Source organism: Zymomonas mobilis subsp. mobilis ATCC 10988 (assembly GCF_000175255.2).
GTDB classification, from domain to species: domain Bacteria; phylum Pseudomonadota; class Alphaproteobacteria; order Sphingomonadales; family Sphingomonadaceae; genus Zymomonas; species Zymomonas mobilis.
This window is the reverse complement of sequence record NC_017262.1, coordinates 1615122-1730464: the sequence shown is the minus strand read 5'-3', so window position 1 is coordinate 1730464 and position 115343 is coordinate 1615122. Positions and strand designations below refer to the sequence as shown.

106 protein-coding genes, 1 tRNA gene and 5 pseudogenes (2 of these 112 cut by a window edge) are annotated in these 115343 nt (G+C 47.0%); 57 read left to right on the top strand and 55 right to left on the bottom strand.

Translation table 11 applies throughout. The features are described 5' to 3' along the window. Both ZMOB_RS07845 and ZMOB_RS07840 read right to left on the bottom strand, forming a co-directional pair. A protein-coding gene (locus tag ZMOB_RS07845; RefSeq protein ID WP_011241380.1) for a hypothetical protein crosses the window boundary here: on the bottom strand, positions 1 to 95 show its start. It extends 175 nt beyond the left edge of the window; only the first 95 of its 270 coding nucleotides appear in the window; the start codon lies at positions 93 to 95; the stop codon falls past the left edge of the window. Further along, positions 95 to 2386 (bottom strand): TonB-dependent siderophore receptor, encoded by a 2292-nt coding sequence (locus ZMOB_RS07840; protein ID WP_014501101.1) that lies wholly within the window; start codon positions 2384 to 2386, stop codon positions 95 to 97. Before ZMOB_RS07840 ends, ZMOB_RS07845 begins: the two co-directional genes overlap by 1 nt. Positions 2387 to 2674: 288 nt before the next feature. Here ZMOB_RS07840 and dapE point away from each other — a divergent pair, with 288 nt between their 5' ends. Further along, positions 2675 to 3805, top strand: coding sequence for a succinyl-diaminopimelate desuccinylase (gene dapE, locus ZMOB_RS07835; RefSeq protein WP_014501100.1), 1131 nt, complete (start codon positions 2675 to 2677; stop codon positions 3803 to 3805). A 55-nt stretch (positions 3806 to 3860) separates the two neighbouring features. Here dapE and ZMOB_RS10415 read toward each other — a convergent pair whose 3' ends face one another. The 5 genes from ZMOB_RS10415 to ZMOB_RS07810 all read right to left on the bottom strand — a co-directional run bounded on the left by ZMOB_RS10415 (position 3861) and on the right by ZMOB_RS07810 (position 7216). After that, complete coding sequence (locus ZMOB_RS10415) at positions 3861 to 4049, bottom strand: hypothetical protein (protein WP_237331416.1); 189 nt, start codon at positions 4047 to 4049, stop codon at positions 3861 to 3863. A gap of 203 nt (positions 4050 to 4252) precedes the next feature. Then, positions 4253 to 4939, bottom strand: coding sequence for a Smr/MutS family protein (locus tag ZMOB_RS07825; RefSeq protein ID WP_011241384.1), 687 nt, complete (start codon positions 4937 to 4939; stop codon positions 4253 to 4255). Next, entirely contained in the window at positions 4875 to 6206 is a 1332-nt protein-coding gene (mltA, locus tag ZMOB_RS07820; protein ID WP_014501099.1) for a murein transglycosylase A, read from the bottom strand. The genes ZMOB_RS07825 and mltA overlap by 65 nt, the downstream gene beginning before the upstream one ends. Before the next feature lie 6 nt (positions 6207 to 6212). Then, positions 6213 to 6521: a lipoprotein gene (locus tag ZMOB_RS07815; protein ID WP_011241386.1), complete on the bottom strand. Its 309-nt coding sequence runs from the start codon at positions 6519 to 6521 to the stop codon at positions 6213 to 6215. Positions 6522 to 6562: 41 nt separating this feature from the next. Further along, on the bottom strand, positions 6563 to 7216 hold the full coding sequence (locus tag ZMOB_RS07810) for a Tim44/TimA family putative adaptor protein (RefSeq protein ID WP_014501098.1): 654 nt from the start codon (positions 7214 to 7216) through the stop codon (positions 6563 to 6565). Between the two features lie 466 nt (positions 7217 to 7682). Here ZMOB_RS07810 and secB point away from each other — a divergent pair, with 466 nt between their 5' ends. From secB to ZMOB_RS07790, 4 genes are all read left to right on the top strand, one after another. Beyond that, positions 7683 to 8177, top strand: coding sequence for a protein-export chaperone SecB (gene secB, locus ZMOB_RS07805; protein ID WP_011241388.1), 495 nt, complete (start codon positions 7683 to 7685; stop codon positions 8175 to 8177). Between the two features lie 84 nt (positions 8178 to 8261). Continuing rightward, positions 8262 to 9875, top strand: coding sequence for a murein biosynthesis integral membrane protein MurJ (murJ, locus tag ZMOB_RS07800; RefSeq protein WP_011241389.1), 1614 nt, complete (start codon positions 8262 to 8264; stop codon positions 9873 to 9875). Positions 9876 to 9895: 20 nt separating this feature from the next. Then, positions 9896 to 10921, top strand: coding sequence for a tryptophan--tRNA ligase (gene trpS, locus ZMOB_RS07795; RefSeq protein ID WP_014501097.1), 1026 nt, complete (start codon positions 9896 to 9898; stop codon positions 10919 to 10921). A 118-nt stretch (positions 10922 to 11039) separates the two neighbouring features. Then, complete coding sequence (locus ZMOB_RS07790) at positions 11040 to 11714, top strand: DUF4136 domain-containing protein (RefSeq protein WP_014501096.1); 675 nt, start codon at positions 11040 to 11042, stop codon at positions 11712 to 11714. 73 nt (positions 11715 to 11787) lie between these two features. On the opposite strand, the gene ZMOB_RS07785 is transcribed toward ZMOB_RS07790, so the two are convergent. After that, entirely contained in the window at positions 11788 to 12885 is a 1098-nt protein-coding gene (locus ZMOB_RS07785; protein WP_011241392.1) for an anhydro-N-acetylmuramic acid kinase, read from the bottom strand. A 165-nt stretch (positions 12886 to 13050) separates the two neighbouring features. Between ZMOB_RS07785 and tyrS the strand changes: the two genes are divergently transcribed. Further along, positions 13051 to 14280, top strand: a complete 1230-nt coding sequence (tyrS, locus tag ZMOB_RS07780) for a tyrosine--tRNA ligase (RefSeq protein WP_011241393.1) — start codon at positions 13051 to 13053, stop codon at positions 14278 to 14280. 59 nt (positions 14281 to 14339) lie between these two features. Here tyrS and recG read toward each other — a convergent pair whose 3' ends face one another. Further along, positions 14340 to 16418 carry an ATP-dependent DNA helicase RecG gene (recG, locus tag ZMOB_RS07775; protein WP_014501095.1) on the bottom strand — a complete coding sequence of 693 codons (2079 nt, stop codon included), beginning with the start codon at positions 16416 to 16418 and terminating at the stop codon, positions 14340 to 14342. A gap of 207 nt (positions 16419 to 16625) precedes the next feature. Here recG and mfd point away from each other — a divergent pair, with 207 nt between their 5' ends. Further along, a complete protein-coding gene (gene mfd / locus ZMOB_RS07770; RefSeq protein WP_014501094.1) occupies positions 16626 to 20129 on the top strand; it encodes a transcription-repair coupling factor in 3504 nt (1167 codons plus the stop codon). Between the two features lie 80 nt (positions 20130 to 20209). Here mfd and ZMOB_RS07765 read toward each other — a convergent pair. Both ZMOB_RS07765 and folK read right to left on the bottom strand, forming a co-directional pair. Then, positions 20210 to 20285 (bottom strand) — tRNA-Lys (locus ZMOB_RS07765). A gap of 99 nt (positions 20286 to 20384) precedes the next feature. After that, the gene (gene folK, locus ZMOB_RS07760; protein WP_011241396.1) at positions 20385 to 20936 is read right to left on the bottom strand and encodes a 2-amino-4-hydroxy-6-hydroxymethyldihydropteridine diphosphokinase; all 552 of its coding nucleotides are present in this window, start codon (positions 20934 to 20936) and stop codon (positions 20385 to 20387) included. A 172-nt stretch (positions 20937 to 21108) separates the two neighbouring features. Between folK and ZMOB_RS07755 the strand changes: the two genes are divergently transcribed. The 5 genes and pseudogenes from ZMOB_RS07755 to ZMOB_RS07730 all read left to right on the top strand — a co-directional run bounded on the left by ZMOB_RS07755 (position 21109) and on the right by ZMOB_RS07730 (position 25372). Continuing rightward, complete coding sequence (locus ZMOB_RS07755) at positions 21109 to 21846, top strand: uracil-DNA glycosylase (protein WP_014501093.1); 738 nt, start codon at positions 21109 to 21111, stop codon at positions 21844 to 21846. Between the two features lie 246 nt (positions 21847 to 22092). After that, positions 22093 to 22359 (top strand): annotated as a pseudogene (gene gnl, locus ZMOB_RS07750) (gluconolactonase); the annotation flags it as partial. Between the two features lie 74 nt (positions 22360 to 22433). Next, a pseudogene (locus ZMOB_RS10585) lies at positions 22434 to 23212 on the top strand (IS5 family transposase). Continuing rightward, positions 23211 to 24014: pseudogene (gene gnl, locus ZMOB_RS07735) on the top strand (gluconolactonase); the annotation flags it as partial. The pseudogenes ZMOB_RS10585 and gnl (ZMOB_RS07735), both read left to right, overlap by 2 nt. A 221-nt stretch (positions 24015 to 24235) precedes the next feature. Further along, positions 24236 to 25372, top strand: coding sequence for a serine hydrolase domain-containing protein (locus tag ZMOB_RS07730; RefSeq protein ID WP_014501092.1), 1137 nt, complete (start codon positions 24236 to 24238; stop codon positions 25370 to 25372). Between the two features lie 94 nt (positions 25373 to 25466). Here ZMOB_RS07730 and ptsP read toward each other — a convergent pair whose 3' ends face one another. Genes ptsP through ZMOB_RS07715 form a run of 3 tightly spaced genes read right to left on the bottom strand, consistent with a single transcriptional unit; the run spans position 25467 to position 30119 of the window. Then, a complete protein-coding gene (gene ptsP, locus ZMOB_RS07725; protein ID WP_014501091.1) occupies positions 25467 to 27755 on the bottom strand; it encodes a phosphoenolpyruvate--protein phosphotransferase in 2289 nt (762 codons plus the stop codon). Positions 27756 to 27771: 16 nt separating this feature from the next. Next, positions 27772 to 28851, bottom strand: a complete 1080-nt coding sequence (locus ZMOB_RS07720) for an NAD(P)H-dependent flavin oxidoreductase (RefSeq protein ID WP_014501090.1) — start codon at positions 28849 to 28851, stop codon at positions 27772 to 27774. Further along, a complete protein-coding gene (locus ZMOB_RS07715; RefSeq protein WP_011241402.1) occupies positions 28848 to 30119 on the bottom strand; it encodes an aspartate kinase in 1272 nt (423 codons plus the stop codon). The genes ZMOB_RS07720 and ZMOB_RS07715 overlap by 4 nt, the downstream gene beginning before the upstream one ends. 73 nt (positions 30120 to 30192) lie before the next feature. Between ZMOB_RS07715 and ubiG the strand changes: the two genes are divergently transcribed. The 18 genes from ubiG to ZMOB_RS07625 all read left to right on the top strand — a co-directional run bounded on the left by ubiG (position 30193) and on the right by ZMOB_RS07625 (position 46083). After that, on the top strand, positions 30193 to 30984 hold the full coding sequence (gene ubiG / locus ZMOB_RS07710) for a bifunctional 2-polyprenyl-6-hydroxyphenol methylase/3-demethylubiquinol 3-O-methyltransferase UbiG (RefSeq protein WP_011241403.1): 792 nt from the start codon (positions 30193 to 30195) through the stop codon (positions 30982 to 30984). A gap of 153 nt (positions 30985 to 31137) precedes the next feature. Continuing rightward, complete coding sequence (locus ZMOB_RS07705) at positions 31138 to 31626, top strand: peroxiredoxin family protein (RefSeq protein WP_252507271.1); 489 nt, start codon at positions 31138 to 31140, stop codon at positions 31624 to 31626. A 186-nt stretch (positions 31627 to 31812) separates the two neighbouring features. Further along, positions 31813 to 32718, top strand: coding sequence for a helix-turn-helix domain-containing protein (locus ZMOB_RS07700; RefSeq protein WP_014501088.1), 906 nt, complete (start codon positions 31813 to 31815; stop codon positions 32716 to 32718). 183 nt (positions 32719 to 32901) lie between these two features. Next, the gene (locus ZMOB_RS07695) at positions 32902 to 33972 is read left to right on the top strand and encodes a tol-pal system YbgF family protein (RefSeq protein ID WP_014501087.1); all 1071 of its coding nucleotides are present in this window, start codon (positions 32902 to 32904) and stop codon (positions 33970 to 33972) included. A 55-nt stretch (positions 33973 to 34027) separates the two neighbouring features. Further along, entirely contained in the window at positions 34028 to 35017 is a 990-nt protein-coding gene (tilS, locus tag ZMOB_RS07690; RefSeq protein WP_011241407.1) for a tRNA lysidine(34) synthetase TilS, read from the top strand. Between the two features lie 173 nt (positions 35018 to 35190). Next, positions 35191 to 37152: an ATP-dependent zinc metalloprotease FtsH gene (gene ftsH, locus ZMOB_RS07685; RefSeq protein ID WP_038259222.1), complete on the top strand. Its 1962-nt coding sequence runs from the start codon at positions 35191 to 35193 to the stop codon at positions 37150 to 37152. Positions 37153 to 37278: 126 nt separating this feature from the next. Further along, the gene (locus tag ZMOB_RS07680) at positions 37279 to 37692 is read left to right on the top strand and encodes a hypothetical protein (protein WP_011241409.1); all 414 of its coding nucleotides are present in this window, start codon (positions 37279 to 37281) and stop codon (positions 37690 to 37692) included. A gap of 50 nt (positions 37693 to 37742) precedes the next feature. Further along, positions 37743 to 39029, top strand: a complete 1287-nt coding sequence (locus ZMOB_RS07675; RefSeq protein WP_014501086.1) for a glutamate-5-semialdehyde dehydrogenase — start codon at positions 37743 to 37745, stop codon at positions 39027 to 39029. Between the two features lie 57 nt (positions 39030 to 39086). Then, positions 39087 to 39722, top strand: a complete 636-nt coding sequence (locus ZMOB_RS07670) for a nicotinate-nucleotide adenylyltransferase (protein ID WP_011241411.1) — start codon at positions 39087 to 39089, stop codon at positions 39720 to 39722. A gap of 8 nt (positions 39723 to 39730) precedes the next feature. Continuing rightward, positions 39731 to 40132 carry a ribosome silencing factor gene (gene rsfS / locus ZMOB_RS07665; RefSeq protein WP_011241412.1) on the top strand — a complete coding sequence of 134 codons (402 nt, stop codon included), beginning with the start codon at positions 39731 to 39733 and terminating at the stop codon, positions 40130 to 40132. A 71-nt stretch (positions 40133 to 40203) separates the two neighbouring features. Continuing rightward, positions 40204 to 40632 (top strand): 23S rRNA (pseudouridine(1915)-N(3))-methyltransferase RlmH, encoded by a 429-nt coding sequence (locus ZMOB_RS07660; protein WP_014501085.1) that lies wholly within the window; start codon positions 40204 to 40206, stop codon positions 40630 to 40632. Between the two features lie 41 nt (positions 40633 to 40673). Further along, positions 40674 to 41819 (top strand): murein hydrolase activator EnvC family protein, encoded by a 1146-nt coding sequence (locus tag ZMOB_RS07655; protein ID WP_252507270.1) that lies wholly within the window; start codon positions 40674 to 40676, stop codon positions 41817 to 41819. 139 nt (positions 41820 to 41958) lie between these two features. Next, the gene (locus tag ZMOB_RS07650) at positions 41959 to 43338 is read left to right on the top strand and encodes a S41 family peptidase (protein WP_014501083.1); all 1380 of its coding nucleotides are present in this window, start codon (positions 41959 to 41961) and stop codon (positions 43336 to 43338) included. Positions 43339 to 43370: 32 nt separating this feature from the next. Further along, entirely contained in the window at positions 43371 to 43976 is a 606-nt protein-coding gene (locus ZMOB_RS07645; RefSeq protein ID WP_011241416.1) for a disulfide bond formation protein B, read from the top strand. Beyond that, a complete protein-coding gene (locus ZMOB_RS07640; RefSeq protein WP_011241417.1) occupies positions 43946 to 44503 on the top strand; it encodes a demethoxyubiquinone hydroxylase family protein in 558 nt (185 codons plus the stop codon). The genes ZMOB_RS07645 and ZMOB_RS07640 overlap by 31 nt, the downstream gene beginning before the upstream one ends. 18 nt (positions 44504 to 44521) lie before the next feature. After that, positions 44522 to 44941, top strand: coding sequence for a hypothetical protein (locus ZMOB_RS07635; protein WP_011241418.1), 420 nt, complete (start codon positions 44522 to 44524; stop codon positions 44939 to 44941). 136 nt (positions 44942 to 45077) lie between these two features. Next, positions 45078 to 45470: a hypothetical protein gene (locus ZMOB_RS07630; protein ID WP_015740278.1), complete on the top strand. Its 393-nt coding sequence runs from the start codon at positions 45078 to 45080 to the stop codon at positions 45468 to 45470. A gap of 133 nt (positions 45471 to 45603) precedes the next feature. Continuing rightward, on the top strand, positions 45604 to 46083 hold the full coding sequence (locus tag ZMOB_RS07625; RefSeq protein ID WP_011241420.1) for a hypothetical protein: 480 nt from the start codon (positions 45604 to 45606) through the stop codon (positions 46081 to 46083). 107 nt (positions 46084 to 46190) lie between these two features. Here ZMOB_RS07625 and ZMOB_RS07620 read toward each other — a convergent pair whose 3' ends face one another. The 3 genes from ZMOB_RS07620 to ZMOB_RS07610 all read right to left on the bottom strand — a co-directional run bounded on the left by ZMOB_RS07620 (position 46191) and on the right by ZMOB_RS07610 (position 48867). Beyond that, positions 46191 to 47012 (bottom strand): aldo/keto reductase, encoded by an 822-nt coding sequence (locus ZMOB_RS07620; RefSeq protein ID WP_014501081.1) that lies wholly within the window; start codon positions 47010 to 47012, stop codon positions 46191 to 46193. Positions 47013 to 47195: 183 nt separating this feature from the next. Beyond that, positions 47196 to 47966, bottom strand: coding sequence for a thioredoxin domain-containing protein (locus ZMOB_RS07615; protein ID WP_049779047.1), 771 nt, complete (start codon positions 47964 to 47966; stop codon positions 47196 to 47198). Positions 47967 to 48216: 250 nt separating this feature from the next. Then, positions 48217 to 48867 carry a DUF721 domain-containing protein gene (locus ZMOB_RS07610; protein WP_014501079.1) on the bottom strand — a complete coding sequence of 217 codons (651 nt, stop codon included), beginning with the start codon at positions 48865 to 48867 and terminating at the stop codon, positions 48217 to 48219. Positions 48868 to 48901: 34 nt separating this feature from the next. Between ZMOB_RS07610 and mutY the strand changes: the two genes are divergently transcribed. Next, positions 48902 to 50023, top strand: coding sequence for an A/G-specific adenine glycosylase (gene mutY / locus ZMOB_RS07605; protein ID WP_014501078.1), 1122 nt, complete (start codon positions 48902 to 48904; stop codon positions 50021 to 50023). A gap of 4 nt (positions 50024 to 50027) precedes the next feature. On the opposite strand, the gene ZMOB_RS07600 is transcribed toward mutY, so the two are convergent. The 5 genes and pseudogenes from ZMOB_RS07600 to ZMOB_RS07580 all read right to left on the bottom strand — a co-directional run bounded on the left by ZMOB_RS07600 (position 50028) and on the right by ZMOB_RS07580 (position 53470). Then, positions 50028 to 51041, bottom strand: coding sequence for a prephenate dehydratase (locus ZMOB_RS07600; protein ID WP_011241426.1), 1014 nt, complete (start codon positions 51039 to 51041; stop codon positions 50028 to 50030). Further along, a pseudogene (locus ZMOB_RS07595) lies at positions 51038 to 51760 on the bottom strand (LOG family protein); the annotation flags it as partial. The gene ZMOB_RS07600 and the pseudogene ZMOB_RS07595, both read right to left, overlap by 4 nt. 9 nt (positions 51761 to 51769) lie before the next feature. Beyond that, a protein-coding gene (locus ZMOB_RS09935; RefSeq protein WP_099045774.1) for an IS5 family transposase occupies positions 51770 to 52500 on the bottom strand; the annotation gives its coding sequence in 2 pieces (ribosomal slippage) (positions 51770 to 52200 and positions 52200 to 52500; 732 coding nt in all). 106 nt (positions 52501 to 52606) lie between these two features. Beyond that, positions 52607 to 52765: pseudogene (locus ZMOB_RS10165) on the bottom strand (lysine decarboxylase); the annotation flags it as partial. Positions 52766 to 52807: 42 nt separating this feature from the next. Next, entirely contained in the window at positions 52808 to 53470 is a 663-nt protein-coding gene (locus ZMOB_RS07580) for an extensin family protein (RefSeq protein ID WP_011241428.1), read from the bottom strand. 468 nt (positions 53471 to 53938) lie between these two features. Between ZMOB_RS07580 and aspT the strand changes: the two genes are divergently transcribed. The 7 genes from aspT to ZMOB_RS07545 all read left to right on the top strand — a co-directional run bounded on the left by aspT (position 53939) and on the right by ZMOB_RS07545 (position 64385). Beyond that, positions 53939 to 55624 carry an aspartate-alanine antiporter gene (gene aspT / locus ZMOB_RS07575; RefSeq protein ID WP_014501076.1) on the top strand — a complete coding sequence of 562 codons (1686 nt, stop codon included), beginning with the start codon at positions 53939 to 53941 and terminating at the stop codon, positions 55622 to 55624. Between the two features lie 29 nt (positions 55625 to 55653). Further along, positions 55654 to 57246, top strand: coding sequence for a bifunctional aspartate transaminase/aspartate 4-decarboxylase (locus ZMOB_RS07570; protein ID WP_011241430.1), 1593 nt, complete (start codon positions 55654 to 55656; stop codon positions 57244 to 57246). A gap of 95 nt (positions 57247 to 57341) precedes the next feature. After that, on the top strand, positions 57342 to 58442 hold the full coding sequence (locus tag ZMOB_RS07565) for an asparaginase (protein ID WP_014501075.1): 1101 nt from the start codon (positions 57342 to 57344) through the stop codon (positions 58440 to 58442). A gap of 461 nt (positions 58443 to 58903) precedes the next feature. Next, entirely contained in the window at positions 58904 to 60064 is a 1161-nt protein-coding gene (locus tag ZMOB_RS07560) for a phosphoserine transaminase (RefSeq protein ID WP_014501074.1), read from the top strand. A gap of 71 nt (positions 60065 to 60135) precedes the next feature. After that, positions 60136 to 61719: a phosphoglycerate dehydrogenase gene (gene serA, locus ZMOB_RS07555; RefSeq protein WP_014501073.1), complete on the top strand. Its 1584-nt coding sequence runs from the start codon at positions 60136 to 60138 to the stop codon at positions 61717 to 61719. 196 nt (positions 61720 to 61915) lie between these two features. Next, entirely contained in the window at positions 61916 to 63031 is a 1116-nt protein-coding gene (locus ZMOB_RS07550; RefSeq protein WP_014501072.1) for an ATP phosphoribosyltransferase regulatory subunit, read from the top strand. 64 nt (positions 63032 to 63095) lie between these two features. After that, a complete protein-coding gene (locus tag ZMOB_RS07545; RefSeq protein ID WP_014501071.1) occupies positions 63096 to 64385 on the top strand; it encodes an adenylosuccinate synthase in 1290 nt (429 codons plus the stop codon). 89 nt (positions 64386 to 64474) lie between these two features. Here the strand turns inward: ZMOB_RS07545 and ygfZ are convergent, their stop codons facing one another. Then, on the bottom strand, positions 64475 to 65299 hold the full coding sequence (gene ygfZ, locus ZMOB_RS07540) for a CAF17-like 4Fe-4S cluster assembly/insertion protein YgfZ (RefSeq protein WP_014501070.1): 825 nt from the start codon (positions 65297 to 65299) through the stop codon (positions 64475 to 64477). Between the two features lie 43 nt (positions 65300 to 65342). Between ygfZ and ZMOB_RS07535 the strand changes: the two genes are divergently transcribed. From ZMOB_RS07535 to aroC, 5 genes are all read left to right on the top strand, one after another. Next, positions 65343 to 66683, top strand: a complete 1341-nt coding sequence (locus ZMOB_RS07535; RefSeq protein WP_014501069.1) for a dihydroorotase — start codon at positions 65343 to 65345, stop codon at positions 66681 to 66683. Positions 66684 to 67130: 447 nt separating this feature from the next. Further along, complete coding sequence (locus ZMOB_RS07530) at positions 67131 to 68072, top strand: DnaJ C-terminal domain-containing protein (RefSeq protein ID WP_014501068.1); 942 nt, start codon at positions 67131 to 67133, stop codon at positions 68070 to 68072. Between the two features lie 292 nt (positions 68073 to 68364). Continuing rightward, complete coding sequence (locus tag ZMOB_RS07525) at positions 68365 to 69375, top strand: YihY/virulence factor BrkB family protein (protein WP_224452970.1); 1011 nt, start codon at positions 68365 to 68367, stop codon at positions 69373 to 69375. A 22-nt stretch (positions 69376 to 69397) separates the two neighbouring features. Next, entirely contained in the window at positions 69398 to 70204 is an 807-nt protein-coding gene (fabI, locus tag ZMOB_RS07520) for an enoyl-ACP reductase FabI (RefSeq protein ID WP_011241440.1), read from the top strand. Continuing rightward, a complete protein-coding gene (gene aroC, locus ZMOB_RS07515; RefSeq protein ID WP_014501067.1) occupies positions 70201 to 71277 on the top strand; it encodes a chorismate synthase in 1077 nt (358 codons plus the stop codon). The genes fabI and aroC overlap by 4 nt, the downstream gene beginning before the upstream one ends. A gap of 78 nt (positions 71278 to 71355) precedes the next feature. On the opposite strand, the gene ZMOB_RS07510 is transcribed toward aroC, so the two are convergent. From ZMOB_RS07510 to ZMOB_RS07495, 4 genes are all read right to left on the bottom strand, one after another. Further along, complete coding sequence (locus ZMOB_RS07510; RefSeq protein ID WP_014501066.1) at positions 71356 to 73836, bottom strand: TonB-dependent receptor; 2481 nt, start codon at positions 73834 to 73836, stop codon at positions 71356 to 71358. 263 nt (positions 73837 to 74099) lie between these two features. Beyond that, positions 74100 to 74639 (bottom strand): L,D-transpeptidase family protein, encoded by a 540-nt coding sequence (locus ZMOB_RS07505; RefSeq protein WP_014501065.1) that lies wholly within the window; start codon positions 74637 to 74639, stop codon positions 74100 to 74102. 122 nt (positions 74640 to 74761) lie between these two features. Beyond that, positions 74762 to 75525 (bottom strand): IS5 family transposase gene (locus ZMOB_RS09930; protein WP_099045773.1). Its coding sequence is split into 2 segments (ribosomal slippage): positions 74762 to 75192 and positions 75192 to 75525, totalling 765 coding nucleotides; the frame shifts between segments, so codons are not numbered across the junction. A gap of 120 nt (positions 75526 to 75645) precedes the next feature. Continuing rightward, positions 75646 to 76662 (bottom strand): zinc-binding alcohol dehydrogenase family protein, encoded by a 1017-nt coding sequence (locus ZMOB_RS07495; RefSeq protein ID WP_014501064.1) that lies wholly within the window; start codon positions 76660 to 76662, stop codon positions 75646 to 75648. Between the two features lie 114 nt (positions 76663 to 76776). Between ZMOB_RS07495 and ZMOB_RS07490 the strand changes: the two genes are divergently transcribed. Then, positions 76777 to 77121: a winged helix-turn-helix transcriptional regulator gene (locus tag ZMOB_RS07490; protein WP_011241445.1), complete on the top strand. Its 345-nt coding sequence runs from the start codon at positions 76777 to 76779 to the stop codon at positions 77119 to 77121. A 178-nt stretch (positions 77122 to 77299) separates the two neighbouring features. Here ZMOB_RS07490 and ribA read toward each other — a convergent pair whose 3' ends face one another. Both ribA and ZMOB_RS07480 read right to left on the bottom strand, forming a co-directional pair. Then, complete coding sequence (gene ribA, locus ZMOB_RS07485; protein ID WP_014501063.1) at positions 77300 to 78394, bottom strand: GTP cyclohydrolase II; 1095 nt, start codon at positions 78392 to 78394, stop codon at positions 77300 to 77302. Further along, entirely contained in the window at positions 78387 to 79196 is an 810-nt protein-coding gene (locus tag ZMOB_RS07480) for an exodeoxyribonuclease III (RefSeq protein ID WP_017466521.1), read from the bottom strand. The genes ribA and ZMOB_RS07480 overlap by 8 nt, the downstream gene beginning before the upstream one ends. 656 nt (positions 79197 to 79852) lie before the next feature. Between ZMOB_RS07480 and ZMOB_RS07475 the strand changes: the two genes are divergently transcribed. After that, positions 79853 to 80281 (top strand): hypothetical protein, encoded by a 429-nt coding sequence (locus ZMOB_RS07475; RefSeq protein ID WP_011241448.1) that lies wholly within the window; start codon positions 79853 to 79855, stop codon positions 80279 to 80281. 5 nt (positions 80282 to 80286) lie between these two features. On the opposite strand, the gene ZMOB_RS07470 is transcribed toward ZMOB_RS07475, so the two are convergent. Both ZMOB_RS07470 and ZMOB_RS07465 read right to left on the bottom strand, forming a co-directional pair. After that, the gene (locus ZMOB_RS07470; protein ID WP_014501062.1) at positions 80287 to 80955 is read right to left on the bottom strand and encodes a LolA family protein; all 669 of its coding nucleotides are present in this window, start codon (positions 80953 to 80955) and stop codon (positions 80287 to 80289) included. Positions 80956 to 81053: 98 nt separating this feature from the next. Beyond that, positions 81054 to 83462: a DNA translocase FtsK gene (locus tag ZMOB_RS07465; protein ID WP_041573397.1), complete on the bottom strand. Its 2409-nt coding sequence runs from the start codon at positions 83460 to 83462 to the stop codon at positions 81054 to 81056. Positions 83463 to 83645: 183 nt separating this feature from the next. Between ZMOB_RS07465 and ZMOB_RS07460 the strand changes: the two genes are divergently transcribed. After that, complete coding sequence (locus tag ZMOB_RS07460) at positions 83646 to 84863, top strand: FAD-dependent monooxygenase (protein ID WP_014501060.1); 1218 nt, start codon at positions 83646 to 83648, stop codon at positions 84861 to 84863. Positions 84864 to 84903: 40 nt separating this feature from the next. On the opposite strand, the gene ZMOB_RS07455 is transcribed toward ZMOB_RS07460, so the two are convergent. Together ZMOB_RS07455 and ZMOB_RS07450 are read right to left on the bottom strand one after the other, a co-directional pair. Beyond that, a complete protein-coding gene (locus tag ZMOB_RS07455) occupies positions 84904 to 85548 on the bottom strand; it encodes an LON peptidase substrate-binding domain-containing protein (RefSeq protein WP_011241452.1) in 645 nt (214 codons plus the stop codon). Beyond that, complete coding sequence (locus ZMOB_RS07450) at positions 85548 to 86462, bottom strand: tetratricopeptide repeat protein (protein ID WP_014501059.1); 915 nt, start codon at positions 86460 to 86462, stop codon at positions 85548 to 85550. Before ZMOB_RS07450 ends, ZMOB_RS07455 begins: the two co-directional genes overlap by 1 nt. Positions 86463 to 86697: 235 nt before the next feature. Here ZMOB_RS07450 and pyrE point away from each other — a divergent pair, with 235 nt between their 5' ends. Genes pyrE through ZMOB_RS07425 form a run of 5 tightly spaced genes read left to right on the top strand, consistent with a single transcriptional unit; the run spans position 86698 to position 90540 of the window. After that, positions 86698 to 87285, top strand: a complete 588-nt coding sequence (gene pyrE / locus ZMOB_RS07445; RefSeq protein WP_011241454.1) for an orotate phosphoribosyltransferase — start codon at positions 86698 to 86700, stop codon at positions 87283 to 87285. Positions 87286 to 87306: 21 nt separating this feature from the next. Further along, entirely contained in the window at positions 87307 to 88077 is a 771-nt protein-coding gene (locus tag ZMOB_RS07440; protein ID WP_014501058.1) for a pyridoxine 5'-phosphate synthase, read from the top strand. Continuing rightward, positions 88074 to 88478, top strand: a complete 405-nt coding sequence (gene acpS, locus ZMOB_RS07435; RefSeq protein ID WP_011241456.1) for a holo-ACP synthase — start codon at positions 88074 to 88076, stop codon at positions 88476 to 88478. The genes ZMOB_RS07440 and acpS overlap by 4 nt, the downstream gene beginning before the upstream one ends. A gap of 55 nt (positions 88479 to 88533) precedes the next feature. Then, positions 88534 to 89412, top strand: a complete 879-nt coding sequence (gene lepB, locus ZMOB_RS07430) for a signal peptidase I (RefSeq protein WP_011241457.1) — start codon at positions 88534 to 88536, stop codon at positions 89410 to 89412. 9 nt (positions 89413 to 89421) lie between these two features. Next, positions 89422 to 90540 carry an AI-2E family transporter gene (locus ZMOB_RS07425; RefSeq protein WP_011241458.1) on the top strand — a complete coding sequence of 373 codons (1119 nt, stop codon included), beginning with the start codon at positions 89422 to 89424 and terminating at the stop codon, positions 90538 to 90540. 79 nt (positions 90541 to 90619) lie between these two features. Here the strand turns inward: ZMOB_RS07425 and ZMOB_RS07420 are convergent, their stop codons facing one another. The 6 genes from ZMOB_RS07420 to ZMOB_RS07395 form a co-directional block, all read right to left on the bottom strand. Beyond that, positions 90620 to 91177 carry an FKBP-type peptidyl-prolyl cis-trans isomerase gene (locus ZMOB_RS07420; protein WP_014501057.1) on the bottom strand — a complete coding sequence of 186 codons (558 nt, stop codon included), beginning with the start codon at positions 91175 to 91177 and terminating at the stop codon, positions 90620 to 90622. Between the two features lie 279 nt (positions 91178 to 91456). Continuing rightward, positions 91457 to 91663: a 30S ribosomal protein S21 gene (rpsU, locus tag ZMOB_RS07415; RefSeq protein ID WP_011241460.1), complete on the bottom strand. Its 207-nt coding sequence runs from the start codon at positions 91661 to 91663 to the stop codon at positions 91457 to 91459. A 328-nt stretch (positions 91664 to 91991) separates the two neighbouring features. Next, complete coding sequence (locus tag ZMOB_RS07410; RefSeq protein ID WP_011241718.1) at positions 91992 to 92414, bottom strand: ExbD/TolR family protein; 423 nt, start codon at positions 92412 to 92414, stop codon at positions 91992 to 91994. A 52-nt stretch (positions 92415 to 92466) separates the two neighbouring features. Then, a complete protein-coding gene (locus tag ZMOB_RS07405) occupies positions 92467 to 92958 on the bottom strand; it encodes an ExbD/TolR family protein (RefSeq protein ID WP_011241461.1) in 492 nt (163 codons plus the stop codon). Positions 92959 to 93084: 126 nt separating this feature from the next. Then, positions 93085 to 93828 carry a MotA/TolQ/ExbB proton channel family protein gene (locus ZMOB_RS07400; protein WP_011241462.1) on the bottom strand — a complete coding sequence of 248 codons (744 nt, stop codon included), beginning with the start codon at positions 93826 to 93828 and terminating at the stop codon, positions 93085 to 93087. A gap of 177 nt (positions 93829 to 94005) precedes the next feature. Next, positions 94006 to 94737, bottom strand: coding sequence for an energy transducer TonB (locus tag ZMOB_RS07395; RefSeq protein WP_014501056.1), 732 nt, complete (start codon positions 94735 to 94737; stop codon positions 94006 to 94008). Between the two features lie 356 nt (positions 94738 to 95093). Between ZMOB_RS07395 and ZMOB_RS07390 the strand changes: the two genes are divergently transcribed. Next, a complete protein-coding gene (locus ZMOB_RS07390) occupies positions 95094 to 95951 on the top strand; it encodes a hypothetical protein (RefSeq protein WP_014501055.1) in 858 nt (285 codons plus the stop codon). A gap of 707 nt (positions 95952 to 96658) precedes the next feature. After that, complete coding sequence (frk, locus tag ZMOB_RS07385) at positions 96659 to 97564, top strand: fructokinase (RefSeq protein ID WP_011241465.1); 906 nt, start codon at positions 96659 to 96661, stop codon at positions 97562 to 97564. 204 nt (positions 97565 to 97768) lie between these two features. On the opposite strand, the gene rpoZ is transcribed toward frk, so the two are convergent. From rpoZ to clpS, 7 genes are all read right to left on the bottom strand, one after another. Continuing rightward, entirely contained in the window at positions 97769 to 98146 is a 378-nt protein-coding gene (gene rpoZ / locus ZMOB_RS07380; RefSeq protein ID WP_011241466.1) for a DNA-directed RNA polymerase subunit omega, read from the bottom strand. Positions 98147 to 98326: 180 nt separating this feature from the next. Continuing rightward, the gene (locus ZMOB_RS07375; protein ID WP_011241467.1) at positions 98327 to 98713 is read right to left on the bottom strand and encodes a VOC family protein; all 387 of its coding nucleotides are present in this window, start codon (positions 98711 to 98713) and stop codon (positions 98327 to 98329) included. A 41-nt stretch (positions 98714 to 98754) separates the two neighbouring features. After that, positions 98755 to 99864: an S-(hydroxymethyl)glutathione dehydrogenase/class III alcohol dehydrogenase gene (locus tag ZMOB_RS07370; protein ID WP_014501054.1), complete on the bottom strand. Its 1110-nt coding sequence runs from the start codon at positions 99862 to 99864 to the stop codon at positions 98755 to 98757. Between the two features lie 73 nt (positions 99865 to 99937). Next, complete coding sequence (gene pgeF, locus ZMOB_RS07365) at positions 99938 to 100696, bottom strand: peptidoglycan editing factor PgeF (RefSeq protein ID WP_014501053.1); 759 nt, start codon at positions 100694 to 100696, stop codon at positions 99938 to 99940. Further along, positions 100693 to 101136 carry a hypothetical protein gene (locus tag ZMOB_RS07360; RefSeq protein ID WP_014501052.1) on the bottom strand — a complete coding sequence of 148 codons (444 nt, stop codon included), beginning with the start codon at positions 101134 to 101136 and terminating at the stop codon, positions 100693 to 100695. The genes pgeF and ZMOB_RS07360 overlap by 4 nt, the downstream gene beginning before the upstream one ends. A 96-nt stretch (positions 101137 to 101232) precedes the next feature. Then, positions 101233 to 102513 (bottom strand): UDP-N-acetylglucosamine 1-carboxyvinyltransferase, encoded by a 1281-nt coding sequence (gene murA / locus ZMOB_RS07355; RefSeq protein ID WP_011241471.1) that lies wholly within the window; start codon positions 102511 to 102513, stop codon positions 101233 to 101235. Between the two features lie 104 nt (positions 102514 to 102617). Further along, entirely contained in the window at positions 102618 to 102941 is a 324-nt protein-coding gene (gene clpS, locus ZMOB_RS07350; protein ID WP_011241472.1) for an ATP-dependent Clp protease adapter ClpS, read from the bottom strand. 338 nt (positions 102942 to 103279) lie between these two features. Between clpS and ZMOB_RS07345 the strand changes: the two genes are divergently transcribed. After that, a complete protein-coding gene (locus ZMOB_RS07345) occupies positions 103280 to 104491 on the top strand; it encodes an LL-diaminopimelate aminotransferase (RefSeq protein WP_011241473.1) in 1212 nt (403 codons plus the stop codon). 3 nt (positions 104492 to 104494) lie between these two features. Here ZMOB_RS07345 and ZMOB_RS07340 read toward each other — a convergent pair whose 3' ends face one another. Continuing rightward, positions 104495 to 104980 carry a beta/alpha barrel domain-containing protein gene (locus ZMOB_RS07340; protein WP_014501051.1) on the bottom strand — a complete coding sequence of 162 codons (486 nt, stop codon included), beginning with the start codon at positions 104978 to 104980 and terminating at the stop codon, positions 104495 to 104497. 197 nt (positions 104981 to 105177) lie between these two features. Here ZMOB_RS07340 and ZMOB_RS09925 point away from each other — a divergent pair. After that, positions 105178 to 105941 (top strand): IS5 family transposase gene (locus ZMOB_RS09925; protein WP_099045773.1). Its coding sequence is split into 2 segments (ribosomal slippage): positions 105178 to 105511 and positions 105511 to 105941, totalling 765 coding nucleotides; the frame shifts between segments, so codons are not numbered across the junction. A gap of 9 nt (positions 105942 to 105950) precedes the next feature. Here the strand turns inward: ZMOB_RS09925 and ZMOB_RS07330 are convergent. From ZMOB_RS07330 to ZMOB_RS07320, 3 genes are all read right to left on the bottom strand, one after another. Continuing rightward, positions 105951 to 106295 (bottom strand): DUF2794 domain-containing protein, encoded by a 345-nt coding sequence (locus ZMOB_RS07330; RefSeq protein WP_011241475.1) that lies wholly within the window; start codon positions 106293 to 106295, stop codon positions 105951 to 105953. After that, positions 106292 to 107065, bottom strand: coding sequence for a serine O-acetyltransferase EpsC (epsC, locus tag ZMOB_RS07325; protein WP_014501050.1), 774 nt, complete (start codon positions 107063 to 107065; stop codon positions 106292 to 106294). Before epsC ends, ZMOB_RS07330 begins: the two co-directional genes overlap by 4 nt. Positions 107066 to 107409: 344 nt before the next feature. After that, positions 107410 to 107952: a peroxiredoxin gene (locus ZMOB_RS07320; protein WP_011241477.1), complete on the bottom strand. Its 543-nt coding sequence runs from the start codon at positions 107950 to 107952 to the stop codon at positions 107410 to 107412. Between the two features lie 191 nt (positions 107953 to 108143). On the opposite strand from ZMOB_RS07320, the gene ZMOB_RS07315 reads away from it, so the two are divergent. Next, positions 108144 to 109085 (top strand): LysR substrate-binding domain-containing protein, encoded by a 942-nt coding sequence (locus ZMOB_RS07315; RefSeq protein ID WP_014501049.1) that lies wholly within the window; start codon positions 108144 to 108146, stop codon positions 109083 to 109085. Positions 109086 to 109438: 353 nt separating this feature from the next. Beyond that, positions 109439 to 110626, top strand: a complete 1188-nt coding sequence (locus tag ZMOB_RS07310; protein ID WP_014501048.1) for a hypothetical protein — start codon at positions 109439 to 109441, stop codon at positions 110624 to 110626. A 10-nt stretch (positions 110627 to 110636) separates the two neighbouring features. Here ZMOB_RS07310 and ZMOB_RS07305 read toward each other — a convergent pair whose 3' ends face one another. The 5 genes from ZMOB_RS07305 to lepA form a co-directional block, all read right to left on the bottom strand. Continuing rightward, positions 110637 to 111722 (bottom strand): glycosyltransferase, encoded by a 1086-nt coding sequence (locus tag ZMOB_RS07305; protein ID WP_014501047.1) that lies wholly within the window; start codon positions 111720 to 111722, stop codon positions 110637 to 110639. A gap of 255 nt (positions 111723 to 111977) precedes the next feature. After that, positions 111978 to 112778 carry a LytR/AlgR family response regulator transcription factor gene (locus tag ZMOB_RS07300; protein WP_011241481.1) on the bottom strand — a complete coding sequence of 267 codons (801 nt, stop codon included), beginning with the start codon at positions 112776 to 112778 and terminating at the stop codon, positions 111978 to 111980. Between the two features lies 1 nt (position 112779). Then, positions 112780 to 114018: a sensor histidine kinase gene (locus ZMOB_RS07295; RefSeq protein ID WP_014501046.1), complete on the bottom strand. Its 1239-nt coding sequence runs from the start codon at positions 114016 to 114018 to the stop codon at positions 112780 to 112782. A 144-nt stretch (positions 114019 to 114162) separates the two neighbouring features. Beyond that, entirely contained in the window at positions 114163 to 114435 is a 273-nt protein-coding gene (locus ZMOB_RS07290) for a DUF3297 family protein (RefSeq protein WP_011241483.1), read from the bottom strand. A 52-nt stretch (positions 114436 to 114487) separates the two neighbouring features. Then, a protein-coding gene (lepA, locus tag ZMOB_RS07285) for a translation elongation factor 4 (RefSeq protein WP_011241484.1) crosses the window boundary here: on the bottom strand, positions 114488 to 115343 show its final stretch. Its footprint extends 953 nt past the window's final position; 856 of the gene's 1809 nt are visible here — the last part of the coding sequence; the start codon falls outside the window, past its right edge; it ends in the stop codon at positions 114488 to 114490.

Sequence of the window (115343 nt, the reverse complement as noted above, 5' to 3'; positions counted from 1 at the left end):
TCCAAGGCTTTGGGTAAAAGCTGTTGATTGCGGGAAAGCAGATAAAACATCACTGCCCCCGAAGCAGACAAAATAATCGCAAAAAAAAGAAACATCAGGCCGTGCCTCCCCAACTGTAACCGAGCCGCAAGGTCAAGCTACGCCCTTGACCATAATAACAGGCAGATGCCGCCGTACAGGTCGCGACATAGCGTTTATTGGCAATGTTACGCATATTTATAGAAAGAGATAAACCCTTGTAGCGTGGGAAGCGATTGGCGAAATCGTAACGCAAGAAGGAATCAAACAGGGTATATCCCGGAATTGAAAGCGTATTATTGGTATCGCCATAGCTGTGTCCAGTATAGCGGACACCACCCCCGATACCTAAACCGGTAAAGAAACCATGCCGGATACGTTGATCAATAAAGAGCGAGGCCATCCATTTCGGTGCCTGTGGTAAATAATTGCCGATTTGAGAGGCGGTATTGGATTGCGTTACCTTGGCATCACTTCGCGTTCCGGTGAAGATAATCGCCATATTCCAAGGCAGAGTCGCGCGCCCTTCTAATTCAAGACCACGCACGCGCCCTTCTCCGGTTTGCACCAGACAGGTCGAGGTGCCGCATAAGGCGCCATTGGGATCTGGCGTAGTCATATTCCGTTGGGTAATCTGATACGCCCCAAAGGTGATATAAATACTTTTCCCATATTGGTAACGGATACCGGCTTCATATTGGTCACCCGTTGTTGGCTTGAAAGGCGTCCCATCTAAAGAAGTCGATGGATCGGAGACCTGTGGCTGGAAAGATTTGGCATAGCTGAAATAAGGCGCAAGACCATTATCGAAGAGATAAACAGCCCCTGCACGCCAAGTGAAGGCGTTTGAATGGGTAAGATAACGTTTGCCCGTCAGGCGGTTTAACGTATCGTCTTTTGCCCAATCCTGTCGTCCGCCGACTGTCACGCGCAGACGTTTGAATTTGATCTGGTCTTGGAAATAAATGCCGTTTTGTTGGCTGATGGTTGAAGTATAAACCTGTGGAGATAGAGCCGCGCCATAGCCTGCTGAGCCACGGGAAACCGGATCAAAGATATTAAGCATCGGTAGGACAAGAGAGGATTTGACCAAATCGCGATCATGCGTCCAATCGGTATAGAAATAATCAGTACCAAAAAGCATGACATGCCGGACGGCACCGGTATCAACATGACCTTCTAATTGAGTATCTGTTGCGACACCTTGTGACCGCCCTCGCCCTTCGACAGCGCGACGATTGACAGTTTCTCCAGCGACACAGCCGGCGATTGCAGCGCTGCAACTTTGTAAAGTATCGCCCGAAAGCACCGTCGCCCGATAAAGGGTATTCAGATAGGTATATCGGGTATTGTTGCGAAGAGTCAGGAAATGATTGAAGTGATGTTCAAAGAAGGAACCCGCCATCACCTGATTACGATTGAAGTTATCCCATTTGGGTTCACCAATATTCGCATCATTAGCAATATGGCGGCCTTTTGAAGCATAAAGCGTACCTGTTGCAGGTAAAAACTGGAATGTCGAACCGCCTTGGTCGCGTTGATATTGGGCAAGAACCGTCCATTTTGTATCGGGAGAAATTTCCCATGTCAGGCTGGGCGAAACATAATAGCGCCCTGTTTGAACATGGTTGACTTGGGTATCCCCGTAACGGGCTAAACCAACGATCCGGCCAGACAACGTGCCGTCTTTATTCAATTTTCCGGAAACATCGCCAGAAGCCTGTCCTTGCCAATTCCCAAGATGGGTATAGCCAGCGCCTTGAAGGAAAAATTCACCCTGACTTTTCTTTGTTGGCCTTTTCGTGGCAAGATTGACAACACCGCCCGGAGCCGTCTGACCATAAAGTGCGCCGGAAGGTCCTTTTAAAACTTCGATTTGTTGGAGAGAAAAAGGATCAAAAGAAGTTCTTGTCCATTGCCCCCCTGAAGGCAAACGCAAGCCATCAACAAAATTGTTATTGGAAGAAAAGCCACCTGCGCCGAAACCACGCACGGATACTTCATCAACTCGGCTATCAATGCCGGAAGGTTCAGCCTGAACGCCAGCAGTATAAGCCAAAGCATCGGCGATTGTTGGAGAAGCACGCAATTCTATTTCGTCGCGGCTGACAATAGAAATGGATTGGGGCGATTCAATAATCGGCGTATGGGTTTTGGTCGTCGAAGAGGCCTGTGACAATCCGGTAGCCGTAACAACGATAACGTCGGATTTATCCTTTTTTTTCGACGGTGCCGTTTTGACTTCCTCTTGCGCGCTATTATTGACCTCGGCGGAAGAAAGATTTTGTGCATCCGCCGGTGCTAGGAAACAGCCTGCCAAGGCCAAAACCGGCACCACCGTTTTTATCCTGTTCGATCCCCCCATCATCCTTTAAGCCCTCTTTCTCTCAATTTGATTTTTGGAATGTTCTCCGGTTATGCTTTATTGATATTGATTGTCAATTACACTGATTAAAATTAAAGAGGCTTAAAATGCAAAAAAAAGAAAAATATCTTTTTGTAAGCAAAAAACAGGTATTAAAAATTTAATTTCAAAATAAAACACAATTAAATATTCAATTTCTCAAATAAAATTATTTAATATCTCATCTCATTATTGTTATTGATATGCAGTTTCATACTATAGTATATCTGTTTTTATTTTTCGGATGATTAAATGACCATAGCGCCTGATCCTGTTGACCTTGCCGCCCGACTGATTGCCTGTAAATCGGTAACGCCATCTGATGATGGTGCCATGAATATTATGGCAGATGCTTTAAAATCGGCTGGTTTTACTGTTCATCTGTTGACCAAGGGACAGGCACCCGATGGACCTGTAACAAACCTTATTGCTATTCGGGGCGAAGGCCATCCCCATCTTGCCTATGCCGGTCATAGCGATGTCGTGCCAGCAGGTCAGGGTTGGAGTTCAGATCCGTTCACCCCAACGATTAAAGACGGCTATCTTGTCGGGCGTGGTGCGGTTGATATGAAAAGTTCAGTAGCGGCCTTCATCGCGGCAGCCTCTCGCTATACTGAACATAAAGGCACTCTCTCTTTGCTGATTACAGGGGATGAAGAAGGCCCTGCGACCTTTGGAACGCCTGCCATCATCGAATGGTTAAATGAACAGTCTATCAAGCCAGATTACTGTCTTGTCGGTGAACCGACATCGGTCGAGCGTTTGGGCGATACTGTTAAAAACGGACGGCGTGGCTCGGTTAATATGTGGATTGAAGTAGAAGGCATCCAAGGCCATGTGGCTTATCCTGACCGCGCCCGCAATCCTATTCCGGTTTTGGCCAGAATTATTTCCGATCTCGAAAGCTGGGTCTTAGATAAAGGCGATCAGTGGTTCCAGCCCTCTAATCTCGAAGTGACTTCGATTGAATGTGATAACAAGGCTACCAATGTTATTCCGGCTTTAGCCAAAGCGCAGCTTAATATTCGTTTTAATGCCCTGCATAAGGGCGCTGAATTAGTGGATAGCCTGAAAAAGCGGGTAGCAGCGATTGACCCCAAAGCCAGAGTGAAAGCGGCTATTTCTGGGGAAGCCTTTGTCACGGAAGAAGGGGTTCTGACAGATACAATATCGGCGGCTATTGCCAAAAATACCGGTATTACGCCCAGCCTTTCAACCAGTGGTGGCACGTCAGATGCGCGTTTCCTGACCAAATTATGTCCGGTGGTCGAATTCGGTCTGGTCAATGCCACGATGCATAAAGTCGATGAAAAAGCCTCGGTCGAGGATATCCGGCAGTTAAGCCGGATTGATGAAGATATTATCAAATCTTTCTTGGGATAAAACAGCCTGTTAATCCGGAATTATTCTATATAATTCCGGATTACGGCGAATGTTTTTATTCGCTATCCGCTATAAGGGCGATATTCATCCGGCTGTAAGCCGATATTCTTTCAACAGAACTGCCTCGTTCCGCAATTTTTAGTCGGAAGCCGTCTTCTAGTAAACTGTTGAGATAAAGACGATTAAAGATAAATGGCCATATAAGGGTAGAAAGACCTAGGGTTGGGAAAATAGTTAAAAACATTAAAAGGGCGTATTTCCAACTGCCTCTAAAAATAGCTGGCCATAGACCAAAAAAGAAAGTTGTCCATGAAAACCCAATGGGAGCTTTCCGTATTTTCCCATTATTAAGGATTGGTGAGTATTAGGCGATCAAAAGCCATCTATGTCCCTTGTTTGACAGATATTAAAGAATATCTCTGATAATCAGTTTTATTTATTTTGGAATTAATATTTTGTTTCGTCGCGACGACGACGAAGGATTACATAGAGCGCCCCTGCCCCACCATGGCGAGGATGGGCATTTCTGACAGCGGCGATATGGCTGGAATAGGGTGAAAAATTAAGCCAATCACCGATAGCGCCACGAATAAGACCACGCGTAATAATACCATGTTCATTACGCCTTGGCGGACGACCTGTAATAATCAGTAAAACGCGGATACCTTGCCGGATGGCTTGTGAAAGCGCTGATTCCAAAACGCGATAGGCACTGGTCATAGTATAGCCGTGCAAGTCGATACTCCGTTCGGGTTCGACGCTGCCTTTACTTAATTTGCGATCCCATGAGCCATCAAGTGTGTCCGAAGATTTTTTCGGAGAAGGGCTGATCGGTGGAGGAGGAATCTTTCTATGGCGGTTTTCTATTTCTTTTCGTAGTTTTGAAAGCGGTGGCGCTTTGGCGGTAGGTGTAATATTTTTATTGAGCAAGTCAGCCAAGGATTGATAGCGTTCCGGCTCTAATGGCGTAACGGTGACAGCGACTTTTTGCCATAAAGCCAGCTCTTCGGAAGAGAGATATTTGGGTGCAGATTTTCTTCCAGCAAAAGAAGTCGCCTTCCCTTGCCGATTAGGCGGATTTGTTACCCTCTCCGCTTCCTGCGGATATTTTTGTCTCCCTTTGCGCTTTGCCATTTTTTCCAGAACCGAGACCCGCGGCTACTCCTTTCGGTAACAAAAGCCATGCAGAACCATGGCTGGCAAGACCACCAGCGATATGTTCGGCTTTGTCGCCATATCCCCAATAGCTGTCGAAGCGATTAGCCCCTTTTATTGCGCCACCTTTGTCTTGCGCAATCCAGAGACCATTCGCAAATGCTGCATTACCACCATGCTTTGAATCAAGCATTAAAAAAACAGGAGCCCCTAATGGCGTATAAGACGGGTCGACTGCAAGGGATATCTGGGACGTAACAGGCACAGAAAGCGCGCCTAAAGGTCCCGTTTCTTTCAATTCACGAAAGAAAACATAGCTTTTATTGCTTTCCATAATGGAAGGCGCTTGGTCAGGATGGTTATGGAGCCATTCAACAATGCCCGCCATCGTGGCATGGCCTTTTTCAATGACGCCTTTATCCACCAGTAAACGTCCGATTGCGGTATATTCGCGGCCATTCTGATTGGCATAACCGATCCGAATAACGCGCCCATCTTCAAGATTGAGCCGACCGGAACCTTGGATTTGCAGGAAGAACAAAGCGACCGGATCAATAGCCCAAGCAATTTCAAGATGGCGGTTATCCAAGACCCCTTTGTTGATTTCCGCCCGTGTATAATAAGGCACCAAATGGCCTTTTTTAACGCGCCCTTTGAAGTGTTTTCCCTTCATTTCAGGAAAGAAATCTTCAAGATTGGTTTCGACTAAGTCGGAAGGCACCTTGTAAATGGGAGCGTAGCCGTCTTTTGCTTGGCTGGAAGCGGCTATTTCCGGCTCATAATAGCCTGTAACAAAAGCCTCTCCGCCCCCAACGGAAACAGGCTCGAAATAGCGATCAAAAAAAGCCGTCGCACTGGTCGATGAGGTGCTATTTAAATTTTTAGCCGCCTGACAAGCTGGCAGCCAATCATTAGCCGCAGTCAATCCGCTTTTATCAGGATGGGATGTCAGAAATGGGCAGGATGATCGGAAAGCCTCCAAGGCCTTTTTGGCGTTCTCTTCTGTCAATCCCAAGCGAGAAACCGGAATAGATTGAGGCCGGATATCTAAAGCACTGGCTTTTTTAGACGGGGACGCCTGTTTTTGGGGAGCCGATGGGGCTTTTGCTTTTTCAGGTAAAGAGTGAGAGGCCGTGGGTCGGGAGGTCTGGCAAGCGGACAGGGTCAGAATAGCAAGCCCCAAAAAGGCAACAATCTGACTGCGCCACATATAAGCGGTACTATTTTTGGCTAAATCAATAAGCATAGAATTTTAATCTGGCTGTTCTTGATGTTTTTTAGCCAAAAGATATTTGGCAAAATTGGTGTCACGATCCCTGATATTATCTGCACGCAATGCTTTATCTTCGTAATAGAGCATTTCATTATTCATCGTCGTTTGAGATGAATCGAATGTATCGCTATTTAATGATGAGCGACCATACTCATAAGGCATATTTGGAGTGTGATAGCTATTCTGTGATTGATCAAAGCCAGCAGAAGGTGGCCGCTGACCATCAGGCCAGCCGCTACATCCTGTCAAAGCCGTTACAGCAATGAACAGAATAAAAGATTTTTTCATTGCTACTCTTCATTCAAATAAAAACACCCTTGCCGCCGAAATCAGGAGGCGGCCAAGGTTTCTACCAACAACCAGTTGGTTTTCGGTTCTTGTTTGATACTACGGCTGAATGTCCAGACGTCATGGGTCGGCAGCGCATCAGTGGATGAGCCGGCGATCATGATACCTTCGTGATTACGAAGCATCGTCGAAATCCAAGCATCATAGCTGACAGTGATAATGGCATTATCGCCTTCGATACCGGCTTTTTGAACCAAGGCCTTGTCAATATTGACAAGGCGGTTTTCAAGGCGGCTGCCTTCAGCTTCACGTTTTTCGATCACTTGCTGAAAAGCCTCGAAAACGTCTTTGCTGACCATATCAGCCAGTTTGCTCCGGTCGTTCTGCCAGAAGGCTTCTAAAATTTTGCCATAGGCTGATTTTGCGCCTTCGATAAATCCGGTCAGATCAAAATGGGCATCACGGCTGACAATACGCCGGATTCCATCCCATGCTTCGGGTTGAACAATTTCTTCCCGCTTTTTCTGTTCGGAAGCAGGCATCAACAACGCCGTATTAGGTTGGGCAACTACAGTAGTTGAGACCTCGGTAGGTTTGGTAAAACTCTGTTCGTGGCCGGTACGGCGCCCAAGGACATTGTAAAGCCATCCACAAAGCCCAGCAGCCACTACCACAAGAACAACAATCTCGACCACTATGCCTCCAAATGCAAAATACAGCAGAATTTCATTCCGGCTGAAATATTTAATCTTTTATATATAGGCAAGATGACGCCACCTTTCAAACAGCATCTGCCCGCTCTTTACGAAAGTAGCCCTATTTTTAACGCAAAAAACCGAAAAAAGACACAAAGAAGCGGTATTATTTATGCAAAAAGAAGCAAAAAAGACTTCATTTGAAGGGTTTTCTTTGAAAAAGTCGATTATTGTCATCAATATTAAAGATTCCCGAGCGTAAAAGCTCGATAGGTGAAAGCAATATTCAAAAGAGAAGCCGCTGGATTAAAGAGTAGAGTTTATCTTATCCGAGTGACTATAATTTCATTTACCCTTGGGCGCTTTGTTCCTATCGAACAAAAATGCCCGTCGATCATTTCTCTTTCATGATCGGGTGTTTTGCGCCATCATTCAAGATCACTTTAAACGCAGCGAGGATGCCATTATGTCAGGAAACAATTTTAATGCTTCAAATGCGGATACCGACCATTTGCCGCAGGTCAGTATTCTTGCCCAGTATATTAAAGATCTTTCTTTTGAAAATCCTAATGCTCCGGCTGTGTATCAGTGGCAGACCCAGCCTCATATCGAAGTGCAGTTCAATATCGGCACCCAGCCCATGGCACAGGATGTCTATGAAGTTGCTTTGAAAGTCGATGTTTCTGCCAAAGCAGACGAAGGCGTCGTTTTCCATGTCGAGCTGGTTTATAATGGTTTATTTGCTATCAAGAATGTTCCGGCAGACCAGATTCAGCCTTTCCTTTATATCGAAGCCCCGCGCATCCTGTTTCCTTTCGTCCGGCGCATCCTTGCCGATTCCGTCCGTGATGGTAACTTCCCGCCTTTGATGCTGGAACCAATCGACTTTGCCGCGCTTTATATGCAGCAAACGGAACAGCAGGATATGTTGTCCAATACCGAGCCAGCCGGTCAGGCTTAATCATGCATTCTATTTTATAAGGGTCACCATGATGTGAGAAAGCCGCTTTTGAGCGGCTTTCTTCACTTTTATCCAGATGACGATATGACAAATAAAACTCAGCCTGCCTCCGGACGATTTCATCTTTTCAAAGCAACCGCGACTATCGGGGGATTGACCCTTATAAGCCGGATACTCGGATTTATTCGAGATACCCTTGGCGCGCAATATCTTGGGGCTGGGTCGGCGAATGATGCCTTTTTGATCGCATGGCGATTACCCAATCTTTTCAGAGCCTTATTTGCAGAAGGCGCTTTTGCTTCTGCCTTTGTGCCGATGTTTAACCGCACAATTTCCGAGGCTGAAAAGAAAGGGCAAAACGGCTTTGCCGCCGGATTACGATTTGCCAGTGACGTGTTATCTGTTCTGTTACCCTTGCTGATTATTTTTGAAATAGGGATGATCGCTGCCGCTGCCCCTATTGTGCGCATCATGACGGGTGGCTTCCCGATGGGAAGCGCCGGTGAATTTCAGTTGGCTGTTTTTTTAACGCGGCTAACAATGCCCTATCTAGCGCTTATTTCGATTGTGACCCTTTTGGGCGGGATTCTAAATTCCCTTCATCGTTTTTGGGTGAATGCCGCCGCCCCTATTTTGTTGAATGTCGGGTTGATTATCGGGCTGGTCTTTTTTCGCAGCAATAATCCAGCGATGACAGCCGAGACCCAAGCGATTGCGGTCAGCCTGTCAGGCGTTTTGCAATTAGGCTGGCTAATATGGGCTTGCCGATCGGCAAATGTCCGTCTTTATCCCCATTGGCCAAAATTAACACCTGCAGTTAAAAAGATGCTTTCGATCACTTGGCCTGCGGCCTTGGGTGCGGGTGCTGTGCAATTTAATCTGTTGATTTCAACCGCTTTGGCTGCCCGTTTTTTACCTGAAGGCGCCGTTTCCTATTTATATTATGCCGATCGTCTTAATCAGCTTCCCCTCGGATTGGTGGGGATCGGTATTGGCACCGCTATTTTACCGAGTTTATCACGACAATTGGCAGAAGATCAGACGGAGGCGGCTATTCACACCCAGAATAGGGCGATTGAATTAGCTTTGTTTCTAACGGTGCCTGCGGCTTTCGGTCTGGTCATTGCTTCGATGCCGCTGATTTCCGCCTTGTTACAACATGGAGCCTTTTCCGCAAGCGATAGCATCCATTCGGCGCAAGCCTTGACCGCTTTTTCGCTGGGGTTACCGGCCTATGTTTTGATTAAAATTCTGACCCCCGGATTTCATGCCCGCACCGACACCCGCACCCCTGTCCGTGTTGCGATCATTGCGATGCTCCTTAATCTGATATTGAATTTGTTATTCATTAAGCCTTTTGGTCATGTCGGTCTGGCTTTATCAACGGCAATCGCGGCTTGGGCAAATGTCATCATGCTTTACGGATTATTGCGGCATAGAAATCATTTCGCCTGCGATCGCCAGCTTTTTACCCGCACGATCAAAATCATTATTGCTAGCCTTGTTATGGCCGCCGGATTATGGCCTTGCCTTCCTTGGCTTAACCATATGGCAACGGGCGGTGTCGCCTATCGGATCGCCACTCTTTCCTTATTATTGCTGTTTGGTTCTGTTTTATATTTCGGAACAGCCGCTTTGATTGGCACATTCCCTTTAAAAGAAATAAAATTTTACTTACAGCGTCGCTATAAACGATAATCTTAGCAGGTATCAAAAATATGATGAGTAAGAATAAGCGCATTGTTTCCGGTATCCAGCCAACCGGAAATCTTCATCTCGGTAATTATCTGGGGGCTATCCGTAATTGGGTTGTCATGCAAAACGAGATGAAAGACGGCGATAGCTGTGTCTTTTTTCTGGCTGATCTCCATGCCATTACCATGCCGCAAGCACCGGATGAATTAGCCGAAAATATCCGCAATATGGCAGCAACTTTGCTGGCTTCGGGCGTTAATCCCGAACGAGCTGTCTTTTTTGCTCAATCTGATGTGGCCGCCCATTCCGAAATGGCATGGTTATTGAATTGTGTTGCCCGTATCGGTTGGTTGAACCGGATGACCCAATTTAAAGAAAAATCCGGTAAAAATCGTGAAGGAGCCTCTGTCGGCCTTTACACCTATCCGGTTTTGCAGGCCGCTGATGTCATGCTGTATCAGGCAACCCACGTTCCGGTTGGCGAAGATCAGAAACAGCATCTAGAATTGGCGCGCGATATCGCAACAAAATTCAACAATGACTATGATGATAAAATTTTTACCTTACCGGAACCGATCATTCAAAAAACCGCTGCCCGCGTGATGTCGTTAAGAAATGGCAGCTCGAAAATGTCAAAATCCGATCCGTCCGATTTAAGCCGGATCAATTTGACAGACAGCAATGACGATATTGCCCAGAAAATCCGCAAGGCAAAAACCGATCCCGATCCGATCCCTGAAAATGAAGAGGGTTTAGCCGATCGTCCTGAAGCCAAAAATTTATTGGGCATTTACAGTGCGTTAAAAGGCGAAGCCCTTGGCGATATATTGCAGCAATTTGCTGGTCAGGGTTTTGGTCAATTCAAACCCGCCTTGGCTGATCTGGTTGTAGAATCGATTGCGCCTATCCGCGACAAATTATCGAGCTTCAAAAATGACCCCGCCGAGATTGACCGTATTTTGTCACAAGGCGCCGAAAAGGCCGCAGTGATTGCCGAAAAAACCTTAGACAAGGCCTATCGCAGCATGGGTTTAAGACGGCGGTCTTAAAAGACATTCATCTTGGGTTCACTCTCGATAGACAAATTTTATTATAACATATTTTGTTATATATAACTTTTCTATAAAGTGGCTCCGGCAGGGTTTTAACGGGAAGAGGGATACGGACATGCGTCCTATAACATTAAAAATAGCCATCGCATCTTTGGCTTTTCTATCTTTATCTGCCTGTGAATCGCCTTTCAGAGCGAATGTAACCCGCTTTCAGATGATGCCGCCCCCTGCCGGACAGAGTTTTGTTATTCAGGCCTCCAATCCCCAAGATAAAGGCGGATTGGAGTTTGAGCATTACGCCGATATTGTCGCCCATCAATTATGGCAGCAAGGCTATCAACCCGCAGCCCCCGGCGCGCCTAGCACCCTGATCGTCAAGCTGGATTACGGTATTGATAACGGCCAGCAAAAAGTAGCCTCCACCTCTTATGGCTATGGTGGCTGGGGTGGTCCTTGGGGCGGCTGGGGCGGCCCTTGGGGTGGATGGGGTGGCTATGGCGGCTGGGGCGGCGGCTGGGGTGGCTGGGGCTACGGCGGTTGGGGCGGTGGCTGGGGTGGCGGCACCGACGTCTATAGCTACACCCTTTATACGACCTTCTTTAAGATGGAGATTGACCGCAGCAATGATGGTCAGCGCGTTTTTGAAGGCCGTGCCAGAGCGCAGGTTACAACCGACAACATGACCCAGTTGGTTCCTGATTTAATTCAGGCAATGTTTGTCAATTTCCCCGGCCATTCCGGTGAGGATGTTGAGGTCAAACTGACTAACGACAAGAAGAAGCATAAATAACCGAATAGAGACTATCCGGTGGCATCAGCCGCCGGACAGTTGATATTATCGGGGCAGCAATAATCTTCAAATATCAGATATAATGGATACGGCCACCCGTCATAGGATGCGGCACCCCTGTTGTTTTAGGGAAGCTGATAGGCTTGTTAAATACCCGTCTGACCGCGAGATAGGCAAAGCCTTCGGCCTCAGTCGCATCACCATTTAAATGGAAATCTTCAATTGGCTGGACAGGCATTTTCAAACTGTCATGCAGCATTTTCATCATCGTCACATTATGACGACCACCACCGGCCACAATAATCTTTGAAGGTCTTTCAGGAAAGAAAGACAGCGATCGGGCAACCGATTCAGCAGTAAAAGCGGTCAGCGTTGCAGCACCATCCTCGATCGAGAGATTGGCGACCGCCTCGATTGAAAAATCGCTTCTATCCAATGATTTCGGTGGTAATTGCGAAAAGAATTTCTGGCTCATCATCGCATCGACCAGATCGTGATGGACAACGCCTTTGCTCGCAATAAGACCGGATTCATCATAATCGAGGCCAGTTTTGGCCTTGACCCAATCATCAATCATTCCGTTAGCGGGGCCTGTATCGCAAGCAATGAGGTCGTTTTCATCCGCCCCAATCCAAGTAATATTCGCAATCCCGCCAAGATTAAGCACCGCCAAAGGGTGAGAGGCTTCGCTAAATAATGCCCAATGATAGATGGGGAGCAAAGGAGCGCCCTCGCCGCCTGCTTGGACATCATGAGAACGGAAATCATCGACTACGCTGATTTTGGTCGCCTGTGCCAAAGCGGCGCCATCACCGATTTGCCATGTCCAGCCCAAATCCGGCCTATGAGCAATTGTTTGACCATGGAAGCCGATGACTTTGATAGCCTGATTACCTAACGCATTCTTTTTCAAAAAATCTTTGACTGCCTGAATATGACGGAGCGTTACAATATGTTCGGCCTGATAAATCACTTCATCTTCGGGGATGAAACAAGGTGCCGCCATCGTCAAAGCGCGACGACAGGCTTCGCGCAGGCAGGCTTTATCCGTATCCGAATAAGGATAGGAAGCAAAATTCAAAGGCTTTACTTGTTTTTCGCCATTGGTTTCAATCAAGGCGACATCAACACCATCTAAAGACGTGCCGGACATAAGTCCGATTGCCAGCATCCAATTTCCCCCGATTTCTATTTTCCAGCCCTTTGATCTTTTCTTCACAAGCTGAAAACCATAGGAAGCTGTTTATTCGACTTTAATCCTTAAATCCCCTAAACAGCAATCTGCATTTCCCGAGGCTTGTCTGTTTTTACAGCGATTATTCCTAATAGGCACATTATGACACAATTTCGTTCTGATTTTCTGCGTTTACTGGAAACGCGAGGGTATATCCATCAGATTACTGATGCAAAATCATTGGATGAGAAGGCTTCGCAATCTGTCATTGCCGCCTATATCGGCTTTGATCCTACGGCGGCCTCTTTGCATGTCGGTAGTCTTTTGCAGATTATGATGTTGCGGCGATTGCAACAAGCTGGCCATAAACCAATCGTTTTGATGGGCGGCGGCACCGGAAAAATCGGCGATCCTTCTTTTAAGGATGAAGCCCGTAAATTGCTGGATGAAGACACGATTAAGGCCAATATTGCCTCTATCAAGCGTGTTTTTGAGCATTTTCTTCATTTCGGTGATGGCGAAAATGATGCGGTAATGGTCGATAATGCCGAATGGCTTGATCGGTTGGAATATATTCCTTTCCTGCGTGATGTCGGTCAGCATTTCTCGGTCAACCGGATGTTGAGCTTTGATTCCGTCAAATTACGACTCGATCGGGAACAATCCTTAAGTTTCCTCGAATTCAATTATATGATTTTGCAGGCTTATGATTTCCTCGAATTGTCCCGCCGTTTTGGCGTTTGCTTGCAGCTTGGTGGTTCCGATCAATGGGGCAATATCGTCAATGGTATCGAGCTTGCCAGACGGATGGATGGGAAAGAAGTCTTTGGATTGACCAGCCCGCTGATGACCACGGCAGATGGGGTCAAAATGGGTAAAACCGTCGGCGGTGCTGTCTGGTTAAATGGCGATATGTGTTCGCCCTATGATTATTGGCAGTTTTGGCGGAACACCCATGATGCCGATGTTGAACGCTTTTTGAAATTATTCACCGATCTGCCACTGGATGAAATTGCCAGATTGGCTGCCTTGGAAGGGAGCGAAATTAACGAGGCCAAGAAAATCCTCGCCAATGAAGCGACCAAATTGGCGCATGGTGAAAAGGCCGCAGAAGAAGCCGCCGCAACCGCCAAGAAAACTTTTGAAGAAGGCGCCGCTGGTGACGCCCTACCAGTGATGAAGGTTTCAGACTCTTCGATCAGCTTGGTTGATGCTTTGGTCGGTTTGGGATTGGTGGCTTCCAAAGCCGAAGCCCGCCGGATGATTCGCGGTGGTGGCGCGCGCATCAATGGCGAAAAAGCCTTGGATGAAAAAGCCGTTATTGAGGTTACCGCCGAAAATATCCGTATTTCTGCCGGTAAAAAGGCGCATGGCGTTATTCAAGCCGGATAATCGCCTGTAATGACGCGGGGAAAGGGTAAGGTTTTGCCTATTTCCCCGCTGATTTTCATTCAGCCCGACCGCAGGAAACTAACACCAGCATCGCGTTCAAAAAGGTAGAGGGCTATTCGCGCAGCCTGCCCCCTTTCACCCGACAATCCGCCGTCACGATCAACCAATAATCGGGCATCATCATTCGCTATTGGCAGCAATTCAGAGAGGTCTTCAGGAGAAGCAATCTGGAAATGAGATTCACCTGATTGCTTGGTTCCCAAGATTTCACCACTGCCTCGCAATCGTAAATCTTCTTCGGCCAGCCGAAAACCATCGTTACATTCACGGATAAGAGCCAAACGTTCCCTTGCCACCGAAGTGAGTTCTTCGCTCCGTAAAAGCAGACAAATTGAACGACCGCCGCCACGCCCCACGCGCCCCCTTAATTGATGGAGCTGTGCCAAGCCGAAACGTTCGGCCTGATCGATAATCATCAAGGTCGCATTGGGGACATTAACCCCGACTTCAATCACGGTTGTCGCGACCAGAATCGCAATTTTACCCGCAGCAAAGTCATCCATAACCTTGTCTTTTTCAGCGGGTTTCATCTTGCCATGCACTAGCCCGACTTTTTTCCCGAAATGCTGTTGAAGCAAAGAAAAGCGTTGTTCAGCCGCCGCGATTGCATTTGGAGAAAACGCTTCTTCAATATCGGCTTCACCGACGGCCGGACAAACCCAATAGGATTGCCCCCCTTCGGCGATATGGCGGCCAAGAGAGGCGATTATTTCAGGAATTTTCCGGCTGGAAATCACCCTTGTTTCGACCGGCTGACGACCAGGGGGCATTTCATCAAGGCGGCTAACATCCATTTCACCATGCGCCGTCAGCATCAGGCTGCGTGGAATAGGCGTTGCTGTCATAACCAATAAATGCGGGGTATGAATGGCCTTTTCAGCCAGCATCATCCGTTGGGCGACCCCGAAACGATGCTGTTCATCAATAATAGCGAGACCCAGATTTTTGTAGCTAACCTTTTCCTGAAAAATGGCATGGGTACCAACCAGAAGATGAATAGAGCCGTCTGCCAATCCCATTAAGGTGGATTCTCGCAATTTGCCTTTATCTCGCCCAGTCAAAAGGGCGATATTCACCGGCAATCCGGCAAGCTGTTGGCTTAAAGTCTCAAAATGCTGACGAGCAAGAATTTCTGTTGGGGCAAGTAATGCCCCCTGATACCCCGCTTCGGCGGCAATCAGCAGGCTATGCAAAGCGACCCATGTTTTACCCGAGCCGACATCGCCTTGTAACAATCGCAGCATCGGAGAGGCTTGCTGCATATCGCCTTCGATTTCGGCAAGGGAACGTCTTTGTGCGCCCGTTGGCTGAAAAGGTAAATTTAGCGCATCCCGTAAATGACCATCCCCCTTTAACGGGAAGCCCCGTTTCCGCCGGTTAGCCGCACGAATAAGTTTTAAAGCCAACTGATTGGCAAAAATTTCGTCATAGCCAATTCTTAATTTAGCCGCCCGATCATCGGGATGCTGATGTATCCTTTCAACTGCCTCTCGCCATGAAGGCCATTGATGTTTTTTGAGTAGGCTCGGTTCAATCCATTCGGGTAAATCCGGTGATTTTTCCCATGCTTGCCGGATAAGCTGCCCAATACGACGATGCGTCAGGCCATCCGATAGAGGATAAAGGGTTTCTTCGAGCGGGATGCTGTTTTCTTCGCTTAACGGCACGATTTCCGAAGGGTGGACAATTTGTAATTGCTCTTGATAGATATCGAGCTTACCAGAGACTAAACGGGTTTCTCCGATGGGCATCAGTTTTCTTGCCCAACTGCTGTGATTACCAAACCATAGAAGCTGAATCTGACCACCAAAGGGGTCTTCGGCCAAAATACGGAAAGGCCCGCGACCGGAAGGATGGCGATACTCCTTGGCTGTCAGGGTCAGAATAACCGTGGCACCGACGTCTTTGGCATTGACCTGATCTGATTTAACGCGCCGCATCTGTCCACTGGGCAGATAAAAAAGCAAATCCTTGAGGCGCGTCAGCTGACGCTTTTTTAAAGGTTTGAGTAAGGCCGAACCAACCCCTTTCAAGGATTCTGTTTCGGCAAACAGCGGATTAAGAATATCTGGGCGCATAGCTTATGGCATAATCGGTCAAAAGCAGAGTTCAACTCTTTCGTTTCGATTTTTTCCGGTAATCTCCGTAAATAAGGTCGAGCTTGGCTTTTATCTTGATAGCCGGATTTATCTGGCGGTTATATTATCGCAAGGCTGTCTTTACTTTTAGGAGACGGCATTGCAGACCATCTGACAAGGCAGCGTCTCAAATTCTGAAGGAAGATAATGTTTGTAAATCCGGCGCAGATATTAAAAGCAGAACAGCCCTTGACCTTGTCCGGCGTGGAAAATGGTTTCAAGCCTTTAATTCTGTCTGACCTTGCCCGTGCCTTGCAGGCGAAAAGTAAAGCGGGTCGGTTGGTTTATATAGCCTCTGATGAACAGGCAGCGCACGCCATGGCTGATGCGGCGGGGTATTTTGCACCGGAATTAAAAATTATCTCTTTTCCGGCTTGGGATTGTCTGCCTTATGATCGGGCATCACCTTCCCTGCCCCTTTCTGCGACCAGAATAGCGACTTTACATCATCTTCAAACGCGCCCGCAATCGCCGGAATTACTAATTACAACGGTAGAGGCCGCGTTGCAGCGGTTATTGACGCCTTTCCGATTACGACAGCTTTGCCAGACCTTGGCCGCCGGTGTTCGATTGGATCGGGAAAAACTGGTTACGCTGTTACGAGCGCATGGCTATCAACAAAGCGAAACCGTCAGTCAGTCGGGGGATTATGCTATCCGTGGTGGCTTGGTCGATTTATGGCCAGCGGGTTTACCTTATGCCCTGCGTCTCGATTTTTTTGGTGACGAGATAGAAACGCTACGGCAATTCGATCCAACAACGCAGCGCAGCATAGCCGAAATTGACAAATTCAATCTTTTACCCGCTTCAGAAGCCTTGCTGGATGCTGAGAATATCAAGCGTTTCCGCAGCCATTACCGCGAAATCTTTGGCGCGGCGGCAACCACTGATCCGCTTTATCAGGCGGTATCAGAAGGACGGCGGCTGGCAGGAATGGAACATTGGTTACCTTTATTTGAAGAAAAGCTGGTCACCTTATGGGATCATCTCGCCGAAGAAGATGCGGTTTTCTATGACCAAGCCTGCTTGAAAGTAGCCGAACAGCATTTTGAAGCTATTCAAGATTACTATAGCCACCGCAAAAATCCCCAGAGTCAGGAATCCGGTAGCTATCGTCCGTTGAAACCCGATTTACTGTATCTTGATGATGCAGCTTGGCAAGAGCGCCTTCAAATATCAAAAGCCCATCAGATAACGGCTTTTCATATACCCCCTGCCCCTGATGTTATTGATCTGGAATCAACTCTGCCGCGTGATTTCGCGCCCGAAAGACAGCAAGGCAGCAATATTTATGAAGCGGTTGTTGACTATATTGGCGCACTGAACAACCAGAATAAGCGGGTTATTATTGCCTGCTATTCCAAAGGGTCGCGAGAAAGATTGACCGGCCTGTTACAGGATCACGGTTTAAAAAGAACGCTGGCAGCCGATAGCTGGCAGGAAGCCTTGGCCGCTGCTGATAGCAGCCGATCTCAAGTAACCGGCGCGGCGGTCATGCTCTTGCCGCTCGATCATGGTTTTATTGCCGGTGATGTCGCCCTGTTAAGCGAACAGGATATTTTAGGCGACAGGCTGGTTAGAAGAGCGAAAAAGCGAAAATCGGCTGATGCCTTTATGGCGGAGTTGGCAACGCTCTCTATCGGTGATTTGGTGGTGCATAGCGATCACGGTATTGGTTGCTATGACGGGTTAGTGTCGATCCCAGTCGGCAATGCGCCGCATGACTGCGTTGCCTTGAGCTATCAAGGCGGTGACAAGCTCTATGTGCCGGTTGAAAATATCGACACCCTGAGCCGCTATGGCAATGCCAGTGAAAGCACCGTTTTAGACAAGCTGGGCGGCGTGGCATGGCAGGCCAGAAAATCCAAAATGAAAGAGCGCATTCGCGCTATTGCCGGTCAGTTGATGGCGACTGCTGCCCAAAGGGCGTTAAGACAAGCCCCTGTCGCATTGGCTGATCCGGCCAGCTATCCGGTTTTTGTTGATCGTTTTCCTTATCAGGAAACCGAAGATCAGGAACATGCCATTTCTGATGTCATCGAGGATTTAGCCAAAGGGAAACCGATGGATCGGCTGATCTGTGGTGATGTCGGTTTCGGTAAAACAGAAGTCGCCTTGCGAGCTGCCTTTGTTGCCGCCATGTCAGGGTTACAGGTTGCCTTGGTTTGTCCGACCACCTTGTTGGCGCGGCAGCATTACAGCAATTTTCTCGAAAGATTTGAAGGCTTCCCGCTTCAAATTGGTCGTCTTTCTCGATTGGTGCCTGCGAAAGAAGCCAAAGCCTGCCGTGAAGCTTTGGCTGATGGAACGATTGATATCGTTATTGGCACCCATGCTATTTTATCGAAAACGATTGATTTCAACCGTCTGGGCTTGGTTATTGTTGATGAAGAACAGCATTTCGGCGTTGTCCATAAAGAGCGCCTGAAAGCCCTGAAAAATGATGTTCATCAACTTACCTTGACCGCAACGCCTATCCCAAGGACGCTGCAAATGGCGATGTCAGGCCTTAGGGAGCTATCAGTTATCCAAACCCCGCCTGTCGACCGCTTGGCTGTCAGAAGCTATGTCATGCCTTGGGATCCTGTAGCGATCCGTGAAGCCTTGTTGCGGGAGCATTATCGCGGCGGCCAGAGCTTTATTGTGGTTCCAAGAATTTCCGACCTTGCTGATCTCGAAAAATTCCTGTCGGAACAGGTGCCGGAAATCCGGTTTGTTATTGCCCATGGTCAAATGGCAGCTACCGAAGTCGAAAACCGGATGTCGGCTTTCTATGACAAAAAATTTGATGTTTTGCTTTCGACAACGATTGTTGAATCCGGTCTGGACATCCCCAGTGCCAATACGATGATTGTCTATCGGGCGGATCGTTTTGGCCTGTCACAGCTTTACCAGATCAGGGGTCGCGTTGGACGCTCTAAGACCCGCGCCTATGCTTATTTAACAACGCCGGTTAACCATTCTATCAGCGAAACAGCCGAAAAAAGGCTGCATATCCTTTCAACTTTGGATTCATTGGGGGCTGGTTTCCAATTAGCCAGCCATGATCTTGATATTCGCGGTGCGGGTAATTTGTTGGGGGATGAGCAATCTGGCCATATTAAAGAAGTCGGTTTTGAATTGTATCAATCAATGTTGGAAGATGCGATTTTGGTCGCCAAATCTGGTGGATTGATTGATGAAAAAGAAAATGAAGAATTTTCACCCCAAATTACGGTTGATGCGCCTATTCTGATTCCTGAAGACTATGTGCCTGATCTGGGTCTTAGAATGGCTTTGTATCGCCGGATGAACCAGATCAAGAATCGCGAAGAGATCGAATCATTTGCAGCCGAAATGATCGACCGTTTTGGGTCATTGCCCAGCGAGACCAAAAATCTGTTAGCCGTGATTGAAGTAAAAATGAATTGCCGCCAAGCGCATATCGGTCGCCTTGATGTCGGGCCGCGGGGTGCTCTGATTACTTTCCATAATGACAATTTCCCAAATGTCACCGGATTGCTAGCCTATATTCAGAAATTAAAAGGCACTGCCAAATTAAGACCCGATCAGAAGCTGGTTATTCAGCGCAACTGGCCTGACCCTAAAAGCCGCCTGAATGGATTGATGCAGCTTTCCCGTGGCTTGGCCAAAGTAGCGATTGCGTCATAAAGGGAAAAGATTTTTAGGATAAGGAGAAGGCTCTTGCGTGAAGCAAGGGTCTTTTTTTTAAATTGTAAGGAAGAGAGAGGTGGTGGGTCCGCCGGGATTCGAACCCGGGACCTCTCGATTAAAAGTCGCTTGCTCTACCAACTGAGCTACGGACCCAACCTAAAGTCATGATTTTAAATATCGGAGGATATCTAAAATGACTTGTTTTGAAAGACAGAAGATTAACTCCCCGTCTGGGAGTGGTTCCCTAGGGGGTTATTGCTTGGAGGTCAAGTACTTATAGCGAAAATATAGCTGTTTTACCGTAAAAAATCCATTTTTTTGAAAAACAGGCCAATTTCCGGCGATCGAAAGCAGAGGCTTCAGTACAAAATCGCGACGACTGATCTCAAGATGGGGAATATGAAGTTTTGGCCATAAAGCCGGTGGTTGTCCTGCAGCCAAGGCAGGCTTGTAGCGAAGGCGGGGTTGTATTTTTCGTGGCCAGCGGCCTTTTTCCCATAAGACAATATCAAGATCGAGCACCCTCGCCCCCCATCTTTGCCCTTTTCGTCTGCCGAAAGCCTGTTCTACTTTTTTACAAAGCGCCAGCAATGCAAGCGGCTGTAAATCTGTTTTAATAATAATCGCGGAATTGGCATAACGCCGTCCACCGGGCCCGACAGCTGAGGTTTCAAAAATCGGAGCGCGAGAATGGATCGCAATCTTTTCTTTTTCCAATGCAGCAATCGCCGCCTCGATGACCGCAGATGGCCGACCATACCGACCATGCCAACGATTAGAGCCTAGTGCGATAGCGTAAAGCATTGATAGAAACCTCGAACAATAAAATTAAATAAAAATAATTATTTATTGAAGATAACTTCAAATAATAAAAAATAAAAATCACTCTATAAAAATATATTCATTAAAAACAGAAAAATTTATTTTAAAGAGTGTTTTTATTTCTAAAAATAGAAATATATTCTATATCACCCTAATGACTAAGCAAAGACAAAGCGCCGATTTTCAGAAGAAATACCCAAATTCAAAAAAGGACAACAAAGAGAATAGCCTTTCCATAGCCCCTCAAGAATCTATGCCGGAGAGGGATTGCCCCCTTTGCCCCCGATTGGCAAGCCTCCGCCATGATTTACAAAAAGAGCATCCTGATTGGTTTAATGCCCCTGTGCCGCCTTTTGGAGATGACGATCCTTGGCTGGCTATCGTTGGCCTTGCCCCCGGTATGAAGGGTGCCAATCGCACGGGGCGACCTTTCACCGGCGATTTTGCAGGTATTCTTCTTTATGAAACACTGCTGAAATATGGATTGGCGACTGGTCATTATCAGGCGGATATCAATGATGGTCTAAAATTAAAGGGGACTGTGGTTTTAAATTCAGTGCGCTGCCTTCCGCCGCAAAACAAACCGACAACGCAAGAGATGGTAACTTGCCGCCCGTTCTTTCTGGGAGCAATGGCGCATTATCCCCATCTGAAAGTTATTCTGGCCTTGGGACATATTGCACATCAGACTATTTTGCGGGCTTTTGGCATCACTTTATCCTCTATGCCTTTTAAGCATGGGGCAGCCTATCAGCTTTCGCCAGAAATCCAGTTAGTCGATAGTTATCACTGTTCGCGCTATAATCAGAACACTCGTCGCCTGACCGAAGATATGTTTCAGGATGTTTTTGCGAAAATAATAGAATGTCGCGGCAATGACGATCAAAAATAAAGAGCCTATCCCTGAATAATAAATTTTGGATGTGATTTTATAAAGGAATCACGACAGAGAAGGCTTTATGACAACGTTTACCATATGGTCAGGTTGGTTATTATTGATAACCTCGACGAACTTTTTTTTCAAACTTATTTTTTGAGACGTTAACTATCGTGATTTTTCTTTAATTTTTTAGAAAAATAACAAGACTTTTTATGACCTTTTTTGAATAAAGATGCGGTTAGTTGCAGGAGTCGTAAAATGACCATTGGTCGTATGTCTCGTCGAGAATGCCTTTCCGCAGCTGTTATGGTGCCTATCGCCGCTATGACAGCAACCGCCACTATTACAGGATCAGCTCAGGCTGCAAAGAATAATATGAACGGATCTACCATCGGTAAGATTACCAAATTTTCACCTCGCCTTGATGCTATTTTAGATGTCTCTACCCCAATTGAGGTCATTGCATCTGATATTCAATGGTCAGAAGGCCCTGTATGGGTCAAAAATGGCAATTTCCTGCTGTTTAGGTTCTGTTGACAAAGGGTATAATTTAAGATTTTTAGAGATAACTTGAGAACAAGTTTTGTAGGGTAGATAGGATGCGAGGAGATCTGACGGACGCGGAGTGGGAGATAATACAGGGTCTTCTTCCAAGCGAACGAGGCCGCTGCGCGCGTCCCGCCAAAAGTAATCGGTTATTTCTCAATGGTATGCTTTATGTGCTTCGAACAGGCTGCCCGTGGCGAGATATGCATGAACGTTATGGGAAATGGAATTCGGTCTATGTTCGGTTTCGTAGGTGGGCAGAACAGGGTGTGTGGGACGCTCTTCTTGAAACTCTCGTTGACCTTGGCCTGACAGATGACTGGCAACATATGATAGATAGTACGATTATTCGCGCCCACAGCCAAGCGGCTGGCGCAAAAGGGGGACGTATAAGGAAGGCTTTGGTCGCAGTCGCGGAGGCTTTACGAGCAAGATCCACGCCCGTTCCGATGGTCAAGGCCGCCCTCTAGCTTTCGCACTAACCGGTGGTGAGGTCTCTGATTATTCTGGCGCTGATAGCTTGATAGATATCCCTGTCACAACACCCCACTGTTTTCTCGCTGATAAAGGATATGATAGCGATAGGTTACGCGAAAAACTGCTTTTTCGAGGCATTCTTCCTGTTATCCCGCCTCGTTCCAATCGAAAAAAGCCTATTCCTTATAATCTCCAGCACTACAAAGATCGTAATCGTATTGAGCGGATGTTTAATAAGCTAAAGCAGTTCAGGCGCATTGCCACACGCTATGACAAAACCAGAAAATCTTTTCTCGCCTTCCTTCATCTCGCGGCCGTAAAATTGTGGTTACCTTCCTTTGTCAACAAAACCTAGTGATCCGCCCGCCAATATTATGCGTAAATGGACGCCTGATGCCGGTGTCAGCATCTTCCTGAAACCTTCAGGTCATGCCGAACCCATTCCGGCCGGTCAGTTCCGTGAACCGGGTTCCAACGGTATGAAAGTTGGCCCTGATGGCAAAATCTGGGTTGCAGACAGTGGCACGCGCGCGATCATGAAAGTGGATCCGGTCACCCGTCAGCGCAGCGTTGTTGTCGATAACTATAAAGGCAAACGCTTTAACAGCCCGAATGACCTCTTCTTCTCGAAGTCAGGCGCTGTTTATTTCACCGATCCGCCCTATGGTCTGACCAATCTTGATGAATCCGACATCAAAGAGATGAACTACAATGGTGTGTTCCGTCTCTCTCCCGATGGTCGTTTAGATTTGATCGAAGCCGGTCTTAGCCGCCCGAATGGTTTGGCTCTGTCCCCTGATGAAACGAAACTTTATGTTTCTAACTCAGACCGCGCCAGCCCGAATATCTGGGTTTATTCCTTGGATAGCAATGGCTTGCCAACCAGCCGGACTTTGCTGCGGAACTTCCGCAAGGAATATTTCGATCAGGGGCTCGCCGGTCTTCCTGATGGTATGAATATCGACAAACAGGGCAATCTTTTTGCTTCTGCTCCTGGCGGTATCTATATTTTTGCACCAGATGGCGAATGCTTGGGTCTTATTTCTGGTAACCCAGGTCAGCCGTTGTCGAACTGCTGCTTTGGTGAAAAAGGCCAGACCTTGTTCATCTCGGCTTCTCACAATGTTGTGCGCGTTCGCACCAAAACCTTTGGATAATTATTGTCTGTCATAAAAATATAAAAAACAGATAATATACAAAATTCAGGCCCGTTTTAAGGGAAGTAATAGAAGAGGATGCCAAAAGGCAAATTCCTGACGGGCCCTGATAAGAGAAAGAACAAAAGAATTCTTTCTTAAGAATACTCTATAATTTGGCTATCTTTCTTTTCTGACCGCTTTATTGTCGGAGGATATTCCAGAGAAGAAAGTAAGCAATCGTGGCCTCGTCTCTTTCCCATAGACTTGACGAAATCATTCAACAAAGCCTTGATAACCAAAGATTGGTGGGTTGTGTTTTGTTGGTCGCCCATAATGGGCAATTGATTTATCAGAAAGCCGCCGGTTGGAAGGATAGAGAAAAACGGCAGGCCATGGCTGTCGATAGTGTTTTTCGTCTCTCTTCAGTCACAAAACCTCTAGTGACAGCAGCGGCGCTTCGATTAGTCGAAGAAGGTCGGATTAGCTTAGATACGCCTATTACCCGATGGCTGCCTTATTTTAAGCCCCAATTTGCCGATGCCCCCGAAACCCCTGTCATTACCCTTCATCACCTTTTAACGCATCAAAGCGGTCTGAATTACGGTTTTTCTTTGCCGGAAGATTCCATCTATCACCATTTGGGAATATCCGATGGCTTAGACTTTTGCCCTGCCCTAACGCTTGAAGAAAATATGCGCCGATTGGCGAAAGCTCCGTTATTCTATTATCCGACAGAAGGATGGGCTTATTCGCTAGGGATGGATGTAGTCGGTGCGATGCTTGAAAAGCTCTGTCAGCGGCCTTTGCCTGAGATTATCGCCGATTATGTTACCCACCCCTTGGGACTACATAGCTGCCATTTCTGGGCAGAGGCAGGTGATCTAGTAGTGCCTTATTATAATACGAAATCCGAACCGCAAAGAATGGGGGATAAAGAAATCTATGGCGGTATTATTTTCTCCCCTCGCCGTGCAACAGAAAAGCAAGCCTATCCCTCTGGCGGTGCAGGAATGGTGGGTAATGCCAAGGATTTACTTCATTTCTTCGAGATATTGAGAACAGGCAAGGAAGGATTTTTAAGCCAAGAGACGATCGACCGTATGTTTACCAACCATATTGATCCCAAAATATCGACTGATAAAGCCGGTTTTGGCTTTGGATATGGCGGATCGCTTGTCGTTGACCCCGATAAGGTTGGAAGTGGTCAGTCGGAAGGCACGATGCAATGGGGCGGCGTATATGGTCATAGATGGTTTATTGACCGCAAACGCGCTATCACCGTGGTCTCGCTTACCAATACTTCTTTTGAAGGGATGAATGGCGCCTTCACCGAGGATTTTACCAAGGCTATTTACGAAAATATCGCAGCAGAGTAAGGCGCAGTTTTGATTAGCCTTGAATCCTGACTTCAAGGCTAAAAGAAAAAATAGATTTTAGATAAAAACAACCGAACATCCTAAGAATAGGATGTTAATTTATAACCACGCCGTGTTTTTTTGCCCATGTTTCAAGCTGGTCACCAATATTGCTGGCACCGCTTGCAACCAATTCCCGAATAAAGGGCGCAAAAGCATCCCGATCCAAAGAGCGGATCATTGCCTTGATAGGCCCTATCGCCACTGGTGTGATAGAAAGCCGTTTTAAACCTAATCCGATGAGCGCCATGGCGGTCAGAGTGCGACCACCCATTTCCCCGCAAATGCCGACCTTACAACCCGCAGCATTGGCCTGATCGATAATCCGTGACAAGAAACGCAGCAAAGCCGGAGAGAGCCAGTCATATCTTTCTGCCAGCTTGGGATAAGCACGATCGGCTGCAAAAAAGAACTGGATCAGATCATTAGTGCCAATCGACAAGAAATCGAGCTTGGGCAACAGAATATCAAGCGTCTCGGCTAAGGAAGGCACCTCTAGCATCGAGCCATAATAAATTCTCTTTGCGCGCGGCTTGTCATGTTTGGCAAGCCAAGCATTTTGCTTTTCAAAGACAGCGCGCGCCTGTTCATATTCCCATGGCTCGGCAATCATCGGGAACATGACATAAAGCGTTTTTCCCGCAGCCCCTTCAATCAATGCCCGTGCCTGAACCTTGAGCAGGGCTTTCTTTTCGAGAGCCAAGCGGATAGCACGCCAGCCTAAAGCCGGATTTTCTTCAACGGTTTCGTCGCTGTTATTGATATAGGGCAGCGTTTTATCGTTACCGATATCGACTGTCCGAAAAATAACAGGGCGATCACCCGCCGCTTCCAAAATATCGCGATAAAGGCGAAGCTGTCTTTCCCGCCTCGGTAAAGTCGAAGAAACCAGAAATTCAAATTCGGTTCTGAAAAGGCCAATTCCGTCAGCGCCTGTAGCCTCCAAGGCGGCGACATCATCCCGCAAACCGGCATTAATCATCAATTCGATGCGATGATTGTCGCGGGTGATAGCCGGTAAATCACGCATAGCTGCAAATTCAGCCCGTCTTTTTCGGCTAAGAGCAAAACGGGTAGCAAAGGCTTCTTCTATTTCAGGCGTTGGACGAATAAAGACCGCCCCTTGATTGCTATCGACAAGCAACAGGTCGCCTTCTCTCACGCCTTGATGAATTTCTTTGACCCGTCCTAGAACCGGAATACCGATAGCTTTGGCGACAATCGTGACATGAGAAGTCAGCGAACCTTCTTCGAGGACAATGCCCTTCAAACGCCGACGATCATATTCCAGCAATTCTGCAGGCCCCATATTGCGGGCAATCAGAATGGCATCATCATGCAAGCCCAATCTGGCAGCGGTGCCTAACTGCCCCGAGACCAGTCTTAACAAACGGTTGGATAAGTCTTCGAGATCGTGAAGGCGGTCAGCCAAAATCGGATCACCGATCTCACGCATCCGCATCCGGTTATGTTGCTGCACACGTTCAATGGCAGCTTCGGCCGTCAGACCGCTATCAATGGCTTCGTCAATGCGCCGCCGCCAGCCTTCATCATAGGCAAACATCCGGTAGGTCGCCAGCACTTCACGATGATCGTTGGAATTACCGAAGAATTCGGCTTCCTGTGCCATATGCTCGATTTGTTCCCGCATACGGGCAAAGGCTGCATTCAGTCTTTGTCTTTCGACTTCAACATCTTCGGCAACGGTAAATTCAATGGTCACACGAGGCTGGTGGAAAACGGCATAACCACGCCCCATACCTTCCACCAATTTTAGGCCGTTATAGCGTAAGGAACCTTGATCTTTGGAACCGCTGCTGGCCAGACTGTTTTCATCAATCAGACCCGCGCTAAAAATAAGTTCAGCCAGCACCATGGCGACCGTCTGAAGGGCTTCGACCTCAATATCAGCAAAGCGGCGCGATTCTGCTGATTGGACAGCCAAAACGCCGACAGCCTGTTCCCGTCTGACAATCGGAACACCGGCAAAGCTATGGAAAAATTCTTCTCCGGTTTCAGGATTATGGACAAAATCAGGATGACTTGTCGCTTCACTTAAATTCAGGATTGCCATGTCGCGGGCAATCGTGCCGACAAGCCCCTGCCCCAGACTAAGGCGGGTGACGTGGACCGCTTCCTGTTTCAAGCCATAGGTTGCGAAAAGTTCGAGAACCCCATCACGCAGCAGATAGATAGAACAGACATCGCTCAATAGGGCTGTGCTGATAATTTGCACCACCTGATCGAGTTTTGACTGAGCATTGGAACGCGAGGCCATAACATCGTGTAAACGGGTTAAAATCTCTCGCGCGGCAATGGTCGCTATCTGCTGGGATGGGGGCATAATTTTATAACAACCGTCAAATTACATTGCGTTTGGCAAGAGCAATCGCGGCTTCCTCAACAAGATTTTCGATAATAACCTGTGCCGGTTCTTCCTGTTTGACCATGCCAACCGATTGACCCGCCATGACCGAACCATTTTCGATATCACCGTCGATCACTGCCCGTCTAAGAGAGCCAGCCCAATAATGTTCAATCATCAACTGGGCATCCGGCAAAGCCAATTCACCATCATCCAAAGCCTTGGCGACTTCCCGCTGTTTAGCGATGAAATTCTCGGTCGTTGCGTTTTTCAAGGCTCTGACCGGAATGACCGGAAGACGGGGATCAATCTGAACCGAAGTAACAGCATCTCTGGCTGCTGCGCGGATAAAGGCTTGCTTGAATTTAGGATGAGCAATGCATTCAGTGGCGCAGACAAAACGCGTTCCCAACTGAACACCAGCAGCCCCCATTTCCAAGAAAGCCGCGATAGATTCGCCCCGTCCGATACCACCCGCCACAAAAATCGGCAGTTTTTCAGCCAAAGCTGGCAGAATTTCCTGTGCCAAGACAGTCGTTGTCACGGGGCCAATATGACCACCGGCCTCCATGCCTTCGATGACCAAAGCATCCACACCTGCCCGAAGCAATTTGCGCCCCAAGATCAAAGCCGGTGCAAAGCAGATGACTTTGGCACCGCCTTTTTTCAGCTTTTCAATCGCGGCAGTGGTCGGTAATCCACCCGCCAGAACCACATGGCTGACTTTCTGATTAAGGCAGACATCAATGAGCTGATCCAGCTCGGGATGCATCGTAATCAGATTTACACCGAAAGACTGCTGTGTAAGCTGCTTTGTCGCTGTGATTTCTTCATCAAGCAGAGCCGGTGACATCGCCCCGCAGGCAAGAACGCCAAAGCCACCCGCATTTGACAAAGCAGAGACGAGGTGGCGTTCGCTTACCCAGCTCATTGCGCCGCCCATAATGGCATAACGACAATTCAGAAATTCTGCCCCACGGGTCATCAGCCGATCGAGCTTTTGATGACCCTGTTCCAGAATTTTGCTGTTCGTTAGATCGGCATCATTATTTTGCTGGCTGGCGCTATGGGTCATGCAATGGCCTCTTCAACCGGCTTGTTATCCGCATCCAAACCATAAGCGGTATGCAGCACGCGGACGGCTAATTCCGTATAGGCATCGTCGATCAGGACGCTGACTTTGATTTCTGAGGTGGTGATCGCCAGAATATTGATGCCGCGTTTTGCAAGCGCATCAAACATGGTAGCCGCCACACCCGGATGGCTGCGCATACCCACGCCAACGATGCTGACTTTGCAGACATTGTCATTTTTGAGTGCCTTTTGGAAACCGATCTTTTCTTTGCCTTTTTCCAAAATATCGAGCACTTGAGAAAGCTGTGCTTTGGGAACCGTGAAGGTTACATCCGTGATATGGCCTTCATAGGCGATCTGCACGATCATATCGACATGGATATTGGCATCGGCCAACAGAGAAAAGATCTGGGCTACGGCACCCGGCTTATCAGGAACCCCGGTTAAGGTTACCTTGGCTTCGGATTTGTCGTAAGCGATACCGGTAATGATCTGACGTTCCATAGTATTTTCTTTTATCTCGTCTTCCGAAACAATCAACGTGCCACCTTCGGGCGATAAATCAGGATCTCCAAAGGAGGAGAGCACCCGAAGTCGGGTTTTTGCCTTCATTGCCAAGCCGACAGATCGCGTTTGAAGCACTTTAGCACCGACGCTAGCGAGTTCCAGCATTTCTTCATAAGTGACGCGGTCAAGACGACGGGCACGAGAAACAATGCGGGGGTCGGTTGTGTAAACGCCGTCAACATCGGTATAGATGTCGCAACGGTCAGCATCCAAAGCCGCAGCCAAGGCCACAGCCGAAGTGTCAGAGCCGCCACGACCAAGCGTGGTAACCCGACCTTCGTCGCTAACCCCTTGGAAACCGGCAACAACCGCGACTTCTTTGGAACTCATGGCTTTAATCAGCCGTTCAGTGTCTATCGATTCAATCCGGCTATTGGCGTAAGCATCGGTGGTGTGAATCGGAATTTGCCAACCGAACCAGCTACGGGCTTTCACACCCATCGACTTTAAGACAATGGCCAAAAGACCACTGGTCACCTGTTCACCGGAAGAGACGACAGCGTCATATTCCGCAGGATCATAAAGGGGAGCCGCTTCACGACAAAAGCCTACCAGACGATCAGTTTCGCCCGACATAGCGGAGACGACGACGGCAACTTCGTTACCGTCTTCTACTTCTTTTTGGACACGACGGGCGACGTTCCGGATTCTTTCCAATCCTGCAACCGACGTGCCACCAAACTTCATTACGATACGGGCCATAAAGAAACGCTCAAAATTATAGCAGAAAACCAGCTTTGCAGACGCAAAGGCGATTTTGTAGGGATGTATTATAATGAAAGCAAGCGCTGCTTCACATTCATTGTCAACGGCAGAGAAGACTTCTGATAAAAAAAATGATCAGACTTCTTCGACAATTGACCATCATCAAGCCCTCCATTTTGGGAAAATGGCAAAGGATTGGTGGAATCCTTTTGGCAGCTCGGCGATGCTGCATCGCATGAATCCGGTGAGATTATCCTATATTCGGCAGGCTATTGACCAATATTTTGTCTCGGCTTTTGGAAACCCCTTCCCTTTAATGGGGAAAAGCGTTCTTGATATTGGCTGCGGTGCCGGGCTTTTGAGCGAACCTTTATGCCGATTAGGCGGTGATGTGACCGGCGTTGATGCGGCCTTTGAAAATATTGCCGTTGCCAAAGCCCATGCCGAAGAACAGCATTTGAATATCCGCTATCTGACCGGAGAGCTGGAGTCGGTCGAAGACACAAATTTCGATCTCATTACCGCTATGGAGGTTTTAGAGCATGTGGCTGAGCCTGAACAATTCATACAGGCAATAGCAGACAAGCTCGACCCGAATGGCCTTTTGATCTTGTCGACTCCGAACCGCACCTTGCTTTCAAAAATGATGATTATCGGGATTGGGGAAACCTTGGGAGGCATTCCGGCCAAAACCCATGATTGGAGCCGATTTTTAAAACCCGAAGAAACGCAAAAGCTGCTGGAAAAAGCGGGTCTTGTGGTGACGGATATAATCGGGATGACTTGGTCACCTTTGCATGGTTTTGCTTTAAGCGATAATAAAGCTGTCGATTATTTAATGACTATTCAGAAGAAGAAATAAGAACGATAATAAATTTATCTTTAAATTAACCTGTCTTTTATCGCTGTGTTTTTAAAACGGCCGCGAATAATATAGAATGTTGTTATGGCTTTTGAAAAAATAAAAAAAAGAGCATCTCATTTAGGCGCGACTATTCTTTGCGGTCTTTTTTTTATGACGCAAGGGGTAGCTGCCCATGCCACGCTTTCTATGGGATTCCATGCCCCTCCCTTCGAGGCATCAGGTATGATGATGGGGCTGCCTTTTCATTTTAGTCTTGATCAGGCTTTGAAAAATACCCCCGTTATTCTCTATTTTTCAGCGGCGGGGTCTGATCTCGGCTGTCGGGAAGATTCCCAGATTTTAGTTAAGTCAGCGCCCAAATTGCGGACGCAGGGGGCTTTTTTAATTGCCTTTTCTCTTAGCGACCAATCGCCTGCTGTTTTAAAAAATTGCCGCGTTCCCTTGCCGATAGCCATAGCTGATCGATCCGTCGCCAAATTATATGCGATTAACTATCCGCTTTCTCCGGCACAGAATACGACTTATGTTATCGCGCCCGATCGACGAATATTATTAACCTATGTGTCGCCTGATCCGGCAAGCCACATGACCAAGGCGATGGAAGCGATACAAAACTGGCAGAAATCAAACCGTCGATAGCCATAATTACCTGCCTTTTTTATTACAAAGAAGCCATATTTTTAACCAGAAACCATGCCTTCATCATGGTTCAGAATATATTTAATTTTTGGTTCATTTAATATTACTTTTCATTTCGCTAGTTTAAGGCCGACTGATAGGTATTCGGTATAAAAATGAACCAAGATTAGGAGATCGGGGAGTTTAATGAAGGGCGAAGACTATAATGACAAAGCGGATAATCAGCAGGCCATTCACCCAAAAGCGGCAGCTGAAAATATCGGGGATATTTTAAAAAAAGCCCGCCATGCCAAAAAAATGACCTTGGAAGAGGTGTCCCGACAAACCCGCATTCCCATTCGCCATTTAAAATCGATTGAAGCTAATTCGACCGAGGGCTTACCCGCTACGACCTATAGTGCTGGTTTTGTCAAATCATATGCCCAGCTATTGGATCTGGATGGTGCCGAAATGGCTGCCCGTTTTCGGGAAACAATGGGCGAAGCAACCCGTCAACAACCAATGATTGAGCCTTACGCTCCCGCTGATCCTACCCGTGTGCCGCCATTACGTCTGATTATCCCCTGTTTGATTGCAGCAGCCGTGATTATCATCGGCGGCATTATTTGGAACCGCCATCATGTCGATGCGTCCCTTTACAGCCAGAATCCGTCCTCCAGTCTTGGCAATATCGATACTGACAGTAATTCGACCTCTGGCAATATAACCGAGGTTAAACAGAGCCAAGCTATCGCTGCCAGCACCGATCTTCCCAGTAAAGTTGTGGTATCAGCGATAAAACCCGTCAAAATACAAATTTATGATGGCAAAGCGGAATCGGTTTTCATTGAAAAAACACTTGAAGCCGGTGAGCATGTTTCTGTGCCAGAGACGCTCAAAAATCCAATGCTTGAAACCCGTCATCCTGAATTATTGACCATTACGGTTGAGAATAAAGCCCTGCCCGCTTCGACCTTACCGAAAAGGCATGTAAAAGATTTCAGCCTTTTGGAAAGTAACCTGTTGATGAAGGCTTCTACTGTTTCAAAGCCGTCTGCGCCGGTTTCAAAAGCGCCGTCTGCGCCGGCGCTTTCCAACAATGATGACCTATAGAAATTATTACGGCAAAGAATACGGATAAGCCCCAGATATTGACCCCGTTTCGGCTTGGTGCTTTTGTTTTCTTCAAGGGTCAGGTGATCTCTTTTTATGGAATGTTCATCACCACTCATCTAAACAGGCTGTGCTTTGCCCATTAGTCCGTTAAGATATTTCCGCAACTAGGCGGTTTTACGCATGGATAGCATGGAATTAAAAATGAAATTACACCGTAAACTGCTTCTTATCTGTTTGTCTTCCAGCTTTATAACCGCTCCGCTTTGGGCGGCCGCCGCAGATAGCCAGAGCCAACAGATTGAACAACTGCAACGGCAAATGCGGGCTGTTCAGCGGAAAATTTTCCCCGATGGTAAAAGCCATGAGATTGTGGCACCGGAAGTGGCTGCCCCTGTGGCCTCTGTTCAACCGCAACAGACAGAAAACACTTCGGTAACCACAGAATTAGGGGCGCGGATAGATTCGCTGGAACAATCCATGACCCAGTTGACGGCACAATCCGAAGAAAACAGCCACCGCCTTCGCCAGATGGAACAGCAATTCGAAAATTTCAAAACTGAAATGCAATCCCGTCTGACCTCACCGGCAGAAGCGGGCGTGACGGGTGACACCGATCCGGTCAATATGGGACAGGCCGCAGCCTCCCCTACTTCTGGGAATGCTAAGGCCGCAAAGCCCCTTCCCCCGAAAGAGACCGCCGCAGAGAAGCCTGCTGTTACAAAAGATACCTCTTCTGACAAGAAAACCGCAGCGGCCGTTGTAGCTGCGGCACCGGCATCAAAAGCAACGCCTGACAAAGCTGCCGCCCCGAAATCTGTTGCCGCCTTGATTAGTGAAAATGCCGAACCGAATAGCGACCCAGCAGAACAGGTTTATTTGGCCGGATATAAATTATGGAATGATAAACGCTATCCCGAGGCGGAAACAGTTTTAAAATCTTTTATTTCCAAATATCCGAGCCATTCTCGCGCTAGCTATGCCCGCAATTTATTAGGCCGTGCCTATCTTGATTCAGGGGAACCGGCACAGGCCGCAGAAACATTTTATTCCAATTATCAATCTATTCCCCAAGGCGCGCGCGCCCCAGATAGCCTGTATTTTTTGGGTCAATCTCTGATGGCTTTAAAACCAGCAAGACCGAAAGATGCGTGTAAGGTGTATGCTGAATTGTTGGATGTCTATGGCAACAAGGTCAACGATTCATTGAAAGACCGCATTGAGAAAGCGCAGACACAGGCCAAATGCCGCTAAGGCTTTCCTTTTTGGGTTAGGGAATAAAACGCTATTTTGATTTCAGGAGTTTCTGGTGAAAGGTGAATTAAGAAGCCTCTTGCTGCCTGAGCTTCGTCTTTTTAACGAAGCCATCAAGGGAATTTTATCTTCGCCTTTATCTGGAAAGCTAGGCATCGCGGTATCTGGCGGCAGCGATAGCCTTGCTCTGTTACTTTTGGGAGCAGTGAGCGATTTTCCGGTTGAGGCGGTCACAGTCGATCATGGTATGCGCCCAGAAGCCGCCGAAGAAGCCCGTTTTGTTGCCCAAATTTGCCAACAAATTGGCGTTCCCCATCAGATATTGACGACCAAGATCGAAGCTAATGGCGAAGGGATGCAAGCGGCTGCCCGTATCCGGCGCTATGCTTTGATGGCAGAATGGGCGAAAGAGAAAAATGTCGGTGCTTTGATGACCGCCCATCATGCCGACGATCAGGCCGAAACTTTTCTGATGCGGGCAGCGAGAGGCAGCGGTCTTAACGGGTTAGCTGCTATCCGGCCTGACGTTGTTATCACGGCAGAAGGGCAAAAATTACGCCTGTTACGGCCATTATTAGGGTTTACCCGATCGGCATTGGCAGAGATTGTTGAAAAGGCCGGTTTTACCTTTGTCAGCGATCCATCCAATGACAATCCGCATTATGACCGCACCCATTTTAGAAGATTGTTAAAAGCCTCGCCTTGGATTAATCGCCAACATATTGCCGAAGCGGCACGCTATTGCCAGCAATCGGAAGAAGCGATTGAATGGATAACCGCCAAAGAAGCCGCCGCCCGTATCCGAAAGAAAGGTGAAGTCCTTTATCTTGATCCGACCGAACTGCCGATCGAAATTCTGCGGCGTTTGGTGTTGCGCGCTATGGAAACAATAACAGGCAATACCGCGCTAAGAGGCTCTGCTTTGTCACGTTTTATCCGCTCTTTACAGCAGGGTAAAAAAGTGATGCTGGCCGATGTCATTGGCCAAGGGGGAGAATATTGGCGTTTTTATAGGGCACCGCCGCGCAAAAAAGCAGTTTTATAACATAAGATTGAAATTTGGGTCATTGTTATCAGCGCAACAACGCTTATGTTGAGGATATTAGAGGCGCCGGTCGTCTTCAGTCTTTATTAAAAAGCGCTGTTGTATGATCCTTTAAACAGGGAGCTTCCCTGCCGGACAGATGTCCGATGAAAGGCTTAATATACTATATGGCTATGAACGACAATAATAAGACCCCCCAAGACCCGCAGGCTAATAACTGGATGAAAACGCTTCTTATTGGAGGCGGTATCATCGCTGCGATGACTTTGGCGGTCACTTTCTTTGATGGCAATGGTGGACGTGACCACAATACGACCAGTGTCGCCTATTCAGAATTTCTGAATCGGGTTGATAATAACGGTGTAAAAGACGTTACTATCGGACATGATGAATTAAGCGGTCATTTTACCGATAATTCCGCCTTCAAAACGGTGGCACCGAGTGATCCTTTGCTGGTTCAACGTCTGCAAAGTAAAAATGTCACTTTCAGAGCCTTGCCGGAAGATACTGTCAGCTTTTGGCAGATTTTATTGTCGCAATTTTTGTTGCCTTTCATTCTGTTTGTCGGCTTGGGCTTTCTTTTCGTTCGTCAGATGCAAAAAAATGGCGGCGGCGGTGCCATGGGATTCGGGAAATCCCGCGCGCGCTTGCTGACTGAAAAACAAGGCCGCGTCACTTTCAAAGATATTGCCGGTATTGAAGAAGCTCGGGAAGAGCTGGAAGAAATCGTCGATTTTCTGAAAGACCCGACCCGCTTCTCGCGTTTAGGTGGGAAAATTCCAAAAGGCGCTTTGCTGGTAGGCCCTCCGGGAACGGGTAAAACCTTGCTCGCCCGCGCGATTGCGGGTGAAGCCGGTGTGCCTTTCTTCTCAATTTCCGGTTCTGACTTTGTTGAAATGTTTGTCGGTGTCGGTGCTAGCCGTGTCCGTGACATGTTCGAACAGGCCAAGAAAAATGCCCCTTGCATCATCTTCATTGATGAAATTGATGCGGTCGGACGGCATCGTGGTGCCGGTCTGGGTAACGGCAATGACGAACGCGAACAGACTTTGAACCAGCTTTTGGTTGAAATGGACGGTTTCGAAGCCAATGAAGGCATCATTATCTTGGCGGCAACGAACCGTCCTGATGTGCTTGATCCGGCTTTATTACGTCCCGGTCGTTTCGACAGACAGGTTATTGTCCCTCGTCCCGATATCGAAGGCCGCCTGAAAATTCTTCAGGTTCATATGAAAAAAACGCCTTTGGCACCGGATGTTGACGTTAGAACTATTGCCCGAGGCACGCCCGGTTTTTCTGGTGCTGATCTTGCCAATATCGTAAATGAAGCGGCTTTGTTAGCTGCCCGTAAGGGTAAGCGTTTGGTCGCTATGAGCGAATTTGAAGAAGCCAAAGACAAAGTGATGATGGGCGCGGAACGCCGTTCTGTTATCATGACCGAAGAAGAAAAACGGTCAACAGCCTATCACGAAGCCGGACATGCTTTGGTCTCTTTGCATATTCCGGGATGTGATCCGCTGCATAAAGTCACCGTTATTCCGCGCGGTCGGGCTTTGGGTGTGACTTGGAATTTGCCGGAACGCGATCAACTTTCGATCAACATCAAACAGATGAAAGCCAGATTGGCTTTGTGTTTTGGTGGTCGAATTGCCGAACAGCTTGTTTATGGTGAAGATTCACTGAATACCGGTGCTTCCAATGATATTCAGCAGGCCACCGATATGGCTCGGGCGATGGTGACCGAATATGGTATGTCGCCCAAACTGGGCTGGTTGCGTTATCGCGAAAATCAGGACGAAGTCTTTTTGGGTCACAGCGTTTCACGCTCCCAGAATATTTCGGAAGACACCGCCAAAATTATCGATCAAGAAGTCAGAGTTTTGGTGGAAGAAGGCGAAAGCCGCGCCCGTCAGGTTTTGACTGAGCATATTGATGAGCTGCATCGCTTAGCTAACGCGTTGATTGAATATGAAACCTTGAGCGGTGAAGAAGCCAAGCGTGCTATCGCCGGTGAGAAAATCACGACGATTGAGGTCAAACCGCAGGTAACGATCCCGCTTTCCGGTGGAGCCTCTGGTGTCCCGAAAAGCCCGCCTTTCAATGGCTGGGGTAATGCCGCACCGCAGGGCGCTTAATCGAAATAGCCTCTTTAAAATTTTCACCAATGAGAAAGCCTGCTTCCGTTAAAAGGAGCAGGCTTTTTTGCAAAAAACTATTTTTTACATCCCTTTTCCCCCATTTTCTTCTATAGAAGAGAAATTATGCCTCGCTCGATTTTTTCCTTGCCCGTGATGGCAGCCATGCTGTTGTTGTCTTCGCCTTTGATCGCAGCCGATGTCCCTGACGCAGCGGCATCCTCTGTGATGAGCGTCCAGCAATTCTTAAACAAAGCCAAGCATCTGAAAGAAAAAGGGCCTTTTGCCCTGCTGTCCCCTGATTTTGATTTACTGAGTCATGTCGGGGAAGCGGCTGATGACGCATGGAAGGCGCAGCTTAAACATAGCCCGAAGCCAGCCTGTCCTCCATCGACCGATATTTCTATCAAAGACAAGGATTTCATGGCTTTCATGCATGCGATCCCAAAAGAAGATAGAGACCATATTTCGGTGAACGAGGCCTATATTCAGGGGATGAACAAACGGTATCCTTGTAATGAATCCTCAAGCCATTCCTGAATTTTTTGAATACATTGAAGTCTGATAAAGACCTTGGCGGAAGTGATACAATGACTGGCAATAAGATAGATCAAGCCACCCCGACAGAAATGATGGCAGGCATGGCGAAAAAAGCGCGCCTCGCCAGTCAGATTTTAGCACAGGCTCCGACTGCGCAAAAAGCCGAGGCTTTGGTTTTAACCGCCGACGCTATTCGTCGTCATTCGGCGGATATTTTGGCCGCGAATGCCCAAGATGTGGCAACCGCCGAAAACAATCAATCTTCCTCTGCGATGGTCGATCGCTTACGTCTGACCGAAGCGAGGCTTGAGAATATGGCTTCGGCTTTGGAAGTTATTGCCCATCTGGAAGATCCAGTAGGTCAGATCATTGACAAGCGGACGCGCCCTAACGGACTTGAATTAACCCGTATTCGGGTTCCGATTGGCGTTATTGGTATCATTTATGAGAGTCGCCCTAATGTGACGATTGATGCCGCCGCTCTGACTTTAATGTCTGGGAATGCTGCGATTTTGCGCGGGGGTTCCGAAGCTATCCACAGTAACAAGGCGCTATATCAAACTATGCGCGAAGGCTTGGCAAAAGCCGGTTTGCCGGAAGAGGCAATCCAACTAGTGCCGACAACGGATAGAGCCTTGGTCGGGGCGATGTTGACAGCAAGCGGTTTGATTGACCTTGTTATTCCGCGTGGTGGAAAATCCTTGGTCGCCCGCGTGCAGCAAGATGCACGTGTGCCGGTCTTGGCGCATCTTGATGGCATTAATCATAGCTATGTCCATAAAGAGGCCGATCCTGAAAAAGTCGAAAAAGTAGTCGTCAATGCCAAGATGAGACGCACCGGCATCTGTGGCGCGACCGAAAGCCTGTTAATTGATCGGGGTTATCCGGTCGAAAAGGTAAAATCACTGCTTCAAGCCCTTCATAACGCGGGTTGTGAAATTCGTGGGACAGCAGAAATCCAAAAAATCGACCCCGAAGCAAGAACGGTTTCAGAAGAAGATTGGGGCACAGAATATTTGGACGCGGTTTTATCAGTCCGCTTTGTCGATGATATGGATGACGCCTTGTCCCATATCGCCCGTTATAGTTCCGGTCATACCGATGCCATTTTGACCGAAAATCGCGAAGTGGCAGAAAAATTTCTCGCCAGTGTCGATTCCGCTATTGTGATGTGGAATGCCTCGACCCAGTTTGCCGATGGGGGCGAATTTGGTTTAGGGGCAGAAATCGGCATTGCCACCGGACGCATTCATGCAAGAGGCCCCGTCGCCCTTGAAGGTTTGACCAGCTATAAATGGCAGGTGCGCGGGACAGGTCAAATTCGGCCTGTGGCATAAGATACGGCTTTGATTAGGTCTTTATTGTTCAATTCGTGAAAACGGGCTTTTGCCTCGATGAAAAAATTAACCGGTTTACTGGGCGGATCTTTCAATCCAGCACATAAAGGCCATCGCTATATTTCGCTCTGGGCTAAAAAATCTTTGGCTCTTGATGAAATATGGTGGATGGTTTCGCCCGGTAACCCGTTAAAATCGCATACGTCTGATATGGCTTCTCTGCCGCATCGTTTTGCCTCTGCCCATCATATTGCCCGCCGCAGTCCGATCAGAGTGACCGCGATTGAGCGGGAATTGAACTGTCGTTTTACCGTCGATACTCTGCGGCGATTGATCCGTCGCTATCCTAATCGCCGGTTTATCTGGCTGATGGGGATGGATAATTTAAAGCAATTTCAAAAATGGAAAAACTGGCAAGAGATTGCACGCATGGTTGTGATTGCGGTCATTGCCCGTCCGAGTTATGATAACAGAGTTCACGCCGTGAGGGCGATGAGCTGGCTGCGGCGATTTGTCCGACCCGCAAGCCGTTCACGTTATTGGACTGATTGGAGGCCGCCGGCACTTGTCTTATTGCGCTTTCGTCCTGACCCCTCTTCTGCAACAGCCACGCGGGCAATCCGTCCTGACTGGTATGCAGCTTACTCAGGCAAAGCCTTACGAGATGCCGTTACAGGGCGACCCATCAGCTAGGAGGTAAATTGCCTGCCCCTTCTTCTCCCCGAAAAAATCAAACGTCTTTTGATCCGGAAATGTTATTAAAACTGGTTACTGATTCATTGGATGATGATCAGGCTTTGGAAATCGCTACGATTCCTTTGGCCGGAAAATCCAGCATTGCCGATTATATGGTAATCGCCAGCGGACGTTCTTCACGTCAGGTAACGGCGATGGCTCAGAAATTGGCCGACCGCATTAAAGCCGCTACCGGCTATGTTTCCAAGATAGAGGGTTTGCCTGCGGCTGACTGGGTATTGTTGGATGCCGGAGATATTATTATCCATCTCTTCCGTCCAGAAGTCCGCAGTTTTTATAATCTCGAAAGAATGTGGGGCTTTGGTGATGAATCAGACCAGCCGGTTTCACAATCTGTTTTGTCATAATAATATTTTAAAATTATCTTTTTAAAGATTGTGACAATATCCCTTTTAACCTGTGGTCGGAAAAGAAGGCCATGAAGATTCATATCATTGCCAGAGGGCGTATTGGCCGATCGCCGGAAGGCGAACTGGTAGAACGCTATATGAAGCGGCTTTCATGGCCTTACCGGATCACTGAATTGCCTGATCGTGCAAGTAATGCGTCCTTACCGCCTGCGCCACCCCATTCGATAACGGTGGCGATGGATGAAAAAGGAAAAACTTGGCGGTCAATGGAATTCGCCCAGAAAATAGGCAATTGGCAAGATGAAGGCCGATCGGAAATCCGCTTTCTGATCGGGGCAGCGGATGGTCTGCGCGAAGAAGAACGCGCAGCAGCCGACATGTATTTTGCCTTTGGTGCGGCGACATGGCCTCACATGTTGGCGCGGGCGATGTTGGCTGAACAATTATGGCGCGCTAGTGCGATTTTGTCCGGTCATCCTTACCATCGTGAAGGATAATGTCAGAGTCAGGGCGCAACAGCCGAAAAAGCCGATATTTTTTGGCTTTTTGCCTTTGGTTGGGTTGTTTTGACCTGAATATAGGAAAAGCCGGTGCGGCTGTTATCGAGACCACTGACACCGGCATTTCATCCTATCGGGCATTATTGAACGCGAGAAAACAGGCGGGACTGTTAAAAGAAGAAGCCGTTTTAGCTCAAAAAAAATCCCAAAATTTTCTATTAAAGGCGCTGCCTTTTGCTGCCGATATCCAAAGGCTTCAAAAACAGATTGATAAAGAAAAAACGGTTCTCTCCAGAATAGAAGCCCAACGCCAAGAACAGCAATCAGAGCTAGCCAGACAGCGAACGCCTTTGACGAAATTGGCAGCGGCTTTGGAAAGAATGGCGCGATATCCTTTTCTCATGATTTTTATTCAGCCGGATAATATCGCCGATATTGTCCATTTACGGGAGATTATCGCCGCCTCACGTCCGGTTATTCAGCAAAAATCGACGAGCGTCGTAAAACGGATTGCCGCTATTAACAGCCTGTATCAACAGCAAGAACAGGTCATTGATCGCATCAAAAAAGATCAAAATAGCTTGGAAGAGAAACGACAATATTTTTTATCCCTTGCCCATAATGGTCAGGCACAAGCCGAAACATGGCTATCACAAGCCATGTATCAGGAAGATGCCGCGATTGCAGCCGAACAGGCTTTGAAAGAAAGCGACGGGAAAAAGCGAAAGACGCTTCCGCCCAAAAATTTTTGCCCCTTCCCGCTTGCAGCTTGGCATATACCCGTTAATGGCTGGATTAGCCCGAATAGTGATGCAGAAGCGCTTTATCTTGTGGTTGAAAAAAATACCGAAATATATGCGCCTCAATCGGGTATTGTACTTTATGCTGGAGATTTCAGAAGTTATAAGCAAGTCGTTATTATCAGACATAAAGATGGCTATATATCTCTATTAACCGGTCTTGATAAAAGCGCGGTAAAGACAAATCAGCCCGTCGAAGAGAGGCAGCTTATTGGCTATACGGCAGGTCACCCGTCGGAAATTGGTTTTCAGATAAGGCGTCATGACGAGACTGTGACTTTATGGCCTGATATCAAAGAAGCTATCAGACAAAATAATCGACCGACTTGCAATTTTTTGGGCGAGCCTGCACAAGAAAATAATATAAAAGAAAAAACGCCATAATAAAGGCCTTGTCATCAACCCGAATTTACCCCCTTTTTACGAAATGCCGTTTAAGCTGACGAAACAATCGGCCAGATTTGGACGACAAAAACGGGCGATATTCTGCAATGCCTGCCATGGATGGACAAAGTAAAGACTGATGAAAATAAAGAAATTACGGCTTCCCCTTCTCATGGCTTTGGCCAGCACGAGTATGTTGATTCCGGCGCTTACCTCTTCCATGGCAGCGGTCGATAGCCAGAATAAAGATACCTATCATCAGCTTGACCAGTTTATGAGAGTCTTTGAACAGGTCAAAAGCAGCTATGTCGATAAGGTTGATGACCAAAAATTGATACAAGGGGCGATTGACGGGATGCTGTCTAATCTTGACCCCCATAGTTCTTATATGAATGCCCATCAATTCGCGAATATCAAAACCCAAGCCGATGGGAATTATGGCGGTTTGGGTTTAACCGTGATGGCGCAGGATGGTATTTTAAAAGTCATCAGCCCGATGAAAGATACTCCGTCATGGCGTGCCGGTTTGAAAGCGGGCGATTATATCACCCATATTGATGGCCAATTTATTTATGGCTCCAATATTGATGACTCGGTTTCTAAAATGCGAGGAAAACCCGGAACATCAGTCAAATTAACCGTAGTTCGCCCCGGTCGTGACAAAGAATTTGATGTCACTTTGACCCGCGAGATTATTCAGGTTCAGTCTGTTAAATGGACAGTGACCAATCATATCGGGGTGATTACGGTCAGTTCTTTCTCCCATAATGTCGGGGCAGATGTCACCAAAGCCATCGCCAATATTGAAAAACAGAATAAAGGCGCTCCTTTAGGCTATATTCTTGATTTGCGTTCTAACCCCGGTGGATTGTTGGATCAGGCCGTTGCCCTTTCCGATATCTTCCTCGACCATGGTGAAGTCGTTTCCGAACGCGGCAGAGAAAAAACCGATATCCGGCGTTATTTTTCAAAACCGGGTGATCTGGCGAATGGCTTGCCATTGATTGTGTTAGTCGATGGTGGATCGGCTTCGGCTTCGGAAATTGTTTCTGGTGCCTTGCAAGACCATCACCGCGCCTTGATTATGGGCACCCGCAGTTTTGGAAAAGGCTCGGTTCAGACTTTGCTGCCTTTGGGGGATGATACGGCATTACGTCTGACGACTGCCCGTTATTATACCCCGTCAGGTCGATCCGTTCAGGAAGGCGGAATCGAACCGGATATTATTGTGCCACAGCTTTCTGATCCTGATTACAAAACACGTCCCAAATTGCGCGAAGCAGATTTGTTGCGTCATCTTGTAAATCAGGCTAATACAGACAATAGTCTACTGGAAGATGATAACGGTAAAACCGATCCCCAGTTTACGGCGACACCAGAAAGTCTGAAAAAAGAAAATATTACGGATTTTCAGCTTGATTATGCGCTGAAAACCATTGGCAGAATTAGTCGGCAACCTTCTCCTATCACAAAAGAGACACTAGCCGGTAAATCCGCCACCCCATCGGGTCGGGAATAAAAAATACAATTCGGGATAATAAGGATCGGATTATGGCATCAAGCACAAGGCCGACGCCCCAAGAAGAAAAGCCTTTATATAAAAGGCTGATTGAATGGGCGCTTCACACCACCGCAGATCAACGTTTATGCTTTGCACGCCTGATTGCCTTTTTATATCCGACTATCTCTATGATCAGTGCATTGGGATCGGAATATATCGGCCATTTATATCCTTGTGAAATGTGCTTGTGGCAAAGAAAACCCCATTATATCGCTATCGGATTGATGGTCTTTTCTTTCTTGCTGTCGTTTATTTTCTCCAAAAAAGACTCTTTAAAAGGCTATATTCGCCCTTCTGAAAAGATATTAACCTTGCTGGCTGCTTTTTCTATTGCGGTCAGCGGTTTTATCGGGGCTTTCCATGCGGGGGTCGAATATCATTGGTGGGAAGGCATAACGACCTGCTCGCTGCCAATTACGGGTAACAATACCCAAGAAATGTTCAATGCCATCATGAATGCACCTTTTGTCCGCTGTGATATTCCGGCATGGACGTTATGGGGCATTTCACTCGCCGGCTTTAATGCCATATTTTCTACAGGGGCAGGATTGGTGATAGCGCTTTTATGTCTGAATTATCTTCCCAAACGCCGTTAGAAACAAAAATTTCCGAAGAAGAACGGAAGTCAATGATCCGCGTTGACCATGCGGGTGAATATGGCGCAATCCGTATTTATGCAGGTCAATTAGCCATTATGGGCGACCGGAATGGTCGGCTTTCCAAAATGATTACCCGTATGGCGGCACAGGAAGATCGCCATTTTGCGGGTTTTGAAAAACTGGTTCAGGAACGGCATGTCCGCCCGACCTTGTTGCAACCTGTCTGGAAAATAGCGGGTTTTGCCTTGGGAGCGGCAACCGCCCTGATAGGCCCTAAAACCGCTATGGCCTGCACGGCAGCAGTCGAAAGCGAAATTGACGAACATTACAAAAGCCAGATGGAAAAGCTCGGTTCGGAAGATCATGAATTAAAAAAGATGATTGCCGAATATCGGGAAGAAGAATTGGAACATCGCGATCATGCCATCAAGGAAGGGGCTGAAGAAATTCCGGCCTATCCTGTTTTATATGGATTGATCCGTTTGGGATGCCGCGCCGCTATCGAATTATCAAAGCGTTTTTAAAACAGGATGGCTATTCCCTTGAGATATAAATCCGTTATATCCGCCGTCCTGCTTCATTATATCGCCTTTGCCGGACAGCCTCTTTTTGCCCATCATGCAAAGGCAAGTGAGAGTTTAAGTAATCGCCGATGGGAGGATATTCCAAAAGGCGTTGCCATTTCGATTATGCCGCCCGTTAAAGCCAGCGATGGTATGCCAAAACAGATGGTTATTTTCGGGAATGAAAGCTGTCCCAAGGCACCCGATAGCGAAACAATTATTGTCTGTCGCCGCTTACCCGAAAGCGAGCGTTACCGTATTCCAGTTGCCATGCGTGAAGAAGACCGCAAGGTGAAGGAAGAAAAATATCAGCGCACCCATCGCAGTTGGGGACAAAGAGTTCAGGATATGGGGATGTTATCTGCGCCAGATATGAATAATCCTTTTAAAGGTAATTAAAATATCTATCAAAGATTTAATCTTTTCCTCTAAAAATTGCGGGTATCTATTTGTAGATAAGATTGACCACAATTTGCAGATGAACCTGTTTGTGGCATAATATCGTTATATGACGAGGCAACCGGTGGATAATCCGATGAAAACTATAACCAAATTTTCTCTGTTTTTTGCTTTACCTTTATCACTGTCCGGTATTGCCTTCTTGTCGCCTTCGGTTGCTAGACCACCGACGATGACGGTTTATGGGAATGAAGCCTGTCCGGCGGGCTATATCTGTGTCACCCGTCCTGCCGGTGACAAATATCGCGTGCCGGAAGAATTGCGGGACGAAGAAAGAAACAAGCCGGAACAGCAAAGCTGGGCTTCCCGTCAGCAGATTTTTGCAGGGGCTGGCGCACAAGGTGCAGGTAGCTGCACTTCCTCCGGTTCTGGTTCGGAAATGGGCTGTGGTCGGGTCGCAGCTCAAAATGACGTAGCAGAAAGACGCGCGGCCAAAGAACGGCTCAAAAATAGCGCCATGCCGCAATAAGGTTAGGCAAGAGGGATGACGGTTAGTTGTTGTCCCTCTTTTTTCTTAAAAGATTGGTTCACTTCATATCAATCTTGAGAAAGCTAAATTTTATAACAATATAATATTCGATTCCCTTTATTCAGGAAAAAGCATGAAAGCGGGTTTGTTTCTGCGTCCGGTTAACGCCTTTTTAGCGATGGCGTTGTCTTTTATGGCCTTGCCAGTTGCTGCCCAAGATACCACTATGTGGGATGCTTTATCCCCTGAAGAACAGCAAAAACTTAACGCCGTAGCGCCTTCGGAACGGGTGATATCCTTGGTCGTCTATGGCCAAGATCAATGCCCCAAGGGGAAAGGCGATGAAATCGTTATCTGCGCTAGAAAACCCGAAAGCGAACGCTATCGCCTGCCCAAAAGATTTCGGGATCAGCCAAAACAGAAATTTGCTAATAGCGCATGGAGTGCGAAAGTCGCCGATCTGGAAAGAACAACCTCAACCGGTATTCCGACAAGTTGCACGACATCAGGATCAAATGGGATAAGCGGCTGTTACCATCAATTTATTATGGATGCGATTGCCGAAAGAGAGCAACGCAAACATGCCAAATATGACGATCCCGATAACCAGTAACGGGTAACAAACCAGCGCTAGAAATAATTTTTCAAGGGAAAAATGCACTTTAGATTTTTCGGAGACGGTATAGCGAAACACCGCCTTCGAAAAATCATATCCGGTCATTAAAAATCGAAAACAGCCGGATCCATCCCCTGACGACCGTCAGGTTTATCCAAAGATTCAATGCGCTGCATATCTTCTTCATCAAGCGCGAAACTATCCGCTTCAAGATTTTCTTGTAAACGGGCTTTACTGGATGCCTTGGGAATAACCGTCAAACCCAGACTCAAATGCCAGTTCAAAACAACTTGTGCCGGTGTTTTGCCATGCTTCAAAGCAATTTCACGAATAACCGGATCATTCAGAGCGGCTCCGCGACCCAGCGGCGACCAACTGGTCGTTACAATACCCCGTTCCGCATGATAGGCACGCAATTCTTTTTGCTGGAAATAAGGGTGTAATTCGATCTGGTTGACGGCAGGCACGACACCGGAATCGGCAATAATATGATCGAGATGATCAATCGTAAAATTGGAGACACCGATAGAGCTGGCTTTGCCGATTGCCCTGATTTGAATCAGGGTTTGCCATGTCTCTTCATAGCGTTTCCGGTCTTGCCCCGGCCAATGGATAAGATACAGATTTAAACTAGTTACACCCAGATTGCGGATGCTTTTATCAAGGGCGACAAAGCAATTCACCCGCCCCATATCCTGCGGCATCAATTTGGTGGTTATAAAGCTACGAGCGTGACGAGAACGCAGCCCTTCTCCAACCCCTTCTTCATTTTCATACCATGCCGCAGTATCAACAGCGCGATAGCCAAGATCATATCCCAAAGCGACCATGCTTTCAGCTTGTGCGGGATTGAGTTGGTAAACGCCTTGACCGATGGCTGGCATACTATGCCCGTCATTCAGCACTACATTTTTAACCGGCACCATAAAGGACTCCAATCCTTTCTTGCTGGGTCTTTATCGAAAGCGGATAAAGACCCGTGATATCCCCAAAAGCGAAGCCATAGGGTGATTATCGGATGGCTTCGATTTTTCAGCTATTGTGCTTTGCGCCCTGATTTTTCCCTTGCCAAGCCAGTTTACCAAATCAACTTTGGGATAAAATAACGATTATTGCAGAGCAGCTTTCAAAGCAGGTTCCAGCTGATCCCAAATCGGGCTACCGATACCGACTTCTTGTAAAGCACCATTGATTAAGAACATTGGCGTGCCGGTGACATTCTGCTTGTCGGCAATGCTCCGAATATCCATCAGGGTTTTAATCGCGGCCTGATCCGTCAGACATTTATTCTGGGCGCTGGTCGGCAATCCGCGATTTCCGAAGAAGGGATTCATTCCCGTCAGGCGGATATATTCTGCCATTTGTTGATCTTGGGGCAGACCGGCGACACGTTGCAAATCGGCTTTGTCCGCATTCTGGATGCGTTCAAACATCGGTTTTTGTTCTTGGAAAAGCTGATCCGCAATTGGGAAAAAGGTTTCCGCGCCACGGCAGCGGGCAAGAAGAGTCAGAGCAATATCAAATGGATCACGAACAAGGTTACGGAATTCTAATTTCACCAACCCTTTGGCGATATAATTATCCCGTAATTTCGGGAAACCTTCCTGCGTAAAATCGGCACAATGCGGACAGGTAAAAGACGCATATTCAACCAAAGAAACCGGCGCTTTGGGATTACCCATGACAAAGCCGCCTTCAGGGGAAACAGAAACAACATCCGTCCAACTACCGCCATTCGGTGCCGGAATAGCGGCGGGTAAAGCGGCTTCCTGTTGGCTATTGGCAGGCGCTTTTTCTGTTTTATGGCAAGCACTGACCATAAAGGAAGAACCGGCTAATAAAAGGACAGCACCTAAACCTATTTTCAATTTTTTCATCATCTGTTCGCTTTCTGTTGCCCGCTTTTCAAAAGCTGTAAGGTCAGCGTTTTTATTTCAAGTCTATTTTCAATTCAGAGCTTTTAAAATAGTTCAACCGTTTTTTCTACGAGGCCTGTATCAAAGGCCGATTCAGAAAAGAGAATCTGATTTTTAACGACAAATAGAACCGGAATATTTTTAGGCTATTCTTGGTCAAAGGATAGCCCCTCTTTCAAGGAAGGCTATCAAAATATGAGGATAGCCGCCGAAACTAATTCTGTTTTTGCTCCATTTCTCTTGCGATACCGCCGCCCAAACGAATGAGACTTTCCCGTAATTCGGGATCATGCACTTGATCGAGAAGGTCTTGATCTTCCTCGCTCAAATAGGTCTGAAGTAATTCTGTTTTTGGTAAAGGCACCGATTTTTCAGCCTTGGCAAAATGGCTCAGTCGCCCTTGGCGAAAGCTGATTTTCCCGATGGCTGCATATCCGAAGAAACGGTTCGCCCGCTCGATAATCGCAGGCGTAATATGCTGCATCAAAGTAACCATTGCGCCTTCGGCCGCAACCGTCAATGTTCCGCCTACAGTCTGACCGAAAGGAAAACGGATTGATTCAGGCACCGACAAACGGGCATATTTTTCACCGACCACCAATGGCCAACGACTTATCAGAGTAGAATGCAAAAAACCGAAGCGACGAAAGGCGGCTCCGCCAATATGGGGCAATAATTGCCCGACCGAGCTTAACCTGCACCGCCTTTTATCATGGTCGATGACAAGTTTTTTGCTTTTTGAGGCCACCTTCCCTGATCTTTTTTTCGCAGGTATTTTCTTTTTAGAAAGGGTGGCGTTGTTTCTTTCTTCTGTATTGGAAGTTCTAACAGAAGATGACTTGCCTTTATCCATGACAAAGGTCATGCCACAATTTATCCTTCTCCGTCGATAGAGTGTTATGCAAAAATCTGCTGTTTATCGTGAAATAACCACTGATCTTCTTAACTGGTATCAACGCCATGCCCGTATTTTGCCTTGGCGGACAGAAGCCCAGCAAAATAAAGTCGATCCCTATCGGGTCTGGTTATCGGAAATCATGCTACAGCAGACGACAACCGCCCATGCCGCGCCTTATTATTTAAAATTTGTCGAAAGATGGCCAACGGTCGAAGCCTTGGCGGCCGCCCAAGAAGCTGATGTTATGGCTGAATGGGCTGGTTTGGGATATTATAGCCGCGCCAGAAACCTGATTAAATGCGCCAAGGAAGTGGTCGCTTCAGGCGGTAAATTTCCTGATAATGAGCAGGGCTTACTGGCATTACCCGGTATCGGTCGCTATACCGCCGCCGCGATTGTGGCGATTGCCTTTGGGAAAAGAGCGGTTGTGGTCGATGCCAATGTCGAAAGAGTGGTTAGTCGCCTTTTTGCTATTGAAACGCCCTTACCCGCTTCCCGTCCGATTATCGCCGAGGAAACCGACAAATTAACGCCAGATTCAGCAGCGGGTGATTTTGCTCAAGCGATGATGGATATTGGCGCGACAATCTGCGTCAATCGGCAACCCACCTGTGCGATTTGCCCAATGATGCCCCATTGCGAAGGACAAAAAACAGGTAATCCGGCAGTTTTCCCGATCAAAGCCCCGAAAAAAATACGTCCAACACGGATTGGATATGCCTTTATCGTTACATCCAAAGATCAGATTTTACTGATCCGGAGACCGGATAAAGGCTTATTGGGTGGCATGAGGGCGTTGCCGAGCAGCGAATGGCTCGATCAATCCAAAATCACCACAACAGCCAGTGATGCCGAAACAGAGCAGCAGGCTATAAAAGAAGCCTTCCCGTCCTTTCCAGCGCAGGCGCAAAAAAATCTAATGACTCTGGCTTGGGAAAAACAAGGTCATATTGAGCATATTTTTACGCATTTTGCTTTGGAATTGCGGATTTTTTCCGCTGAAACGACTAGCGATATGATCGAGGGTGAATATTGGCCGATTGATGAAATCGACCTTGCCGGTCTGCCCACCGTTTTTAAAAAAGCGGTCAAAAAATATCTTAAGCAGACCCGCAAGGCCTAATATTTTATTGGCGCGGGCGCGCTTGGGCATACACACCCAAGATACGGAGATCGCAGGCATTTTCTTGCAAAATATCTAAAGCCCGTGCGACATTATCTTCGGAAGGTTCGCCTTCGACATCCGCATAGAATTGGGTCGCGGAAAAGCTGGCACCATGCTGATAGCTTTCAAGCTTGGTCATATTTACTTGATTATCACCAAAGCCCTTAATCGCGTTCAATAAGGCGGAAGGTGTGTTTTTGACGGTAAACAGCAAGCTGGTCATCATTTTTCCTGATAAATTTTGTCTAATCGGGGGAAGATCTTGCAAAGCGGTGTCGGCTTCGGCGAGAACAACAAAGCGGGTAATATTGGTATCACCATCGGCAATACCCTTTTCAAGGATTTCCAACCCATAGAGTTTCGCGGCCAAAGCCGGAGATAAAGCCGCTAACCCAGCTTGTTTCCGGTCAGCCACTTCTGCCGCCGCCCCTGCGGTATCGGCATGAGCCAAAGCGCGGAGGTTATGGGCCTGCAACCAATGACGGCATTGCCCCAAAGCCTGTGGATGGCTCAAAACATGGGTGATTTCGCCTGCCCCTTTGGGTGCAACCAAGCAATGATTGATGGGCAAAAAATATTCTGCCTGAATAGTCAGTCCCGATTCCGGTAACAGAAAATGCATATCGGCAACGCGGCCATTTAACGAATTTTCAATCGGAATCATCGCCCGACCGGCACGTCCTTCCTTGACCGCCGTCAAAGCATCCGCAAAGCTAAAGCAGGGAAGCGGCAAACTGTCAGGGAAAAGATCCTGTATCGCGATATTTGAATTACAGCCGGGCGCACCTTGAAAGGCAACGGCCTTGGTTGGCGACAAAGCCGCCTTAGCCTGCATCTCGGCTACCAAAGCCTTTGCAGACGCCGAATAATCGTCCATCATGTCTGTGTGATTAGACTTACCATCGCTATCCGACAAGTAACTGCTCCATAAAATGTAAAAATTGAGACGGGGAATAAAGGCCGTTTCTGGCTTCATTCAAAATCGATCGGAACCCGTCCCGTTTTATCATGTTGCCAAAAATCACAAATGACCGCCCATCCTTCTTCGGCGGTATCGACAAATTGGAAAAAGCGTAAATCTTCGGCAGAGATCATGCCTTCTTCAACCAAAGCATCGAAATTGATGATTTTATTCCAGAAATCTCGCCCATAGAAAAGAATAGGCACCGCTTCCAGTCGATGGGTATGAATCAAGGTAAGCAATTCAAACACTTCGTCCAATGTTCCGAAGCCACCCGGAAAAATCGCAAAAGCCCGCGCCCTTAACATCAGATGGGTTTTTCGCAGGGCAAAATAGTGAAACTGGAAAGATAAATCAGGGGTAATATAAGGATTGGGTGCCGTTTCAAAAGGCAAAACAATGCCAAAACCGATAGAGGGCGCACCTACATCATGCGCGCCGCGATTGGCCGCTTCCATAATGGAAGGCCCGCCGCCCGAGCAAACGACAAGATGGCGTTTTTGAGGATCAGGCTGAGGAATCTCGCTGACAATACGGGCTAGCTTTCGCGCTTCGGTATAATAGCGGCTTTTATCAGCCAGACTTTGAGCTATCTTCTTTGCTTTTTCATCCTTGGCTGTCTGGAGCATTTCATCCGCCTGTTCGGGGGATGGAATACGGGCAGAACCATAAAAGACAAAGGTAGATTCAATACCGGCTTCTTTCAGAATGATATCAGGCTTCAGAAGTTCTAGGCTCAGGACTCATTCTTTGAGATAGAAGATGAAACTTGCTGCGATATGGATTGCTGACATGAATATGTGAGCGCACCGGTCGTATCGTGTTGCGACACGCCGCCAGTCTTTGAGCTTTGCGAACATATTTTCGATGAGGTGACGCTTTTTATACAGATGCCAGTCGTAAGGCGGCTTTGATTTCCGGTTCTTCTTCGGCGGAATACAGGCGGTGATATTCCGGTCTGCGAGAGACTGTCTGATTTTATTACTGTCGTATCCCCGGTCCCCGAGAATTTCTTGTGTTTCTTCCGGCAGATTTGCCAGCAGAACATCCGCGCCTTTGAAGTCACTGACCTGACCTGCGGTCAGATGCAGCCGGACAGGGCGGCCCTGACTATCGCATACAGCGTGAAGCTTTGAGTTCAGTCCGCCTTTCGTGCGTCCGATATGGCGGGGAAAAGCCCCTTTTTGAGCAGGGAGGCCGCTGTCCGGTGTGCTTTCAGATGTGTTGCATCGATCATCAGACGCTTCGAACGGCCTGCCTGCTCCGTCAGGGCGACGAAGATCCGGTCAAAGACACCCAGGCGGCTCCACCGGATAAACCGGTTGTATAAAGTCTTGTGCGGGCCATACGCTTTCGGGGCGTCTTTCCACTGAAGGCCGTTGCGGATCACGTAAACGATCCCGCTCAGGACACGACGGTCATCGACACGCGGCACACCATGCGCCAGTGGAAAAAACGGCTTAATCCGTTCCATCTGGTGCTCAGACAGCAAAAACACGTCACTTACAGCTTCACCTCCATCGGTAAACCTGTGAATCACAACAGCCCGCTCAACTCAAGAAATTAACAGGTCCTGAGCCTAACTGAAATCGCACAGGGCGTAATTCTTCCCGCAGCAGAAAATCGCTATCCTGAAAGGCCAGTTTAAAAGAAGGATTGGTGGTTTGAGGCGTTTTTAGAACATGGCTGGCATTGATGACATCATCAAGCGCATCAGGAGTGATAGTGCGATTACTCACGAAAAGGCCTTTTTAAAAATACATTTCACAGGAAGAATGCGATTAGTGGCAATATTGGCTTTGACCTAAATCCATATGGATATGGTCTTGATGGTATTCATCCCCGTCAGGGCTGATAACAACCGAAAAACGCCGACAAGCCGCATGGAAAACAGAGCGGAGAAAATCTTTCGTATGGCGATCACCATGTCGCCAACCCTCTTTAACCGTAATACGGCGGCCATCGGCTAAATCGAACGCCGATATATCAACCGCATTGGCACGGCCATGTTCCGAAATTTTTGCCCCAGCCCGACTATTCCGTGTCCGACAACTGTAACTGCCGAAAGTTTCGACCTTTATAACAGGACTGCCCAACCAAACTTTGGCTGATTTCAACACAGCATCATCAATCCAATACGCCAGATTTTCGGCGGCTGGACATTGCAAAGGCCCCAAATGGGTTATCGGCACCTGTGCTGATGTCATGGTGACCGCATGATAAATAGAGCAGCCGTTATCGAATGTCCGGTCTGGCACCAATTGGTAATGGACACCTTCTTTATTGAGATCGCCTAAACAATGATGGAAATCACCGCTACTTGGCACAGGCGTTGCGATTGGATGCGAAGCCGTGCTTCCCGATCTTCTTTTATGAGGAGAAGAACCGGAACAGGACGCCAAAATAAAAAGAAGCAGACAAGATAAAATGCGAAAATCAGCCATAATATTCTGAATTAACGGCAAATTATCAGGAAAAGCCAGCCTTTAACGCCCTGTCAGAAAAATTATAGCCTCGTGATAGAGATTAGAAAGCGCTCTTTCAGGGCTGTTTTAATCAAGGAAAGGCATCATCTGTCGCGGTTATAGCCCTGGTGTCTATTCTATCATTGAGCGTGAAATAATGAAGCCCAAGCAAGATTCAGACGGATATCTTCCTTATCGAGGCAAGCGAAAGCCCACGAATGCCTTATTTTATATCGCTACGTTAAAATTAAATTTAAAAATTACCGATCGAAAAAATATAAATTTAACTCATTATTAAAATATCCAAAAATATTCATATTGTTCCATTAAGAAGTTTTCTTATCTTTAGACAATAAAAATAGCTCAAATATTTAGATATTTTCTTGATAAGATTTGTTTAAGGCATAAATCGCCGATGTTCATTAACCAATATTAAAGTTGTCTGTGATGGTAATATTAGAATTTTTGCAGACATTGTTAAGAAACAACCCTGAAATTGCCCTCTTTTTGGCAATTGCCATCGGCTATTGGATAGGAAAATTCCGTTTTGGATCCTTACAAATCGGAGGAGTCGCCGGTTCTTTATTGGCGGCTGTCCTGATAAGCCAGATTGGTATCCATATTGATTCAGGGCTGAAAACAGTTCTGTTTGCCCTTTTTATCTATGCTGTCGGTTTTCAAAGTGGCCCCCAGTTTTTCAAATCTCTGGGACGGCAATCTTTGCGTGAAGTGCTGATGGCCTTTGTTTTGGCTATATCCGGTCTTTTTACCGTTTTAGCCGTAGCCAGAATGTTTCATCTCGATAAAGGTTTGGCCGCGGGTGTCGCCGCCGGTGGATTGACCCAATCTGCTATTATCGGAACGGCCAGTTCTGCTTTGGAAAAACTAGGCTTGCCGCTGGCTCAAACCCAGATGTTACAAGGCCATGTCGCCGTCGGCTATGCTGTGACCTATATATTCGGGTCGCTTGCCCCGATTATTATCTGCGTCAATATTCTACCTTGGTTGATGAAAAGAGGGCTGCGTGAAGACGCCCTCACCGCTGAAGCCGAACAAATGCAAGGCATGGCTGTTTATGGCGACGGTGAACGCCCCGCTTTGTCTGAATTTGTCAGCCGCGTCTATCAGGTGAAAAAAGCAGGCCAATCTGTCCAACAGATTGAAAGCGATCACGTCACCGTTGAACAGATTCGGAGACAGAAAAATCTTGTCGCTGTGACGCAAGACAGCACCGTCGAAGCCGGAGACCTCCTTTTGCTGTTCGGACATCGTGCCGATGTTATTTCGACGGGAGAATTGCTGGGCGAAGAAATAAAACAGCCGCCGCATGATATGGATGTGGTGATTGTTCGCCATGATGTTCTTTTGACGAATAAGGCCTTTGTCGGAAAATCAGTAGCCGAATGTAGCCAAATTTTATCCCAAGTAGCACGCCACGGTGTTTATTTTCTGGGACTGAAACGCGGCGATAAAACCTTACCGCTTACCTCTGATCTGCATATTTTGTCGGGCGATATTGTGACGCTTTATGGCACACGCAAAGATGTCGATCGGGTAGCCAAGGAATTGGGCAGCCTACTGACCAGAAGCCTTAAAACAGACCTTGTCTTTCATGGCGTGGGGCTTGTTGTCGGGTTACTCATTGGTCTGATCGTTGTCAGATTAGGGTCTATTCCTTTGACCTTAGGGAGCGGCGGCGGCGCGCTTCTCTCTGGCCTGTTATTCGGCTGGTATCAAAATCGCCATAGCAAAAGCGGCAATATGCCAATGGCAGCCTCAACCTTGTTGGTTGATTTCGGCTTATCCGGTTTTGTGGCGGTCACAGGTCTCCAGACTGGACAGCAAGCCGTCACCACCATCATGCAACAGGGTATCACCCTCTTTATGCTGGGTGTCGTGGTGTCGATTGTGCCTTTGATTATCACCATGCTGTTTGGGCGTTATGTCCTGCAATATAAAAACACAGCTGTTTTTGCTGGTGCGCTGGCGGGCTCCCGCAGTGCCAATCCTGCTTTGGGCGAAATCCTTAATAAAGCCGGTAACGCTGTTCCGACAACGTCTTTCGCTATCACCTATGCCATTGCCAACGTTCTTTTGACCTTGTTGGGCCCGCTGGTGGTCGCTTTTTCCTAGATATTTCAATTAGATAAAGAAGAAATCAAATGACGACTGATTACTCGAAATATAAAAATCTTAGCCCTTTCGAGCTGAAAGATGAACTGATCCGCATTGCGTCCAGTCGGACAGACCGCCTGATGTTAAATGCAGGTCGTGGTAATCCAAATTTTCTCGCGACCCTGCCCCGTTCGGCCTTTTTCAATTTGGGACAATTCGCGGTTTCTGAATCGGAGTTATCCTTTTCCTATATGACCGTTGGGGTTGGTGGTCAGGCACGGGTCGAAGGGATTGAAGAACGTTTTGAACGCTTTATCAGTGAGAACCGTCATAAAGCTGGTATCTTCTTCCTTGGCCGCGCCCTTAGCTATGTCCGTGACCAATTGGGGCTGTCCGCATCCCAATTTTTACATGAGATGGTTGAAGGCATCTTGGGATGCAACTATCCGACCCCACCGAGAATGCTCTCTTTGAGTGAACAAATTGTGGGTCAGTATGTCTTGCGGGAAATGGTCGGTAGCGATCTTCCGACAGATTCAACCGACTTCTTTGCGACCGAAGGCGGCACCGCCGCCATGGCCTATATCTTCAATAGTTTGAAACAGAATAATCTTATCAAAAAAGGCGATAAAGTAGCAATCGGGATGCCGATTTTCTCGCCTTATATCGAGATTCCCCAGTTGGAAGAATATGGCCTTGAAGAAGTTGCTATTCAGGCTGATCCTAATCTGAATTGGCAATATCCCGATGAAGAGCTGGAAAAATTGAAAGACCCAGCGGTCAAAATCTTCTTCTGCGTCAATCCCAGCAATCCGCCTTCCGTCAAGATGAATGATGCGTCTTTGAAGAAAATTGCGGATATCGTTGCCCATCATCGCCCTGATCTGATGATTCTGACCGATGACGTTTATGGCACCTTTGCCGATGATTTCCATTCGCTCTTTGCCGTCTGCCCAGAAAATACCATTCTGGTTTATTCCTTCTCGAAATATTTCGGGGCAACCGGTTGGCGGTTAGGCGTTATCGGCACCCATAAAAACAATGTTATGGATAGACTGCTTCAGGCTTTGCCTAATGAGAAAAAGGAAGCCTTGTCTCGCCGCTATTCCAGCCTGACAACAGAAGCCGAAAATCTGAAATTCATCGACAGATTAGTCGCTGACAGTCGCGCGGTTGCGCTTAATCATACCGCAGGCATTTCAACGCCGCAGCAGGTGCAAATGGTGTTGTTCTCGCTCTTTGCTCTGATGGATAGCAAGGAAGACTATAAAGCAACCATCAAAAATGTGATCCGCCGCCGCGAGGCTGCTTTATATCGTGAATTAGGCGTTAAACCGTCAGAAGATGCCAATGCCGTTGATTATTACACCCTGCTTGATTTGGAAACGGTCTGCCGCGCCCTTTACGGTGAAAAATTCGCACAATGGATGAGCGATCGTTCCAGCTCAGCTGAAATCCTGTTCCGTATTGCCGAAGAAACGGGCATTGTTTTGTTGCCGGGTGAAGGCTTTGGTGTCCAGAAGCCCGCTGCCAGAGCGTCGCTCGCCAATTTGAGCGAATATCAATATGCCGCTATCGGGCGTTCGCTTCGGAAATTGGCCGATGAATATTATCAGGCCTTTTTAAAAGCAAACGGCTAATTTTTGATTTTGTCGGAGTAGTCTCTCTATTCATCATGCAAAAAGTGACGCTTTATATTAACAGTTAACTTTATAATCTGTAACAGGGGCGTCCGATGATGATTTTTAAAATCCCTGTTAAGGCCTCTTCTGCTGCGGCCTTGGCAATATGCATGATGATGGGGGCTACTCCGGCGATATCTATGAATAATCAGGTTCATTCAATTCAGACGTTACCGCGCATTTTAGTTCTGGCAACGGGCGGCACGATTTCCGGCAAGAAAAATGGAATGTCCGAAATCGGCTATAATGCAGGCGGCGTTACTGGAAAACAGCTCGTTGAAGATATACCGGAATTAGCTAAACTCGCTGAAATCAATGTCGAACAAATTGCCAATATCGGCTCGCAAGATATGAATGATGCGATATGGCTGCGTTTGGCCAAGCGCATCCAAGACGCCGTCGCCCATAACGAAGCGGATGGTATTGTGATTACCCATGGCACCGATACCATGGAAGAAACCGCCTTTTTCCTTGATACGGTTATTCGCACCGACAAGCCGATTATTCTGACAGGCGCCATGCGCCCTAGTACTGCCATTGGTGCAGATGGTCCCGCCAATTTATATGAGGCGATTGAAGTCGCGGCCAACCCCAAGGCCAAAGATCATGGCGTCATGATCGTCATGAATGACACTATTCATGCCGCCAGATGGGCAAGCAAAACCCACACAACCGCCGTCGAAACCTTTCAGTCCATCAATGCAGGGCCTATCGGTTATGTCGATCCGGCTTCGGTGCGGTTTATTGAGCCGAAAAAACAGCCTGTCCCAAGCTATGGCCTTCCGACGACTGCGCCTTTGCCTGCGGTCGAAATCCTTTACGCCCATAGCGGTATGGGGGCTTCAATTATCAATGATCTCATCAAAACGGGCGTGAAAGGCATTATTCTTGCCGGTGTTGGTGACGGGAATAGTTCAAAAGAAGCGATGGCTGCCCTCAATCTTGCCGTCAAACAAGGCGTGATTGTTGTGCGTTCATCCAGAACCGGATCAGGCTTTGTGAATCGCAATGTCGAGGTCAATGATGACAAAAACGACTTTGTTGTCTCTTATGATCTTTCGCCCCAGAAAGCACGCATCCTTCTTCAGATTTTAATAGCCAATGGCAAAAACAAACTTTCTGATATCCAATCTGCATTTGAAGCTGGTTTTTAAAAATTGATCGGCCTCGGCTCATTTTAAGAAAATCTTACGAGCCTGATTGAATGGGATTCGTCTTTTTCGATCAGGCTTTTGGGTGGCAGCGCGTTTCATTTTAAAGATTTTCTTTTCATTAAAATAGAATAAAAAAGAATTACTAAATAAAATGCCATTTCAGAGTTAAAAATAATTTATTTCAAAAAATAACAACATATTTTTAATGCTAAATAGCAATATTATGCTTCAATTTAATATTTTTTATTTTTAATTTTTCAAATTTTAATTTCATCAAAAAGTTATTTTAGAATTTTAAAGCGGTTATTCCTCGTAGAAATGAAGATTTTCATTTCTATGACCAATAAAATAATAAACTATTCGGCTAATCAGAATTGACCAAGGTCAGAATCTCCTTAGAAAGGTGAACGGGCCACGCTGTCCCAACGCAGCGCGTGCTCTCTGTGAGGAGAGTTTTATTTATGACTGATTATTCTGTTCGTCCGACGGTCAAACCAAACCGTCCACAATTCTCGTCTGGCCCCTGTGCGAAACCGCCAGGATGGTCTCCTGAAAAATTGGCATTAGGCTCTTTGGGGCGTTCCCATCGCGGTTCTATAGGCAAAAGTCGCCTGCAATATGCCATTGAACTGACCCGCAAAATATTAGAAGTGCCTGATAACTATCGGATCGGTATTGTTCCGGCTTCTGATACCGGCGCGGTTGAAATGGCAATGTGGTCATTATTGGGCGCAAGACCTGCAACCGTTTTAGGTTGGGAAAGTTTTGGCCTCGGTTGGATTACCGATGCCGTTAAACAGTTGAAGATCAATCCGACTGTTTTAAAAGCGCCCTATGGTGAATTGCCGGATCTGTCCAAGGTCGATCAGTCTAATGACGTCGTCTTTACATGGAACGGGACAACCTCTGGTGTCAAAGTCCCGAATGGTGACTGGATTAAACCAGACCATGAAGGCTTGATGATTGCCGATGCAACCTCGGCCTGTTTTGCCCAGCCGCTGCCTTTTGAAAAACTGGATGTTATTACCTTTTCTTGGCAGAAGGTTTTAGGGGGTGAAGCGGCGCATGGCATTATTATTCTTAGCCCGCGCGCAGTCGAACGGCTGGAAAGCTATACACCAGCATGGCCGTTGCCCAAAATCTTCCGCTTGACCAAGAATGGCAAGCTGGATGAAGCCATCTTTAAAGGCAGCACGATTAATACCCCCTCCCTTTTAGCCGTTGAAGATTATATCTGGGCGCTGGAATGGGCTGAAGAATTAGGCGGTTTATCGGCCTTGATGGCGCGTTGTAACAAGAATGCTGCCACATTGGATACATGGGTAGAAAAAACCGACTGGATTGAACATCTGGTGGCTGATCCGGCTATCCGTTCCAATACCAGCCCTTGCCTGAAATTCTCAGATAAAGCCGTGGCCGGTCTGGATGATACTGCCAAAGCCGCTTTGGTAAAAAAATTGGCAGGCTTATTGGAAGCCGAAGGGGCTGCTTATGATATCGCAGGCCACAGAGACGCCCCTCCGGGATTGCGCGTCTGGTGCGGTGCCACGGTAGAAGCCTCGGATATCGCAGCGCTGACGCCTTGGCTTGATTGGGCTTGGGCTCAAATCCAGAAAGACTAATTCCCTTCCAATAATGTGAAGATGACGCTGCCTGCGCCATGGCGCAGGGCAGTCGTCGGGAGATTCCTGTTATGACCAGAGTTTTGATTTCCGATAAAATGGATCCTCGTGCCGCCGAAGTCTTTCGTGAACGCGGCGTTGAAGTCGATCAGATTACCGGCCTGTCCCCTGAAGAACTGAAGAAAATCATCAATGACTATGATGGTTTGGCCATTCGTTCGGCAACCAAAGTTACCAAAGACATCATTGCCGAAGCTAAAAATTTAAAGGTCATCGGCCGCGCGGGCATCGGTGTTGACAATATTGATATTCCAGCAGCCTCGGCGGCGGGTATTGTTGTCATGAATACCCCTTTTGGTAACTCGATCACTACCGCGGAACAGGCCATTGCCTTGATGTTTGCTTTGGCGCGTCAAATTCCCGAAGCCAATGCCTCGACGCAGGCAAGCAAATGGGAAAAGAACCGATTTATGGGGGTCGAGGTTTCTGGAAAAACCCTTGGCTTGATTGGTGCTGGTAATATTGGTTCGATCGTCGCCGATCGGGCGGTTGGTCTTAAAATGAAGGTCATTGCCTATGACCCATTTTTAACGCCGGAACGAGCCTTGGAATTGGGCATTGAAAAGGCTGATCTTGAGACGCTGCTTCATAAAGCCGACTTCATTACCCTGCATGTGCCTTTGACCGATCAGACCAGAAATATTCTGTCTCGCGAAAATCTGGCGAAAACCAAAAAAGGCGTCCGAATTATCAACTGCGCCCGTGGCGGCCTGATTGATGAAGAAGCCTTGAAAGACGCTTTGGAATCCGGTCATGTTGCCGGGGCAGCTTTGGATGTGTTCTTGAAAGAACCGGCCAAGGAAAATCCGTTATTTGGCGTTCCTAACTTCATCGCCACGCCACATCTTGGTGCATCCACCACCGAAGCACAGGTCAATGTTGCTATTCAGGTTGCCGAACAGATGGCTGACTATCTGTTGACGGGGGGTGTTTCCAATGCCCTGAATATGCCGTCCCTTTCAGCCGAAGAAGCCCCAAGGGTTAGACCCTATATGGCTCTTTCCGAACAACTGGGTCGTCTGCTCGGTCAATTGGAAGGCGATAAGATCAAATCAGTTTCGATCGAAGTCGAAGGCGCAGCTGCCCATCTTGACCAAAAACCAATCACCAGTGCTGTCCTTTCTGGCTTGATGGGTGTGTATTCCCAGTCAGTGAATATGGTTAATGCGCCCTTCCTTGCGCGTGAGCGGGGATTGGATGTCCGCGAAATCCGTCATGATCGCGAAGGTGCCTATCATACCTTGATACGGGTCACTTCGCGCGATGATAAAGGACAGGAAAAATCAGTTGCAGGAACCCTATTTGGTTCCGAAGGCACAAGACTGGTTGAAATTTTTGGCATCAAGGTCGAAGCCAATCTAAGCGGCGATATGCTGTATATCGTCAATGATGATGCCCCCGGATTTATCGGTCGGCTTGGCACCCTTTTGGGTAAAGCCGGTGTCAATATCGGCACTTTCCATCTGGGTCGCCGGAATACGGGCGGGGAAGCCGTGCTGTTATTATCGGTCGATTCGCCTGTTACGGCTGGGAAAATGGCGAAAGTTGCCGAATTATCCGGCGTGCGTGAAGTGAAATCGCTCCACTTCCTGTAAAATTATCAGGATAACGGATATAATTTTGGCAATATCAGGCCTGATATTCCTCCGATTGAGTAAATTATATCGGGAATATCGGGTCTGATATTCAAAAAATATGTCATGAAACGGTTTTTACGTAAGAAACAGGGTGGAATGTTGTCGCAACATGATTAGAAAGACCTTTGTCCTGATAATAAAAGCTTTTTGATCAATGACGATAGCGCATGGTTTGCTCCCCGAAGGATTACGAGACCGCCTTCCCCCTCAAGCTGAAGCAGCTTCCCGCTTGCTGCATCATGTTATTGTAGCCATCAACCGGCATGGTTATGAACGGGTATCCCCGCCTTTAGCTGAATTCGAAGAAAGTTTGCTTGGCCGTCTAAAATCGGCACGCAAGCAGGATTTGTTGCGTTTTGTTGACCCTGTATCACAACGCAGCTTAGCCCTTCGCCCTGATATCACCGGACAGATAGGCCGGATTGCAACGACCCGTTTAAATCACCGTCCGCGGCCTTTACGTTTGGCTTATGGTGGTACGGTCATGAAATTGCGGGCAACCCAGCTGCGCCCCGAACGGGAATTGATGCAGGCTGGTGCCGAATTGATCGGCAATGATTCCGTTGCTGCCGTCATTGAAATATTGGGCATGGCCGTTGAAACACTGAAAATTGCCGGTGTGAAAGAGATCAGCATTGATCTGACTTTGCCTGATCTGGTCGAAAGACTGGCTGACACGACCTTGCCGATAGACGCTTCAAAGAAAGAGAAACTTTTCGCTGTCTTGGATGCCAAAGATGCAGGTGGCCTGAGTGAGCTTGATGCAACGGGCTATCGGCCTTTGTTAGAAGCCGCAGGACCTTTTGACGAGGCGATTAAAAAATTACAGCCCATGGCTGAAAAACTGGGTTTTGCTGACCGCTTGGAAGCCTTGAAAACTATCCGGGCCTCCCTTGATCCGTCAGTTCATGTAACCCTTGATCCGACTGAACGGCATGGTTTCGAATATCAAACATGGATCGGCTTTTCGTTATTCGGTTCCGGTATTCTCGGTGAAATTGGGCGCGGTGGCAGCTATACCATCATTCATCAGGATAAACGCGAAGAACAGGCCGTCGGCTTTTCTCTTTACATAGATCCTTTGGTCGATGCCGGTTTGGGGCAGAAAAAATCCAGAAAACTGTTCTTGCCGCTTGGCCATGATCCAGAACAGGCTCGCGCTTTTCGTCAAGAAGGCTGGATTACGATTGCCGCCCTTGATGAAGAGGATGACCCTGTCCGTCATCAATGCACAGATATTTTAACAGGCGGTCATATCAAGCCGCTTTGATTTTCCGCGATTCTTGAGGCGCGAAACCCGCGCAAATAAAGCAACCAGCAGGAGCAAGAAAAATATGGCCAATGTTACGGTCGTCGGTGCCCAGTGGGGTGATGAAGGCAAAGGCAAGATCGTCGACTGGCTCGCCGAACGAGCCGATGTCGTCGTCCGCTTTCAGGGCGGTCATAACGCCGGCCATACCCTTGTCGTTAATGGTGTTACCTATAAATTAAGCCTGTTACCTTCGGGCGTAGTCAGTGGCACCTTATCGATCATTGGGAATGGTGTGGTCATCGATCCGTGGCATTTCCGTGATGAAATGGAACGCCTGAGAAAACAGGATGTCGTTATCACGCCGGACACTTTGGCGATCGCTGAAACCAGCCCGTTAATTTTGCCGCTGCATAGCGAATTGGATGGCTTCCGCGAAGATCGTTCCGGCGACAAGAAAATCGGCACGACCCGTCGCGGTATTGGCCCCGCTTATGAAGACAAAGTAGGCCGCCGCGCTATTCGCGTTTGTGATCTTGCTCATATCGACGAGATCGGTTCCCGCCTTGATCGCTTGATTGCGCATCACAACGTTTTGCGGAGCGGTTTTGGCAAGCCGCCTGTTGATCGGGAAAAACTGGTCAGTGATTTGAAAGAAATCGCCGGTTGCATTCTGCCTTTTGCCAAACCGGCATGGCGGATTCTGGCTGATGAGCAGAAGAAAAATCGCCGTATCCTGTTTGAAGGTGCACAGGGCGTGATGCTTGATATCGATCACGGCACCTATCCTTATGTGACCTCCTCCAATACCATTGCAGGATCTGCAGCGGGCGGTTCCGGTATGGGCGCTTCGGCTGTCGGTTTTGTTCTCGGTATTGCCAAAGCCTATACGACCCGCGTCGGTGCAGGGCCTTTCCCGACCGAATTGGATGATGAGGTTGGCCAGACTTTAGGTGAACGCGGTCATGAATTTGGCACGGTCACGGGTCGTCGCCGTCGTTGCGGTTGGTTCGATTCCGTTCTGATGCGCCAATCTGTTGCCGTCGCCGGTATCACGGGTATTGCTTTGACCAAGCTTGATGTTTTGGACGGTTTTGATGAAATCAAAATCTGCACCGGCTATAAAATCGGTGACAAGGTTTATGATTACCTGCCGCCTTATTACAAAGATCAGGCAGCGGCCAAACCGGTTTATGAAACCATTGAAGGCTGGAAAGAATCTACCGCCGGAGCCAGAAGCTGGAGTGAACTTCCAGCACAGGCGATCAAATATATTCGTCGAATTGAAGAACTGATTGAATGTCCGATTACGCTGGTTTCAACCAGCCCTGAACGTGAAGACACCATCTTGGTGAAAGACCCGTTCCTCGGTTAAAATAGCCTATAACGAAAAAAGCCGGAAATTTTTTCCGGCTTTTTTTATATCTGGTTGAGACCATAAAAAACTGACAAAGGCTGAAGCCGTCAAGAATGGGCTTCTGCCAAGGCCTCTTTCAACCATTCAGGGGTTATGACCTCTTGGTCATCGGGTAATTTATTCCAATCAGCGACACGCAGCAGCATAACAGCCAACTTCAAATCGCTATAGTAAATCCGACATTTGTCATCGTCTAAGGGATGATCTGTCTTGATAACCGCCAAGCGACGATTGATCTTTTGCCGCCAATTCATTCTGGCAGTATTTTCCTGACCAACGTAACAACCCTTGGTAAAGCTAACGCCGTTTAATTCGCGGGCATTGGCTTCCAACCATAAAGTTTTATCCAAGCCTAATTCAGCTTGGCCTTCTGTCACGCCCCATGCCAGACGGTGTTTTTTCCAGATAGCTTCCGCCGATGGCTGGCTATCGGTGGCAGGCTGTAACCAACGAAAGCCTAATTCAGATAATCTTGGGTCAGAAAAAGAGGATATCGCCTGATTTTCAGGCGGTTTCAATGACCAATGCACGGCAATCGCAGGATCAATTTCAATACGGATAGCGCGCCGCAATCGATAAAGGGTTAGTCGTCGGATTAAATTATCCGCAATCGCCGATTCACAGTCTATCAGAATCGAGCTACCCTCTGCCCATAGGATAAAGTCATATAAGACTTTTCCTTGCGCCGTCAGCAAGGCCGACCATAGGGGCGCCCCCTTTTCCAGCAGAAAGACATCCTGTGTGACAAGTCCTTGTAAAAACTCAAAGACTTCTGATCGAGACTCTTCTGCTATCGGGGATAGGCGGATAACAGACCGGTCAGCCAATAAAGTGGCATTATCCGGCATAGCAAGGTTGTTTGCGGCACTCATAATAGGATAATAAAAAACTGGCAGACAAAAAGGAAGGCCACTGATGCTTTATGATCTGATTTTAAAAGGTGGAACGATTTTTACCCCCGGTGGGCTGATCTCGAAAGATATTGCTGTAAAAAATGGCAAGATTGCCGCCCTCGGAGAATTTGAAAAGCATCAAGCCGATGCCTGTTTGGCCTGTGATGGGCTAACGATTTTGCCAGGTGCGATAGATACGCAGGTGCATTTCCGCGAACCGGGTTTGGAAGGTAAAGAAGACCTTGAAAGCGGCAGTCGTGCGGCAGTGCTGGGTGGCATTACCGCTGTTTTTGAAATGCCAAATACCAATCCACCAACAGACACCGCCGAGGCTTTGGCTGATAAACTAGCCCGTGCCAAAAATCGGATGTGGTGCGATCATGCCTTTTATATCGGGGCGACCGCCCATAATTTTGATAAATTGGCCGGATTGGAAAGCCTGCCCGGATGCGCCGGCATCAAGGTTTTCATGGGATCATCAACGGGTAATTTATTGGTCGATGATGATGAAACGCTTCTTTCTGTTTTACAATCGGGACGGCGGCGCGTTGCAATTCATGCTGAAGATGAAGCCAGACTAAAAGAAAGGCAGCCTCATCGTGTAACCAATGATCCGTCATCCCATCCGGTTTGGCGCGATGACGAAACGGCGATGCGAGCCACAAAACGTATATTATCTTTGGCTCAAAAAGCAGGTCGCCCGATTCATATTCTTCATGTCACGACCCCTGAAGAAATGGCCTTGATCGCGCTCCATAAAGATATAGCCAGCTGTGAATTAACGCCGCAGCATCTCACTTTGGCAGCGGAAACAGCGTATCCAGAATTGGGTAGCTATGCCCAAATGAATCCACCTATCCGTTCTGGAAAACATCAGGCCGGATTATGGGATGCCTTGCAGCAGGGTATCGCCGATGTCATCGGTTCCGATCATGCGCCGCATACTATTGAAGAAAAGCAGCGCCCCTACCCTCAATCACCCAGTGGGATGCCGGGGGTTCAAACCTTGCTGCCTTTAATGCTGCATCATGTCGCCGAAGGTCGCTTGAGCCTTGCTCGCTTGGTTGATCTGGTATCTTATGGCCCACAACGATTATTTGGCCTTTTGAATAAAGGTCGGATTGCTGTCGGCTATGATGCCGATTTCTCTATTGTCGATATGAAGGCTTCTTGGGTTGTCGAAGAAGAATGGCTGGCCTCTAAATGTGGTTGGTCGCCTTTTTCTGGAAAGCAGCTAAAGGCTAAACCGGTCGGCACCGTTATTCGCGGACATCGCGTAATGTGGGAAGGTCAGCTTTATAGTGAAGCGATAGGTCGCCCGTTACGTTTTCAGGATAGTTTACGGAATGAATTGAAGAAATAGAGGCCGTTTCTTTTTCAAGGCCAGTTATAATAGCTTTAAATTCTGTTGTAACTGGCCTGATATTATCACCGGCAGGCTCTATTTTTAGTTAAATTTATAATCAAGCGGCCTGTCGCTTATCGTGATAATAAGATTTCACGGGAATAGTTTCGATTTTTTCACAACAAAGCGCTTAGTTAAAAAATCCGAAAAAATCGAATGGCTAGAGATTTATTTTCAAAGTAAAAATTATTGCCGTGATGAAGTGATTTTTAAATTTTGTTCCAATCATTTTATTTTTAAAATATTATCTAGATAAATATGATTCCATCTTTTTGTTTATCCTTTTAATATTCTGACAAAACAGCTTTTTATGATCAGCCCCCTTGCGATTTTAAGGGGACATACACATTTATGTGGCATATTTGCTACATGAATGATTTCAGATAGAGTGGGCTTAAAGACATTATGGCTGATCTTTACGAAAAATTGGGAGTAACGCGAAACGCGGATGAGGCGGCTATTAAAAAAGCCTATCGCTCTCTGGCAAAAAAATACCATCCAGATCACAACAAGGATAACCCTCAAGCAGCGGCGCGTTTTTCCGAAGTATCGGCTGCCTATGATATTTTATCAGACAAAGAAAAACGCGCCCAATATGATCGTGGGGAAATCGACGATCAGGGTAATCCGCGCTTTAACGGGGGCGGTTTCGGTGGATTCCAAGGCGGTGCCGGTGGGGGTGGCCGCGGCGGCGGTGGCGGCTTTGGCGGTTTTAACTTCGGCGGCGGTGGCGGCGGCGACTTCGGAGATATCTTTGAAGGTATTTTCGGCGGTGGCGGTGGCCGATCACAGCGCGGCGGTTTCGGTGGGCGGGCAGCCCCCAAAGGCAGTAACAATCTTTACCGCCTGAAAGTGCCTTTTGTTGATGCTGCTACTTTACATCCTCAACGGATTACCTTGGGAGATGGCAAAACAATCGATTTAAAATTACCGGCAGGGGTCGAAAACGGCACTCAAATGCGGTTAGCTGGTAAAGGCCAACCGGGCCCTGGTGGTGCCGGTGATGCGATTGTCACGATTGATATTCAGCCTCATGCTTTCTTCCAGCGTAAGGGCGACGATATTACCTTGAATCTGCCGATTTCTTTGGCTGAAGCGGTCGAAGGCGCCAAGGTAAAAGTCCCGACGGCTGAAGGCGCTGTGATGGTATCGGTTCCAGCTGGGGCTAGCTCCGGCAAGGTATTACGCCTTAGAGGCAAGGGTTTTCATAAAAAATCAGGTGGACGCGGCGATGAGCTGGTCACTTTGATGATTACGATTCCTGAAAATGATAGCGATTTGAAGCAATTTGTCCAAAAATGGGGTGGCAAAGAGGCTTATAATCCAAGGTCAGCTTTAGGCTTGTAATCTTTACCTTCGTAGATTGTATTTTATTTATTAAGGCTGGCCTTTTTAGGTCGGCCTTAATATTTTTAGGCCTCAAAAGAAAAATCCACCCATAAAACAAGATATATCTGAAGGTTATCCGATAAAAACAGATTCCCTTTCGACAGCTATATTATCCTTTCGCTATCCCTTTGGGGATAGTTCCTCGCCTGTTGCCCAATAACGCTATTGAAATAAGTTTTTTATTTTAGCACCGCTGCGGCGTGATTAACCCTTGTTTAATGATGAGTGTTAAGAGACCATGCCCGCAATTATGACAGAAGCAACACGAAAAAAATCGCCTTTTCATAAAAAGCGAAAAAGATATGCGGCCTTTTTCAGAATTATAAAACAGGTCGCAAGCGGCGTTATCAATAATGGTTTTCCGCATGCCGGTAACTTTGCCTATATGGCTTTGTTGACCCTTTTTCCTTTCATGATTTTGACCATTATTGTTGCCAGTACGATTGGGCGCGGTGCCGCTGGTTTTGCGGCGGTGCGTTCTTTTCTTTCCGCCTTGCCACCCAATGTTTCCAGCCAATTAAGTGGTCCTATTTTTCAGGTTCTTTCGACGAAATCAGGCTCTTTGATCTGGTGGAGTGCATTAGTCAGCCTGTGGTCTGTTAGTGGTTTCATCGCCAGTATTCGGGAATTACTGTATCGCACCTATCATATGGAACCGCCGACCGAATTTATTCGCTATCGCTTAGGTGCTATGGCGATCAATATTGGCGCGGTTTTAATGATGTTTATCATCCTGTCTATTCAGGTGTTAATTGCAACGCTCCAAAATGTTTTTTCGCAGCGCTTTGGATGGGTGATGGAATATGCCAAGGCCGCTTTGCCCCATATCAGCCTTTCCGATAACCATAGTCTGATAGATCAGCTTAATCTGATCGGCTTGACTAGCGACCGAATCCACGCATTTTTTGAACATATTACCATTCTGTCGATCATTTCCCGTGTCATTTCCGGCGGGTTATTATTTGGCGCGCTTTACGTTCTGTTTTACTCCATTACACCACCGCAATATCGAAAAGCCCGCTATTATAAATGGCCGGGGGCTTTTTTGACCGCCTTTTGGTGGCAGATGGTGAGTATGATTCTCCCTATCGCGCTCAATAATATGTTGGATTATAACCGCAGCTATGGTGGACTTGCTGGTTCCGTCATAGTTTTGATCTATTTCTGGATCATTGGACTAGGCTTGGTTGTGGGCATTCATTTGAATGCGACACTGGCATTTGACAGGGTGGCCTCTGTTGCCCCAAAAAGTAGCCAATAATTTTTGATAAATGAGGAATGGTATGGCCGGATTGATGGATGGAAAAAGAGGACTGATCATGGGGCTTGCCAATGATCGTTCTTTGGCATGGGGTATTGCCTGCGCATTGAAAGAACAAGGCGCAGAATTAGCTTTCACCTATCAGGGTGAGGCCTTGAAAAAGCGGGTTCAGCCTCTTGCTGAAAAGCTGGGTTCGGATATCCTGATCGACTGTGATGTCAGCGATATGGCGGCGATTGATACCGCCTTTGCCGATCTTGCAGAGCGTTGGCCAACGATTGATTTTATTGTTCATGCTATCGGCTTCTCCGACAAGAATGAGCTGCGTGGTCATTTCTCGGATACCAGCCTTGAAAATTTCCAGACGACGATGACAATTTCTGCTTACTCCTTGATCGCAGTAACCAGAAAAGCCCGCGATATGATGCCGAATGGCGGTAGTGTTTTGACGCTGACCTATTATGGCGCAGAAAAAGTCATGCCGAATTATAACATCATGGGTGTTGCCAAGGCGGCTTTGGAAAGCTCTGTCAAATATCTGGCTGCTGACCTTGGTGATCGCAATATTCGGGTCAATGCTATTTCGGCAGGCCCCATTCAGACCATGGCTGCCCGCGGGATTGGTGATTTCTCTTATATTCTGAAATGGAACCAGCTTAATACGCCGCTGAAACGCACGGTTTCGATTGAAGAGGTCGGGAAATCTTCGCTTTATTTGCTGTCTGATCTCGCTTCGGGTGTGACCGGCGAAATTCATCATGTCGATGCCGGATATAACATTGTCGGCATGAAACGCATTGATGCTCCAGATATCGCGCTTGCCAAATGAGCTTTAACAGTTTCGGCCATCTCTTCCGTTTTACCAGTTGGGGGGAAAGTCATGGACCTGCCTTAGGTGCAGTCGTCGATGGCTGTCCTCCGGGATTGGAATTGTCTGAAAAAGATATTCAGCCTTTCCTCGATCGGCGGAAACCGGGTTCTTCCCGCTTTACGACCCAAAGACGGGAAGCAGATGCGGTTAAGATTTTATCAGGCGTTTTTGAAGGTCGGACAACTGGCACGCCGATTAGTCTGATGATCGAAAATACGGATCAACGTTCCCGCGATTACAGCAATGTAGCGCAGCAATACCGTCCAGCTCATGGTGATTTTGCCTATGATGCCAAATACGGACTGCGTGATTATCGTGGTGGTGGACGCTCTTCCGCCAGAGAGACTGCCGCCCGTGTCGCAGCCGGTGCTGTTGCTCGATTGGTGATCTCTGAAGTTAAAATTCAGGGCTATCTAGTTGAATTAGGTGGCGACAAGATCGATCGTCAAGCCTTTGATGAAGCTGAAATCAACAACAATCCTTTCTTTTGCCCTGACAAATCGGCGGTAGCGAGATGGGAAAAAATTGTTGATGAAGCAAGAAAAGACGGCAATTCCGTTGGGGCTGTTGTCGAATGTGTTGCCTTTCATGTCCCTGCTGGATGGGGCGCCCCCCTCTATGCCAAGCTGGATTCAGAATTAGCAGCGGCTTGCATGGGCATCAATGCGGTGAAAGGGGTCGAGATCGGCGATGGCTTTGACGCCGCTCGATCAACAGGGCGCGACAATGCCGATGCCCTTCGCCCTGCCGACCAAGGCGATGGGGTCAAATTTCTGTCCAATCATGCAGGCGGCGTTACCGCAGGCATTGCAACAGGACAACCGGTAGTTGTCCGCTGTGCCTTAAAGCCGACTCCTTCGATTGTGTCGCCCCTGCCCTCGATCAACCGCGAGGGCGAAGCGGTCGAAGTGGTGACCAAGGGTCGTCACGATCCTTGCGTCGGTATTCGGGCGGTGCCTGTTGTCGAAGCCATGATGGCTTTGGTTTTGGCAGATCAGAAACTTTTGCATCGCGCCCAGACAGGTCGATAATCTTTTCCCAATTTGATAACAAAAAAGCCGGAGGCCTTAAGACCTCCGGCTTTTTTTAATCATCCGTTAGATAAAATATTAAAGGCCGCGTTTCAGTGTAATGAAGAAACGACGTGGTGCGCCACCCTGCAAATTCTGAGTAAGGTCGCTTCCGCTGGCGACGAAGCCATTAGCACCAATGGTCGAGACATAACGCTGCCCCGTCATATTGGTGACGTTACCAATGACCGTCCAACCCTTCATATAAGGCACTTCATCACCGAAGTGATAACCGATAGCGCCGTTCAGAATATATTGTCCCGGAACATGGACGTTATTCACAGCATCGGCCAAGCGATGAACCATGAAGGTTCCGCCGACCCGCATCAACAAGTGATGATCGTCATAGACGATATCCGCTTTAAACATGTTGCGCGGAATACCCTGAACCCATTTATGCTTGGTATCATAAAGAACCGAGCCATCTTGGCCGGTGATATTATTAGCATAGGTGGCATGGGTATAAGAGTAGCTGGCCAAGAAGGATAACGGCCGCAAAATGCGATACATCGCCGTAACATCAACACCATAATTTTTAATGCCGCCGACATTATAGACATTGATCGGGGCATTGGCGCTTTTCGTCGAAGTCGCCAGCAAATTATTGGTTATATAGCTGTAATAAGCGGCAACGCTCGTCTGGAAACGACCTTCATGATACCGCATACCGATTTCATAATTGGTCGATTTTTCAGGACGCAATTTATGATTGCTAGATAAGCTGTTGAAATTAGCCTGTGAAGTCGCTGCCAACAGATTGGCATTCATCGCCTGCATATTTTCGGAATAGTTGAAGAACAAATCAATGCGGCTGTCAGGTTTCCACAAGATACCGAATTGCGGCAAGAACCAATCGGTTGAATTCAGCTTGCCAACTGCGCGGTTGTAATCGGCAAGATTACCAGCAGCTTTGTTCTGGCTGGTCGTCTGGAAGCCTTTCCAACCACCGGACAAGGTTACTTTACCAAAGTCCATCCGGTCAGACACATAATACATGGTCGTTTCGGAACCGATAGTATGCGCCCATTGTGAGCTGAAAGGATTACGCTGATAATGGAGAATATTACGGGAAGGCCCGCTTTCATCCCCAGCCAGATCATAATAATCGGTGGCCTGATGGCTGACACTGGATTCATACCAGCCGCCCGCTTCTAAATGGTTTTTGAAGACCGAGAAATCATGATCCCATGCGACATGACCCGTTACCCCACCACGATTTTGGGTAGAGGTGACGCCCATAAGGGAAAGCGAAGAACCGCCCGGCGTTGCGACATAAGGATTATACATCAAATCCTGACCATATTCGCGGTTATAATAACCGGTCAGGTCAACACTGATTTCCTTGGTAACGTGGCGTTTGAAATGCAAACCACCGATATAGTCACGTCTTAAGGTCGAAGCACTATAATAGGTGTCATTAACTGAATTATAAGGCGACGGATAAGCATTGCTGCCATTTTGATAGGCCGTAGCCATCTGCTGAGCAATGTCCCAATTATGGGTATAATCGGTATCGGTGCCTAATCGCTTTTGCATGTCATAACTACTGGTCATGTAGTTATTTTCATTCAGATTGGCATAGTTAAAGAAGACCCCGACTTCGCCGTCATAGCCATCATGCAAATCCTGCGTGATCTTGGCATTGACCTGATGTTCTTTTTCTTTACCCCAGCCGCGGCTTTTGCCGCTGGTCAGATAACCATAGCTGAAAGAACCGCGTAAACCATTACCTGTAATATCGCCGGTTTCTACACGGACAAAACCGCGCCATGTATTATTGGAACCGTAGGTGCCTGATCCAACGATATCGAGTTTGTCACCCGGACGATGGGAAGCAAACTGCACCGAGCCGCCGACATTGTTGTTAGCAGCCAAGCCCAAGCTGCCGGTCGTGGAGTTGACCGTCACACTGTCGATATTTTCAGGCATAATCATCCGGTTGATCGACAGGCCGTTACTGCTGTCCATCATGTTACCGAGCGGCACACCATCAATCGTAAAGCCGATCTGATCCTGTGAGAAACCACGGATATTGAGATTGCTGGATTTTTCATCCAAGCCAAAAGAATCCGCCGACTGGAAATTGACACCCGGCAAGGTTGCCATAACACTAAGGGCAGACGTCCCCGGGGTCATCCGGCTGAAATTGTCTTGCGTGATGGTCATTTGCTGGCGCGTCTGGCCAAAACCGATATTCGCGATATCATCACGTCCGACACGACGGCTGATTAAACCGCCAGCACCATCATCTTTTGCACGGGGTTGGGTTACATCCTCTTTCCGAAGCAAAGGTTCATTGGGGATCGGATGGGAAGCGGAAACAGCCGTTGGCGTACGTCCCCGTGTTCCGGCACCCGTCGTGGCCGCAGGGGCTGGGTGAGCGGCAGCCGATGGTTGGTTGCCTTTCAAGGCCTGCGTGGAACCATCCGGTCTTTTATATTGAACCCCCTGCGCGTAAGCGGATTGCACACAAGCAAGAAGGGCAGTACCTGCCAGTAACTGACAAAAATATCTTGTCATTCATCCTCTCCTTTACTGCAATAAGACCGGATTTTTCCGGTTCCTGCAGATATTCTTTTAGTCTTTTTATTGTATCCAAGAGAATGGATGGATGACATTATCAGGCCACCCCATTTCATTCCCCCGATAGATAACCGAAACGTCCTGTTCTGTAGGCTATATTAGCGAAAAAGCAAAAGCCTAACAGCGAACAAAATGTCTAGTGACAATTTGTCATAAAGCTGTCTGTCATCTCTACATAGCCGTTATAAGGCTTGATAGCTTTAAAATATCTTAAGGCTATCCCCTAATTGCAGTCTAACAAGCAGATTCTCTAGAAAATCTGGCATAACAGCCACACATCCCGCTGTTTTTCGACCTAAAATACGACAATGCAGGAAGATTGCACTGCCTAAATCGGGAAAAGCCGGCCGATCGTTATAGCCCAGCGTGATAATAATGTCATAAAGAGCGTCATTGCGCCACAAAGACTCAGCCGATCCTGAGAATGGTAACGTAACCGGTTGGTTATAACAGCCATATCGGCTGTCATCACACCAGCCATCATCAGGGCGAATCCAGCGCCACGGAATTTTAATATCCTGTAGATGAAAAGACGGAGAATCCACGCAAGAAAAACGATCAGGACGTAACAACGCCCCTCGAACAGGCCAACAACCTAAAGGCGTTTTGTTGTCCCCTTCCCGTTTTTTATCAGCCGCGATAACGCCGTTTTTTCCTAATGCGCATGACGTCTGATAGCGCCGTCCGTCTCGTTCTTCGGTTAAAATGCCCGATTGGCTATCAATGTAAATTTCTACCATTAACGGATAGCCTATACTGCTAACCGGATAAGATCACAGATGATTATCAAAAGACTAAAGAATATATGAGAAAAGGGCTTCAATGATCGGGTAAAAAAACAAGGTGGCATTAGGCTCAGGACTCATTCTTTGAGATAGAAGATGAAACTTGCTGCGATATGGATTGCTGACATGAATGTGTGAGCGCACCGGTCGTATCGTGTTGCGACACGCCGCCAGTCTTTGAGCTTTGCGAACATATTTTCGATGAGGTGACGCTTTTTATACAGATGCCAGTCGTAAGGCGGCTTTGATTTCCGGTTCTTCTTCGGCGGAATACAGGCGGTGATATTCCGGTCTGCGAGAGACTGTCTGATTTTATTACTGTCGTATCCCCGGTCCCCGAGAATTTCTTGTGTTTCTTCCGGCAGATTTGCCAGCAGAACATCCGCGCCTTTGAAGTCACTGACCTGACCTGCGGTCAGATGCAGCCGGACAGGGCGGCCCTGACTATCGCATACAGCGTGAAGCTTTGAGTTCAGTCCGCCTTTCGTGCGTCCGATATGGCGGGGAAAAGCCCCTTTTTGAGCAGGGAGGCCGCTGTCCGGTGTGCTTTCAGATGTGTTGCATCGATCATCAGACGCTTCGAACGGCCTGCCTGCTCCGTCAGGGCGACGAAGATCCGGTCAAAGACACCCAGGCGGCTCCACCGGATAAACCGGTTGTATAAAGTCTTGTGCGGGCCATACGCTTTCGGGGCGTCTTTCCACTGAAGGCCGTTGCGGATCACGTAAACGATCCCGCTCAGGACACGACGGTCATCGACACGCGGCACACCATGCGCCAGTGGAAAAAACGGCTTAATCCGTTCCATCTGGTGCTCAGACAGCAAAAACACGTCACTCACAGCTTCACCTCCATCGGTAAACCTGTGAATCACAACAGCCCGCTCAACTCAAGAAATTAACAGGTCCTGAGCCTAAAGTGAATGCCACCTTGAAAGACGCCTCTGGGCTAGGAAGTTATGTTAGAAGCCTTCTAAGACGATTTTACCTCTGGCATGGCCGTCTTCAATGAATTGATGGGCTTGTTTCAAATGCGCGGCGTTAATCACGCCCCCATTTTTCGCCAGCGTTGTCCGAATACGCCCTTCGTCTACAAGACGGCTGACTCTGTTTAAAATACGATGCTGTTCAGAAAGATCGGCAGTTTTAAACATAGAACGCGTAAACATAAATTCATAATGCAGCGACAAAGATTTGGCCTGAAAGAGCGCGATATCAATATTGCCCGGCTCATCAATCAGAGCAAAGCGGCCTTGAGGTGCCATCAATTCGGCAGATTCTGCAAAATGCTGTGCCGTATGGGTCGTTGAAAAAACAAAAGAAGGCGCATCTAGATGAAGTGCCTCTATTTGAGCAGGTAAAGGCTTGCTATGGTCAATAACATAATGCGCCCCCATTTCGGTAACCCATTCACGGCTTTCCGGCCGTGAGGCTGTGGCAATAACGGTTGCATTACTTAACTGACGGGCTAGCTGGATAGCGATTGAACTAACCCCGCCACCGCCGCCAATAATCAAAATGACAGGCTTCATTCCAGCAACTGGCATATTGATATTAAGCCGATCAAATAAGACTTCCCAAGCGGTCAGCGTCGTTAAGGGTAAAGCCGCCGCTTCTGCCCAATTAAGGCTTTTCGGTTTTTGACCGACAAGCTGTTCATCCACCAACTGAAATTCTGCATTACTGCCGGAGCGGTCGAAAGCCCCTGCATAAAAAACCTCGTCACCGACCTTAAATAACTCGGCATCACGCCCTGTCTCGACGACAACACCAGCCGCATCCCATCCCAGAATTTTCCATTCTTCGCCTGTCTTCGGAGGCATTTTCTGTCTGACTTTGGTATCGACGGGATTAACAGAAACGGCTTTTATCTCGACCAATAAATCACGGCCTTTTGGTTTTGGTTTTGGAATATCAATATCCACCAATGCTGCCGTTTCAGTGATCGGTAACGGCTTTTGATAACCTATGGCGCGCATAATCAGCTTCCTTTTGTGGTTTAAGGTTATCAATATCCTCACTATATTTAAAAAGGACAAGAACGCACATAAAAGGCCTATAGTATCCATAATGATACTGTAAAAGGAAATGCCATGCCCCGTATCCGACATCAAAATTTTGAATGTAATGCCGGTTGCCCTGTCGAAGGGACGCTTAATTTGATTGATGGCAAATGGAAGGGCGTTATCCTTTACCATCTGTTTGAAAAGACTTTACGTTTCAACGAATTACGGCGGCGTTTTCCCGATATCACGCAGCGGATGTTGACCAAACAATTACGGGAATTAGAAAAAAATGAATTGATTATCCGAAAAGTTTACCCCGTCATCCCGCCAAAAGTGGAATATAGTTTATCGGAACGCGGTCGCAGTCTTGAGCCGGTTATCATGGCACTTAAAAATTGGGGTGATACCTATTTGGTCGATAAACTGGAATAAGTAGACTCGGATTACGGCAAACTTCTTTTGAGAATGACTAATCAGAGCCTCATACAGAATAGGCGATAGCATTATTTCAAGCTGTCTAAAGCCCAAGAGAATAACAGTCTCTTCTAGAAACAACGCTATCGCCTACCTAATAAGGCATAGATTCTGCCTTATTTAAATATTTTCACCGTTATAATTGGTGGCCGCTACGGTCTCGCTTGGTTTCAAGATACGCCTGATTATGCGGGTTCGGCTTGATCTTTAAGGGTAACCGCTCGACAACATCAATGCCGGCTTTTTTAAGCCCTTCTACTTTGTCAGGATTATTGGTCAGCAAACGGATTTGCTTTATTTCCAATTCACCTAGCATCTGGGCAGCCAGCCGGAAATCGCGGGCATCATTGACAAAGCCCAAGCGGACATTGGCATCTACTGTATCAAAACCCTGATCTTGCAAGCTATAGGCACGCAATTTATTGATCAGCCCAATACCACGCCCTTCCTGTCGCAAATAAAGCAGGATGCCATAGCCGGATTCATCCATAATCCTTAAAGCCTGATGTAGCTGGGGGCCACAATCACATTTCAGCGAACCAAACACATCGCCGGTAAGACATTCGCTATGCAATCGAACAACAGGCGGTTGACCATCAGGATGACCGATAATCACCGCAACATGCTCTACGGCATCGGCATCATTTCTGAACGCAACGATCTGGCTATTTTCAATGGCTTTACCATGATCGCCCAAGGCAATCGGCAACCGCGCCCTTGCGGCGATGTAAACCCCCTGCCCTTGGAAGAAATCGACAATATCTTGTGCGGGAAGAGTCAAAAGGGATTGCTCGGACTGCCCTTCTTGAACGAAGAAAGCTGGAAGTAATCCTGCCATTCTGGCCAATTCCAAAGCCGATGCGGCTGCCGATTTAATAACGGTTTTTTTAACCTTAAAAGGCCCCTTCATCGGCATTTCAAGATCCATAGAGGGATCAGCCAAAGCCAAGGCAGAAGCACAATCTATCCAAGGCGTCCTTGCCAAGGTGACAGGTTGATCGGGAGTAGCCGCCTCTTTGTCATTGGCGAGATTCAAGATAGCCGCTCTTGCCGCAGACAGTAAAATATCGGCTGTCTGATCGGGATCAAAGACCTTGAGCCGATGGTCGTCAGCACGTTCGACCGCCAACAGACTTAGAATCTCGCCCTGATCAGAGATCGAAATCGGCCAACCCCGCCGCAAGGCATCTATCGCCTGTGCTATGACTATCGCTTTACGATCCTCAACCATGAAAAGAAAACTCCGTAAGTAAAGGCACATGATCCGAAGGCTTTATCCAGCTTCGACAGGATTCATACACCTTGTGACCGACCAAATGATCGACGAGGCTGGGACTTGCCCACATGTGATCGAGACGTCGCCCCCGATCCGACTTTGTCCAGTCTTTCGAGCGATAGCTCCACCATGTATATAAGCGTTCCGGTGCTGGATAAAAATGACGACCCAGATCAATCCAGTTGTGACTGGCTTGCAGGCGAGAAAGATGATCGACTTCTATCGGGGTATGGCTGACGACTTTTAAAAGCTGTTTATGGCTCCAGACATCGGATTCCAGCGGAGCAATATTAAAATCCCCAACCAGAATAGTCGGCTGTTCCAAATGCGATGACCATTCAATCATTCGGCTGATAAAATCGAGCTTCTGGCCGAATTTAGGGTTAAGATCGCGATCAGGGATATCACCCCCTGCCGGAATATAGACATTTTCCAGCCGCACCCCGTTTTCCAAGGTAATGCCGATATGGCGGGCTTCCTGATTATTTTGCCAATCATGGCTGGTAATTTCTGCGGGAGAAAAAGCAATTCGGCTGAGAATGGCAACGCCATTATAACCGGGCTGACCGTGGACAGCCTGATGAATATAGCCAAGATCATAGAAAAAACGGGAAGGGAAAACGCCGTTTGTAGCCTTGGTTTCTTGCAAACAGAGAATATCCGGCTGCTCTTCTTTTAAGAAACGTTCAACATGCGCCAATCGGGCGCGCACTGAATTGATATTCCATGAGACAATACGCAAAATATTTCCTGCCATTTATGACCGATAAACAACCCGCAAGAATACCATTTTACGGAGAAAATGGCCTTTCCCTGCAAGTATCTAGCTAAAAAGGTCATGAGTTAAGCATAGGAAATACCTGCCTAGCAAGCGGATATTCAGACATCCCTGTTAACAAGATAAAAAAAGGCCCTCGCTTCGGGGGCGTGAAGCGAGGGCTGACCTATATTTGGTCACGCGAGATGGCTTGAGCTGACAGACAACAGGGGGGAAAATTCTGCCAGCATATTTAGCCACGAAAAAATCATTACACCTTTGAAGCTGTCACTAAGATGAATAAAATACATTTTTTTATTTAAATTTGTAGCAAATTTGCCGTTAATATATGTCCTTTAAATTTTTACGCAAAAATAATATAAAAATATCTTGAAATAAGATTTCTAATTTCAAAAATATAAATAATCACAGACAAGTTTTAATAAACTAATAAAGAGGCTTGGATTCATGTATTAAAAGTGGCAAAATACAAGAACAGGGTTTGAGGATGGTCAATTTTCATATTAAATATATTTATTTTTAAAAAATAAACGAAAATGAAATAATTTTATTATATTTTTACTATTTGAAAAATAATGTTTATTTTTAAATAAAAACATGAATATTTTTATGGATAAAAAATAAATGGGAAAAATATGAAAATAAAAACCACGACCGAAATAAAAAATATACTTTTGAATATGGTCGATATTCTTATCGAGAATAAAGACTATTGTCGGGGTAGAATTCTTTATCATCTGGCCAATAAAATTGAGAAAGAGCCCAATCATACCCGCCACAATATTAAAAAATTATATGGCCATTTCGGTAATTTCTTTGATCTTGAAAACAACAGGGAATTTAAAATCCTGAAAGACAAGTTACATGCTTTCTTGTTCAGGGATTTTCAATTGGTGCCCCAAACGGTTCATTCTGACAGGATACAGGAAAACTACGCGATGAAACCCGTTGTTAATCAGCACAGAAAAGGCCTTATTTCAGCCCCCGTCAATGCGGTCGTAAACGGCCTATCCAAAATCAGAAATGATATTCGGAGAACCTATTCTTTTCTCTTTAAAAGATAGCCCCCTTAACGAGGGCCATTATTACCGCGCGGGTCATTCCAGCGGAACATATTGTTTGAAACCGGCTGATTAAATTTCTGCTCGGACAGAATGATTTGAGATCGGTTATTCTGGGCATCAATAACCGTCCATCCCATCAGCATTAACTGCGCGGGGGCAGATTTGTCCCGCTGAAAATTGATAGCGATCGTGCCAAAATCGGGATGCTTCGGATCATGTCCGGTGATGACAATATTTTTGCCATCATCCGAGGTCAAAGTTGCATAGCTTGCGATATCTTTGGAAGGATCAATCAGGATAGAAAGGGGCGAGTCCCCGATCGGCCAGCGAGAAACCTGTCTCACTGAATAATCTATCATCACCAAGGCTTTGCCATCCCCAACCACCAGCAAAGGCACATCTTTTTGATATTGGAAACGGATTAAACCCGGTTTTTTTAAGGTCAAACTGCCATCCAAAGCCTGACCATTTCGATCGACCTGAACGAAATGGGCGGTCATCGTTGAGACTTCCCGCAGATGTTTTTGTATCTGAGGAAAAACTGTGGAAGAGGCATCACTAGCCGGAGCCGCTATTGCCGGAAAAGCGGACAGACAGAGACCTGTCGATAGAAACGCGGCAGCCACAGCCTTACAAAAACAGCGTTTTGATTTTGCCAGAATGAAATCTTCCACGTTTGAATAATCCTTCACCAATAAAAGGCGGATAGCGGGTTAAACACTTTATATTTTTCGTTCATGAGCAGAATTCAGGTGAACTGAAGGTTAATTGATTACAGCAATGAAACCAGTTCATCCGCCTGAATCAACACCTCCCGACGACCGACATGATCGGCCGCCGAAACAATGCCTTCTTTTTCCATCCGTTCAATCAGGCGGGCGGCATTGTTATAGCCGACCCGTAATTGCCGTTGCAGCCAACTGGTCGAGGCTTTCCGGCTTTCAACCACAAGCTGAACCGCATCACGATAGCGTTTTGTTTCTGGATCATGATCGCCGTCTGGCTGGCCTTCAAGCTTATAGCCGCCATCAGCCGGTTCTTCCGTAACGGATGAAATATAGTCAGGCGTGCCTTGCTCGCGCCAATGGTCAGCAACTGCCTGAACCTCGCCATCGCTGACAAAAGGCCCGTGAACACGCAGAACCTGTTTGCCGCCGGGCATATAAAGCATATCACCCTTGCCCAAAAGCTGTTCTGCCCCCTGCTCGCCCAAGATGGTGCGAGAGTCGATTTTTGACGTTACCTGAAAACTGATACGGGTCGGCAAGTTGGCCTTGATAACCCCCGTAATAACATCAACAGAAGGTCGCTGGGTTGCCATAATAAGATGAATACCGGCAGCACGGGCTTTTTGTGCCAAGCGCTGGATAAGATATTCAACTTCTTTACCGGCGGTCATCATCAAATCGGCTAATTCATCGACCACGATCACGATTTGAGGCAAAGGCTCATATTCCAAGGTCTCATCTTCGTAAATCGGCTGACCGCTGACCTTGTCATATCCGGTTTGAACCTTGCGGCTAAGCGGTTCGCCCCGTGCCTGCGCTTCTTTTACCTTCTGGTTAAAACCGGCAAGGCCACGAACGCCAGCAGAAGCCATCATGCGATAGCGTTCTTCCATTTGTTCAACCGCCCATTTCAATGCCCGAACGGCTTTTGCAGGTTCGGTCACAACAGGGGAAAGCAGATGAGGAATACCGTCATAGATCGACAATTCCAGCATCTTTGGATCGATCATAATCATCCGGCATTGGTCGGGGGTAAGACGGTATAACAGCGATAAAATCATGCAGTTGATACCGACCGATTTACCGGAACCCGTGGTACCAGCGACCAACAAATGGGGCATAGGTGCAAGATCGGTAATAACCGGATCACCGGCAATATTTTTACCGAGAATAAGGGGTAAGGAGCCTTGTTGGTTATCATAGACTTCGGAGCCGACCAATTCCCGCAAAGAGACCATGTCTCTTTTAGGATTAGGCAATTCAATACCGATAACCGTTCGTCCCGGAATAACCGCGATACGTGCCGATTCTGCGGACATATAACGGGCAATATCATCGGCCAAGGCAATAACGCGACTGGCTTTAATACCGGCATCCGGTTCCAATTCATACATGGTCACGACAGGTCCGGGGCGAATTTCGACAATCTGACCACGGACATGGAAATCCTGAAGCACGGTTTCCAATAGCCGTGCATTCCGTTCCAAGGCATCATGATCGACCGCATGGACGGCATATGCCGCGATTTCTTGCAAAAAGTCGATCGACGGCAAAGCGTAATTGGTTTGTTCGTGAACGGTCTTTCTTTTGGCAGGATCGCTGGAATCTATCTTGGGCGAATAAGTTGTGATGATTGGGCGAGATTCCGATTTTTCGACAATATCCTCTTCGAGGACGTCTAATACCTCGACCTCTTCAACAGAAGTCATTGGTTCGTCATTTGGATTTTCAACCGCCGGAGAAACCGTATTTTCTCTGGTTACCACGCGACTAGAGGAAACGGGTTGGCTACTTTTTGCCGCAGTTTTTTGCTTTTCGCTTTTTCTCGAAGAAAAGCGCAAGCGGGAGAAAATCCGGTTTAAAACCGCCTTTTCATAGGCATCAAAACCCAGTCCCCATAGCCAGAGTGCGCCGCCCCCCACAAGGAAAAGGCAAAAAGAAACGGCATGGATAGCCGATGAGACCGCTGGAGAAAAAAATGACTGTATTTTGTGAATGATCGCATTGCTCAACAGACCAACGCCGCCACCCCATCCGGCAGGCAGGCCACTTTGGCTATCACTCATCAAACCGGCGGCGGCTGATACCAGCATTACCCCCAGAATCATCAATGCCAAATGACGGAAAGGGCGTTCTTGCTGCACATGCCGCCACAGACGGAAAGCGGTGACCAACATCGGCGGTAAAACCAACAACACCGGCAATCCGATAAAACTTAATAAGAAATCCGAAAACCATGCCCCAATATCACCAGTAATATTACGGGCAGGCCCCGCCGCCGCTGTATTAAAAGCAGGATCAGTTGAATTATAGCCCATCAAGGCCGCAAAAAGAAAAACAGTGCTGGCAAATAAAGCAACAGCCACAATAAAGCAGGCAGAGCGCGTCACAAAATAACGCATCTTTGCTTGCCATTCCGATCCGGTTATTTCGGAAATGATGCCTGTTGCCATAGGTGAATTTAACCCCGATTTTTTCAATTGCGAATGGTGTAACCTGATAGGAATATCATTTTAGAATAAATTTCCTTACTATATTCTGGATATAATGAACAGGCCGCCCTCTATTCAGAAATCGGACTGTTTTATATAAAATCGGTTTGAATAGATCAGGAAGAGGCAGCAGGAGAAATCGCCATGCATTTAAAAGCAGATGTTTTAATATTGGGTGGCGGTTTTGCCGGTATGACCTTGGCGGTAGCCCTTGATCGCTATAATATTAGTTCCATTGTGGTCGATACATCCGACCCGATCAGAATGTTGGAAAAGGGCTATGATGGACGGACAACCGCCATCGCCAGCTCTTGCTGGAAATTATTGGAAGCCATCGGCCTGAAAGAAAGCCTTGAAGGAAAAGGCTGCCCTATTCACACGGTCAGAACCAGCGATCAATTGAAAGCGCCTGATCTTTGCTTTGAATCCTCGAAAGACAATCCTTCCGGCTATATGCTAGAAAATCGCTATCTGCGGCAGGCACTTTATGAAGCGACTTTGGCGGCTGAGCATGTCACTTTGCTACAACCGGCTCATGCGGTGGAAACAGAGCGCCGCCATGATGGTGTTTCGGCTACCTTGGCTGATGGCCGAAAAATAACGGCCTCCCTGCTTGTCGGAGCAGAAGGGCGGGCTTCACCGACCAGACAAGCGGCAGGTATCAATTTAACGGGGTGGAATTATAATCATGCAGCGGTGATCTGCACGTTATTCCACGAAAAGCCGCATCATCATATCGCTCATGAAATCTTTTATACCAAAGGCCCCGTGGCTCTTTTGCCGATGCAAGATCAAGGAGGCCGCCATCGTTCTGCTTTGGTTTGGACAGTGCCGAGGCAAGAAGCGGAAGCTGTCAAAAATTTACCAGAACGTCCGTTTTTTGCCGAAGTAACCCGATTGACGGGCGGCATATTAGGAAAGCTGGATTTCGCATCCCATCCGACGGCCTACCCCCTTTCCTTCCAGTTCACCTCAAAAATGACTGATCTAAGGCTAGCTTTGATTGCGGATGCTGCCCATGGCATCCATCCCATCGCCGGACAAGGCTTAAATCTGGGATTACGAGATGTTGCGGCTTTAACGGAAATATTAGTTGAAGGGCGGCGGCTTGGTATGGATCTAGGCGATGCCATCTTATTGGAACGCTATGCCCGTTGGCGCAGCCTTGATAATTTCGCGATCGCAGCTGGCACCGATGCTCTTGTTCGTATTTTTGCTGTTCCAGGGAAAGTCGCCTCTTTCGTCCGACGAGTTGGTTTCAAGGCCATTAACAATATGGGCTTTATCAAAAACTTTTTCTTGGCTGAGGCGCGAGGCGATAGTGGGAAATTACCACGACTGTTAACGGGTAACAGCCTTTAAAAACAAAAACCGGCCTTGATATATTGAGGCCGGTTTCTTTTTAATGAAGTGTCATTTTTCTATCTTCACCTTGTTGGTGACCAAAGAAATTAAGCGCACTCATCAATAGATCTGCTCGCTCTGTCAGGTCAGTGCTTTCTAATAGGGCTTGCTTGATACCCGTATCAAAAGGCGAAAGCTGGATGATGTTATTCATCAAAGATTCGTCATCCAGTTGGTCAGCCGATTGCCAATCAATATTCAAGCCTTGCGTTTGAGCAAACCAATGCGCCCGCTCTTCTATTTGGCAGCGCTGCGCTAATTCCAAGGCTTGCGGCAGCTTCTTGTCATCAAAACCCTCAAAGGTCGCTTCGACCTGACGGAAAGGCGTATCTGACTCGACTTCGCGGATCAGGTTAAAACGACTGATACCTTCCAGCACCAGATTAAAACAACCGTCATCCAAGGCTTCTGCCTCGACGATCTGACCAATGCTGCCGACAGAATAAAGCGGCGTTTCGCGCTTCAGGCTTTCTCCTACCCCCAATTTTGGCTGGATAATCCCTATCCTGCGATCACGAACCAACGCATTCGAAACCAGCGTTCGATAAGGCAATGCAAAAACATGCAGATGCAAAATCGAACGCGGGAACAGAACAATCCCCGGCAACGGGAAAATAGGTATTGTAAAACTGTTTATAGTCATTAGCGAAATAATATAGCTGACAAGCGACGCCGCTGGGCTGAAACCCAAGGGTCTTCAATGCCAACAACCTCAAAAAGTTGAAGAAGTTTAGTGCGGGCTGCCCCCTCATTCCAGTCACGATTATGTGCCAGAATAGCCAATAATTGATCAGCCGCACCATCCCGATTACCGACCGCTATCAGATCACAAGCCAATGCGAAACGGGCTTCATCATCATCAGGATAATTTTCAACCTTGGCGCGGAGGTTTTCAAGCTGATCCAGATTAACAGAATCCGCCTGTTTTGCCAAAGATAGTGCCGCTTCTGCCCGATGGATTTCCGGCTTATCTTTCATATCTTCTGGTAAAGCAGAGAGTAATGCCTCGGCCTTTTTTATATCGCCTGCCAAAATCAACGCCCGCGCATAAGCCCCCACAACCGCTGCCTCTTCCGGTTTGAGGTCATAGGCCTGCCCCAAAAGAGTAACGGCTTGTTCGGCATCACTATCATCCAAGGCCTTGTTACCAGCTTCGAGGATTTGCTCGATGTCTTCTTCGCCTGCGGCCTCGGCAGCGATCGGTAATTGTGTCAGTAATTGATCCAAGGCTTGTTTAAGCTGTGCCTCACCATTCGCAGGCGTAAGGTCAGCGACTAACTGCCCTTGAAATAACGCATAAAGGGTTGGAACCGATTGAACCCGTAATTGATCGGCAATGATTTTATTCTGGTCAATATCAAATGACGTAACGACAACGCCTTTTGAAGCATAGCTTTTAGCAATATTAGCCAGCATCGCTCCGAAGCTTTTGCAAGCGTTAGACCATGTGGCCGAAAAATACAGCAAGACCAACTTTGTTTCAGAGGGTTCTACCGCTTGCTGCCGAAAATTTTCAATCGCTTTTTGATCAGCGCTGCTTAGTCCTAAGGTTGACACAATCAGCGTCCTTTTTATTGCCCGTTTCTTTGATATTTATGTGGGGAAAGAAAAAGAATTGCCAACCCCTGCCCCGTCTAATTCAAGGGTAAATTGTTCATCACCCGCCAAAGACAAAATAACAGCTTGATCTTGCGAAGAAATAGACATCCGTTACAGGAACAGGCTAGTAGAAAAGAAACAGGAACGATAACCCTTCCGGCTTCGTCCGATGACCTCTAACGAAAGATCGAACATGACAGATGCAGAGATATTAGCTGAATTCCGTGATGCAGGTGCCTTGTTGGAAGGCCATTTTATCCTTTCATCCGGTTTAAGATCGCCGCGTTATTTGCAATGCGCCCGCGTTTTGATGAATCCGGCACGGGCTGGTCGTCTGGCCTCTGCTTTGGTTTCGCGGATTCCAGATGATCTGAAACAGGAAATATCAGCCGTTATCTCGCCTGCCATGGGCGGCATCATCATTGGTCAGGAAGTTGCACGCGCTTTGAATGTGGATGCCATGTTCATGGAACGTCCGACCGGCGTTTTTGAACTGCGTCGCGGTTTTTCGATTAGCGAAGGTCAGAAAATTCTGATGGTCGAAGATGTGGTTACAACTGGCCTGTCTTCTCGTGAAACAATCCATGCGATTGAGAAAGCCGGCGGTAAAGTTATTGCTGCGGCTTCCTTGGTTGACCGTTCAAATGGCAAAGCAGCTTTTGACGTGCCTTTCTTCCCCTTGCTGAAACTGGATGTCCCGACCTATGCTGTCGATGAGCTTCCCCCGGAACTGGCCGCGATTCCTGCGGTAAAACCCGGTAGCCGGGCCAAGCCCGCTTAAAACAAGGCTCAAGAGGACGAAATGACCAAAAGAATAAGGCTTGGGGTCAATATTGACCATGTTGCCACTATTCGCAATGCACGCGGTGGAACCCATCCTGATCCTGTAAGAGCTGCCCAGCTGGCCGCACATGCGGGTGCCGATGGGATTACGACCCATCTTCGAGAAGATCGCCGTCATATTAGCGATGACGATCTGGTTAATCTTGAAAAAGGCATTACGCTGCCCCTTAATCTGGAAATGGCAGCCACCGAAGAAATGCTGGAAATCGCGCTTCAGCATCGCCCCCATGCGGTCTGTCTGGTTCCTGAAAAACGGGAAGAACAGACAACCGAAGGCGGCCTTGATGCCGCAGGCCAGATTGACAGCTTAAAGCCGATTGTTGCGAAATTATTGGCCGCCGGTATTCGGGTCAGTTTGTTCATCGAACCGGATGAAACCCAGATCAGAGCCGCCAAGGCCTTGAATGTGCCGGTTATCGAATTGCATACCGGCCATTATGCCAATAGCGTTAATGAAGAACTGGCAGCCGAGCTGATCCGTATAGAGCAAGCGGCCAAGCTGGCAAAAAGCCTCAATATCGAGGTTCATGCCGGTCACGGTCTTACTTATGAAAATGTGATACCGATTGCCGCTTTGGAAGAAATTGCCGAATTGAATATCGGCCATTTCCTGATCGGTGAGGCGATTTTCATCGGACTTGAAGCCAGTATCAAACGGATGCGCTATTTAATGGATGCCGCCCGTGCTGAAGACAAGGTCGATTTTCTGGTCAAGCATATCGCTTTATGATCATCGGGATCGGCACTGATCTTTGTAATATTGATCGTATCACGACCATTCTTGGTAAAAAAGAAAGCGGGCGTTTTATAAAACGCCTGTTTTCTTGTGAAGAAATCGAAGCATCTTCTGCTTTTTCAATGACAAAAGCAGCCTTTTTTGCCAAACGCTTTGCCGCAAAAGAGGCTTTTGTCAAAGCACTCGGAACCGGCTTTCGCCATTCGATTTCTTTTCAGGATATCAGCATATCGAATGACTCTTTAGGCGCACCCAAAGTGAATATATCGGGAAAGGCTGCGCTTTTACTTGAGGAAAAGAAACCGCCAAGGCATACCCTTTCTATTCACCTTAGTTTAAGTGATGATCACCCTTGGGCTTTGGCTTTCGTTGTAATAGAAGCCTGTCCTGAATAAGTGAAACGATATAGTCAAAGTCAGAATAAACTGGCTCAAAAAGGTAAAAGCCTGAATGAATCAAGATAAAAGTTTAGACAGTGACGACATGACTCAGTCACAAGAAGACATGCCTAAAAAATTCAGTTTATGGCATGAGATTAAAGGTATTTTTTACATTCTACTTTTAGTCGGTATCGTTCAGAGCTTTATCGTCAAACCTTTCTATATCCCGTCAGAATCGATGATGCCGACCTTGTTAAACGGGGATCGTCTGGTCGTTTCCAAATATCCTTATGGCTGGTCTTACGCTTCGCCGATTTTCCATTTTCTGCCGTTTTTTCATGGCCGCCTGTTCGGGCATATGCCGAAACGGGGTGATGTTGTTATCGTTGTGCCACGCGGCCAGAAAAGCGATTATATCAAACGGGTTATTGGTTTACCGGGCGACACTCTTTCAGTCGAAAACGGGATTCTGATTATTAACGGTAAGCCTGTTAAGCGGAGAATGATGTCTCCGGCCATGATTCCAATTGATCAGAATATGCCTTGTGAAAATAATGGCTATCTCGCCATGGAACAGGTTACCGGTCAAGATGGACGACGTTATTGTAAAATGCCTCGCATCGAGGAAACCCTTCCGAATGGCGTTCGTTATGAAACTTTGGATTTAGGTTACATTCCACAGGCTGATGACTATGGACCGGTGACAATACCGGAGGGTTATGTTTTCCTGATGGGTGATAACCGTGACCAATCAGCAGATAGTCGTTTCCCCTTGGAAGAACATGGATTGGGCGGCCCCGTTCCTATTGAGAGTTTAGGCGGTCGGGCTGAATTTATCACTTTCTCCTTGGACGGCTCTGCTAAAATCTGGAATCCGCTTAGCTGGTTCAAATCTTTCCGTAGCGGCAGAAGTGGTCTCAATCTGCACCCTACCGAAGCCAAACCATAAGGTTTTTAAATGCCGGAAACAAAGAAGCGGCCACCGGAAAAGCCCGGTCCCAGTGATCTCTTTCATGATTTTACAGCACGGGAATTTAAAAAGGCAGCCGTTTGGATTTCAATGGCAGGAGGCACGGCGTTGCTTTGCCTCCTTATCCAACCGATACTTTTAATTATTGCCGGTTTGGTTTTCGCTTCTCTCTTGGATGACGGCACCCGTTTATTGGGGCGTGTTCTAAAAATAGGCCGAGGATACCGATTAGCTATTGTCTGTATCTGTGTGGCTATTTTCCTCGCTTTTACCTTGTATCTCGCTGTTTACCAATTAGGGGGCCAGCTAGATGCCTTGCAGGCTACTTTAACGACCCAGTTTATCAATATCCGCGACTGGTTGGTCAGTAATGGCCTGATGTCGCCCCATGTATCCAGCAGCGATATCGCCCAACGACTCTTTGGGTCTTTCGGCGAAGTTAGCGCTTTTGTCGGAAATGCTCTTGGAGCGGTCTCTGGCGGGGCAATGATTATGGTTATTGGTATCTTTGTTGCCATTGAACCCCATCTTTACGAAAGGGGTTTTGCATGGATGATACCGATTGCGAAACGCCCAGATTTTTACCGGATTTTTAACATTGCCAATAATAACCTACGGCGGCTGATGGCTGGCCGCCTTCTGGGTATGGCCATTGAAGGGGTCGGGACTTGGTTGCTTCTTTTGGCAACTGGCGTGCCTATGGCGACGCTTTTAGGCCTGTTGACTGGATTATTAGCTTTCTTACCGAATATCGGCGCGCTGATCTCTGGCTTGTTGATTTGTCTGGTAGGTTTTAGCCAAAATGTTCAGACGGGGCTTTGGGCAATGGGTGTCTATGCTATTGTCCAGACCATTGATGGCTATTTGATTGTCCCGATTGTAGCGCGGCGCTCTGTTAACTTGCCGCCTGCTCTGGAATTAGGCGCTCAGATTTTACTAGGCGCACTGTTCGGCATTATGGGGCTGGCATTAGCCGATCCCTTGGTCGCTATCGCAAAAGTTTCTTTAGAAGAATATTCGAAAATCGTTACAGAACGCGAAGAGCATCAGCAACGCAATCACGTCAAACAATTCATGCTGAACAGCAGAAACAAAGACGATGAATAGCCTCACCGCTTTCAAGGCACGCCTTTAAAGACATGGCCGGATTTTAAGTAGTCCGGCTTTGCAGCGTGTTAAGGGGCGTTTATTGTATCGAGGGTAGGCTCGTCGCATCGGCTGGCGGCGCTGGCACGACAGAGACCAGCTTCACATCAAAAATAAGAACAGCATTAGGAGGAATAACACCCCCTGCCCCTTCAGATCCATAGCCAAGCTGGGGAGGAATCCAGAAACGATATTCACCGCCTTGCTGCATCAATTGCAAAGCCTCGGAAAAACCGGGAATAACTCTTGCAACTGGCATCATAACCGGAGCGCCACCATTGCGAGCGGTCGAATCAAAAACAGTTCCGTCAGTCAAGCTACCCTGATATTCGACAGAAACCATGTCATTGATTTTCGGCTGAACACCTTTGCCTTTTTTGATGATTTTATATTGCAAGCCGGAAGGCGTTTTTTGCACGCCCTTATGATGTTCATTATCGGCCAAAAACTTTTCAGGAGACTGCGCCAATCTTGCAGGGGAAGATGTCCCCGCCAGAGCCAAAGTTGTTCCCGCAGCCGCCAGAAGAACCGCTCCTAGCAAAGGTAAACGCATTGCACGTCCGATAGACGCTAAGGAAGAAGCCTTATCCGAGCTCATGTCATTCCTTTAAACAGGATTACCGTTACGATAGGGTGGTTTTCAATATTCAGCTATTAAACAAATCCTAAACAGCGTCTTATCCGAAAAAAGAGGAATAAGAAGCAATCGGGACATGCCTTATAGCGATGAGGATGAAAAACGCATCGTCATTCATTTTGCAGGGTATTTTGCGATACCCTGATAAAATGAAAACAAATCGCCATCCCTAAAAGGGAGGCGATTTATCATATGAAACAGGCACACTTCTTAGATCAAGAAGGTGTATCCAGTTAAAACTTAACGGATACCATCACGTTCTGCCCGTTTACGTTCCAGCTTGCGGGAACGACGGACAGCAGCAGCGCGTTCACGTGCGCGCTTTTCAGAAGGCTTTTCATAGTGACGACGCAGTTTCATCTCGCGATAGACACCTTCACGCTGTAATTTTTTCTTGAGGGCGCGAAGAGCTTGATCGACATTATTGTCGCGAACGATGATCTGCATAAGAATTCATATCTCCTGCTAGACAGAAAAATATCCCAAAGGGCTCCCCTTCGAAACACCTGTCGCATAAATTCGTTAATATACCAGCCATCTGGCACATATATTCAGATGGGGCGCTTATCAAAATACAAACGATTCCACAAGCAATTCTGTGCCATCTTTTGGCCAATTCGGAAAAATTATAGCATATGGTGTTGAAAAAAACAGTAAAAACAATGCCGAAAATCTTACGATAGAAAACTCTATCCAGATTTCCGGCATCACTTACCCGATAATCTTAACGTCACTTTGGAAAAATTTGGCCATATCGACAGAATCGAAGAATCCGTCAAAAGCTGCGATAGGCCTCATTCCCAACAAAACCCATTTTTTCGACCTGGGCTTTTTTACATTCGGCTAAGACTTTATCCACGACGTCATAGCGAACCTGCGGATCCGGCTGAATCTGGAGTTCAGGGACAGGATTCATCGCCTGTGTTTCATCCAGATAACGGCGAAGTTCTGGCAGTTCCGTGGGTTTGCCATTCCAAAGAATAGTGCCCGCAGCATCAATCATGATTTTGTTTTTAACCGGATCAATAGGATCCTGATTTTGCGAGTTATTCTGTGGCAGATTCAACTTTACGGCATGAGTTTCAATCGGGATGGTAATAATGAACATGATCAGCAACACCAACATAACGTCAATAAGTGGTGTCGTGTTGATGTCCATCATCGGTTCGTCATTGTCACCGCCGGCCGATATCGCCATAGCCAAAACTCCTTAAATTAAATCATCAATAAGATGATAGGGAGCAAACAAGTTATTGTTCGCCTTGCTCATCTGCTGCTGCCGGGCCAGGAGGCGGTTCGGAAATAAAGCCGACTTTAGCAAAACCTGCTTCCTGCATGGTGTAGATAACACCCCCGATGCAACGATAAGGGGTATTCACATCCCCGCGAATATGGACTTCGGGTAAAAGCAGGCCCGGTGTCTGCGGCCCCCCTTGGCGATCAATCTCGGATTTCAGTTTTTTAACAGCCCGATCACTAAGGCTTTGCGAATTGACACGCGTCAAATTCCAAAAGACTTCACAGGTTCCATTGGCACCTGATCTGACTGAAAGAGACACATCTTCCGGCTTGGTTCGAGCAGGGGCAAAACGTGTATCAGGTAATTTAACCGGTACGGATTCAACCACCACCGGGACCGTAATCAGAAAAATGATGAGCAACACCAGCATAACATCCACAAGGGGCGTTGTGTTGATGTTTGACATTGGGGCATCATCATCCCCTCCTAAGCTCATTCCCATTGGTGATAGTTCCTATAGCATCAATTGTCTGGTCATCCTTGAATAACGGTCTTTTAAAAGACGTTATTTTAAAAGGCATGTGACCGGAGAGGGGAAAAGCCTCTCCGGCCAGAAAACGGCAGGGGCTTAATGCTTAACCGGAGCCGGTTTCTTTGCGGCTGCAGCAGGTGAAGCCTTGAATTCAGGACGAACAGCGCCGCCTGAAACCAGATAAGCGTGAACATCAATGGCAAAAGAACCAATCCGTTCAGCAATGGTTTTATTCCGACGGCTTAACCAGTTGTAACCCAAAACGGCAGGCACAGCGACGGCAAGACCGATGGAGGTCATGATCAAAGCTTCACCGACCGGACCGGCGACTTTACCGATAGAAGCCTGACCAGAAGCACCGATCTGAACCAAAGCACCGTAAATACCATTAACCGTACCGAACAGACCGACGAACGGAGAAGTTGCACCAACGGTAGCAAGAATAGCCAGACCAGAACCCAAACGCGCATTGATAGAACCAACGCTGCGTTCCAGTGAGTCATTCAACCATTCATGCTGATCAATAGCATTCGGGATTTTGACATACTGCGTATCAGCATCCAGACCATCTTCAACGATCTGGCGATAAGCGGTATTTTCTTCGAGCTTCTTGGCAGCGTCTTTCAAAGAAGGCGCATTCCAGAATGCAGCACCGACTTCACGGCTTTGGACAAGGACGCGATGCTGCTCCCACAATTTGGTGAAAATCACGTACCATGAAGCGGCAGACATCAATACCAGGATAATAAGAACCGTCCAAGTCGGAGCGCCCCCCTGTTGAAGGGCACCGGTAAGACCGTAAGCACTGGCCTCGACGGCAGGAGCTGCTGGGGTAGCCATGACTAGTATTTCCTCTTAGCAAAATAGAGATGATATCAAGATTAAAATGAGAAATTGTGAAATTCTTTAGCAAAGAAAATCACATTTTCTTAATATATTGAACTATTTCGATGTAAAATTTTTAACAAAATCAATCTTTTGAATAAATTCTACATTTGAATAGTTATGTTATCCCGATCAATCATCCGGAATACGCCAAATAATGCGCTGGACACCGGAGCTAACGACAGGGTCGCCCGAAGTGGATTTAGCCGGATAGTAACGCGCACGCATTGTGAAGTATTTACAGGTCGCCTCATCAAGTTCGGGTGTCCCGCTTGATGAAGTAACATGGCATTGTGAAACACGCCCATCGGTTCCAATCGTAAAGGCAATCGCGGTTGTACCGGATTTACCATCACGCATGGCTCGGGACGGATAATCATCCTGAGTAACCCACTGGGTCTGATCGCCATGTGGACGAGCAGCAGTTGCAACACCACCACTCTGACCGTTTCCATCGGGCTTACCCTCGGAAGGGGGGCCAATGGGACCTTTACCAATGGGGCCAGCAAGTGCGGTCATTGGTGCCACTGGTTGACTGGTAACCGTCTGAACAGCCGGTGCCTCGACATGAGGAACATCAACTTTAACAGGAGGCGTCACAATCTGTGGCGGCGTGGTTTGTTTAGGCTGTGGTGTTGGTTTTTGAACAATTTTTGGCTGTTCTTTTTTGGGCGGTTCAGGTGGCTTTGGTGGAGGCGGTGGTGTTTTGACATCAAACACCTTTAAATCTGTTGTAGCATGTTTGTAGACTTTGACCGCCAGGCCAGAGACCATGCCATAGATAAGTATAATATGAACCACCACCACTAAGCCGATAGCGACGATTTTACGTCGGCTCATTGGTTGTTGATCAGCGTAAGCCATTCAGGAAATTTACTCCCTCCAGTCCTCAAGCTGTGGCACCCGCCAGACAGTCGAATTTATCGAATCCCCCATAACGAGCACACACGCAAGTTCCGTGATTGTCGATAACCATTCATGTTCCCTATCATAAATGGAATCTTAGACGACCATGGCCGCGAACGGCTCTACGTCCCGATCTTATCGTGACAAGGGGAGACATGCAATTGCTTTATCATATCATTACAAAAGTGTATTTTATTAAAAATCAAGAGGGCATTTTTTAACAAAAAAAGTTTTCATTTTTATTACAAATGGTAAAAACGAATAAAAATATAACTATAAATCAAGTTATAAAATAAATCTTGAGGAATAAGATAATGAAATGGATAAGAAATACACTTCTTATAACAGCGTTAAGCTTGTCACCACTTATCGCCGCAAAAGCACAATCGAATCAGGAAGTAAAAACAATATCGGTCTCCGATTTTACTTATGCCGACTTTGTAGATATTACCCTAATGTCTCCGATTATTGCTTCAGTTGAGGTTACGAGAGCTAAAAAATTATCAGCAAAATTAGCGCCTGATTTACAAGAAGGAAAAACCCGCTTCTATATTGAAGCCAAAGTTTCCTCATTGATTCGCGGTGCAGATGGGCTTGCCGGCAATATTTCTTATCTTCTTGATGTGCCTAATGATGAAAAAGGTCACGCCAAGCGTATTCCAGAAAAAACGCGCTTTTTAATATTTGGCCAACCCGTATCAGGACATCCCGATCAAATCATGCTGACCCGCCCAGATTCCAATCTGGATTGGGATCCGAAAAGCGAAGCGGTTGTAAGTGGGATTACGCGTGAAATCTTATCCAATAGCCCTGCCCCGCAAATAACTTCTATCACAAGCGCTTTTTATGTGCCGGGGTCTGTTCCGGGTGAAAGTGAAACCCAGATTTTCTTACAAACGATAAGTAAACAACCTATTTCTTTGAATATCCTGCGCCGCCCACAGGAAAAGCCGCAATGGGCAGTTGCCTTAGGCGAAATGACCGACGAAGCCGCAACGCCCCCTGCCCCGAATAGTTTATTATGGTATCGGCTGGCTTGCGGATTACCGAGAAATATACCGCAATCCGTTTTATCCACCTTATCCGCACATGATATGATTGCCGTGGCCGATGATTATAAAGTTGTTCTCGCAGGGCTTGGCGCTTGCAGCCGCAATCATCATTTCAAATAAAATCCAAAATATAGAAAAGAAGGTCTGCCTTTTTATTTCGGATACTGTTTTCTGGATTGTATTTATTACAATTCAGAAAACGAATATTCAAAATCGCAGCATTGCGATAATAAATTCCAATTAAATAGCAATAAAGATTGCTAAATTTAGTATCGAAAAGCGTAGAAAACTATCGCTTATGCAATAAAAATAAATGTTTCATGACAACGTTGACAAAAAAACTTTTATTTTTTTCATAAAAAAACACGAATGACACAAAAGAGAATTATTTAAAGACAGAAAAAACACAAAAAAAATAACAAAATATTACCATTCCTAAAGAAGGACTTCTTTGGACAAAAAGAAATTTATCTTAGATTCAAGATATCCAAATTATTTTTGAAAAAAAATAAAATACATCCAATCCCGAATTTATTTCGTTTTAAATATCAGCAAAAATATATTTTTTCTTTATTTTTTAAAAAATAACTTCATTTTACTTTAAATTTTCCAAGAAAATATTTCTAAAATATTTTTGATATCTTTCTTAATTAAGAAAGAAAACTTAGTTATAATCCTACCAGTTGGACGAATCGCAGACGGTCGATTTCGATTTATTCAAAAGGCCTTTTGGCACAGAAGAAAAATCGAGGTCATCGTCATAATTTAAAGCGAATGGACAGCATATACCTCCGTATTACGGGGGGATTTTGTGAGTGGTGAGAATAATGAAAAACGATAAAAAAATTTATGGATGCATTGAAGGCGGCGGAACGAAATTTATGCTCGCCCTTATTGATTCTGACCGGAAGATGCTGGCTGTGGAACGTGTTCCGACCACAACCCCTGAAGAAACGCTTGGTAAAAGTGTTGAATTCTTCAAAAAAGCGCTTCCTCAATACGCTGATTCTTTTGCGTCTTTTGGTATCGCGTCATTTGGTCCGCTTTGCCTCGATCGCAAAAGCCCGAAATGGGGCTATATCACCAATACCCCGAAACCTTTCTGGCCGAATACGGACGTTGTAACGCCCTTTAAAGAAGCTTTTGGTTGCCCGGTTGAAATCGACACCGATGTGAATGGCGCAGCTTTGGCTGAAAACTTCTGGGGCGCATCAAAAGGCACCCATACATCTGTTTATGTCACGGTTGGCACCGGCTTCGGCGGTGGCGTACTGATTGATGGTAAACCGATTCATGGTCTGGCTCACCCTGAAATGGGTCATGGTATTCCGATCCGTCATCCTGATGATCGTGATTTCGAAGGTTGCTGCCCTTATCATGGCGGTTGCTATGAAGGTCTCGCCAGCGGCACGGCTATCCGTAAACGTTGGGGCAAGGCTCTGAACGAAATGGAACCGGCCGAATTTGAAAAAGCCAGAGAAATCATTGCTTTCTATTTGGCTCACTTCAACGTCACGCTTCAGGCCTTTATTTCACCGGAACGTATCGTTTTCGGCGGCGGCGTTATGCATGTTGACGGTATGCTGGCTTCTGTTCGTCGTCAGACGGCTGAAATTGCCAATAGTTATTTTGAAGGTGCTGACTTCGAAAAAATTATCGTATTACCAGGGTTAGGTGATCAGGCCGGTATGATGGGTGCCTTCGCCTTGGCATTGGCTGCAGAAAATAAATAATGTGGATAAATCTTCCAAAAATCAATTTTCTTAACCGAAAAGGGATTTTGGAAAATGGGCGGTTTATCCTCCTCCCCAACCATTATTTCCAAGCAGTCTTTTAGATAGCCCTGATATACCAATCAGGATTGGAGATATATAAAAGCCGCTTCTTTTCAGAAGCGGCTTTTATTAATTCCGAACTATTCAAAGAATAGTAAAAGATCAGTCGTAATCGACAGCCGCAGCGGCTGCCGCAGCAGCAGCGGCACGACGGGAAGAAGTCTGATTTCTAGCAGGCGTTTCTGCGGTCAAGCGCAAGGCTTCGGCAGAAGCGGAAAGCGAACCAACCTCATCCGGCACATCGTCATCATCAAGATGAACCTGCTGAAGATCATTCAACAAGGCCTCACGTAATTGCACAGGGGTAATCAGTTCATCTGCGATTTCACGTAAAGCAACGACTGGATTTTTATCGCGATCCCGATCGAGTGTCAGTTCAGCACCACCGGAAATCTGGCGAGCACGCTGAGCTGCTAATAAGATCAAATCGAAACGATTATGAACTTTATCGATACAGTCTTCGACAGTTACGCGCGCCATAGCTCGCTCCATTTATATACAAAGAAAGATGTTGGAAGATATCAGGCTTTTCTTGAAAAATCAAAAATATTCATCACGAAAAACAGCCCTGATAAATTTTTTATCAAGGCAAAAGCCATAATGGCCGCTATAATACTGAAAATGCAGGGCTATTTTGAATAACCCTGCACCAAAGAAATCTTATTTAAAATTGAAAGCGCAGATTTTATTGCCTTCAGGGTCATATAAATAGGCACCCCGAGAATTATTAGCAGCCGGACGAGGCCCCGGCTCTCCGGCATCCTTACCGCCATTAGCCAAGCCTGCTTTATAAAAAGCATCGACAGCTTCATCAGAAGGCGCTGCCAAACCGATAGTGATACCATTTCCGGCGGTAGCGGCTTCGCCATTAATAGGCTTTACGATGATGATGCGTCCTTCTTCGCCGTCTTTGCCATAAGCAAAACGCTGTCCTTCGACCTCGCGAATAAGTTTGATACCCAACGGTTCCAAAACAGCATCATAAAAGATGCGCGCCTTCTTCAGGTCATTGGAACCAATTGTCAGATGCGTCAGAATACTACTCATTGAACCGACCTTCTATATCCACAGGTTAACAGGACAGGTAATCAGAAAAGAACAACCGAACGAATGGATTTACCCTCATGCATCAGGTCAAACGCTTTATTGATCTCTTCTAATGACAGGATATGGGTAATCATCGGATCAATTTCAATTTTACCCTTCATATACCAGTCAACGATTTTCGGAACACCGGTTCTGCCTTTAACGCCGCCGAAAGCAGAGCCTTTCCAAACGCGCCCTGTCACTAACTGGAAAGGACGGGTCGAAATTTCTTTTCCAGCCTCGGCAACACCGATCACCACTGAAACACCCCATCCGCGATGACAGGCTTCCAAGGCTTGGCGCATGACATCGGTATTACCGGTGCAATCAAAGGTATAATCAGCGCCCCCTTCCGTTAAACGCAGCAGATGAGGCACAATATCTTCATCAATCTTGTTCGGATTGACAAAATCCGTCATCCCGAAACGCCGCCCCCATTCAGCCTTTGAGTCATTGGTATCAACACCGATAATTTTATCGGCGCCCACCATTCTCGCGGCTTGGATAACATTAAGCCCGATTCCACCGAGACCAAAGACCACAACATTGGCACCCGCTTCCACTTTTGCCGTGTTGATAACTGCCCCGACCCCTGTTGAAACGCCACAACCACAGTAACATGCCGCTTTAAAAGGCGCATCTTCACGAATTTTGGCAACGGCTATTTCTGGCAAAACCGTAAAATTGGAGAAAGTCGAGCAACCCATATAGTGATAGATGAGCTGACCTTTATAAGAAAAGCGCGTTGTGCCATCTGGCATTACACCTCTACCCTGTGTTTCACGAATAGCTGTGCAAAGATTGGTTTTACCAGAAAGGCAGCTTTTACATTGGCGACATTCAGGCGTGTAAAGCGGAATGACATGGTCGCCCGCTTTGACAGAAGTCACGCCCTTCCCGACTTCGCGAACAATACCAGCACCTTCATGCCCCAATACAACTGGAAAGATGCCTTCGCTATCGAATCCGCCCAAAGTATAGGCATCTGTATGACAAATACCGGTCGCCATAATTTCAACCAAAACTTCGCCGTCTTTGGGGCCTTCCAAGTCAAGTTCGACAATTTCTAAAGGTTGTTTTTCGGCAAAAGCAACAGCAGCACGCGTTTTCATGAAAGACTCCCTAAGCGTCAATTCTGACCAGAATAGGCAACAATATTCACAGTAAAAATATCAGATTTTTCTTTTACAAAGCGATGATCGAAATCTGGCGACCGTAATCAGCTTCACTGGCAAGGCATGCCCGACGATAGCTAAAAAACTGCTCGCTATTCTGACAAGTGTCCAACGAAGAACGACTAATCATGCCTAATCCCGCTTTTTTAAGGCGTTTTTCAACATAGGCCGGTAAATCAAACTGCCAATGTTCATCACGGCCTTTTAAAAAGAAGGCCTGATTACCTAAATTATCCGCAACAAATCTTTGATAGAAGCCATCATCAACTTCATAGGAGGCCTGTTGAATGGCGGGGCCTATTGCCGCGACAATATTATGCCGTAGCGCACCTTTTTCGACCATAAGATCGATCGTGGCATCGGTTACACCAGCGACAGCCCCCTTCCAACCCGCATGTGCCGCACCGATAAGGCCGGAAACTGTATCTGCAAATAAAACGGGTACGCAATCAGCCGTCAAAATACCCAAAGCTAAATGAGGCTGATGAGTGACCATCGCATCGGCTTCAACGCGTTGATCATCGAGAACCGCTTTTTCAACAAAAACAGCCTTGGCAGAATGAACTTGCCGCAGGGTAACCAGCGTTGCATGGGGGGCTACCGCTTCAACTGCCCGTTTCCGATTTTCAGAAATATGATCCCGACTGTCCTGCGTGCCCAAACCAATATTCAGGCTTTTATAGATACCTGTAGAAACACCGCCTTGACGTCCCAAAAAGCCATGAGAAATCCCAGAAAGGACAGAAGACTTATAGATTTCGATGGTCATCCCATATGCCCCCCTTGCATCCCATGAAAAGCGTGTCCTACTGACCAGAGAGAAAGCCCGAAAAATAGGCAAGGCAACAGAAAATCCCTTACCAGAAAAAGGGTTTTCAATCTGGGAAAAACTATCGACCGAATAACAAAATTTCGTAAACTGCGTGGCATACGCGACCAGAAAACAAAAAAGGTCAAAGCCGTAGGCGCCCAGATCAATCGAGGCAGCCCCATTGTATGTGCAAAAGGCGCGATACGCCAGCTTACAGCAGATAGTAACCATGCAACCGCTGCCATAAGAAGCAAAACCAACCGTTGTTTATGAAAACGACGGATCGCCTCGGCCTTGGCCGTTGGATCGAGCTGATCATAGGGGTCTTGTTCGGGTATTATTGCCTCTTTTTTAGGCAAGTCATTTTTATGATCGTCTAAATCCAAAGATTCCGTCATTAGTTACCCGATATATAAAATAGGGATAATGGAGCCTGTCCGTTTATCCCCTTGGAGAGAGGTAAGGGCTGAAAATATTCCAGCCCTTTTAAGGCTTTATCCGCCGACACGTTCGATATCAGCACCGACAGCAGATAGTTTTTCTTCTAAACGTTCATAGCCACGATCGAGGTGATAAACGCGGTGAACCTGCGTTTCGCCTTCGGCGGCCAGAGCCGCGATAATCAAGCTCATCGAAGCCCGCAAATCGGTCGCCATCACTTCGGCACCGACCAATCCTGAGACACCTTTTACAACGGCGACCCGTCCTTTTACCTGAATATCGGCACCCATCCTGACGAGTTCTGGCACATGCATATAGCGATTTTCAAAGATGGTTTCAGTCAGAACACTGGTGCCCTGAGCTAAGGCCAGCATCGCCATAAATTGTGCCTGCATATCGGTTGGGAAACCGGGGAAAGGCGCTGTCGATAAAGTTAGGCCTTTTAACGGGGCATCGGCCTGAACACGGATACCGTCTTCTTCCACCGAAATATTGAGGCCGCTTTCTTTCAGTTCGACCAAAACTTCGGCCATATCCGCTGATCTGGCACCCTGCAACAAGACATCGCCACCGGTGATAGCTGCGGCACAGGCATAACTACCTGCCTCGATACGGTCAGGCATAACCACATGGGTCGCCCCATGCAGTCGGTCACAACCATGAATGACAAGGCGGCTATTGCCGACACCGTCAATTTTAGCACCCATGGCCATAAGACATTGGCAAAGATCGACAATTTCAGGTTCGCGTGCGGCATTATTAATCACGGTTTCACCGCGTGCCAACACCGCTGCCATAATCGCATTTTCAGTGGCGCCAACCGAAACCACAGGAAAGCTGATGATACCGCCTCGAAGACCGCCATCCGGCGCTCTTGCCCGAACATATCCCGCCGTCAGCTCAATTTCGGCACCCAAAGCTTCCAAAGCCCGAAGATGTAAATCAATCGGACGGTTACCGATAGCACAGCCGCCTGGGAGCGAAACCGTTGCTTCGCCTTCTCTTGCCAATAAAGGCCCCAAAACGAGAATCGAAGCGCGCATTTTACGAACGATATCATAAGGGGCAACCGTCGAAGCGATAGTATCCGCCGTCAGCGTAATTTCACGCCCGGGATGATCTCCCTTACTCCGAGCTACCATTGTTGAAACGCCTAATTCATTCAACAAATGGCAACAGCTATCCACATCCGCGAGGCGCGGAAGATTGATAAGCGTTAAAGAGTCACTGGTTAAAAGACTGGCAGGCATTAACGCCAAAACGGCATTTTTAGCGCCGGAAACAGGAATTCGGCCTTTCAAGCGATGGCCACCGCGAATTTTGATACGATCCATAAGCTCGTTTCTATCTTCAAACACGCGCAGCGCCAAGCATTTAGCCTAGAATGACAGAGAAAATTACAATCTTTTCTGTCGCTCTTGCCTGCCAGAAAACAAGGTTAGGCTTTTTCTAAAGTGCATTGCAACGGATGTTGATGCTGACGGGCAAAATCAACAACCTGATTGACCTTTGTTTCTGCTACTTCATAGGTAAAGACGCCACAGATACCGACCCCGCGCTGATGCACCTGCAACATGACTTTGGTAGCATCTTCAATACCCATACGGAAAAAACGCTGAAGACAAAGCACCACAAATTCCATGGGCGTATAGTCGTCATTCAACATTAAAACCTTGTAGGGTTGCGGTTTTTTTGTCTGGGGCGTGGTGCGGGTAATGACTGTAACATCACTATCCTTGTCAAAATCCTTGTCGCCGCTCATAAAACCCCCGGATTATCATTTTCCAATAGATTGGATGGCGCGCCAGAACTCTGGTTATCAAAAAGAGATGACCGCCAATTTTGGATTTAAAAATTTTGTCAATGATATGACACTGCTCTTTATCATAAACAAGATAACCGAGCGCGGATTATTCATAAAAAACGATAAAAAATATCTTGGAAAAGCCTTTTGATAATATAAAATTTTCAAGCAGTTTTTTTTTAAAATCTCTAATAGCATCTTACTATCTTTCCGAGAAAATCCTATAGTCGTGCTCCCCGAATAAAAGCGTATTTAAAACAAAGAACCCATTATTCTTATTCGGCCAAGGAGTTAAAATGTCCGAGCCATTCTACCGTATCCGTCGCTTGCCCCCTTATGTGATCGCTGAAGTCAACGCGATGCGGGCCGCGGCACGAGCGGCAGGAGAGGATATTATTGATCTTGGTATGGGCAATCCGGATCAACCACCCCCCTCCCATGTTATTGATAAATTGGCAGAAGTTGCCAATAAACCGGATGCCCATGGCTATTCTGCATCACGCGGCATCCCGGGCTTAAGAAAAGCACAGGCAGCTTATTATCAGCGTCGTTTCGGTGTTGACGTTGACCCCGAAAGTGAAGTCGTTGTCACTTTGGGATCGAAAGAAGGACTAGCCAATCTGGCGCAGGCAATTACTGCACCGGGTGATGTCATTTTGGCACCGAACCCCAGCTATCCGATTCATATGTTCGGTTTTATTATTGCGGGTGCAACGATTCGCTCTATTCCGACAACGCCGGATGAAAATTTCTTTAAAGACCTTGAGCGCGCTATCAATTTCACGGTTCCCAAACCAAGCGCCATGGTTATCGGTTATCCGTCGAATCCAACGGCCGAAGTCGCCGATCTTGCTTTCTACGAACGCGTGGTTGATTTCGCTCGTCGGCATAACATCTGGGTTTTATCGGATCTTGCCTATTCTGAAATCTATTTTGATGGCAATCCTCCGCCTTCAATTCTTCAGATTCCGGGTGCAAAAGATGTTGCGGTTGAATTCACCTCTTTATCCAAAACCTATTCTATGGCGGGATGGCGTATTGGCTTTGCAGTCGGTAATAAAAAGCTGATCGCTGCCCTCACCCGCGTCAAAAGCTATCTTGATTATGGCGCTTTTACGCCAATTCAGGCAGCCGCGGTTGCGGCCATCAATGGCCCTCAAGACATCATTGAAAAGAATCGCGAACTCTACAAAAGACGGCGCGATGTCATGGTCGAAAGTTTTACGCGGGTCGGTTGGCCGATCCCAGCGCCCAAGGCTTCGATGTTTGCTTGGGCACCGCTTCCAAAAGAATTAGCGCATTTGGGCAGCTTAGAATTTTCTAAACAGTTGCTCACCCACGCAAAAGTCGCTGTTGCTCCGGGTGTCGGCTATGGTGAAAAGGGTGAAGGCTATGTCCGCTTGGCCTTTGTCGAAAACGAACATCGTATTCGTCAAGCTGCCCGTAACATTAAACGCTATTTTACGTCGCTGGGTATTCAAGGCAATGATAGCATTGCCGCTGAATAAGGCCTAACTCCAGCAATATTGGGTAATGCGGAAAAGCTGACGGTTATTCTGCATTACCCATTTTTTTGGCTTGTTGCCTTCAAAGCTCACTGAAGTCGTGCCAGAAGATAGTTTCTTGATGAAGCTATCATGGGGTTTAAAGACCAACGTCATCTTCCCTTTTTCATCTGGAATAAGGGTATAATTTTCAGAAAAACCGCGAGCAGTAATATGCAAAGCGGAATCAGAATAACCATTAAAGGTCAAGACCAGACGCTGTGCGGCTTTATCGCATTTTACCGTAATAGATGAAGCATCATGCGTATTCACAAAATCCGCTTGGGATTCCTGAATATGTTGCCAGTGGCCATAGATAGAATATTTCTGATGAAAAGCCGAAGCCTGCGCTAACAAACCTACAGGAATGGCCAATAATAAAGGCAAAATATAGAGTGTATGAGACCGCCCTTTGGTAGACAGATGAAAACCGGAATCGGTATTTTCTAACACTACAGCCTTTTCCCTAGCAGTTATTCCTATCTCTGTTCATGCAGCAGAAAGGAAATAGACACAAGAAAAAGCTCGAATTTTTAATAAAATTTTAACAAATACAAATCAGGATTAGGTCTTACTAGGCTCAGGACCTGTTAATTTCTTGAGTTGAGCGGGCTGTTGTGATTCACAGGTTTACCGATGGAGGTGAAGCTGTGAGTGACGTGTTTTTGCTGTCTGAGCACCAGATGGAACGGATTAAGCCGTTTTTTCCACTGGCGCATGGTGTGCCGCGTGTCGATGACCGTCGTGTCCTGAGCGGGATCGTTTACGTGATCCGCAACGGCCTTCAGTGGAAAGACGCCCCGAAAGCGTATGGCCCGCACAAGACTTTATACAACCGGTTTATCCGGTGGAGCCGCCTGGGTGTCTTTGACCGGATCTTCGTCGCCCTGACGGAGCAGGCAGGCCGTTCAAAGCGTCTGATGATCGATGCAACACATCTGAAAGCACACCGGACAGCGGCCTCCCTGCTCAAAAAGGGGCTTTTCCCCGCCATATCGGACGCACGAAAGGCGGACTGAACTCAAAGCTTCACGCTGTATGCGATAGTCAGGGCCGCCCTGTCCGGCTGCATCTGACCGCAGGTCAGGTCAGTGACTTCAAAGGCGCGGATGTTCTGCTGGCAAATCTGCCGGAAGAAACACAAGAAATTCTCGGGGACCGGGGATACGACAGTAATAAAATCAGACAGTCTCTCGCAGACCGGAATATCACCGCCTGTATTCCGCCGAAGAAGAACCGGAAATCAAAGCCGCCTTACGACTGGCATCTGTATAAAAAGCGTCACCTCATCGAAAATATGTTCGCAAAGCTCAAAGACTGGCGGCGTGTCGCAACACGATACGACCGGTGCGCTCACACATTCATGTCAGCAATCCATATCGCAGCAAGTTTCATCTTCTATCTCAAAGAATGAGTCCTGAGCCTAGTCAGCAATCAACTTGATTAAACGCCGCTCAATTGGAGCAAGAATATTGACCAATTCATGCGACCGTTTCAAAATTTGACCGCCCTCACCATAAAGAATCCACATACCTTGTTTTAGTCGAAGCGCAGGTTGTTTTTCGACCCGATATTCCGGTCGTTCTGCGGTGCGGCGAAAGGCAGAGAAACTGGCCTTTGTCGTCTCAAAACTGAGAGCATAATCACGCCAATGCCCTGCCGCCACCATACGCCCATAGAGATCCATCAATCGCAAAATTTCAGGTCGGGTAAAACCCACCTGAACCGCATAACGCGGCATAGGTGCAATGGGCGTAATACTGCTCATTCCGCGGAAGAGCCTTTACCGTCTTTTTTATCAAGACGAATCTGATCAGGATTAACCATCGGCAGATTTTTATCGGAATTTTCAGATAAGCCCGCTTTTTGAGACATCATAAAACTGGCAATTTTCTCTTTTAAAGCATCTATTTCTGTATGAAGGGCTTGAAGATCCTGAAGATTAGGATCCTGACAATCGTCACAGGGCGTCCCATAAGGCACAAATTCGGTTTTCGGTTTTTCGACTTTCGAGGCGGCGGCATCTTCATGAATAGAGCGTGCCGGTATTCCTACCATAACGGCATTCTTTTCAACATCACGCGTCACCACCGCATTGGCACCGACACGCGCATTTTCACCGATTTCGATAGGCCCCAATATTTGAGCGCCAGACCCAACGATAACACCATCACAAAGAGTCGGATGGCGTTTTCCACCGATACCATTGGAAGGGTCAGTACCGCCAAGGGTCGAGCATTGGTAAAGTGTCACATTGTCGCCAATGCAGGCAGTTTCACCGATCACGACGAAACCATGATCAACAAAGAAATTGCGGCCTATTTTGGCACCCGGATGAATATCGATACTGGTTAGAAAACGGCTAAAATGATTCACAATCCGAGCCAGAAAATACAATTCGCCTTGATAGAGCCAATGAGCCAAACGATGCAGCACCAAAGCCCAAACACCCGGATAAAGCAGGATTTCCCAACGCGAGCGTGGCGCAGGGTCACGCATTTTAATGGATTCAAGATAAGAAACAAAAGAATTGAACATAAACCGGCTTCTCTTTGAAAAGAGAGATGTTCGACAAGGCTTCTTTTATATTGCGCCTTTCCTATAATCGAAAATAGCTCTTTTCATAAAAATTTGATCCATCGGAGAAATGGAAAAAATATCAACTCCCCCATATGCCTGCTTGCTGGGTATAAAAGTGGCAGCAAGAAGCAGGAATGGTTTTAGAAAAAAAATCTATCTTTGACTATAAAAAACGAAAAATTTTATTCTAAAAAGCGAGAAACACCTATTTCTTTGCAAATCCATTGTCATCTAAAGCCCACAAAAAAAGCAGCCCGAGATGATCGAGCTGCTTTTCGTAAAAGTGAGAATAGAATTCAGGCTTAGGCTTTAGGATCAAGCACTTCTTCGCCTTTATGCCAGTTGCAAGGGCAAAGGTCATCGGTCTGCAAAGCATCCAGAACGCGCAAGGCTTCTGCCGGATTACGGCCAACATTCAAAGAGTTGACCGTCACATGCTGAATGACATTGTTCGGATCAACAATGAAGGTTGCGCGATAGGCAACGCCTGCTTCTTCATTCACAATACCCAAAGCAGAGGCCAGCTTTTTGGAATTATCTGCAATCCACGGGAAGTCAGCATTCTCCAAACGTTCGTCAGATTTCCGCCAAGCGTAATGGACGAAAGCGGTATCACAAGAACCACCGATCAGAACGGCATCGCGCAAAGACAGGTCTTCTTTGATATCGTTATAGCCCACAATTTCGGTCGGGCAGACAAAAGTGAAATCCATCGGCCAAAAAAAGACGACCTTCCACTTGCCATTTGTTTCGCCAAGGTCAATAGTTTCACCATTCGGCAAGGCAGATACACCCTGCTGAACAGGTAATTTCAAAGCGGGAAATTTATCACCAACAGTAAGCATTATGAATACTCCCATATTTTAAAATATGATTGATATTAGCTATATTGTTACAATCTTAAAGCTATTCAATCAAACACACAGTCACAAGCTATCGTAAGGTCATATTTGTTTTACAACTGATACTATAAATAACAGTTGCTCTTCTGTGATCAAATTGATTATGAAGCTTGCATTGATCGAGAGGGACAATCATGACAACTTACCTCCCTACGCTCAAACAACTGCAGTATCTGGTCTCCCTCAAGGATCACGGACATTTCGGACGGGCAGCCGATGCCTGTTTCGTGACCCAGTCAACCTTGTCGGCAGGACTGCGTGAGCTTGAGTCTCTGATTGGAGTTACGCTGGTCGAAAGAACACGCCGCGTAGTCCGTTTTACTCCGCTGGGATTACGTATCTCGGAAAAAGCACAACGTGTGCTTCGCGAAGCTGAAGAATTAAGCGATATGGCGCGGGCTGCCGGAAAACCACTTTGTGGTGAACTGCGGATGGGCGTTATTCCGACCATTGCCCCCTTCCTGTTGCCGCGTATCCTGCCCGATTTAAGAGCGGAATGGCCAGAGTTGAAACTCTTCCTTCGGGAAGAAACAACAAACGCCGCTTGCGATTCTCTTCATCGTGGTCATGTTGATTGCGTTTTGTTGGCTTTACCCTATCATTGTGGGGATATTGCCTCGGTTGATCTGTTCGAAGATCGGCTTTATGTGGCCTTCCCTCAAGGGGAACAAGCCCATCTGCCTGATGTTATTACACCAGATCAGATCGACGAAAAACGGCTGTTGTTATTGGAAGACGGCCATTGCCTGAAAGATCATGCCCTTGCGGCCTGCAACCGTCCCGAATTACGGGCAGAAGCGACCATGATGGGTACCTCTTTGCACACGCTGGTGCAGATGGTTGATAATGGTCTTGGGATTACCCTGCTTCCGAAAATGGCGATAGATGCTGGCTTGCTGGATAACACCCATATTGATGCACGGCCATTAGCGTCTCAATATCCTTCCAGAACAATTTCTTTGGTATGGCGTAAAGGTAGTCCTTGCGAGAAAGAATTCCACTTACTCGCAGAAACACTGACCAATATTTATCAGAAAAAATTTAAACCTCTGGAAGCCGCTAGCGGCGCAGCCTAATTTCTCTTTTCTTTTTTAAGTAATAAGAAGCCGGATATCTCTATTTTAATAGATATGTCCGGTTTTTTATTATCTATTTTCTGCCAACAACAATTAAAATAGATTATCTATATTTTAAAAATATATAAAAAATACATAATATATTTATATTATATAAATTTATTTATATTTTTAAAATTTTATACTTTTTGTCATAAAATAGGCTTTTTTCTCTTTTACATAGCAATGACATAAGAAGAATAGCAAAATGGATAAACAGTCGCGATCAGCAAAGATTTGATAACATTCAATTTTTTAGATGATCCGAACAAAATCTTTATGCGGAACTCCTGTTTTTAGGGATGACTTAAAGCATGGCCTCTGAATCGATTAAAGTTGCATTTTTATTTAATCACGATCAGGCACATCAAATTGCTCATGCACTACCGACGGCCATAGCTCTTATGGAGCTAGCGCCCAATCTCGATATTGTTATTGCAACAACCAATGATATCATCACCAAAGAAATCAGACGGCTTGCTGAAAAGCTCCATAAACCGGATATCAACATTGTTGAGTTAAAAACGGTCAGCCCGATGACAAGACTGGCGGCATATACATTTGAAAAATTCCTGCCTGTTAAAAAATTGGGTATCTATAAGGATAATCTCGATTTTTTTCGGTCATTGGATATTTTAGTTGTTTCAGAAAAAACATCGCTTATTCTCAAAAGCCGCTACCATCTCGATCATCTAAAAATTATCCACACCCGCCATGGCGCAGGCGACAGAGCCGTCGGTTTTGATAAGATGAGTGCTTTATTCGACCATGTTTTGGTCTCAGGCTCCAAAATCAGAGATCGCCTTATCAAAGACGCTGCGGTTAATCCCGATAAAATTTCTATTATTGGCTATCCCAAATTTAGTCTTTTACCCGAAAAGCCGCGTCTTTTACCGATGCAAGCCAATGGTCGTCCTACAGTCTTATATAACCCCCACCCTGCTCCGCATCTTTCTTCATGGTATGAGGATGGCCGTAAAATTCTGGATTATTTCTATAAAAGTGACCGCTATAATCTGATTTTTGCACCGCATGTCATGCTGTTTCATCGCCCTTTTGTTCTGACGATTGATCAGTTACGGCTCAAAAAACCGGGAAAGATTGCTCAAAAATACTGGGATGCGCCGAATATCCATATTGATCTTGGAAGCGCGGCTTCCAATGATATGACCTATACAATGGCGGCGGACATTTATCTCGGTGATGTTTCTAGCCAGATTTACGAATTCCTCTATTACCCGCGTCCCAGCCTTTTCATGAACAGCCATAATGTCGAATGGCAAAATGATCCTAATTACCTTCATTGGAAAACGGGAGATGTATTGTCTGATATAGACAATCTTGATCAGGCTTTAGCCAAAAGTGGTCAGCGCCATATGGATATCTATAAGCCGGTGCAAGAAGCCTTGTTCAATCAAAGCTTTGATCTTTCTGACGAAAAGTCAGAGAAAAGAGCAGCTCAAGCCATTTTAAAAATCGTTGATGAGATCAAACGCGGCTGAAATCAGCAATTCAGCTAGATTTTGTAAAAGCGGCGAGAATCTCAAGACCTGTTTTTTCAAATTGATCAGGATTCAAAACCGACAAAAGTCTTTGACGGCCAGCCATGCCCATAGAAGATAGTTTTTCAGGCCGCGCTAAGGCCTGAAGAAAAGCCTGTTCCAAAGCAGCCTTGTCAGCAGGCGGCACAAGAAAACCACTCTTATGATCTTCTACAGAATGAGCTATTTCCCCAACTGAAGAAGCAATCACAGGTAAAGCAGCTTGAATCGCTTCATGGACGGCGACACAAAAACCTTCCCAATAGGAAGGCTGAACATAAAGATGGAGCTTTGCCAAAAAGGCCGAAGGGTTATCAACATAACCGACCAAGCGCACCGTCTCTTGTAAACCAGCCTCTTCAATCATGGCCAATAATTTGGCTTCGTCTTGCCCTTCCCCACCAATATCCACGGTAAAAGGAATCTGACTCTTGGCCTTTACTGTTTTTAAGGTTTCGATCAGAAGATCATAGCCCTTGCAAGGATGAAGCCGTCCTAAACTGCCAATTCGCAATATCTCACCAGATTGCCATGCCTTGGCTAACGGTGCTTCAGGATTGGCGCGGAAAATCGGCCAGCAGAAAAGCCTTTCTTTCGGAATGTTGAGTTTCTCTCCGGTGAGCTTTGTGACTTGTTGAGAATCGCCAATCCAAAAGGCAGATCGACGCTGAAAACGACGTAGCAGAAAGGCATTTATCTTTTTAAGACGGGCGGAATGCTGCCAGCTGATAACGGGTAAATGGTAATGTTGCCCGACCATTTGACCCAATAATGTCGCACGGGTGAGCGAAGTCCAAATATGGGTCGCGCCCCAGGATTCAATCTGCTTTTTAAGCCAGAAATAGGCGGATATATGGTCTTTTTCGCCCCCTTCGCGAATGACCACATCGAAGCCGGCTTGTTGGATAGGGGCTACAGCCTTTCCATTGCGGCGGGTCAGGGCAAAAATACGGATTTCTGCACCCCCTTTTTGGAGGGTTTCAGCGATAGAAGGCACAGGTAACGCTGCCCCCCCACCTTCGACTGAATTGATGATATAGGCGATTTTCAAAGGCATAATTCGATATCTGACCGCAAAGACAGGGAAGATCAAAGCAGATTGTAATCTGATAGAATGATTTTGTCTGTTTTATCTCCAGCCGCAAATAAACGGCTTAATCAAGGGATGATATTGTCCCGAGGTGATACGCTTTATTTTTGGCCTATTTCTAAGAATAAGACAGAAAAATTGCCCTTTAAGCCCGAAGCTGTCAGATAAGGCTAGCCTATTGAACAGCCTGAAAAGCGTGACAATAATATGCGTTGATACTGTCTAGTAAACGAAACGGGCAACGACTTCGCGATAACTACGGCTTACTTTGACTTCGGCACCGGATTGGAGAATCAGGAAACATTCGCCATTAGTATGGGGACGGACTTGTCGCACCAGATCAAGATTAACGATGGTCGAACGATGCACCCGCTGGAAACGACGAGGATCAAGGCGACGTTCGAGGTCTTTCATTGTTTCTCGTAGAATCAGCGTGTTATCGCCGGTATTGATGCACATATAATCACCGGCGGCATCAATGCGTTCGATGGTATCGACATCCACTCGAAAGATCTGTCCCCGATCCTTGATATTGATAATTTTTTCGTAACGGCTGGCAGTCGGTGAGCTATTGATTTCCGACAGATTTTCAGCCGCATCAGGGGCGACTTCGGCAAGGACTTCTTTCAGTCTTTTGGCTTCATCCGCGGCACGGCGTGTTTTTAAGCGTCCCCTGACCCGCTCCAAGGTATCGGCCAAACGATCGGTTTCAACCGGCTTCATCAGATAATCGACCGCATTGGCTTCAAAAGCCCGCAAGGCATGGTCGATATAGGCGGTTACAAAGACAACCAAAGGCGGTTCGACTTCCATAATGCCTTGCAACACCGAAAAACCGTCAAAACCCGGCATCTGGATATCCAAAAAGACCAAATCAGGTTTGTGGGTTTTAATCGCCCGAATAGCCTCCCGCCCATTAAGACATGTTTCGATGATCTGAATATCAGGATATTCTTCCAACCTAAGCTGTAAGCCTTGGATGGCAAGTGGTTCATCATCAACAATAATGGTGCGAATAGCCATATTACGTCCTGACTGCTTTATCTTCCGTCTGGTAAGGTATTTCTATAACGACAGCGAAACCACCTTCTGGCCTGTTAAAGGTCTGAAAGCTTTGATCTGTTCCGTATGTCTGAAAAAGCCTGTCCCTAATATTAGGGAGACCAACACCTGTTGAAGCTGACATAGTGTGTTTTTTCGGGTTTACTATCGGCTTTGGGGTATCGGGTTCCAGATTTTCATGCGGTATAAGGGCGGTATTGCTCTTATCCGGCTGTATGGGGGATGAATCTTCTGCTTCGATAATAATTTCTTCCAGCGAATCTTCTTCTTCGACCGCACCGGGGCCGCTATCCACAACATCTATTCGGACATGGCCATTTTCAAAACGCGCCGTTACCGAAATATCTGCCCCGTTTTCACAAGGTGTCACCGCATATTTGATGGCATTTTCGATCAAAGGTTGCAGCAATAAAGACGGCAAGCGCACATGCGCAACCGCAGGATCAATCTCGAAATGTGGCCGAAGACGATCTTCAAACCGCATCTTTTCGATTTCAAGATAGAGTTTAAGAGTTTCAACCTCTTGTTCCAGCGTCACCATCGCTGTGGGTTCATTTGCCAAAGTATAGCGCAAGAAAGAAGATAATCGGGAAAGCATCGCATTCGCACGACTGGTCTGTTTCAAAAGCACCAAGGTCGAAATGGAATTCAAGGTATTAAATAGGAAATGGGGGTTAAGCTGGTAACGCAGCATCGCAAGCTGAGCAGCGGAAGCCTGTGCCTCGATACGATGAATCCGCCCCATATGCTTTTCAAGCATCAGATAATAATTGATGCCATAATAAAGCGCCGACCATGCAATCAGAAGCGCGAAATCAAGCAGGATAGCGCCCAAAAATTCAATACCGACGGGCATCGAAACCGATCGGTAAAAGGTCGCATGCGCCCAGACTTCAATCATCGAAAAGATTGCCGAAGCCATAACCAGAATAAAGATCGAAATGCTCCATGTCACCAAGGGTTTGGCATGGATCAATCGACGATAGGCAACTGACATCAATAAGGTAATGGAATAGCCGGTAACGGTCGCAAGTGCCGTTGGCACAATATAGAGCAGCCCCATCGAATTGGCGAGGCCGCCCAAAGCCCTTAAAACAAAATATCCCGTCCAGCCGACAGATTGCAGCATCCAAAAGGCACGATTTTTGTCTTCAAAAAAAGGTTGAGAACGCAAATCGACAAGCGGGAAACCGGCGAACATCAGCTTATGGCTCCTGAATGCAAGCGGTTATCCGTATAGATTTTATACGGATAGGATGCCCAATCAAAAGAGCGTCCTCGTCATGACAGGCCAGAAAAAGCCGCTTGTCAAAATGCGTCTTAAACGTTGTCTTTTTCCTTATTCTTAGGCCTGACTATCGTCAGCTTCGGCCTGCTGACCGGCATCCTGATAGAAGGCTTCGACTTCGCCTTTTAATTTAATCGTCATCGGACGGCCGAAACGGTCACGGCTCCGACCGGCGGCGACACGAACCCAGCCTTCGGACATGGAATATTCTTCAACATCCGTCCGTTCCTGTCCTTTGAAACGGATACCAACACCGCGTCTTAAAGCATCGGCATTGAACCATTCACTGTCAGGAAAAACAGAAAGATGATCGGGAGGCGTATCGGTCATAGATTAGATTCCTTGCATTGAACTTTGAACAGAGAGAAAGGCCATAACAGAATTAACTGTCATCACCCATGCGTAAAGCGGCGATAAAGGCTTCTTGCGGGATATCAACACTACCATATTGCCGCATCCGCTTTTTACCTTCTTTCTGCTTTTCCAGAAGTTTCTTTTTACGAGAGATATCGCCCCCGTAACATTTGGCGGTAACATCTTTTCGCATGGCGCCAATGGTTTCACGGGCAATGACTTTGCCGCCAATGGCCGCCTGAATCGGGATTTTAAACAGATGGCGCGGGATAAGATCTTTCATCCGTTGGCACATCTGGCGACCACGCCCTTCGGCTGCATGACGGTGCACAATCATCGAAAGGGCATCCACCACTTCGCCATTGACCATAATCGTCATTTTGACGAGATCACCCTCACGATAACCGATCTGATGATAGTCAAAGCTGGCATAGCCACGGCTGATTGATTTTAAACGGTCATAGAAGTCAAAAACCACTTCGTTCAGCGGCAATTCGTAAAGCAGCTGCACCCGTCCGCCGACATAGGTCATATCTTTCTGGATACCGCGCCGATCCTGACACAGTTTCAGAACCGCCCCCAGATACTGATCGGGAACGTAAATTGTCGCTTCAATCCAAGGTTCGTCAATGGAATCGATGCGGGTAACATCCGGCATATCCGCAGGGTTGTGAAGGTCAATCGAGCCTTCCCCATGGGTCATGTTCAAATGATAGACAACGGAGGGTGCGGTCGTGATAAGATCAAGATCATATTCGCGTGACAAGCGTTCTTGAATAATTTCAAGATGAAGCAAGCCCAGAAAACCACAACGAAAACCAAAACCCAAAGCCGCCGAATTTTCAGCCTCGAAAGAGAAGGAGGCATCATTCAACCGCAATTTT

What these genes read in the sequence shown, in the direction of transcription:
- ZMOB_RS07310 (WP_014501048.1), top strand. Translation starts at nt 109,439, where the DNA reads ATGGCCTCTGAATCGATTAAAGTTGCATTTTTATTTAATCACGATCAG.
- ZMOB_RS07755 (WP_014501093.1), top strand. Translation starts at nt 21,109, where the DNA reads ATGACTAAGCAAAGACAAAGCGCCGATTTTCAGAAGAAATACCCAAAT.
- ubiG (WP_011241403.1), top strand. Translation starts at nt 30,193, where the DNA reads ATGAAAGCAAGCGCTGCTTCACATTCATTGTCAACGGCAGAGAAGACT.
- ZMOB_RS07320 (WP_011241477.1), bottom strand. Translation starts at nt 107,952, where the DNA reads ATGCTTACTGTTGGTGATAAATTTCCCGCTTTGAAATTACCTGTTCAG.
- ZMOB_RS07825 (WP_011241384.1), bottom strand. Translation starts at nt 4,939, where the DNA reads ATGGCAAAGCGCAAAGGGAGACAAAAATATCCGCAGGAAGCGGAGAGG.
- lepB (WP_011241457.1), top strand. Translation starts at nt 88,534, where the DNA reads ATGAATCAAGATAAAAGTTTAGACAGTGACGACATGACTCAGTCACAA.
- ZMOB_RS07370 (WP_014501054.1), bottom strand. Translation starts at nt 99,864, where the DNA reads ATGAAAACGCGTGCTGCTGTTGCTTTTGCCGAAAAACAACCTTTAGAA.
- ZMOB_RS07460 (WP_014501060.1), top strand. Translation starts at nt 83,646, where the DNA reads ATGCATTTAAAAGCAGATGTTTTAATATTGGGTGGCGGTTTTGCCGGT.
- aroC (WP_014501067.1), top strand. Translation starts at nt 70,201, where the DNA reads ATGAGCTTTAACAGTTTCGGCCATCTCTTCCGTTTTACCAGTTGGGGG.
- ZMOB_RS07525 (WP_224452970.1), top strand. Translation starts at nt 68,365, where the DNA reads ATGACAGAAGCAACACGAAAAAAATCGCCTTTTCATAAAAAGCGAAAA.
- ZMOB_RS07560 (WP_014501074.1), top strand. Translation starts at nt 58,904, where the DNA reads ATGACTGATTATTCTGTTCGTCCGACGGTCAAACCAAACCGTCCACAA.
- ZMOB_RS07715 (WP_011241402.1), bottom strand. Translation starts at nt 30,119, where the DNA reads ATGGCCCGTATCGTAATGAAGTTTGGTGGCACGTCGGTTGCAGGATTG.
- ZMOB_RS07360 (WP_014501052.1), bottom strand. Translation starts at nt 101,136, where the DNA reads ATGACGGAATCTTTGGATTTAGACGATCATAAAAATGACTTGCCTAAA.
- ZMOB_RS07535 (WP_014501069.1), top strand. Translation starts at nt 65,343, where the DNA reads ATGCTTTATGATCTGATTTTAAAAGGTGGAACGATTTTTACCCCCGGT.
- rpsU (WP_011241460.1), bottom strand. Translation starts at nt 91,663, where the DNA reads ATGCAGATCATCGTTCGCGACAATAATGTCGATCAAGCTCTTCGCGCC.
- ZMOB_RS07480 (WP_017466521.1), bottom strand. Translation starts at nt 79,196, where the DNA reads ATGGCAGGAAATATTTTGCGTATTGTCTCATGGAATATCAATTCAGTG.
- ftsH (WP_038259222.1), top strand. Translation starts at nt 35,191, where the DNA reads ATGAACGACAATAATAAGACCCCCCAAGACCCGCAGGCTAATAACTGG.
- ZMOB_RS07315 (WP_014501049.1), top strand. Translation starts at nt 108,144, where the DNA reads ATGACAACTTACCTCCCTACGCTCAAACAACTGCAGTATCTGGTCTCC.
- ZMOB_RS07565 (WP_014501075.1), top strand. Translation starts at nt 57,342, where the DNA reads ATGATGATTTTTAAAATCCCTGTTAAGGCCTCTTCTGCTGCGGCCTTG.
- ribA (WP_014501063.1), bottom strand. Translation starts at nt 78,394, where the DNA reads ATGGTTGAGGATCGTAAAGCGATAGTCATAGCACAGGCGATAGATGCC.
- secB (WP_011241388.1), top strand. Translation starts at nt 7,683, where the DNA reads ATGTCAGGAAACAATTTTAATGCTTCAAATGCGGATACCGACCATTTG.
- aspT (WP_014501076.1), top strand. Translation starts at nt 53,939, where the DNA reads ATGGTAATATTAGAATTTTTGCAGACATTGTTAAGAAACAACCCTGAA.
- serA (WP_014501073.1), top strand. Translation starts at nt 60,136, where the DNA reads ATGACCAGAGTTTTGATTTCCGATAAAATGGATCCTCGTGCCGCCGAA.
- ZMOB_RS10415 (WP_237331416.1), bottom strand. Translation starts at nt 4,049, where the DNA reads ATGTTTTTAACTATTTTCCCAACCCTAGGTCTTTCTACCCTTATATGG.
- ZMOB_RS07440 (WP_014501058.1), top strand. Translation starts at nt 87,307, where the DNA reads ATGACCAAAAGAATAAGGCTTGGGGTCAATATTGACCATGTTGCCACT.
- ZMOB_RS07395 (WP_014501056.1), bottom strand. Translation starts at nt 94,737, where the DNA reads ATGGCTTACGCTGATCAACAACCAATGAGCCGACGTAAAATCGTCGCT.
- ZMOB_RS07815 (WP_011241386.1), bottom strand. Translation starts at nt 6,521, where the DNA reads ATGAAAAAATCTTTTATTCTGTTCATTGCTGTAACGGCTTTGACAGGA.
- ZMOB_RS07705 (WP_252507271.1), top strand. Translation starts at nt 31,138, where the DNA reads ATGACGCAAGGGGTAGCTGCCCATGCCACGCTTTCTATGGGATTCCAT.
- ZMOB_RS07675 (WP_014501086.1), top strand. Translation starts at nt 37,743, where the DNA reads ATGACTGGCAATAAGATAGATCAAGCCACCCCGACAGAAATGATGGCA.
- ptsP (WP_014501091.1), bottom strand. Translation starts at nt 27,755, where the DNA reads ATGCCCCCATCCCAGCAGATAGCGACCATTGCCGCGCGAGAGATTTTA.
- ZMOB_RS07620 (WP_014501081.1), bottom strand. Translation starts at nt 47,012, where the DNA reads ATGGTGCCGGTTAAAAATGTAGTGCTGAATGACGGGCATAGTATGCCA.
- folK (WP_011241396.1), bottom strand. Translation starts at nt 20,936, where the DNA reads ATGCTTTACGCTATCGCACTAGGCTCTAATCGTTGGCATGGTCGGTAT.
- ZMOB_RS07545 (WP_014501071.1), top strand. Translation starts at nt 63,096, where the DNA reads ATGGCCAATGTTACGGTCGTCGGTGCCCAGTGGGGTGATGAAGGCAAA.
- recG (WP_014501095.1), bottom strand. Translation starts at nt 16,418, where the DNA reads ATGCGCCCAGATATTCTTAATCCGCTGTTTGCCGAAACAGAATCCTTG.
- ZMOB_RS07300 (WP_011241481.1), bottom strand. Translation starts at nt 112,778, where the DNA reads ATGGCTATTCGCACCATTATTGTTGATGATGAACCACTTGCCATCCAA.
- ZMOB_RS07400 (WP_011241462.1), bottom strand. Translation starts at nt 93,828, where the DNA reads ATGGCTACCCCAGCAGCTCCTGCCGTCGAGGCCAGTGCTTACGGTCTT.
- ZMOB_RS07790 (WP_014501096.1), top strand. Translation starts at nt 11,040, where the DNA reads ATGCGTCCTATAACATTAAAAATAGCCATCGCATCTTTGGCTTTTCTA.
- ZMOB_RS07405 (WP_011241461.1), bottom strand. Translation starts at nt 92,958, where the DNA reads ATGGGAATGAGCTTAGGAGGGGATGATGATGCCCCAATGTCAAACATC.
- dapE (WP_014501100.1), top strand. Translation starts at nt 2,675, where the DNA reads ATGACCATAGCGCCTGATCCTGTTGACCTTGCCGCCCGACTGATTGCC.
- ZMOB_RS07295 (WP_014501046.1), bottom strand. Translation starts at nt 114,018, where the DNA reads ATGTTCGCCGGTTTCCCGCTTGTCGATTTGCGTTCTCAACCTTTTTTT.
- trpS (WP_014501097.1), top strand. Translation starts at nt 9,896, where the DNA reads ATGATGAGTAAGAATAAGCGCATTGTTTCCGGTATCCAGCCAACCGGA.
- epsC (WP_014501050.1), bottom strand. Translation starts at nt 107,065, where the DNA reads ATGTTCAATTCTTTTGTTTCTTATCTTGAATCCATTAAAATGCGTGAC.
- ZMOB_RS07510 (WP_014501066.1), bottom strand. Translation starts at nt 73,836, where the DNA reads ATGACAAGATATTTTTGTCAGTTACTGGCAGGTACTGCCCTTCTTGCT.
- mltA (WP_014501099.1), bottom strand. Translation starts at nt 6,206, where the DNA reads ATGCTTATTGATTTAGCCAAAAATAGTACCGCTTATATGTGGCGCAGT.
- ZMOB_RS07390 (WP_014501055.1), top strand. Translation starts at nt 95,094, where the DNA reads ATGAAATGGATAAGAAATACACTTCTTATAACAGCGTTAAGCTTGTCA.
- fabI (WP_011241440.1), top strand. Translation starts at nt 69,398, where the DNA reads ATGGCCGGATTGATGGATGGAAAAAGAGGACTGATCATGGGGCTTGCC.
- clpS (WP_011241472.1), bottom strand. Translation starts at nt 102,941, where the DNA reads ATGAGCGGCGACAAGGATTTTGACAAGGATAGTGATGTTACAGTCATT.
- ZMOB_RS07645 (WP_011241416.1), top strand. Translation starts at nt 43,371, where the DNA reads ATGGCATCAAGCACAAGGCCGACGCCCCAAGAAGAAAAGCCTTTATAT.
- acpS (WP_011241456.1), top strand. Translation starts at nt 88,074, where the DNA reads ATGATCATCGGGATCGGCACTGATCTTTGTAATATTGATCGTATCACG.
- ZMOB_RS07550 (WP_014501072.1), top strand. Translation starts at nt 61,916, where the DNA reads ATGACGATAGCGCATGGTTTGCTCCCCGAAGGATTACGAGACCGCCTT.
- pyrE (WP_011241454.1), top strand. Translation starts at nt 86,698, where the DNA reads ATGACAGATGCAGAGATATTAGCTGAATTCCGTGATGCAGGTGCCTTG.
- ZMOB_RS07330 (WP_011241475.1), bottom strand. Translation starts at nt 106,295, where the DNA reads ATGAGCAGTATTACGCCCATTGCACCTATGCCGCGTTATGCGGTTCAG.
- ZMOB_RS07425 (WP_011241458.1), top strand. Translation starts at nt 89,422, where the DNA reads ATGCCGGAAACAAAGAAGCGGCCACCGGAAAAGCCCGGTCCCAGTGAT.
- ZMOB_RS07785 (WP_011241392.1), bottom strand. Translation starts at nt 12,885, where the DNA reads ATGCTGGCAATCGGACTTATGTCCGGCACGTCTTTAGATGGTGTTGAT.
- rpoZ (WP_011241466.1), bottom strand. Translation starts at nt 98,146, where the DNA reads ATGGCGCGCGTAACTGTCGAAGACTGTATCGATAAAGTTCATAATCGT.
- murJ (WP_011241389.1), top strand. Translation starts at nt 8,262, where the DNA reads ATGACAAATAAAACTCAGCCTGCCTCCGGACGATTTCATCTTTTCAAA.
- ZMOB_RS07840 (WP_014501101.1), bottom strand. Translation starts at nt 2,386, where the DNA reads ATGATGGGGGGATCGAACAGGATAAAAACGGTGGTGCCGGTTTTGGCC.
- ZMOB_RS07345 (WP_011241473.1), top strand. Translation starts at nt 103,280, where the DNA reads ATGTCCGAGCCATTCTACCGTATCCGTCGCTTGCCCCCTTATGTGATC.
- ZMOB_RS07455 (WP_011241452.1), bottom strand. Translation starts at nt 85,548, where the DNA reads ATGACTATAAACAGTTTTACAATACCTATTTTCCCGTTGCCGGGGATT.
- ZMOB_RS07695 (WP_014501087.1), top strand. Translation starts at nt 32,902, where the DNA reads ATGGATAGCATGGAATTAAAAATGAAATTACACCGTAAACTGCTTCTT.
- mfd (WP_014501094.1), top strand. Translation starts at nt 16,626, where the DNA reads ATGTTTGTAAATCCGGCGCAGATATTAAAAGCAGAACAGCCCTTGACC.
- ZMOB_RS07570 (WP_011241430.1), top strand. Translation starts at nt 55,654, where the DNA reads ATGACGACTGATTACTCGAAATATAAAAATCTTAGCCCTTTCGAGCTG.
- ZMOB_RS07475 (WP_011241448.1), top strand. Translation starts at nt 79,853, where the DNA reads ATGAAAATAAAAACCACGACCGAAATAAAAAATATACTTTTGAATATG.
- ZMOB_RS07465 (WP_041573397.1), bottom strand. Translation starts at nt 83,462, where the DNA reads ATGGCAACAGGCATCATTTCCGAAATAACCGGATCGGAATGGCAAGCA.
- murA (WP_011241471.1), bottom strand. Translation starts at nt 102,513, where the DNA reads ATGGATCGTATCAAAATTCGCGGTGGCCATCGCTTGAAAGGCCGAATT.
- mutY (WP_014501078.1), top strand. Translation starts at nt 48,902, where the DNA reads ATGCAAAAATCTGCTGTTTATCGTGAAATAACCACTGATCTTCTTAAC.
- ZMOB_RS07490 (WP_011241445.1), top strand. Translation starts at nt 76,777, where the DNA reads ATGCCCCGTATCCGACATCAAAATTTTGAATGTAATGCCGGTTGCCCT.
- ZMOB_RS07640 (WP_011241417.1), top strand. Translation starts at nt 43,946, where the DNA reads ATGTCTGAATTATCTTCCCAAACGCCGTTAGAAACAAAAATTTCCGAA.
- ZMOB_RS07670 (WP_011241411.1), top strand. Translation starts at nt 39,087, where the DNA reads ATGAAAAAATTAACCGGTTTACTGGGCGGATCTTTCAATCCAGCACAT.
- frk (WP_011241465.1), top strand. Translation starts at nt 96,659, where the DNA reads ATGAAAAACGATAAAAAAATTTATGGATGCATTGAAGGCGGCGGAACG.
- ZMOB_RS07630 (WP_015740278.1), top strand. Translation starts at nt 45,078, where the DNA reads ATGAAAACTATAACCAAATTTTCTCTGTTTTTTGCTTTACCTTTATCA.
- tyrS (WP_011241393.1), top strand. Translation starts at nt 13,051, where the DNA reads ATGACACAATTTCGTTCTGATTTTCTGCGTTTACTGGAAACGCGAGGG.
- ZMOB_RS07720 (WP_014501090.1), bottom strand. Translation starts at nt 28,851, where the DNA reads ATGACCCATAGCGCCAGCCAGCAAAATAATGATGCCGATCTAACGAAC.
- pgeF (WP_014501053.1), bottom strand. Translation starts at nt 100,696, where the DNA reads ATGACCATCGAAATCTATAAGTCTTCTGTCCTTTCTGGGATTTCTCAT.
- ZMOB_RS07305 (WP_014501047.1), bottom strand. Translation starts at nt 111,722, where the DNA reads ATGCCTTTGAAAATCGCCTATATCATCAATTCAGTCGAAGGTGGGGGG.
- ygfZ (WP_014501070.1), bottom strand. Translation starts at nt 65,299, where the DNA reads ATGAGTGCCGCAAACAACCTTGCTATGCCGGATAATGCCACTTTATTG.
- ZMOB_RS07610 (WP_014501079.1), bottom strand. Translation starts at nt 48,867, where the DNA reads ATGACCTTTGTCATGGATAAAGGCAAGTCATCTTCTGTTAGAACTTCC.
- ZMOB_RS07700 (WP_014501088.1), top strand. Translation starts at nt 31,813, where the DNA reads ATGAAGGGCGAAGACTATAATGACAAAGCGGATAATCAGCAGGCCATT.
- ZMOB_RS07600 (WP_011241426.1), bottom strand. Translation starts at nt 51,041, where the DNA reads ATGAAGCCAGAAACGGCCTTTATTCCCCGTCTCAATTTTTACATTTTA.
- ZMOB_RS07505 (WP_014501065.1), bottom strand. Translation starts at nt 74,639, where the DNA reads ATGGTAGAAATTTACATTGATAGCCAATCGGGCATTTTAACCGAAGAA.
- ZMOB_RS07615 (WP_049779047.1), bottom strand. Translation starts at nt 47,966, where the DNA reads ATGATGAAAAAATTGAAAATAGGTTTAGGTGCTGTCCTTTTATTAGCC.
- ZMOB_RS07680 (WP_011241409.1), top strand. Translation starts at nt 37,279, where the DNA reads ATGCCTCGCTCGATTTTTTCCTTGCCCGTGATGGCAGCCATGCTGTTG.
- ZMOB_RS07420 (WP_014501057.1), bottom strand. Translation starts at nt 91,177, where the DNA reads ATGAGCTCGGATAAGGCTTCTTCCTTAGCGTCTATCGGACGTGCAATG.
- ZMOB_RS07625 (WP_011241420.1), top strand. Translation starts at nt 45,604, where the DNA reads ATGAAAGCGGGTTTGTTTCTGCGTCCGGTTAACGCCTTTTTAGCGATG.
- ZMOB_RS07580 (WP_011241428.1), bottom strand. Translation starts at nt 53,470, where the DNA reads ATGGCTGATTTTCGCATTTTATCTTGTCTGCTTCTTTTTATTTTGGCG.
- ZMOB_RS07375 (WP_011241467.1), bottom strand. Translation starts at nt 98,713, where the DNA reads ATGAGTAGTATTCTGACGCATCTGACAATTGGTTCCAATGACCTGAAG.
- ZMOB_RS07495 (WP_014501064.1), bottom strand. Translation starts at nt 76,662, where the DNA reads ATGCGCGCCATAGGTTATCAAAAGCCGTTACCGATCACTGAAACGGCA.
- ZMOB_RS07530 (WP_014501068.1), top strand. Translation starts at nt 67,131, where the DNA reads ATGGCTGATCTTTACGAAAAATTGGGAGTAACGCGAAACGCGGATGAG.
- ZMOB_RS07650 (WP_014501083.1), top strand. Translation starts at nt 41,959, where the DNA reads ATGAAAATAAAGAAATTACGGCTTCCCCTTCTCATGGCTTTGGCCAGC.
- ZMOB_RS07410 (WP_011241718.1), bottom strand. Translation starts at nt 92,414, where the DNA reads ATGGCGATATCGGCCGGCGGTGACAATGACGAACCGATGATGGACATC.
- ZMOB_RS07660 (WP_014501085.1), top strand. Translation starts at nt 40,204, where the DNA reads ATGAAGATTCATATCATTGCCAGAGGGCGTATTGGCCGATCGCCGGAA.
- ZMOB_RS07290 (WP_011241483.1), bottom strand. Translation starts at nt 114,435, where the DNA reads ATGACCGATACGCCTCCCGATCATCTTTCTGTTTTTCCTGACAGTGAA.